This window comes from Parvibaculum sedimenti (genome assembly GCF_009184905.1).
Lineage (GTDB): Bacteria > Pseudomonadota > Alphaproteobacteria > Parvibaculales > Parvibaculaceae > Parvibaculum > Parvibaculum sedimenti.
The window spans coordinates 1-115343 of sequence record NZ_WESC01000002.1; the positions used below are offsets into that span (position 1 = coordinate 1).

The window sequence follows — 115343 nt, forward strand, 5'->3', positions numbered from 1 at the left end:
GATCTGCTCTTCCGTAAAACGCTGCCTCTTCATCGTCCGTCTCCCTTCCATAGGGCCGGACTCTAAATCCTTCTGGACGAAAATCTCAGTGGCACGTCAATGCCTCTAATCTCTGCTGCTGCAACGGCTCAACAGAACCCGCAAAATTGGCCACCTCGTCATTCTTGATCAAAATTGGAAGCGCATCCGCAAGTATCGGCAGCGCAAGAGCTCCACAATCTTGTAGAAACCTCTCCATATCAGTTTTGAGTTGCGGCGAGTTCCATGGCGACCGCCCTTCATCCCACAAGAAAACCTGACTGCGCCATTTTATCCAGAGCGATGGCTCCAGCCTATGCGGTTCCGCACCTGCTCGGAGACGCCACAGCGGCTTATAGTCACGCGAGAAGAGAACCTTAGCGCCGTCTTCCTCGACCCAATATCCGTACGGCAGGTAGAGACGCATCGGGAGAAACATCGGCGGAGGATTCTGCGGCGAAATATATTCAAAGTCGGCAACGGTCCCGACGTTTTTCTCAGTAATAACCGTCGTGACGCGATCAAAGCACCGCAAAATAACGGCCTCTCCGTTTCGCCCCGGCGACCTCAATGTACCAACCGCGCCGCGCATTCGTCGACCGGCGGGCGGTAGCACCGTTCGGCGCCAGCACTCCAAACGAACCTCGATCTGATCAATAAGGCTGCATGGCAGATCACCCGAGAGCCTTGACTCTGCCAAGGCATATTGGGCATCGCCGTCAGGAACCCCGACTGCATTCGCCAACATGATCGTCAACGAAGCTTGGCGCTCAATGAAGTCTGCCTTTGTCAATTCCTGATCCAGCAAGCTTTCGGCGCCCTGAGTATGATTTTGTTCAAAATCATACCAGTCACGATATCCACATGCTTGTGCAATGCCCTTCTGCGCTACAGACAGAGAGACACTTAGGCGTTTGGAGATATGCTTCGCTGCCTTCTTGGGCCGCGTAAGATTCGGAAAAAATAGCCTCATGGTCATCCTCTCAAGGCGCGTAACCACGGGTATGTCCACTAAACCCTGACGCGCACTCGAAAGAGAGCCACGATCAGCCAAACATCCTTGCCCCTAAGGCTTCGCCAATGTGGACGGCGCGGGAGATGTCTCCGCTTCACACACGCTACATGACGAATGCTCAGCGTCAATACCAGTTAGAGATTTTCGGATTAGAATTTAATTTTGGTGCGGTCCGCACTACTTTGAAAAAGTGCGTAACTAAGGAAAGCCGATCCTCATGGCCAAGCTTCAGATTTATCAATTCCCCGCGCTGAAGGACAATTACGGCTATCTGGTCCATGACTCCGCGACGGGCGCCACGGCGGCGATCGACACGCCCGAGGTGGCGGCGATCCTGAACGCGCTCGACACGACCGGCTGGCGGCTGACGCATATCCTCAACACGCATCATCATTTCGACCATGCGGGCGGGAATGCCGAACTGAAGGCAAAGACCGGCTGCACGATCATCGGTCCGAAGGGCGAGAAGGATCTCATCCCCGGCATCGACCGCGCGGTCGGCGAAGGCGATATCGTAGAAGTCGGATCGGCACGCGCCCGTGTCATCGAGGTGCCGGGACATACGCGGGGTCATGTCGCCTATCACTTCGCAGATGACCATGTCGTCTTCGTCGGCGACACGCTTTTCGCCCTTGGCTGCGGGCGTCTTTTCGAGGGTACGGCCGCGCAGATGTGGACCTCGCTCGGCAAGCTCATGGCGCTACCGGACGACACGACCGTCTATTGCGCCCATGAATATACGCAGTCCAACGCCCGCTTCGCGCTGACCGTCGAGCCGCATAATGCGGCGCTTGTCGCCCGCGCGAGCGAGATCGACGAAAAGCGGGCGCGCGGCGAATGGACCGTGCCGACCACCATTGCGCTCGAAAAGGCGACGAACCCGTTTCTCCGCGCCGCGAGCGCCGATCTTCGCGCGACCATCGGCCTGACAAACGCCGCCGACGTGGATGTCTTTGCCGAGACGCGGGCGCGCAAGGACAAGTTCTGACGATGGAAATCGCCACGCTCGACGCCGACGAGATCATCCGCCTGCTCGATCTCGCGCCCCACCCGGAAGGCGGCTGGTTCCGCGAAACCTTTCGCGACCATGCGGGCGAGCGCGCCCATTCGACGGCGATCTATTATCTGCTGAAGGCGGGCGAGCGCTCGCATTGGCATCGGGTCGATGCGGCGGAGGTCTGGCACTGGTATGCGGGCGGGCCGCTCGCCCTTTCCGTCTCGCCAGACAGCCAGTTCGCCGCTCGCCTTGTGCTCGGCCCGGACCTTGCCCAGGGCCACAGGCCGCAGCTCGTGGTGCCAGCCCGGCACTGGCAGGCGGCGGAACCGCTCGGCGCCTTCGCGCTGGTCGGCTGCACCGTTGCTCCCGGTTTCGACTTCGCGGGCTTCGAAATGGCCCAAAAAGGCTGGCGGCCCGGCGAATAGGGCAGCGAAGTTTCACTTTTCCCGTTTTGGGACAATGCTAAGCTCACCGGACCAGACCCGGGGGCGCAAACCTTGAAACCTCTTTTGCTGATGGCGGCTTTCCTGCTGGCCGGGCTTTCGCTCGGCCTGAGCGGGCCCGTGCGCGCGGAGGGCATCGCCTGTCCGACCGATCCACGCGCTCCGGCCCACACGCCAACCGTCGCATTGCCGACGCGGGGCGGCGCTGCCTATGGCACGATGCAATATGCTAAGGGCCAGATGCTTGGTCCGAAGGAAATCGCCCTCACCTTCGACGACGGCCCGGACCCTAAAACGACCGAGCGTGTGCTCGACATTCTGGACCGTCATTGCATCAAGGCGACCTTCTTCATGGTCGGATGGTACGCGCATGCGCGGCCGGACCTTGTGCGCGAGGTCGCGGCGCGGGGCCACACCATTGGCACCCATACCTGGTTCCACCCTAACAACCTGCGCCACCTGCCGAAGCCCGAGGCAAAGCGCGAAATCTCGAAAGGCTTCGCCGCCGTCGAGGCGGCGCTGGCCAGCGCCCCGCCCGCCTCGCAGGCACGGCTCGCGCCTTTCTTCCGCTTTCCGGGGCTCAACGACGAGAAGACGCTGCGCAGCTGGCTCGGCGCGCGCAACATCGCGACCGTCTCCTGTGATTTCGGCGCCGACGACTGGCTTAAGATTTCGAGCGCTCAGGTCTATAAGCGCGCGCTTGCCAATATCGATCAGGTCGGCCGCGGAATCCTCATCCTGCATGACACGAAGCCGCATACTGCGGACATGCTCTCCGACCTCATCGTAACGCTGGAAAAGCGCGGTTATCGCTTCGTGCAGCTCGTGCCCGAAAAGAACGGTCGAACGCTTGCGGCGAACGCACCCGACGCGCTGATCGGCCATCCGCATTCGCTGCAATGAGGAGCGCTGCATGGAAAAGCAATCCGGCCTCACGAGACGCGCGGCGCTTGCGCTGACAGTCAGCGCGGCCGGTATTATTGCCGCGCCCGCCATCGTCAAAGCCAATGCGCCCTACAAGCGCACGCTCAACATGCAGAGCCTCAATTCCGGCGAGAAGCTGAAGATCACCTATTGGGCGGATGGTGCCTACATTGACGAGGCGCGCGCGCGCATCAACTGGTTCATGCGCGATCTACGCACCGGCGAGACGACGCCCATCCACACCGCCCTTCTCGATCTTCTATGGGAGATTGACAGCCTGACGCCGTCGAACGAGCCGCTCTACGCCATGTCCGGCTTTCGCTCGGCGAGCACCAATGCCTGGCTTGCGGCGCATTCCGATGGTGTCGATCCTTCAAGCTTCCACATGCGCGGCATGGCTCTCGACCTGACGCAGGATTTCTCCGATCCGGAAATGATCTATCGCGTGGCGAAGAAGCTGAACAAGGGCGGCGTTGGCTTCTACCCCGTGAAGCACCCATTCGTGCATGTCGATGTCGGCCCGCCGGACACCTGGGTTTATCCGGCCCATGGCCGCCTCGATCGCGCGGAACAATATGACCGCGAGCAGGTGGAGAAGCAGAAGGGATAGGATTCGACGTCATGCCCCGCATGAAGCGGGGCATGACGCGATAAGTCTTATCCGGCGATGTACTGAGCGCCGTTCGCCGTGAAGGTCGCGCCCGTGATGAAGGCGGCTTTCTCATCGGCAAGGAAAACGACGCAATGCGCGATCTCTTCCGCCTTGCCCAGGCGCCCGACCGGGATCGTCGCAATGATGCTCTCGAGCACCTTGGGTGGCACGGCGGCGACCATCTCGGTGTCGATATAGCCCGGCGCGATCACATTGACTGTGATCCCCTTTTTCGCGACTTCCTGCGCCAGCGCCTTGGTAAAGCCGATGACGCCCGCCTTGGCTGCCGAATAATTCGTCTGGCCCATCTGCCCCTTCTGGCCGTTGATGGACGAGATGTTGATGATGCGCCCATAGCCGCGCTCGCGCATGCCTTCGATGAGCGGCTGGCACATGTTGAACATCGAATCGAGATCGACGCGCATGACATCGCGCCACTGCTGCGGCGTCATCTTGTGCAGCGTCGCGTCGCGCGTGATGCCCGCATTGTTGACGACCACGTCGACCGGTCCGAGATCGGCCTCGACCTTGGCGATGCCCGCCACGCAGGCGTCGTAATCGCCGACATCCCACTTGTAGGTCCTGATGCCCGTCTCTTTCGAGAAGGCCTCCGCCGCGGCGTCGTTACCGGCGTAAATGGCGGCGACCGTATAACCCGCCGCCTTCAGTTCGACCGAAATCGCGTGGCCAATGCCACGCGTACCGCCGGTCACAATTGCAACTTTAGCCATCTCTCGAGAACCTCTTCCTCGCTATTCGTGACGCTTGCGACCCCCGTCGCCGCCCACGACCCTCTTCACCCCGCGATAACCATCCGTAAACGGACATTGCCGCAAATTTCGCCTCAGCTCCGCTCGACGCAGAGGGCAATACCCATGCCGCCGCCGATGCAGAGCGTCGCAAGGCCCTTCTTCGCGTCGCGCTTTTCCATCTCATGGAGCAGCGTGACGAGAACGCGCGCGCCGGACGCACCGATCGGATGGCCGAGAGCAATCGCGCCGCCATTGACGTTGACCTTCGACACGTCCCAGCCGAGATCCTTGTTGACGGCAAGCGCCTGCGCCGCAAAGGCCTCGTTCGCTTCGACGAGATCGAGATCGGAAACCGACCAGCCCGCCTTCTTCAGCGCCGCGCGTGCCGCGGGGATCGGGCCTGAACCCATCAACGCGGGCTCGACACCGGCCTGCGCCCAGGACACGATTTTCGCCAGAACCTTGCGGCCTTCCTTCTTCGCGCGTTCCTCACTCATCAGAACGAGAGCCGCCGCGCCGTCATTGATGCCGCTGGCATTGGCCGCCGTCACCGTGCCACCCTCTTTCTGGAAGGCAGGTTTCAGCCCCTTGATGCTTTCGAGCGTCGTGCCCGGCTTGATATATTCGTCATCGGCGACGACTGTCTCACCCTTGCGTGTCTTGATCGTGACGGGAACGATTTCGTCCTTGAAGCGGCCCGATTTCTGCGCGGCTTCGGCCTTGTTCTGCGAGGCGACGGCAAAAGCGTCCTGCTCCTCACGCGTGATCTGCCAGCGCGCGGCGACGTTTTCCGCCGTCTGGCCCATGTGATAGCCGTGGAACGCATCCCACAAGCCGTCCTTGATCATCGTGTCGACGAACTGGATATCGCCCATCTTCTGTCCCGAACGCAGATAGGCCGCGTGCTGCGCCTGGCTCATGCTTTCCTGACCGCCGGCGACCACGACCTCGCTGTCGCCATTGACGATCGCCTGATAGCCGAGCGCAACCGCGCGGAGACCGGAACCGCAAAGCTGGTTGACGGCCCAGGCCGGCACTTCGACCGGAAGGCCCGCATTGATCGAGGCCTGACGCGCCGGGTTCTGCCCCTGCCCCGCCTGCAGGACCTGCCCCATGATGACTTCGGAAACTTGCGACTTGTCGACGCCCGCGCGCTCCAGCGCTGCACCGATGGCGATGCGGCCGAGTTCATGCGCAGGCATGCTCGAGAGAGCGCCGTTGAACGAACCGACGGGCGTGCGCGCCGCGCCGACGATGACTACACCGGTGTCGGAATTGCTCATGACTTTCCTCAGAAGTTTCTGGCCCCGGCTATGCCACATGGAGCCTTGCGGGAGATCGCTGAAGAATGCCCGAGCAAGCTCCCCCGGTAAACGGATTTCTGTGCAATGCAACGTGGGGACTTGCGCGTTGCAACAATACCGCGTCAGAATGAGCGGCAATAAGAGGGGGACCGGGAGCATGACCGCCGAAAACGGCGCCAATACGATGTTTCCGATCGCGCGGCTCACGCTCGGCGCGAGCTGCTATCAGTGGAGAGATTCAAACCGTGGCAAAAAAAACCGCCTCCACGGAAGGTGACGTCATTGTCATCAAGAAATATGCGAACCGGCGTCTCTATAACACCGCGACGTCGAGCTATGTGACCCTCGATCATCTCTGCGAGATGGTGAAAAAGGGGCAGGATTTCGTCGTACATGACGCCAAGACGAACGAAGACATTACGCGTTCCGTTCTCGCCCAGATCATTTTCGAAGAAGAAGGCAAGAGCGGCCAGAACCTCCTGCCCATAAAGTTCCTTCGCCAGATCATCCGCTTTTACGGCGACAGCCTCCAGGGCTTCATTCCCTCCTATCTCGAACTCAGCATGGACGCATTCTCGCGCGAGCAGGAGAAAATGCGTTCGAAGATCGCCAGCGCCTTTACCGGCGGTCCGCGCCTCGGCCAGTTCGAAGATCAGATCCGCCAGAACTTCGCCATGTTCGACAGCGCCATGCGCATGTTCTCGCCCTTTGCGCCGCGCACCAAGTCGCAGCGCCCTGACGAGGAGCAGACCCCGGAAGCTGCCGGAAGCGAAGCGGAGCCGACCGCAAGTGCGAGAGAGCGTGAGATCGAAGAGCTGAAGCGGCAGATGTCCGCCATGCAGGAGCAGCTCGAATCTCTCGTCAAAAAATAGACGTCAGCGCCGGGCCTGAACCGATCAGGCCCGCGCGGTTGATTGTGCCGTTTGTTCCGGCAAGGTGAGCTGCGGCTCGCCGAGATAGAACCCTTGCAGATATTCGACGCCGAGGTCGCGCAGCATCGCGACTTCATCGGCATTGCTGACCCATTCGGCGACGGTGGGCAGATTGAAATTATGCGCAAGCTCCACCAGCGTCTTGACGAAGAACTGGTTGTCCCGGTTCTCGAGAAGGTTCTGCACGAAGGAACCATCGATCTTCACCAGATCGACATCGAGCGCGCGGAGATTGCGGAACGATGTATAGCCGGCGCCGAAATCGTCGATGGCAATCAGGCAGCCCAGATCGCGAAGCTGCGAAACGAAGTCCGCCGTTTCAGCAATGTCCTGAATGGCGACCGTCTCGGTGATCTCAACTGTGAGGCGGGCTGCAAGGCTCAGGTCGGCGCGCAACTGCGCCACAAGCCCGTCGAGCCACATGCGGTCGCTTGTCGTCCGTCCCGACACGTTGAGCGCGAGCTTCACGTCGGGCCGTGCGCGCAGCGTTTCGATCGCAAGCTCCATGACGCGATAGTCGAGAAGCCCGATGAGGCCGAGCTTTTCCGCTATCGGCACGAAATTGCCCGCCGCGATGATGCTGCCGTCCTCGCGCATGAGACGGATCAGGCATTCATAGATTTCCACTTCGCCCGACTGCGATGAGAAAATCGGCTGATAGGCGAGGCAGATGCGCCGGTCATTCAGCGCGGAGATCAGCTCGTCCGCAATGTCTATATTGCGCTGACGCGTCTTCTCGCGTTCACGCGACGGTGTGTAGACGACATAGCTGTCGCGATGCGTCTGCTTGGCGGACATCAGTGCTTCTTCCGCATGGGCGAGCGCGGCTTCAACCGTCTGGGCATGGAAAGGCAGCGAAACGCAGCCGCCGGACATGGTTATCGCCACAGGCCCGCGCGATGTCTGAATCACCTGGTCGCGCACGGAAGCGAGCATCCGCTCCGCAATGATGGAAAGCCGCTCCGGGCTGCAATTCCTGAGCGCGACACCGAACTTGTTGCCGGAATAACGGCCCAGCGCGTCGGCCCTGCGTGAAAGGCCGCGCAACCGTTCCGCAACGCCGACAATGACCTCATCGCCGACATCGAAACCGTAGGAATCGTTGATCCGGGCGAGATTGTCGATCGCGAGAAGCAGAAATGCGGAAGGTGCCCGCGCCTGCACAACGACGTCGGCGAGTTCGCCCTTCAAGCGCACGCGATTGAGGAGGCCCGTGAGCTCGTCATAAGTCGACAGCCGGACGAGTTGGTCGTCGCGTACGCGGCGCTGGTCGATGGCGCGCAGCACGCCGACCGCGACTTCGGGCTTGCCTTCCGCGTCGGCGAACCAGCGGCCGCGGTCCTCGACCCAGCGCAATCCGCCGTAATCGTCCAGAAGCTGATATTCGATTTCGTAGCGCACACCCGAGCCGTTATCGCTCTCGCGCGAATACATTACCGCCTCATAGCGGCTCGCCCCTTTTTGGGACATGGAGCGGGCGCCGAAAGCGCGGCCCGTCCTGAAGCATTCCGGATTGGCGACGCCGAGCAGCGACTCGACGCCCTCGCCCCATTCGATCAGGTCATCCTTGATGGACCAGCGGTAGGCGACGTCGCCGACGGCGCTGACGACATCGGTCGAACGCCGCGCCGGCACGTTTTCCGGCTTATGACCGGGCCTGAAAGTATCACTGTCCACGTCTTGGCCTCACCTGCTCGATTGATCCGGCGATCCGGTGCCATCGCGCCCTTCTGGGCGATCCGTTGAGCAGGTTGCAGTTTCGGCGCGAGGTCTTAAGATTCCGCCAAGCGACGTGGCGACTAAAGTTTTAACAAACGTGGTTAATGGAACCGCGGCACGTCGTGGCAGGTTTCTTGCTCCCTGTTGCGGCAGGAGACATGCGAGCGGGACAGACGAAGATATGGAAATCAGGCGTATCGGCACATCGGCGCAATCGCCTTCAACGGGAAGGAAGGATACGTCGCGCGCGCAGAGGCAGCAGGCCGCGGAGGCGCAGCCTGCGTCCTTGCGTGCCGGCCTTTTCGCGTCTGGCATGTCCGGCACGCGCGCGCCGCAGAGCTTTCGCCCCGTCGCTGCCTTCCTCGCTCAATATGTCGATCAGAGTTTCCCCTGGACCCGCTCGCCCCAGCGCAAGGACCGCAAGCGGCAGCGCGCAACCAGCGCCTATATCACGGCGGATATGCTGCCGGACCTTCTGGCCGAAACGCTCCGCCTGCGCATAGTCGACCGAAAATTCTGAAGACCTGAAGTCAGCCCAGCGGACGCGTCGCGATGATGAGCGATTGCAGATCCGCAATCGCTCGCTCCATGCGGATGAGGCGTTGTTCCATCTCATCGAGCTTTGCCAGAACCGCCGCGCTGTCGCCCGGCGACTTTGGCGCGGGCGTCGGCGTGGCAATGCCGGCGCGGGAGACGACTTCGGTAATGGGTTCTTCCAGAAGCCGCGCCAGCATCGTTACATGATTGGACGAAAGTTCGCGCTGATCCTTGAAGACCTCGTCCACTTGCTCGCGGGAAAGGCGGAGCGCGGCGGCAACATCATCCCGCGTCCGGCCTTTCGTCTTGAGCTTCGCGTCGAACCATTCCTGATCGAAGAAAAGAGCCATGGGTCCTCAACGTCCCTTAAACACCGGCGCCCGCTTTTCGATGAAGCTTGCGACGCCTTCGCGATGATCCTCCGTCTGGAAGAGGCGGCCCAGCGTACCGCTGACCCAGCTTCCGATCTCACGCAGATCGCCATTGGCGGTACGGCGCAAGCCTTCCTTCATATAGCGCAGCGCGAGCGGCGGATTGACCGCGATGCGGCCCGCCATTGCCATGGCACGCTCCATCAAGTCGCCATGTGCCGTGACCTCGGTAACAAGGCCGATCCGAAAGGCTTCCTGCGCATCGATGATGTCGCCTGTAAAAAGAAGTTCCGCCGCCTTCGCGGGGCCAACGATCGCGGGCAGGCGCCAGAGCCCGCCCACATCGGAGATGAGTCCGCGTTTGATGAAGAGTTCACCGAACTTCGCCTGCTCGGACGCGATGCGTATATCGGCAAAGAGCGACAGTTCCATGCCCCAGCCGACCGCCGACCCGTTGACGGCGGCGATGACAGGCCTGTCGCATTCGAGCGCGGCGACGGCGGCGGGCGTCGGCTCCGGCCTGATGCGGGTGAGGCTCGCCACGCTCGCATCATGCTGCTGGCCCGTCATCATTTCCTTCACATCCTCGCCAGAGCAGAAGGCGGGATCGGCGCCGGTGATGACGACGCAGCGAACATCTGCGTCTGCGGCCGCGGCGCGGAAGGCGCATTCGACTTCGTCATATGCCCGACGGTTGAGCGCATTGCGCCGCTCAGGCCGGTTGATCGTAATCACCGCGACATGATCGCGAACCTCATAACGCAGACATTCAAATTCGGATGTCGGTATCGGCGCCCTCGCATACATGTTTTCCTCCCCATTATTTTTATGAGAGCAAGCCTAGCCTCATAAAATCGCGGGGCAAGAGCCATGGGCGCCAACGCCAATCAGCTGAACGCCGCGAGAGCGTTGGCGCTGGCGTCACCGAGCTTCGTTCCGCCATCCACGTCGATGATCGAGCCGGTGATGTATTTGGCGTTGTCGGTCGACAGGAACATGGCCATGTCGGCGATGTCGGTCTTGGTGCCATAGTCGCGCAGAGGCAGACGCGCCTTCACATGTGCTTCGGCTTCCGGCGTCGGCGCAAGGCGAGCCATGCCTTCCGTGTCGGCGATCGGTCCAGGCGAGATCGCGTTGACGCGCACGCCGGCCGGGCCCCATTCCATGGCGAGGCACTTTGTCAGCATGTTGATGCCGGCCTTGGCCGCGCAGACATGCGCCTGGAACATCGACGGGTTGATCGCCTGCGGCGCGGTGATCGAGATCAGCGATGCGCCCGGACGGTTCAGATACTGGAACGAGGCGCGCAGCACATGGAACGTGCCGATGAGGTCGATGTCGACGACCGTCTTGAAGCCGTTGGACGACATGCCCAGCGCGGGAGCGACGAAATTGCCGGCGGCGCCCGAGATCACGATGTCGATCTTGCCGAACCTGTCATGCGTGGCCTTCAGCGCCTTGTCGACCGAGTCGAAGTCGCGCACATCTGCGACCATGCCGATCGCCTCGAAACCTTCGTCGGTGATGGTCTTGGCCGCTGCCGTGATCTTGTCATGGCTGCGGCTTATGATGGCGACCTTGGCGCCCGCCCGAGCGAAATGCTGCGCAATGCCGAGATTGATGCCGCTCGAAGCGCCCGCCACGAAGGCGACCTTACCCGCGAGCACCTTGTCCTTGAATGCGTTAGTCATAGTGTCCTTCCTGCTTTCGATTCGGGCGCCGGTTCCAATCGCCAGCGCATTCCTTATTTGCTGGCGAGCATCAAGCCTGCACTCGCCGACCCCTGCAAGACCCGAAGACGAACAAGACCTGTCCGCATTTGTGGCAACCGGCGGGACTCTCTAGAATGCCCAGCCTGCCGCTGCGTCGCGGCGGAGGCGGAGACAAGAAAGAATGGCGATCCTCAAAGGCGTGGCTGCGATCGTGGCCGCGATCCTCCTGATCCTGCTGGTGTTCTATTGGGCGGCGGGCCGGGCCAAGCCAGCGCTCGACGCCAATTTGCGCGAGGCGCTCCAGAAGCAGGGGTTCGCCCATGCCTTCATCGAACTCCCGGACGGCACAGTGCATTACCGGCTCGAAGGCCCGGCGAACGGGCCGCTCGTAGTGCTCATTCACGGCTTTTCGCTGCCATCCTTCGTTTTCAACGATTATGTGAAGCCGCTGACGGATGCGGGCTACCGCGTCCTCACCTTCGACAATTACGGCCGCGGCCTCTCCGACCGGCCTGCCGTGGACTATGACGCCAACCTTACGGACAGGCTGATCCTGAACCTCACGGACAAGCTCGGCCTTGCGGCGCCCGCGCATTTCGTCGGCTATTCGATGGGTGGCACAGCCGCCGTCATCTTCGCCGCCCGGCACCCGGAGCGTGTCCGCTCGCTCACACTCATCGCGCCCGCGGGACTTGGAGTTACACCGAAGCTCAAGGACGGTATTCTCGCCCGTCCGATCATCGGAGAGTGGGTCTCGCGCATGTTCGGCCTGCGGATTTTTCACGACATTGCCGCCGATGAGGCCAAATCCGCGCCCGATCCCGTCCGCTTCCTTGCCGATTTCGACCGCCAGATGGACTATCGCGGCTATGGCGATGCGCTGGTTTCAACCATCCGTCACTATCCGCTCGATAGCGCGCAGGTCGACTATGCCGAAGCCGGGCGATCGGAACGGCCGGTTCTGGTCGTCTGGGGCGAAGCGGACGAGACCGTGCCCTTCAGCACCTCGAAAAAGCTGATGGCGCTGATGCCCCGCGCCCAACTCCATTCCTACCCCGGGCTCGGGCACAATATCGCATTCTCTCGTGCGTCTCTCGTGAGCGGCCTTATCCTCGACTTCCTTGGCGGGCAACAGGGTGGCGCAGCAGGCACAAAATCGTCGATGCGGATCGAGGCGAGACCATCAGGCGGGGCTGCGGCGCCAGCACAGAGATAATGCCGCAAGGCGCATGGGGAGACGGGAGACCGGGATGCTGCGAAAAGTCTTCTTCAGCCTTCTCGTCCTGATCGGGCTTCCGGCCGCGGCCGCCTACCAGCTCTGGCCTTCAGCCTGGACCATCAACGCGCCGATGCCCAATGATGTTCTCAACTGGGGCACGGACGCGGCGCCCGAACGGACGTTGCGCGAGAAACTGCATCTGCCCGACGGGTTTCAGGTCAACCGCTATGCGGTCGGACTCGGACAGGCGCGCATCATGCGTTGGACGAGCGGCGGCGACCTTCTGATCTCGATCCCGCGCAAGGGCGAGATCGCGCTGATCGGCCGCGACACCAAGAAGACGGGACGTGGTGGCGCAATCCGCGCGCTGCTCACCGGCCTCGACCGCCCGCACGGCATCGAAATCCACGGAGGCTATCTCTATGTCGCCGAGACCGACGCAATCCTGCGCGTTCCCTTCGACGAGGCCACGGGCAAGCTCACGGGCGTCGTCGAGCGCATCATCACCGGCCTTCCCGCCGACGGAAACCACTGGTCGCGCACGCTGCGCATGGGGCCTGATGGCTGGATGTATGTGAGTGTCGGGTCGTCCTGCAATGTTTGCATCGAAAAAGACAATCGCCGCGCCGCGATCCTGCGCTTCCGCCCGGACGACAAGGTCGCCGAAATCTACGCCGAGGGCTTGCGCAACACAGTGGGCTTCGACTGGGACGCGCGAGGCCGGATGTGGGGCGTGGACAACGGGCGCGACCTGCTGGGCGACGATCTGCCGCCCGAAGAACTGAACCTTATCGAGCAGGGCAAATTCTATGGATGGCCGTTCCGCTATGGGAACAACGTGCCCGACCCCGATTTCGGCCAGACCCCCGATCCGCGTGTTGCCAGCGCCGTACCGCCTGCCTATGGCTTCCCCGCACATATGGCGCCGCTATCGGTCAAGTTCATTCACGGCCCTGTGCCGGGCCTTCGGAACGACGCACTGGTGACGCTGCACGGCTCCTGGAACCGCTCACAGAAGCAAGGCTACCAGATCATGTCCGTGCATTGGGCGGCGGACGGCACCATCACCGCCGCCCCTTTCATAACGGGCTTCCTGCAGGATCAGAACGTGCTCGGCCGCCCCGTCGACACAACCGAAGGACCGGACGGCGCAATCTATGTCTCTGATGATTATGCGGGCGTCATTTATCGTGTGAGCTACGGCGCGGCGACACCCTCACCCACTGAACCCGCAATGCCCGCCCCGGCGCGGGCGACGCCGCCCGTCGTGCCCGTGCCCATTGCGCCACAGCCAAAAGCCGAGCAAGAGCCGGAGAATTCCGGCGAAACGCTGCCGGCCCGCGAGGTGCTGCACGGAGAGGCCCTGTTCGACACGGAGGGCTGCAGGAGCTGCCACGGCGGCGACAGGCCGCTCGCGCCGCTGAAAGACATCGTCGCCCGCTACAACCGCGAGGACATTGCCCGGCTGCTAGTGACACCGCCGGCCGCCATGCCCCGCTTTTCGCAGCTGAAAGAGGATGAACGCATGGCCATCGCGGCCTATGTTCTCGCCACATACGAATGAGGGAGCTAGAGTGAAGGTTCGGTTGGTCTTGCTTCCAGCGAGGTCCGTCGCATTTGTCCGACATGCATATCGAAGAATTTCCATGGGCCGCGCCGCATGAGCTGTTTCATGCGTTCGCAGACGAGGCTTTCGCGCTCTTTCTCGACAGTGCGACGGCGGCGCCTGGCCGCGACCCGGCGCTGCATGGGCACTGGAGTTTCATCGCGCTCGATCCTTTCGAAACCATGGTCTGGCGCGAAAGCGACGGAGGCTCGCCCTTCGCGCTGCTGAGGGAACGGATGACCACGCGCAAAGCGCCAGCCCATCCGAACCTTCCGCCTTTCACCGGGGGCGCCGCCGGCTTCTTCGGCTACGATCTCGGCCGGACATTGGAGCACCCGCGCGTGACGCCGCGCGCGGTGGACGACCAGCATCTTCCCGTTATGGCACTCGGCTTCTACGACACTGTTCTCGCCTTCGATCATGCCGAGCATCGCGCATGGCTCGTCGCACCCAGTTCCGAACGCGCCAACGCCTTGCGGAAGCGCCTCACGCCGGCGACGGCGCCAGTGCCGCATCGCGTTCGCGCGGCGGCAATGCTGCGCGCGAACTTCACGCGCGACGCATATGAACGCGCGGTGGCGAAGGTGGTCGACTACATTTACGCGGGCGATATTTTCCAGGCGAACATCTCGCAGCGTTTCGAAACGCGGCTCGCCGATGGCGACACGCCTTATGATCTCTATCTGCGCCTGCGCGAAGCGAGCCCCGCACCCTTCGCTTCCTTTTTCAATTTTGGCGAAGGCGCGATCGTTTCCTCCTCGCCCGAACGCTTTCTTTTGACACGCAACGGCGAGGTCGAGACAAAGCCGATCAAGGGAACGCGTCCGCGAGGGACGACGCTCGAAGAAGACGCGAAGCTCGCCGCCGATCTTCTCTCGTCTGAAAAGGATCGCGCGGAAAACGTGATGATCGTCGACCTGTTGCGCAACGATATCAGCCGCGTCTGTGAGGATGGCAGCGTGACGGTCGAGAAGCTTTGCGCGCTGGAAAGCTTCGCGCAGGTGCATCATCTTGTTTCAACAGTGCGCGGCAGACTTCGGCAAGGAGAAACCCATGTCGATCTTCTCGCCGCCTGTTTCCCCGGCGGCTCGATCACCGGAGCGCCGAAGCTCCGCGCCATGGAGATCATCGCAGAGCTCGAACCGACGACGCGCGGCCCCTATTGCGGCGCCATCGGCTATCTCGGTTTCAACGGCGCGATGGACACATCGATCGCCATTCGCACTATGGTGACGAAAGGCGATCGCATTACCTTCCAGGCGGGCGGCGGCATCACGGCGGATAGCGACCCCGCCACCGAATATGAGGAAACGCTGACCAAGGCGCGCGGCATGGCACGCGCGCTCGGCCTCGAAATCGCGGGCGCACCGGAGGAGGTCGGCGCATGATCCTCCTGATCGACAATTACGACAGCTTCGTCCACAACCTCGCCCGCTATGTCGGCGAGTTGGGCTATGAGCGTGAAGTCGTCCGCAACGATGCGATCACGGTCGGGGAAGCACTTGCCCGCGAACCGGAAGCGATCATTCTTTCGCCCGGCCCCTGCGGCCCGGACGAGGCAGGCATCTCCGTCGCGCTCGCCCGCGCGGCAGCCGAAGCGCATGTGCCGCTTCTCGGCGTCTGCCTCGGTCATCAATGCATCGCCGCTGCCTTTGGCGGCACGGTGCGGCGCACGGCGCCCATGCATGGCAAACCCGCCAGGATCCGGCATGACGGGACGGGGATATTCCGCAAGGTGCCAAGCCCCTTCACCGCCGCGCGCTATCACTCGCTGGTGGCCAATCTCGCCGAAGAAGGCCCGCTTCGCGCGACGGCGCATAGTGAAGACGGAACGCTGATGGCGCTCGCCCACACCCAGGCGCCGATCCACGGCGTGCAGTTCCACCCTGAATCCGTGCTCACCGAACACGGCCATTTGTTGCTCGCGAATTTCCTGAATGCGGATGCCGGAATGGCGGCAAGGAGGCGCGCATGATCGTCTGGCTCAATGGAGAACTTCTCGACGAGGGTGACGCGCGGATCGACGTTCGCGACCGCGGCTTCCTTCTGGGCGACGCTCTCTTCGAAACGCTGTTGGCACGGCGCGGCCGCATCGCCTTTCTCGACGCCCATGTCGTGCGGCTGGCGGCGGGCGCAAACATTCTCGGCATACCCGTGCCCGTTTCGACGGGGTTGCTCGCGATTGCCTGCGAAATGCTGCTCGAGGCGAATGGCTTGAGCGACGAGCCGCGCGTGGCGCTCCGCATCACGCTGTCGCGCGGGCCGGGACCGCGCGGTCTGGTGCCGCCGGAAAATCCGATCCCGACGCTTCTGATCACCGCCGTCGAAAGCCCTCCACCGCCCGCGTCTCTTACGGCAATCGTGGCGACGCCGCGCCGCAATGCGCTTTCACCCGTCTCGCGCCTCAAGGCCGTGCCCTATCTCGACAATGTGCTGGCGCGCGAGGAAGCCCGGGCCCGCGGCGCCGACGAGGCGCTGATGCTCGACACCTCGGGCTATCTCTCCTGCGCGAGCGTCGCCAATGTCTTTCTCTGGGAGGGCGAGAAACTCGTCACGCCTGCGGAAGAATGCGGCATCCTGCCAGGTGTAACCCGAGCCGCCGTCATCGACCTTGCTGTCCGGCTCGGGATCGAACTCGTCGAGGACATGATCATGCCGCAGCGCCTCGCCCGCGCCTCAGGCATCTTCCTCACCAACAGCCTCATGGGGCTGGTGCCGCTTTCGCGCATCGAAACGAACGAGCTTGCGCCCCATCGAATGACCGGGCGCCTGCAGGCAGCTTACGAACTTCTCCTCGAAGTCGAGGAAGAAGAGGCCGACGAGTTTTGACTGAAGTGCGATCCGCAAACATGTTTGCGGTTCTGAGATCAAGTCGCGCTCAATCAAATCCTATTCGTTGACCGAGAAGTCGCGCCGTGCCGAGGTGATGGTGACGGTGAAGCCCGCAATCACATCGAGCAGCGTGAGCATCACGATCAGGAAGAAGTCCGACGTGCCGAACTGCGGCAGCACGATGAACTCGACCACGGCAACCAGCAGCACCAGCATCGACAATCCGTGATTGACGATGGTGAGCGTGCCGGTGCGCGTCGCGTTGATGATCTCGAGGAAAAGCAGCACCAGGCCGAAGATGAGAATGATGTCGCCGACATTGACGGTCCAGACCGCGCCCGAAATCAGCGCGATGGAAAACACGCCCGTTTCCAGCGTGGCGCCGCTGATGAATACGACGACGTTGTAGGCAATGACGACGAGCGCCATGAGCGGCAGCGATCCGAGCATTGACTAAATCCCCCCCGTTGGTCGCCGAACGCCCCCCGCTCGGCCAAGATGCGTGCCAATATAGCACAGACAGGGGAAATTGCCCCTGCCTTCCGGGCTTGGCGGGCGGGAGACCCCATGTTTGGATGGCGCAGATTTTGGTTGGCACAGATAAAGCAGACAAAAATGCAGAAACGCGACGGAGGGGACGGCAAATGAGGGCAACGAACGGGGCTTTTGCCCAGAGCTACGCCGAGGCGCGGGCGCGCTTCCTTGCTGCCGCCGAGGCGGCCGGGGCGAGGCTGACAAGCGAGGCCCATCCCTTGCGAGGCCCGGATGGCGGGGCGCTCGCCATCGATACCGCGTTCATCGGCCCTGCCGACGCGCCGAAGCTCCTCGCCATGACCTCCGGTACGCATGGCATCGAGGGCTATACGGGCTCCGCCATCCAGTCGAAGCTGCTCGAGGAAGGGTTGGGCGAGCGGCTCCCCGCCGACACGGCGCTTCTTTTCATCCACGCGGTCAATCCCTGGGGCTTCGCGCATGGACGGCGGGTCAACGAGGACAATATCGACCTCAACCGCAATTTCGCAGCCCCACCCTTTCCCGAAAACGCGGGCTACGCCCTTCTCCACAACGCGCTGGTGCCCCGCGAATGGACCGAGGAGACGCGCGCGAAGTCACGCGCGGCGCAGAGCGAATTCATCCGTACACATGGGCTCGGAGCCTTTGTCGCCGCGCTCAGCACAGGCCAATACACGCATCCCGATGGGCTCTTCTACGGGGGCCGGGACCCAAGCTGGTCGAACCGCGTCATGCGTGGCATTTTCGAGCGCGAATTCCTGACGCGACAGACGCTTGCCTTCATCGACATTCATACCGGCCTCGGCGAGCGCGGCGCGGGCGAACTTCTCTGTACCGAAGCGCCGGGTCATCCAGTCTTTGAACTTGGTGTCAAATGGATGGGGCCCGATGTGCGCTCGACCAGTGCCGGCACATCGGTTTCGGCGGATGTGCGCGGCACGATGAAGGGCGCATTGATCGACCTTCTCGCCTCGGACGGCAAGCAGCGTCAGACCATGGCGATCTCTATCGAATATGGCACCGTGCCGCAGGATCGCGTGGGCGCGGCGCTTCAGGCCGATAACTGGCTCTACCGGCATGGCGACCCGGAAAGCCCGCAGGGCCGCGAAATCGCGCGGGAGATGCGCGCGGTCTTCCTCGTCGAGGAAGCGGACTGGGCCGAGACGATCCACGAACAGGCGGCCCGCCATGTCGACAATGCCCTAAAAGGGCTTGCGAGCAGCTAGAACGACAAAGGCGCCGGCGGTTTCCCGCTGGCGCCCTGAACGTCGATCCGCCCCCGGAGGGACGAACGAAATCAGATGTCGGACTTGATCAGATGTCGGACTTGGGCTTCAGAATCTGCTTGCCGCGATACATGCCGCTCTTCAGATCGACATGGTGCGGACGATGAAGCTCACCCGAATCCGGGTTCTCGACATAGGTCGGCTGCTTCAGCGCATCGGCCGAACGGCGCATGCCGCGCTTCGACGGGGAAGTCTTCCTTTTGGGGACGGCCATTTCTCGGGTCTCCGGTCTGGCAATGCCTGAACCCCGGGGCTCGCGACCCGCTTGGGACCGGCTCTTGGGCAAGGCTTGTGAAATCGCATTGGCCCGCTCGCCCGGGAGGGCAACGGCCATTGGCGGGCCTTATACAGGCAAAGCGGGCCGAAAGTCTACGGGCTTCGGCAGAGGATTTTGGCCCCCTCGCGCCGGCCACCGCCTAGCGCGTAGCGACCACCGGGCATTGGGCCGCCGAAAAGCCGGCCCGGCCGCAGGCCGCGCGAGCTTCGCGCTCGCTGACGAAATTCCCCATTCTGACCCTGTGGAATGTGCCATCGCCCTTCAGCTTGACCGTATTGATCTTGAGCTTGTTGTCCCGTTCGAGGGCCGGGTAACGCTGGGCCACGTCGAGGTAGCGCCGCGTCGCCTGGTCGATGGAGCCATAAGAGCCCAGCGGCACATAATAGCGCCCGACCGGCTGCGTTTTCCGCGCGGGCTTCTCCGCGATGGAGCCGGTAACGATATCTGCGTTCGGGTCTTGAGCGACCGCGGCCACGCGATCATGGCGCACCCGGCCATGCTGCTCGCGCTGGTAGACGAAAAGCGCGATGCAAGCCGCGATCAGAAGAAGCCAGAACAGCTCATTTCTGCGTGTACGCCCCATGGCTCATTCTCCCTGCTGTCGAAATCCGCAGGAAGAATGGAACCATAGGGTTAATTTGTGTTTAATTATGGCACATCGCGAACCGGCTCAACGGGCGAGAACCTGCGCCGCCGGCACATAGGGAACACCTATCGCGTCCGAAACGGCCTGATAGGTGATCTGGCCCTTGTAGACATTAAGGCCGGCCAGCAGGTGCGGATTGTCGGAAAGCGCCTTCGCATAGCCCTTGTCGGCGAGCGCCAGCGTGAAGGGCAAGGTCGCGTTGTTGAGCGCGAAGGTCGAGGTCCGCGCCACGGCACCGGGCATGTTCGCCACACAGTAATGGACGACGTCATGCAGGACGTAGGTCGGCTCGGCATGGGTCGTCGGATGCGAGGTTGCGAAGCAGCCGCCCTGGTCGATGGCGATGTCGACGAGGACGGAGCCCTTCTTCATATTTTTCACCATCTCTTCCGAGACGAGCTTCGGCGCCGCGGCACCCGGCACCAGCACCGCGCCGATGACGAGATCGGCGCCCAGCACATGCTCCTCGATGGCATCGACCGTCGAGTAGATGGTGTTGAGGCTCGGGCCGAACCGCGTGTCGAGTTCGTAAAGGCGATGCAGATTGAGATCGATGACGGTGACATGCGCCTCGAGGCCCATGGCCATGCGCGCCGCATTGGTGCCGGAAACGCCACCGCCAAGAATAACGACCTTCGCAGCGGGAACGCCCGGCACACCGCCGAGAAGCTGCCCGCGGCCGCCCTGCGCAATCTCGAGACAATGCGCGCCAGCCTGGATCGACATGCGGCCCGCGACTTCGGACATCGGCGCGAGCAGCGGGAGACCGCCCCGCGCGTCGGTCACCGTTTCATAGGCAATTGCAACAACGCCAGATTTCATCAGTCCGCGCGCCTGTTCCGGATCTGGCGCGAGATGGAGATAAGTGAAGAGCACCTGGCCTTCGCGGAGCTGCTTCCACTCCGATTCCTGCGGCTCCTTCACTTTCACGATCATGTCGGCGCTGGCGAAAATCTCTTCCGCCGTGTCGATGAGCTTCGCACCAGCCGCCACATATTGTTCATCGAGAAGGCCGATGGCGAAGCCTGCGCCCTTCTGCACCAGAACCTCGTGTCCGTGGAAGACTGCCTCGCGCACGGCAGATGGCGTCATGCCGACGCGGTATTCGTGGACCTTGATTTCCTTGGGAACACCGATGCGCATGGAGGCCTCTCACTGGTTCGGGACGGCGAGACGCCGTCGTTTCAGATTGAATCTACCGCCGCACCAACGGCCTTCCAATATCCTCAAACGGTTAAATCTCGCGTGTGTGTTTAATATAATAACCAGTGCCTCGCCATATGACGGCGCAGACGCACATTTTCGTGACAGAGATTGCCCATATATTAAACAGCGTGAAGCCTCTCGACCACGTGCTAGAAAAAGACATGACACATATTTTCGATGAAGCTCTGCGCGAAAAAATCGCATCCCGACTGTCAGACTTCGAGCGCAAGGCACATGAAGGGAGCGGCCTCAAACGCGCCGCTGTAGCCATCGCCATCGCGCCGCATGACGAGGGCGCGAGTTTCCTGCTGACACGCCGCGCGCCGCGCCTCAACGCGCATGCGGGGCAATGGGCCCTGCCGGGCGGACGGCTCGACGCGGGCGAGACGGCAACCGAAGCAGCGATTCGCGAACTCAAAGAGGAAATTTCGCTCAGTGTTGGGAAAGAAGCCGTACTCGGTGCGCTCGACGATTATCCGACGCGATCCGGCTATGTCATCACGCCCGTTGTCGTCTGGGCAAAAAACACCGGGGCGATGAAACCCAATCCGGGCGAGGTCGAGTCGATCCACCGCTTTCATCTCTCTGAACTCGAAAGACCGGATTCGCCGGTCTTCCTCACGATTCCCGAAAGCGAACGTCCGGTGATCCGGCTCCTTCTCGGAGAAAGCCATGTACATGCGCCGACGGCAGCCATGCTCTACCAGTTCCGGGAAGTGGCACTAGGCGGACGGGCCACACGCGTCGCACATCTCGAGCAGCCTGTCTGGGCCTGGAAGTAAATCCCCTCAGGCCGCGCGCATGGCGCCATTGTGGCCGTCGTGCCAGCTCTCATACGCAAAGTGGATGAGAGCGTTCACCGCAGGCTCGACCAGCGCGACGCTCGCCGCGAGGGCGGCCTGACCCGTCAGCGCATAGGCGACGGCCAGTCCAACGAAGAAATGGACAACCGAGAAGGCAACGGCTTTTCTGGCGGCACGCATGATGAACGCTCCTCTGTTCGGCTTTTGTTGCGAACTATTATCATTTAAATCTAGGGGCGCCCCTTGTCAAGGGCGGGCCGCAAAGGCAGGGTTTCGGCGGAAATGACCATTTCGGAACTGCCAGCGCGAGGCGCAAGATGATCAAAATACCTCTCCGCCTTCCGTCCATCGCCGCAGCGCTGCTGCTCGCGTCGGGTAGCGCCGAGGCCCATACCGGCATGGGCAGCGCCAGCGGCTTCGTCCACGGCTTCGCGCATCCGATCAGCGGCATCGACCATGTTCTGGCGATGGTGGCGGTCGGGCTCTTCGCCGCCCATCTCGGCGGGCGGGCGCTCTGGCTCGTGCCGCTTTCCTTCGCATCGATGATGATTGTGGGCGGCGCACTGGGAATGACGGGATTTCATATCCCCTTCGTCGAATTCGGAATCGGACTTTCCATCGTCGTGCTTGGGGCCGCCATTGCATTCAGCCTCGACACCCCGACCTCGGCAGCGATGGCGGTGGTCGGCTTCTTCGCGGTTTTCCACGGCCATGCGCATGGCGCGGAGATGCCGGAAACCGCCTCGGGCTTCGAATATGGATTGGGCTTCGTCCTCGCGACGGTGGCCCTCCACGGCCTCGGCATCGGACTTGGTCTCGCGCTCGGTGGAATGAACCATGTCCACAGCCCCCGCATCCTTCGCCTCGGAGGAGGCGCCATGGCGCTTTGCGGCATCGCCATTCTCGCGGGCCACATCTAGGTCGGACGAGAAATCACGCGGTCAGGCGGCTCCGCCAGAATGGCTTGAGAAGCTCCAGAACGACCAGTGTGCCGATACCCCCGAGAGCCGCCACCGCCAGATCGTCGGCATGAAGCGGACCGAAGCGGAAGAGGTCGCGCGCCGGCGGCCAGAAGAGAGTGACCGCGAGGACGGCACCCACTGCCGCCATTTCGAGCCAGAGCGCCCTGTTATGCGCCCTGAGCGCGCCCAGAAGCGAGGTGCTGAAGGAACGGTTGGCGAAAATGAGCGAGATATTGGTCAACACCAGCGTGACGAAAGTGACGGCCCGCACTTCCGGCTCGCTCATGCCCCGACTCAGGGCAAGCGCATAGCTGGCCATGATGACGCCAAGCGCGAGAAACCCCTGAACAAGGCTCCAGACGACAAGGCTGCTGGAAAATAGCGGGCTGTTCCGATCACGCGGCTTGCGGCTCATCACATTGGGCTCCTCCTCTTCGGCCTCAAAAACTACGGAGCAGACCGGATCGATGACCATTTCGAGAAAGGCGATATGGATCGGCGTAAGAATGAGCGGTCCACCGAAGATGAGCGGCACGATCGCGACGCCGGCAATGGGCACATGGACGGCGAGGATATAGCCCATGGCCTTGCGGATATTGTCGTAGATGCGGCGGCCAAGCCGCACCGTCTTCACCATCGAGGCAAAATCGTCGTCCAGCAAAACGATCGCCGCCGCCTCGCGCGCGACGTCGGTGCCGCGTCCGCCCATGGCGATGCCGATATGCGCGGCCTTGAGCGCCGGCGCGTCGTTCACGCCATCGCCCGTCATGGCGACAATCTCGTTATTGGCCTTGAGCGCCTGAACGATGCGGAGCTTCTGCTCGGGCAGGATGCGGGCGAAAACAGTCGCATGGCGCACATGCTCACGCAGCGCCTTGTCGTCGAGTTGGTCGATCTCGGCGCCTGTCAGCACATCGCCGACATCGAGCCCAGCCTCCTCGGCGATGCTGCGGGCCGTCGCCGGATAGTCGCCCGTAATCATGGCGACGCGGATGCCTGCCGCGCGGCATTCGCGCACGGCCTGCTTCGCTTCGGGACGCAAGGGATCGGCAAGACCGACAAGACCGGCAAAGCGCACGGAGAGGTCGAAGGGCGACGATGGCATAGGCCCGTCATGTTCACCTTCCGCAAGTCCCAGAACGCGCATGCCCTTTGCCGCCATGTCGTCAACGGAGCGGTGGATCGCGGCGACCTCCTCCTCCGGCAATTTGCAGAGCTTCGCGATCGCTTCCGGCGCACCCTTGGCGGCAATGATGTAACCGGGTCTGTCCGGCGCCTTCCAGATTTGAGTGACCGCCAGAAGTTCCGAGGAAAGACCGAAGCCCTGTTCGAGCGTCCAGTCGCCATCCGGCGTCGCGAGCGCATGGAACGCCTTTTCCATCGGATCGAAAGGTTCCTGCGCGCTGGCGAGCACACCGAGATCGAGCAACCGCTTCAGCGGCGCGGGCACTTCTTCTCCGTCCATGTGATAGACGAAATCGCCGACGCGCAGTTCCGCCACCGTCATGCGGTTCTGCGTCAGTGTGCCCGTCTTGTCGGTGCAGAGAACCGTGGTCGCGCCCAGTGTTTCGATGGCCGAGGCGCGGCGCGTCAGCACACGGGCGCGCGAAATGCGCCACGAGCCCATCACCATGAAGACAGTGAGGACGAGCGGAATTTCCTCCGGCAGCATCGACATGCTGATGGCGATGCCAGCGAGAAGACCGCCGAGCCAATCATGCCGCGTCAGCGCATAAAGAACGACGACGGCGGAGGCAAGAAGACCGCCGATGATCGCAAAGCCACGCACCAGCGATCCCGTCTGTGCGCGAAGTGGCGGCTCTTCAGTCTCAATACCGCCGAGCGCTGTACCGATCTTGCCGATCTCGCTCAAGGGACCGGTCGCGACGACTTCGCCAGTCCCCTGCCCATGCACAAGGAGCGTGCCGGAAAAGACGAAGGGCAGATCCTCGCCGCCTGGACGAACTACCTCGACCTCGCGACTCGACGCGATCTTGCGCACGGGCGCCGATTCGCCGGTGAGCAGCGACTCATCAACCAGCAGCTCGCTTGCCGAAATCATCCGCATATCCGCGGGCACGCGGTCACCTTCCGCCAGCATGACGATATCGCCGCGCACCACGTCGCGCCCGGCTATGCGTTTTGCGTGGCCGTCGCGGATGACCAGCGCGCGCGGACTGGTGAGATCGCGCAAGGCTTCGATCACACGCTCGCTGCGCGTTTCCTGAATGACGGCGATGGAAATGGAAAGGGAGGCGAAGCAGAGGAGGATGAGCGCCTCTTCATGATCGCCAAGTATGAGGTAAATGACGCCCGCGCCGAGAAGCAGGCCGAACATCGGCTCGCGCACCACATCGAAGGCAATGCGGAATACGGTCCGCTTGTCGGGCTGCGGCAGGAGATTGGGCCCTTCCGCCTTGAGCCTTGCGGCGGCCTCAGTCTCCGAAAGCCCCTGAGGCCCCTTCCCTTCCTGCATAGGTGCCGCCCTCATCTTTCCGAATATGGACCGGAAGTCTGCACATCCGGTCCATGCTCGGCAATCCTTGCGACGGGTGCTTCAGCGCTGCACCATCTTCAGGGCTTCCTCGGCGAACTTCTTCGCGCCCTGGCCATCGCCTTCCTGCAGCGTCTTGAGATCGACGGGGATCGCAATGCCCTTCTGCGCGGCCGGGCGCGCGGCGATCGCCTCTACCCAGCGGCTCAGATGCGGCAGGTCGTCGATTTCAACTCCGGACCATTTATGCGTTCGCACCCAGGACCAGTTGGCAATATCGGCGATCGAATAATCGCCCGCGAGATATTCATGCTCCTTCAGACGCCCGTCGAGCACGGTGAAGAGGCGCTTTGTCTCGTTCTGATAGCGGTCGATAGCGGCTTGAATCTTTTCAGGGAAATATCGGAAGAAGACATTGGCCTGCCCCATCATCGGCCCGATGCCGCCCATCTGGAACATCAACCACTGAATGACCAGCGACCGGCCCTTCGCATCGGTCGGCATCAACCTGCCGGTTTTTTCGGCAAGATAGATCAGAATCGCGCCCGATTCGAATACCGCGAAGTTATCCGCGTCGCGATCCACGATCGCCGGGATACGCCCGTTCGGGCAGATCTTCAGGAACCACTCTTCCTTCTGCTCATTCTTGGACAGGCTGATCGGATGAACCTCGTAAGGCAGGGCCAGTTCCTCAAGCGCAATCGAGGCTTTCCAGCCATTTGGCGTCGAGGCGGTATAGAGATCGATCATTTGTTTCCTCCCGGTCATTTCGATCAGGCAGCATATCTCGTGATGCGCCGACGATGCGACAAGAGCTTTTGTGCGGCCCAGCCTTGCCTTGATCCAAAAACCATTGAAGACTGATCGGGCTCCCGGCACGCGCCTTGCTGGGCTCGGCTCGACACCATCATCTCGCGGGACGACAAAGCATCATGGCCTTAATGGAACAAACCAAGTCCGCACCAGTCTCTGACGCCGGAATTGGAAAGCCGATCATCGAGATCAAGAATGTCTCGAAAATCTTCCCTGGAGGCATGAAGGCAGTCGATGACGTGAACCTGACGGTCGGACGCGGCGAGTTCTTCGCGCTGCTCGGGCCCTCCGGCTGCGGGAAGACCACGCTTCTGCGCATGCTCGCAGGTTTCGAAACACCGACCAGCGGACAGGTTCTGATCGACGGCCACGACATGGCGACCGTCGCCCCGAACAAGCGGCCTGTGAACATGGTCTTCCAGTCCTATGCCGTGTTCCCCCACATGTCGGTCGAAAAGAATGTCGGCTATGGCCTGCGGATGGACGGACGGCCGAACTCGGAAATCAAGCAGCGCGTCGAGGAAGCACTCGAACTCGTCAAGCTGGGCGGCTTCGGCAAGCGCATGCCGAACGAAATGTCTGGCGGCCAGCGGCAGCGCGTCGCGCTCGCCCGCGCCCTCGTCAAGCGCCCCTCGGTGCTCCTGCTCGACGAGCCGCTCTCCGCGCTCGACGCGAAACTCCGCGAGGCGATGCAGCTCGAACTGGTGCATCTGCAGGCGACCGTCGGCATCACCTTCGTCATCGTCACACATGACCAGTCGGAAGCGCTGTCGATGGCCAACCGCATAGCGGTCATGAATGCCGGCAAGGTACGCCAGGTGGCAAGCCCGGCGCAGCTTTACGAATATCCCAATAGCCGCTTCGTTGCGGATTTCATCGGCAAGATCAATCTCATCAACGCCAAGGCCACGCGCAACGGAGAAAACCGCGTGAAGGTCGAGGCGCCGAATATCGGCGAGCTTGACCTTGCCGGCAATGTCGAGGGCGACGTGGGGCTGGCCATCAGGCCGGAAAAGATTTTCGTTTCTGAGACGAAGCCGGAAAATCCGGACCTCGTCATCGTGCGCGGCGAAGTGGGCGAGGTCGCCTATTACGGCAGCTTCAGCAATGTCTTCTTCCATATTGGTGGGGGCACAACGCTGCTCGCCGATATCGGTAACATCTCGCGCGACATCGAGGAATTCACGTTCAAGAGGGACGAGAAATACTGGCTCTACTGGAAGAAAGGCGACACGCTGGTGCTGGGCGCCTGAGCGCCCGGCCGCACTTCAACCCTCGCTACTGTCCTCATCGAGCATTCCGCTCTCGCTCACTCGCGTCATTTCCCGAATGAGCTTCTCCGTGCGCAGAATCGGCAGGATCTCGTTGACGAGACGAATGCCACGCGCCGCGAGTTCCGCTGCCTCCTGCGAGCCGATGCGGCTGGCAAGATTGCGATAGAACAGCGAGACTTCGTATTTGGCGACAGCATCCATCATCTGCACATAGATACGGAAATGCTCGTTCCGGTACGAGGCCTCCTCATCGGTAAACCCCGCAGCGCGGCATTCGCCGATAAGTTCGACGAGGCGTACATTGCGCCGATTCAGCCATTCGCCATCTTCCCGGGCATCGATCGTTACATAACCGAAGCTCGCGAGATCACGAATATCGTCAATGCCGATATTCGTCTGTGCACAGACATCATCGAGCTTTTGCGGAGCATGACTGATAGATTCACTGAGAAGCGGGCCCACATTCTTTTCGAGCCCGACAAATGCCTCGAGCTCGCGCGACCGGCCTTCCGCATGGGCCTCGACGAGGGTCTTGATGATGCTGAGAGGCAGAAAGCGCTCTTGCTGTAGCTTGCGGATAAGTTTCAGCCGCGCGACATGCTCGCGCCCATAGGTCGCAACATTGCGCTTCGGCCGCTCCGGCTCGGGCAGCAGCCCCTCCCGGATATAAAAGCGAATGGTCTCACGCCCTACCCCGGTCTCCCGCTCCAGCTCCTTCATCTTCATTCGCAAATCGGCACCCCTCCGTAGACCATTTGCGTACAGTCTACCAAATATCGTCCGAGGTGGGACTGCATAATAAGCAAGAAAGAAAAGCGAACGGTGCCAAGCCAACAAAAAAGGGCGGAGCATTAAGCTCCGCCCTTCCGCATGCATACAAATGATGCTTTTAGAGGCGCTCGACGATCGTCACATTGGCGAGGCCGCCACCTTCGCACATGGTCTGGAGACCATAGCGCTTGCCACGAGCATGGAGCGCATGGATGAGCGTCGCCATGAGCTTCGCACCTGAACCGCCGAGCGGGTGGCCGAGCGCGATGGCGCCGCCATTCACGTTGAGCTTCTCCGGATCGGCGCCCGTCTGCTGCAGCCAGGCAACCGGGACCGACGCGAAGGCTTCGTTGACCTCATAAAGATCGATATCCTCGATCTTCATGCCGGCCTTCTTCAGCGCCTGCAGCGTGCCCGGGATCGGCGCTTCGAGCATGATGACCGGATCGCCGCCAACCACCGTCATGTGGTGGATGCGCGCGAGCGGCTTCACGCCGAGCTGCTTCAGGCCCTTCTCGTTGACGACGAGGACGCCCGAGGCGCCGTCGCAGATCTGGCTCGAGCTGGCAGCCGTCAGCGCGCCGCCTTCGACGAGAAGCTTCACGCCCTTGATCGCCTCAAGGCTCGCGTCATAGCGGATGCCTTCGTCGGCCTTGTGGATTTCCTTGTTGCCTTCCGCGGTCGTGACTTCGAGCGGCACGATCTCGTTGTTGAAAGCGCCGGCCTGTGTCGCGGCAATCGCCTTCTGGTGGCTCTTGAAGGCGAACTCGTCGAGCACGTCCTTCGTCAGGCCGTACTTCTTCGCCATCATTTCGGCGCCGGTGAACTGGTTGAACTGGATGCCAGGGTACTTGTGCTGAAGTTCCGGGCTCATATAAATGCCGAAGCCGTTCTTCGCCGGAAGCGAGATCGGAAGACCCATCGGAACGCGCGTCATGCTTTCGACGCCGCCCGCGACGACGATGTCCATCGCGCCCGACATCACGGCCTGCGCGGCAAAGTGGATCGCCTGCTGCGAGGAGCCGCACTGACGGTCGACCGACGTGCCCGGAACGCTTTCGGGAAGCTTCGATGCCATGACGACGTTACGCGCGACATTCATGCCCTGCTCGCCGGCCTGACCGACGCAACCCCAGATCGCGTCTTCGACGAGGGCCGGATCGATGCCCGTGCGATCGACGAGCGCGTTGACGACCTGCGCGCCGAGATCGACGGGGTGCCAATCCTTCAGTTTGCCGCCCTTGCGGCCACCGGCGGTGCGTGCCGCCGCTACGATATAAGCTTCAGCCATGGTGAACTCCCTGTGAGAACCGATCGTTCGCCGTCAAAGGCTTTCGACCGGGTGTTACGAAATATGGTTTCGCCTGGCCGCCAGACCGGACATGCGGGAACGCTTGTTCACCGCGCAGGGTCTGCGCCGCCACTCCTCATTCCCATATCGTGCCGAAAAGCCAATATCCAAGCCAATTTTATGGGCAAGCCATCTTGACGTAGGGGAACGGCGGCTGCGTCACCCCGCTCCCTGCTGCTCAAATTTGCGCAGACCCGAACGAAGCGCCAGACCGCCGCCATGGAACAAATGAGAACACGCAAATGAGAACGGGGGCCGTCGGCCCCCGTCATATTTTCACATTGTCGCTGACGCGAATTTCAGTCGCGCTTGAAGATGCGCGCGGCGATCGCCCGCACACGCACCTGCCGCCCCTCACGCACCTCACCCACCTCGAAAAGCTCGCGCGGCACTTCCGCTTCGATGGGCTCCGCACGGCCCTCGACATCGAGTTCGATCGTCACCGAAGCGCCGAAGGGCCGGACCGCGCGAACCGTCGCGGGCGCGCCACCCGGCTGATCGCGCGAGACGATCTCGAGTTCGTGGCCACGCACATATGCCACCGCCGGGCCGTCGCGATAGGTCTCACCATCCGGCACCGGCAGCACGCTGCCCAGCACTTCCGCTTCGCCATCCTTGAGCACGGTGTCGACGCGCGTGACATTGCCCAGAAACTCGCAGACGAAAGGCGTCGCCGGATCATCATAAATTTCGCTCGGCGTTCCGATCTGATCGATCTGGCCTCGACTCATGATGACGACGCGGTCGGCGAGCTCCAGCGCCTCTTCCTGATCATGTGTGACAAAAATCGTGGTGAGGCCCGTCTCATGGTGAATCTGGCGGAGCCAGCGGCGCAGATCCTTGCGGACCTTAGCGTCGAGCGCGCCGAAAGGCTCGTCAAGCAGCAGAACGGTCGGCTCGATGGCGAGAGCGCGGGCGAGCGCTACGCGCTGCCGCTGGCCGCCCGAGAGCTGGCTCGGGAAGCGCTTGTCGAGCCCCTGAAGCTGCACCAGCTCAAGCAAACGACGTACACGCCGCGCGATCTCGCGCTCGCGTGGACGCTCGGCCCGGGGCCGTACCCGCAGGCCGAAGGCGATGTTGTCGAACACCGTCATGTGCCGGAAGAGTGCGTATTGCTGGAAGACGAATCCGACGCGCCGCTCGCGCAGGCTGAGATTTGTCGCATCGACGCCGTGAAAGTGGATGCGTCCTTCATCCGGCGACGAAAGACCGGCAATGGCGCGCAGAAGCGTCGTCTTGCCCGAGCCCGACGGCCCGAGCAACGCCAGAAGCTCGCCCGGCCGAACGGTAAGCGAAACGCCATTGAGAGCCGCGAAGCTGCCGAAGCTCTTGCGCAGATCCTCGACGTCGATGCGCACGGGCGACTGGTTCGGTCGCGCGTCGTCGCGCGTATCACGTTGTTCCGTCGTCACGCGATCAGTGCCCCCCCGCCGCGGCAAGCTCACGACCGTAGCGCCATTCGAGGACGGTCTTGAGAACGAGGGTGACGAGCGCGAGGAGAGCCAGAAGCGAGGCAACCGCAAAGGCTGCAACGAAATTGTACTCATTGTAGAGAATCTCCACATGAAGCGGCATGGTGTTGGTGAGGCCGCGAATATGTCCGGACACGACCGAGACGGCACCGAATTCGCCCATGGCGCGCGCATTGCAGAGCAGCACGCCATAAAGCAGCGCCCATTTCACATTCGGAAGCGTAACGCTCCAGAAGGTGCGGAAACCGCCGGCGCCGAGCGACAGCGCGGCTTCCTCATCGTCATTGCCTTGCGCCTGCATGATTGGAATGAGCTGACGCGCGACGAAGGGAAAGGTAACGAAGATCGTTGCAAGCACGATGCCCGGCACGGCAAAGATGATCTGGATGTGATGCGCAACGAGCCACGGCCCCAAAAAGCCCTGCGCGCCGAAAAGCAGCACATAGACAAGACCCGAGATAACGGGCGAGACCGAGAAGGGAAGATCGATCAGGGTGATCAGAAAGCTCTTCGCCGGAAACTCGAACTTCGCAATGGCCCATGAGGCAGCAAGCCCGAAGACAACATTGGCTGGAACCGCGATCGCGGAAACGATGAGCGTGAGCCGGATGGCCGACAACGCATCGGGTTCGATCAGCGCGGCAAAATAGGCCTGAAGCCCATGGCGCAGCGCCTCAACGAAGACGACAACGAGCGGCAGGACGAGAAAGGCAGCAAGATAGACTATCGCCAATCCGATGAGCGTCCACTTGGCGAGCGGGCTCTCGCTGATCGGCGATCCGGCTTCTCTCTTTGTGTTATCGGCCATGATCTTTCCTCAGCTCGCAAAGCCGGTGCGCCGCCTGCTCCAGGCCTGCAGCAGATTGACGATCAGAAGAACAATGAAGGAAAGCAACAGCATGACCGTCGCGACCGCTGTCGCCCCGCCATAGTTGAATTCTTCGAGTCTGATGATGATGAGCAGCGGCGCGATCTCGGACTTGTAGGGAAGATTGCCCGCAATGAAGATGATCGAACCATATTCACCGACCGCGCGTGCGAAGGCGAGCGCGAAGCCGGTGAGCAGCGGCGGCAGCAGCGCCGGAAAGATCACACGCAAGACAGTCTGGAAGCGCGTCGCTCCGAGCGTGGCGGCCGCTTCCTCGAGTTCGGGTTCAAGATCGTTGAGGACCGGCTGCAGCGTGCGCACGACGAAAGGAAGGCCGATGAAGACACAGGCGACGACAACGCCGAGCGGCGTGAAGGCGACCCTGATTCCGACATCGGCAAGAAGCGAGCCGATCCATCCATTCGGCGCATATAGCGCGGCGAGCGCAAGGCCCGAAACAGCGGTCGGCAAAGCGAAAGGAAGATCGATCGCGGCGTCGACGAGTCGCCGTCCGGGAAAGCTGTAACGCACCAGTACCCAGGCGACGAGAAGTCCGGCAATCGCATTGACCGCGGCGCCGGCCAGCGCCGCCCCGAAGCTGAGCTTCAGGGCGGCCACTGTTCTCTCATCGGAAGCGAGTTCCCAGAAACCCGACCAGCCAAGACCCGCCGACCGGATGAAGACGCCTGCGAGCGGAATGAGCACGATGAGCCCGAGATAGGCCATCGAGAAGCCGAGGGTCAGGCCGAAGCCGGGCATCACCGAAGGTGCCCGTCGCGGCAATCGCTCTGTCAAAATGGCAAGGCTCATGGCAGAACACTCACACGGTCATTCAATGGGTCGACAGATTTACCAGATAACGCCGAGGCGCGTAACGATTGGGTCGCCCTCGCTCTTCACGCTGGATTTTTTGGCGTCGAAGCACACGCCATCCACAAGAAAGCATAGGTAATTGTTTGGGCACGAGTTGAGCCCGACGCTGTAATTGTCTTCCGCGCCTCCATTCGAAAGCGGGAAGGATTCCTTCGGCTCGAGCCGTGTTCGAAAATCGATCGAGCGGAAAGGTGAAGTGAGCAGCGCGGCTCGTCAGGGCCTGTAGATCTGGTCGAAGATGCCGCCGTCGCCGAAATAGAGTTTCTGTGCCTTGCGCCAGCCGCCGAACTTCCCGTCGATGGTCACGAGTTCAATGGCAGGAAAGCGCGCGAGATCTTTTGGGTCGGCAGCCGCGGTATCGCGCGGGCGATAGAAATTCGCAGCGGCGAGCTTCTGCGCCTGGGGCGTGTAGAGAAACCTCAGATAGGCCTCCGCCACCTTGCGCGTGCCGTTGCTGTCGGCGTTGTCATCGATCAGGGCGACGGGCGGTTCGGTGAGAATGGAGATCGACGGATAGACGACCTCGAACTGGTCCGGGAACTGCTTCAGGATCAGATAGGATTCATTTTCCCAGTTGATCAGCACGTCGCCAAGGCCACGCTGCGCGAAAGTCGTCGTCGAACCGCGGGCGCCGGTATCGAGCACGGGCACGTTCTTGTAGAGAGCGGTGATGAATTCCCGGATCTTCGCCTGGTCGCCGCCGAATGCCTTGTCGGCATAGGCCCAGGCAGCGAGGAAGTTCCAGCGCGCTCCGCCCGAGGTCTTCGGATTCGGCGTGATGACGGCGACGCCCGGCTTCACCAGATCGTTCCAATCCTTGATGCCCTTGGGGTTACCCTTGCGCACGACGAAATTGATCGTCGAGGTATAGGGCGAGCTGTTGTTCGGAAGACGCGATTGCCAGCTGATTGGCAACTTGCCGCTCAGCGCCGCGATCTGGTCGATATCCGCCGCAAGTGCCAGCGTGACCACATCCGCGGACAGACCGTCGATCACGGCGCGGGCCTGCTTGCCGGACCCGCCATGCGACTGACGAATGTTGACGGTCTCGCCGGTCTTCGCCTTCCAGTCGGCGGCGAACTCCTTGTTCACAGCCTCATAGAGCTCACGTGTCGGATCGTAGGAAACATTGAGCAGAGTTGTATCGGCGCGCACTTCGAACGCCGATGCGATGAGGAGGAGCAAAGCGCCGAGAAGCAGCGCCGCTTTTTTCGACAAGGTATCGAGGGTCATGATCGGTCCTCTCTGTCGGCATGAGAATACTTGGCCATTCGGGGTTTGCGTAACCGTTGGAACTCGCCGCCATTCATGACGGCGAGATTCCGGCCCCGGCATGTGAAGGGGAAACTCTTCAAAATCCACTTTCATTTCGATCAAATCACTAGAGTTAAATGTCAAAATTTTTTACTCAGGTTGTGAGCGACTCGGCATGTGCTGCCCCGCGGCGAGCCTGCTCCAGCGTCAGACCGTCGAGAATCTCGGCGGCGGAATCGCGCACCTGGCGCATCGCACGGCGGATGGCGCAGGCCTTTTCGTCCGCGCAATCGACACAGCGGCGGTAGCGCGTGAGGCTCGCGCAGGGAATGGGCGCGAGCGGGCCATCCATGATCCGCACGATCTGCCCGAAGGTGATCGTGTCAGCCGGTTTTGCCAGCGTATAGCCGCCATGCTTGCCACGATGGCTATGCACGAGCCCCTGCTTGCGCAGTTCCAGCAGGATCAGCTCGAGAAACTTGCGAGGTACGTTCTGCTGCTCGGCGATATCGCCGGCCTGCAGCAGTTCCCCGTTTTCCTGGTTGGCGAGAGCGAGCATGGCTTTGAGTGCGTATTTGGCTTTTTGCGAAAGCATTTTGTCTATCTGTCTAATAGGTAGTTAAACGCGATCCACGATGTCAACCAGATATTTACACTAATTGGCAGGAATCACTGTTTAATTACAGTTTATATTTGTTGTTTTACAGAAGCTCTTGTGTCTCTATCGACCCAGTCGATTATGACAAAAGCGACGGCATTCCGAAACCAGCGATAAATCACCGGATTTCAGAATGCCGAAAGGACGTCGATATAGCAGTGGAGCCTCAGGCGGGCGAAGTACCGGACGCGAGATAAGCGTTCCAGGCCGCGAGGAGATTCCTCGCCTCTCCCCTGCCAAACACATAGCGGTCCGGGCGAACGAGTACGGCCTCGGAATCCGCGAGCGTGGATTTAACCCGATCGCCTTCATCCAGAAGAGAAGGATCGGAGAGCGCCATGGCAAAGCCCCCTCCGGCGCGGAAAGAAGACGCAGCCGCCTCGCCGCCGTCGCGGAAGAGAAGGATAGGCGCGAGGCCTGCGACATCGTCAAGCCTCTTTCGACCTTCGCCAGTTTCGAGCCAAGGCTCAGGGAAGATGGTGCCAGCCAGCACATCGCCGCGCTGGACGCCGCTCGCGAGCCCGATCGTATCGGGCATCACCACAAACCGCTCGCCTTCCGGCTTCGATAGCATGTCGCGGTCGCGGGCGGCCGCCTCCTTTTCATTCTGCGTACAGACGACTTTGCCCATGAAAACCGCCATCTCCGTGATGGCCCGCACATGCGGCTCGCGCTCCGCCTGATAGGTATCCAGCAACGCCTCGTCTGCACGCCCCTGAAGAACAGCAGCGAGTTTCCATGCGAGGTTGGCGGCATCGCGCGTGCCGGAGCAAAGCCCCTGCCCGAGAAAGGGCGGCATCTGGTGCGCCGCATCACCCGCAAGCATCACGCGCCCCTTACGCCATTCCTTCGCGATGACGGCATGGAAGCGATAGACGGCGCGGCGGTCGATCTCGACGGAGGCCGGATCGACGAATGGCCCGAGCAGATCGTCGATGAATTCGTCGCCGACGACCTCTTCCGGCGTTTCGCCCGGACGCAGCATGAATTCCCAGCGATGTCGGCCCGGTGACATCGGCACGGAGGTGACGGGACGCCGGGGATCGCAATGCTGCAATCCGATGGTGGTGAGGCGTTCACGCCCATCTTTCAGACGGGCATCGATCACGAGCCACGGCTCGTCGAAACCCATGTCGTCAAGCTCGATGCGCGCGATGCGCCGCACAATGCTCTGCCCGCCATCGCAACCGATGAGATATTTAGCCTCGACGTCATAGGCGCCGTGTGGCCCCGCAATCCCGGCAATGACGCCATCGTCGCTCGCGCTATAGGACGTGAGCGCATGACCGAGCCTCGCCGAAACGCCTGAAATCTCACCAAGCCGCGCGCGCAGCGCATGTTCGAGAGTCGGTTGATGAAACATGGAGCTTTGTGGAAAGCCCGTCGCGGTCGTGACCTCGCCCGGCTTGAAACCCATCAGTAACGAGCCATCGCGCGAGCGGAACTCATAGGCCGAAAGTGGCTGGCTCGCCTGTGACACCGCCTCGGCGCCGCCGGCCAGATGGAGAAGACGCATGGTTTCGTGGTCGAGATGCGCCGCGCGCGGCATCGGATAGACGCTCGTGTCGCGATCGATCGCCATCACCGAGATGCCGAGACGACCGAGATAAACCGCGAGAGCCGCCCCCACCGGACCGAGCCCAGAAATCAGCACATCGGTCTTTTCCATTTTCTTCCCTCCCCGATAGTCCCGCCTCAGGCGATAACCGTTTCGCCCTTTTCCGCCACGACGCTGTTTTCGATGTAGCCGAGCTTTTCGATCTCGACTTTCACCACGTCGCCAGCCTTCAGGAAGACAGGCGGCTTCATCGCGATGCCGACGCCGCCCGACGTGCCACTGAAGATCACGTCGCCCGGTTCGAGCGTGAAGGCCTGCGTGAGATGCGCCACCTGATCGAAGCAATTGAAGATCAGGTGCTTCGTGTTGGAGTTCTGGCGCAATTCGCCGTTGACCCAGCACTTGATGTCGAGCGCGTGTGGATTGCCGACCTCGTCGGGCGTGACGATCCAGGGCCCCATGGGTCCATGGGTGTCGAAGCTCTTGCCGATCTGCCATGTGTTGGTGCGGAGCTGCCAGTCGCGCACGCTGACATCGTTGCCGACGAAATAGCCGGCGATCACCTCATGCGCGCGCTCGACCGGTACATGACGGCAGCGCTTGCCGATGACGAAGCACATCTCGGCTTCGTAATCGAGCATGGTCGAGACGACCGGCAGATCGATCGCGCCATACGGATCCTGCGCGCAATTATGCTGCTTGTTGAACCAGACCTGGTTTTCAGGCAGCGGCATGCCGCTTTCCTCGACGTGGTCGCGATAGTTGAGGCCGATGGCGAGAATCTTGCCGGGCTTCAGCACCGGCGCGCGCAGCGTGACTTCGGAAAGCGGAATCGCCGACGCCGAGGCCGTCACGTCGCGCGCCGCCTTCATCGCAGCGTTGCCCGCCTCGAGAAACGCCGTCATTTCCTGCGGAAGAGCAGGCGCGGTGACGGAGAGATCGACGATGCCCTGATCGCGAACGAGGCCGATGCGTGTGCGGCCCTGATGCGTGAAGGTTGCGAGTTTCATATGCCTAGTCCTCTTGCGAAAGTGAATGTAGAGATCAGCTGCCCATGGTGGGTGGCGCATCGGGCCCCCATTGCGCGGCCATCAGTTCGGCGAGCCCCGCCTTGTTCGGCGGCGTCTCATTGTTGAAGAGATCGCCATCGGTCCAGTGCTCGACCGTGTGTCCCCAGGGGTCGCGCCAGTAATCGAAAATCTGGCTTCCGAGCAGGTGACGCCCGACGCCCCATTCATGGCGACGGCCTGCCTTCGCGAGATGATCGTGTCCGGCCATCAGGTCGTCGAAATTGGCGACCTCGAAAGCCGCATGGTTGAATCCCGGCTGGCCCGTGCCGACGAGAAACAGCGTGTGATGATCGACATGCATCTTGCCGCGATCGCAGCGCAGGAATGCGCCCAACGCCATGTCCGGCGCGAGTTCGATTTCATCCGATGTCACAAGGCCGAAACGGCTTTTGTACCAATCCTCGCTCTTGCGAAAATCGGTAACGTTGATCACGCAATGGCCTAGCCGCTTCACCTGCGAAGGCCCGCCAGAGATGCGCAGCGGTTCGCCCATGCGGCGCCGCGCTTCGCCTTCATTGAGCACTGGATGGCGCAAGACGGGAAGCTGTGCGGCGCGATTTTCACCCGCAACGACTTCGACGAGAAAGCCATCCGGATCACGCAGGCGCACGATTTTGCCGGCGCCCGGCGCTTCGTGATCTTCGACCGCCACGCCCTCCGCATCGGCGAGACGTTGAAGGTCATCGAGGCTTTCTGCTTGAAAGGCGAGGCCGTCGAAGCCCGCTTCGCCCTTCACCGTCACATGGACGAAGGGCCGCGTGTCACTTCCACGCATGTGAAGCATTTGTTCATTGCGGTCGGCGCAGACCATGCCGAACTCGCCGAGGAATGTTTCCATCTGATCGAGGTCTGGCGCACGAAAACGAACATAGGCAATGTCTGCAACGCGGATCATAGCCGTTCTCCCCTGTTTGAAAGCGTGAGATGCGAGGCATCGAAGGGACGCGCGAGAATGCGGACGATATCGGCCCGGCGGAGGCCGAGACCCTGCAGAAGCACTGTCGCGACTTCATGGGCGTAACCTTCGCCGCGCAAAATTTCGGGACCTGCTCCCTTGTCGAGCAGGTGGCGCATACCGGCCGTGCCGAGCGCGACGACGAGATGAAGCGCGACCTCGAGACTCGGCACTTGAATACGGCCAAGCTCCACGCCTTCGCGCAGATCGCCGAGCAAATGCTGGTTGCCCGATTTGGCGATATCGACACCGCCTTCATAGATCCGCGACAACAGTCGGGCTCGTACGGGATCCCGGACGACGAGATAGAGAAACAGCCTGACACCGCGCGATACGCGTTCCGCCGGATCAGCAATGCCTTCATTGAGCTCCGCGACACCTTCATTGAACTCACGGCGGATCGCGGAGGCGACAGCAACGGCAATATCCGCACGGTCGGTGAAGTAATTGTAGAAGGTGCCCTTGGCGACGCCCGCGAGATCGACAATTTCATCGATGGTCGTGGCATCCACGCCCTGTGCCGCAAAGAGCCGGGTCGCCGCTTCGACAAGCACGGCCCGCATGCGCTCGCGACGGCGCGAGCCATGTTCCACGGGCTTTTCCTCCGGCGTTCGTCTGGCAGCCATATCGCTCACTCCCTCGACTTGACTATTTAGTCAATAAATGACTGTTTAGTCAACCTTAACCCTCCGCCAACATTTCCTCCCGGGCGGCAACAGTCCGTTGCCCACGGGCAGGCTGGCGCGATATGCGTGAAAGACCCATATTCCAGGCAGCGGCCGACCATTCCATCGGCCCGACCACGGATTGAAGCCATGTCACGCACACCAGCGCTTTTCCTCTCTCACGGCTCGCCCATGATCGCCTTCGAGGACGTGCCGGCCCGGCAATTTTTCCTCGATCTTGCGCCGAAGCTGCGCGAGCCGAAGGCCTTTCTGGTTATTTCGGCTCATTACGAAGAGGATCGCCCAACTCTGACCACGGGCGCCGCGCCCGGTACAATCCATGATTTCTACGGCTTCCCGCAGGCGCTCTACCGGCTGACCTATCCTGCTCCCGGTGCGCCCGCGCTGGCCGCCCGCGTGGCCGACCTTCTCGCCGCGCAGGGCTTTGCGCCCGCCGGCGACCCGGAGCGCGGCTTCGACCATGGCGCATGGATGCCGCTGATCCTGATGAATCCGCATGCGGACATTCCGTTGGTGCAGCTCTCGCTCTCGCCGCATCAAAGCCCGGAATGGCACTACAAGCTTGGACAAGCGCTGCGCCCGTTGCGCGACGAGGGCGTGATGATCATCGGCTCGGGCTCGATCACGCATAATCTGCGCGATATTGCGCGCCCCGAACCCGATGCAGCGCCCGTCGAATGGGCCTCCGCCTTCACCGAATGGATCTACGAAAAGGTGGAAACCCACGCCATCGACGAGCTTCTGCACTATCGCGAGCTTGCGCCCAATGCCGTGCGTGCTCACCCGACAGATGAGCATTTCCTGCCCTTTTTCGTCGCGCTTGGCGCGAGCCTGCCGGATGAAGCCGCAACCCGGCTCCACCACAGCTTCACCTATGGGTCACTCGGGATGGACGCTTACGCCTTCGGCGATCTCGCCTGAGGTGCTTTGCGCCGGGCAAGGCTGTCGTCGGGCAGAATGCCGTTGAAGATCATTTCGATCTGGGCATCGATGAGCTTTTCTGGCGCCCAGAGAAAGCCGACATGGGTGATGAGCAGGGAAACGACCCCGTGCCCCGCGGCCCATATGGCTTCCGCCGTGATTTCGGCATCGCCCGGCCTGATAAGTCTGGCCTTCAGAAGCACCCTCACCTGCTCCTCGAGAAAACCGAAAGCAAGCTGGCCCGTGGTCGGCTCGGTGTTGTCGCCAGGCCCCACGCGCAGGCCGCCCTCGCGCCTGAAGCCCGGAATATCGGTCATGAAAACCAGCCGGTATTCCTCCGGTCGGGCAAGTCCGGCCTCGATATAGCCGCGCATCATGGTCCGGAGCCGGTCGAGCGGCTCCATATCCTCCGTGAGCCGCTCCTGCATCCGCTCGATCAACTGGGCAAAAAAGCCGTCCGCAATCGCGAAAAGGACCGCCTCCTTGTCCTCGAAGTGCTGATAGATCGCCGCCTGCGTAATACCGACATGGCGAGCAATATTCCGCATCGTGACCTGCGCAAGCCCGCCCTCGGCGAACAGCGCCCTCGCCGCATCGATGATCTGGAGGCGCCTTTCGGCAGGCGACAGGCGGCGTATGCGCCGCGGCAACACACTTTTCGCCGCTTTGCGGGCTGACGCTGCGTTTTTGGCGGGTTTCGCTGGCATGGGCCTAACTAACACCGTTCGGGAGGGCTTGACCAGCCGCCGCAGCAGACTAAATAAACACTGTTCAGTAGAAAAGAGGGGTTGGCTATGTCGTTTTCGCGAATAGCGCTCGGTGCGGTGACCGCGCTGAGCCTGGCTGCGGCGCTCGGCGCCTGCGGCAAGAAGGAAGACAAGACAACCACCCAGGTCGAAAGCGGCGTCCCGGTACTTCTCGCCACTGCGCGCACCGCCCCGGAAAGCCAGGACGTCGTCGCTTATGGCCAGCTGCGCTCCGACAAGGAAGCGGCGCTCTCCTTCAAGATCGGCGGCCTCATCAAGACGCTGAAGGCCGATACCGGCGACCGCGTAACCAAGGGGCAGCTCCTCGCGGAGCTCGACCAGCGCGAAATCAACGCCGAGGCCTCCCGCGCCGCCTATGCGGTCGAAAAGGCCAGACGCGATCTCGCCCGCATCGAGCCCCTGCTTGCCAAGGGCTTCGTCAGCCAGCAAAAGGTTCAGGACGCGAAGAGCGCCTATGACATGGCGGTAGCCGATCGCCAGCGCGTGGAGTTCGACCGCAGCCTCGCCAGCATCGTCGCTCCGGCAGACGGCATCGTGCTGACACGCCACGCGGACATCAACGAGATCATCGCCCCCGGCGCGCCCGTTCTCACCGTGAGCCAGGGTAGCGAGGGCTACATCCTCAAGGCGGGCCTCAGCGACCGCGACGTCGCCCGCCTCGCCATTGGCGACCATGCAGAGGTGACGCTCGACGCATTCCCGCAAAAGCCGGTCTCCGGCACGATCCGGCGGCTCTCGGCAATGAGCGACGCTCACACCGGCACATTCGAAGTCGAGATCGCGCTAGAAGGCGTGCCCTCGGGTGCCGAAAGTGGCTTCATGGGCGAAGCCCGGATCGCGCCTGCGCCCAAGGCCGGAAGCGACAAGACCGAGCAGCATCTGGCCATCCCCGCCTCCGCCATCCTCGAAGGCCACGGCTCGACGGCGACCATTTATGTCTTTGACCCCGCCAAATCGACGGTGCGGCTCGCCCGCGTTTCCGTGGGCACCATCTCCGGCGAGGAAGTCGTCATCACTGACGGACTCTCCGCGGGCGCTCAGGTCGTCAGCGCCGGCGCGCCCTATCTGCGCGATGGCGTGAAGGTGAAGGTCGTGACCGATCTCGCCGCCGAACAACCGGTGGCGAGGCCCCGCACATGATCCTCGGCAAGATCAGCGGCTTCTTCGTCCGCAACTGGCAATTTACGCTCGTCCTGTTCGGTCTTCTGGCCATGATGGGCGTCAACACCTTCAACAGCATTCCCCGTGCGGAAGACCCGGACTTCCCGATCCCCTATGCGGTCGTGACCGTGGTGATGCCGGGCGCCGACCCGGCCGATATGGAAAAGCTGATCGTGCGGCCCATCGAGGATGCGGTGAACGGGCTCGACGATCTCGAAAACATCGTCAGCCGCGCCGAGGACGGCGTGGCCAGCATCAGCGTACAGTTCAACTGGTCGACGCCCGATCCCGACAAGCGTTATGACGATGTCGTGCGCGAGATCAACGCGCTGCGCAGCAGCCTGCCTTCGGGCATTCAGGTGCTTCAGGTCGACAAGTTCCGGTCATCGCTGACCAACATGGTGCAGGTGGCCCTGGTCAGCGAGACGGCGCCTGCGCGCGAACTCGAAGACGTGGCCAAGGATCTGCGCGACGAGATCGACCGCGCGCCCGGCGTGCGCGAAACGAAAATCTGGGGCTTACCCGCTTCGGAAGTCCGCGTCGCGGTGAATTTCGGCAGGCTCGCCAGCCTGAAGATTCCCGTAACGGCGATCGCGAACGCCATCGGCGCGGAAAGCAGCGACATTCCGGGTGGCCCGGTCAATGCAGGCGCGCGGCGCTTCAATATCAAGACGACGGGCGGCTACAAGAGCCTCGACCAGATCCGCGATACCGTGATCGGCGCCTATGATGGGCGCATCGTGAAGATCGGCGACGTGGCCGATGTCTCATGGGCGCAGGAAGAGGCTGGCCACCTTGCCTGGTACAATGGCAGGCGGGCTGTCTTCATCACCGCGAACCAGAAGGAAAACCAGAACGTCTTCGAGGTGCGCAACGGCATTTACAAAGTGCTCGATCGCTTCGAGCCGCGCCTGCCCAAGGACATCGAACTCAAACGCGCCTTCGACCAGTCCGTCTCGGTGCATGATCGCCTGAGCCATCTCTATCGCGACTTCGCCATCGCGGTCGGCCTCGTCCTCATCACGCTGTTGCCGCTAGGCCTCCGCGCCGCCGTGGTCGTCATGGTGTCGATCCCGCTCTCGCTGGCGATCGGCCTCTCAATGATGGAGTTTGGCGGCTACTCGCTCAACCAGCTCTCGATCGCAGGCTTCGTTCTCGCGCTCGGCCTCCTCGTCGACGACTCCATCGTGGTGGTGGAAAACATCGAGCGCCATTTGCGGCAGGGCAAGAAGCGCCTCGAAGCCGCCGTCGCGGCGACATCGCAAATCTCGGTCGCCGTGGTTGGTTGCACGGCTGCGCTGCTCTTCGCCTTCCTGCCGCTTCTTTCGTTGCCGGAAGGCGCGGGCAAATTCACGCGCTCGCTGCCCGTCGCCGTCACCGTGACAATCATCGCCTCGCTCTTCGTCTCGCTGACGATCATTCCGTTTCTGTCGAGCCGCCTTCTGAGCGACAAGGCGCATCCGGAAGGAAACATCTTCTTGCGCGCGGTGATGGGTGGCATCCACCGCTTCTATCGTCCACTGCTCCATCGGGCGCTCGCTAATCCGAAAACGTCCGTGATCGGTGCGCTGGCCATCTGTTTCGCGAGTCTTTCGCTCGTTCCGGTTATCGGCTTCAGCCTCTTCCCCGCCGCCGACAGCCGCCAGTTCCTCGTTCAGATCGAGACGCCGCAGGGAACCGGGCAGGAGGAAACGAAGCGCGCGCTTCTCTATGTCGAAAGCGTGTTGAAAGGGCGTCCCGAGATTCTTTGGACCATGTCCAACCTCGGCCACGCCAATCCGCAGATCTACTACAATGTGCGATCGATGGAGACGCGCGCCGACATGGCGGAAGTCTTTGCGGAAATTCGCGAGTTCAACGAGGTGAAAACGCCGCGCATGTTCGATGATCTGCGTGCCGAATTCGCCCGCTATCCCGGCGCCCAGATCATCCTGCGCGTCTTCCAGAACGGGCCGCCCATTGAAGCGCCGGTTGCGGTGCGCATCGTCGGCCCGAACCTCAAGGTGCTCAAGGAGATCGCCGCCGGGGTTTCGCGGATCATTGAGGAGACACCCGGTACGCGCGACGTATTCAATCCGATGCAGCTCGACCGGACCGACCTCAATCTCGGCATCAATAGCGAGAAGGCGGCAATGATGAATGTGCCGACCGGACAGATCGACCGCACGGTGCGGCTCGCCATCGTCGGCGAGACTGCGGGCTGGTATCGCGAGACGAACGGTGAGCAGTACAAGATCACGGTGCGCCTACCGCTCGACAAACATCATGCGCTGGACGCCCTGAGCAAGGTCTATGTGCCGACCGCCGACGGCAATTCCCTGCCGCTTGGCCTGCTCACCTCGCCGCATCTCGATTCCGGTCCTAGCCGCATCGACCGCTACAATCGCGAGCGTCTGGTAACCATTACCGCCTATACGCAGACTGGATACAATACCGCCAAGGTCACGGCCGATATTTTCGAACGGCTGAAATCGGTGCCGATTCCGCCCGGCTACGACTTCCGCAAAGGCGGCGAGGCGGAGGCGGCGACCAAGAGCTTCAGCGGACTCCTCACCGCTATCCTGATCGCGATCTGTGGCATTCTCGCCGTGCTCATCCTCGAGTTCCACTCCTTCCGCGCGACACTGGTCGTGGCAGGTGTCATCCCGCTTGGTATTTTCGGCGGCATCATGTCCCTGCTCGCCTCCGGCTATTCGCTCTCTTTCACCGCAGTGATCGGCTTCATCGCCCTCATCGGTATTGAGATCAAGAACTCGATCCTGCTGGTCGACTTCACCAACCAGCTGCGGAAGGCGGGAACGCCGCTCGCCGAGGCAATCGAGCAGGCGGGCGAAATCCGCTTCCTGCCGGTGCTGCTGACCTCCGCGACGGCGGTCGGCGGGCTTCTGCCGCTCGCGCTTCAGGGCTCCGGCCTTTATTCGCCGCTTGCCTGGGTCATCATCGGTGGCCTGCTCTCCTCGACTTTCCTCTCCCGTCTGGTGACGCCCGCCATGTATCTGCTGCTGGCGCCCACCAATCTCGGCGACGAAAGCGAAGTGGCGATGGACGGTGTGACTGAACAGGCGTGAAATTTCCGCCGATGGGACTGATGAAAGAAAGGGCTGCCTTGAAGGCGGCCCTTTTGCTTCTGTGCGCCCCTGCCCCTCGGAGGCTCCTGACATCATGCTGTCAGGACGAGCGCGCTAGGCTCGGGGGAACTTCCGGTACGACCGAAGAGGAGAGAACCCCATGGACATGAATGTGAATATTCAGGAGAGCACGAAGACCATCGCCGAAGATTTCGTCACCCTTTACAAGGCAGGCAAGGCGGATGAAGCGGGCGAACGATACTGGGCCGATGACGTACTGAGCATCGAGCCTTCCGGCAGCATGCCTCCTGCGCGGGGCAAGGAAGCGCTGCACAAGAAGGGCGAGTGGTGGGAGGGCGCGCATGACGTCCACCGGATGGACATCGATGGCCCCTATGTGAACGGCAATCAGTTCATCGTCCGCTTCACGGTCGACCTGACGGTGAAGGAAACGGGCGCTCGCATGAAGATGGACGAGACCGGCCTTTACACGCTGAAGGACGGAAAGATCGCCGAGGAGCGGTTCTTCTATTCTCACAACTGATCCCGCAAAAAGCTTCCGGCAAAGAAAAAGGGCGGCTCCCTCGCGGAAGCCGCCCTTCTCTTTTGCTTGGCTGGAGATCAGTGCGCGTGACGAATCGCGCGCGCTTCCTCTTCCGTGAGCGGCTTGCGCTTCAGCGGCCAGATATATTCGAGCGCCGCGACCAGCGCCGGCAGGAGCGTCACCGCACCGATCATGTTGACGATGAACATGAAGGTGAGGAGCAGGCCCATGTCGGCCTGGAACTTCAGAGCGGAGAAGCTCCAGGTCGAGACGCCGATGGCGAGCGTGCCGCCGGTGAACATCGTCGCCGAACCCACGTCATTCAGCGCCTGGAGATAGGCGTGGTATGGCGAGACGCCCATACGCATGTAACGCTGGATACGGTTGTACTCGTAGATGCCGTAATCGACGCCGATACCGACGGCGATCGCGAGCACCGGAAGGGTCGAGATCTTGAGACCGATGCCGGCCGCCATCAGGAACCAGTTACCGATGATCGTCGACAGGATCAGCGGCAGCACGCAGCAGAGCGCACCGCGCCATTCGCGGTAGACGAAGATCACGAGGATCATGACCACCGCATAGACGTAGAGGAGCATCGGAAGTTCGGCATGCTCGACCACGGTGTTCGTCGCCGAAGTGATGGTGACGTTGCCGGTGCCGATGCGGAGCTTCAGATCGTCGCGCTGGTGCTTGGGATCATTGATCCAGGCCTCAGCGGCACCGACAACACGCTTCACCGTTTCGGCCTTGGTATCGGCGATGTAGATCTGGACGCCCAGTGTCTTGCATTCCGTGTCGACGAGCATGGTCGAGCTCGAAACGCTCGACGTCGCCTGGGCGAGAGCCGTCGGATCGCGCGGGAGCGCAGCCCATTTCGGGTTACCCTCCTGCCACATGCTGTTGATGTTCTTGGCGACAATCGGAAGGCTCACCACCGTCTGCACGCCGTCGACATTACGCATGTCCCAGCTGAAGGTGTCGAGGAAGTGCATCTTGCTGTAGTCGACGCAAGCCACATCCTTCGACTCGACGATCACGTTCATCACGTTGACGCCGAGCTTGAAGTGCTCCGCGATGTACTCGCTATCGAGGTTGTAGCGCGCGTTCGGCCAAAGCTCGCCGGCGCCCGCATGGACGTCGCCGATCTGACGATCACGGCCTTCGTAGAAGCCGACAGCGCCGAGAATCACGCAGAAGCCAATGAAGACGAAGGCCTGGGTCGGCTTCGCGATGGACGCGAGGAACGGCCAGAACCTGGCACGGCTTGCCATCGCGCTGCGCACCTTTTCGCCGTACTCCTGGCCGGGTGCGACATAGGAGACGATGAGCGGCAGCATGATGAGGTTCGAGACGATCTTGAACATCACACCAATGGAGGCCGTGACCGCGAGTTCGCGGATCATGCCGATTGGAATGATGTAGAGCGTCGCAAAGCCCGCGAGACAGGTCGCGAGAGCGACCGAGCCCGGACGCAGCAGGAAGGTGAACGTCGCGCGCGCGGCCGCGTTCTTGTCGAGGCCGGCGGCGATTTCAGCACCCACCATGTTGATCTGCTGCACGCCGTGGCTGACGCCGATGGCGAAGACGAGGAACGGCACGAGCACGGCCAGCGGGTCGAGGCCGTAGCCCATGAGGTGCAGCGTACCGAATTGCCAGATGAGCGAGCAGAGCGAGCAACTCACCGTCACGATCGTCAGGATCCACGACCGGCAATAGAGCCACAGCATGAGGCAGGTAAGAATGAAGGCGACTGCGAAGAAAATGACAACCGACGAGGCTCCGGCGGCGATGTCACCGATGAGCTTGGCGAAGCCGACGATCTTCACGTCGGTATCGGCATTCACATATTTATCGCGGATATTCTTTTCGAGAAGGTTCGCTACCTTGAAGTAGTCGAGCTTCTTCTGCGTCTCGGGATCGACCTCGAGCAGTTCGGCCGCGATCATGGCCGAGCGGAAATCGGTGGAGACGAGACGGCCGACAAGATTGGCGCGCAGCGTGTTCTGCATCACCGTCTTGATGCCTTCCGGCGTCGGCTGGAAGTTCGCCGGAATAACGTCGCCAGCTTCAAGGCCCTGCTCGGTCACGGCGACGTAGCGCGTGTTCGGCGTCCAGAGCGAGGTCACGCGGTGACGCGCGATACCGGGGATATAGAAGACGTCCTGCGTCGCATCGTTCAGCGTCTTCAGAAACTCGGGCTGGAAGATGTCGCCCTTCTTGTTCTCAAGCACAACGATGATGCGATTGCCGCCGCCAAACCCGTCCGCATACTGGAAGTAGGTCTGAATGAAGGAATTCCCGACCGGGAGCATCTTCAGGAAGCCGGCATCCATACGAAGCTGCACGGCGAAGAAAAGCATAGTTATCGTGATGGCGGCCAGGATCGCGAGGATCACGGCACGCAAGCCGAACACGATATTTTCGATACGCTGCAAGGTAACCTCCCCTAGGGACGTGCAGCCTCCACGCGACGGACTGCATCGGGATTCTCTGAATTTTGGAGCTTTTGCTCTTCTTAAACTTATTGATCTTTTACCGAAGGCCTTTTCGGCCGCCCCCTCTATACCCGTCCAGAGCGGGAGGCCACAAGGTTATCCTTCGAATTGAGATAGATGGTTATAAAATGCCATTAGTTGGCGGCGCACGGGCGGACAGCCCAGCCTGGCCTACCGAAACGGCACCCTTCCTCACCCGGGGCTGGACCGCGCTCAAAACGGTTCCCCCCTGGTCAGGGGACATCGACGCCAGAGCCGAGGGTGCCTCGAACTTCGGTGCCAGAATCCGCTGACGGGGCCCGCGATTGGTCACTTTGGCATAGGCAGCCAGCCGGGCGGGTGTTTCAAACGCCAAACGGCTGTTCAGGAAGCGTTGGCCTTTGACGGCCTCGGCTGCCACGGGCGCGGCATGACCGAACGAGGCGAGACAAAGCGCGAAAACCAGCAAAATGAGCGTTGCAAGCCAGCTGGAACGCGCAGACGCGCCGGGCGCCTGCGCGATTGCGGCGCTGCTATTGACGCTTGTTTGCGAGAACCCCACTCGACGCCCCTCACGAATACTCGCCGCGACCGGATTGATACGGCAGGCGATTATGACCAAGCCGCGTGACTTTGCCACAATTCATTGTGCTTAACGGGGACTCGAATGTCCCCGCGCGGCATGTGGCAATGCGGCAACAGCTCGCCACACTCACCAGGTATCAATGAAAGAGCGGCGCTTGCCTTCGGTGGGCGCGAGCTTCGGCAGCGAAGCGAGGCCCCGGGCGATCCAGCGCCGGGTCTCGAAGGGATCGATCACCTCGTCGATCTCGAGGAAGGAAGCCATGTTGACCGCCTTTCCGTGCTCGTAGGAGCGAGCGACCATCTTGTCGAAGAACTCCTTCTGCTCGACCGGATCCTTGATCGCCTCCATTTCCTTGCGATAGCCGAGCCTGACCGCGCCTTCGAGACCCATGCCGCCAAATTCGCCGGTCGGCCAGGAGACGATAAAGAAGGGCGCGTGGAAGCTGCCGCCGGCCATGGCCTGCGCACCGAGCCCGTAGCCCTTGCGCAGCACGATGGTAAAGATGGGGACGTTGAGGCTGCCCGCCGTCACGAACATGCGGCTGACGCGGCGGACCAGCGCCGTCTTTTCGGCCTCCGGCCCGACCATGAAGCCCGGCGTATCGCAGAGTGAGAGGATCGGCAGGCCGAAGGCATCGCAAAGCTGCATGAAGCGCGCGGCCTTATCGGCGCCATCGGCATCTATGGCGCCTGCAAGATGCGTCGGGTTGTTGGCGATGAGGCCCATGGGACGGCCCTCGATGCGGACCAGCGCCGTCACCATGCCATGAGCAAAATCGCGGCGAAGTTCCAGCACCGAGCCTGTGTCGCAAAGTGCATCGATCACGGCCCGGATGTCGTAGATGCGCAGGCGGTTCTCAGGGATCAGGTGCCGCAGCTTGCGCTGGTCGGCGCAATCCCATTGCGCGACCGGCCCCTGGAAATAGGAGAGATATTTCTTCGCGGCAGCCACCGCCTCGGCCTCATCCTCGACCAGAACGTCGATGACGCCGTTCGGCGCCTGCACCTCGACCGGCCCCACCTCATCAGGCAGGAAGACGCCGAGCCCGCCACCCTCGATCATCGCCGGTCCACCCATGCCGATGGCGGAGTTCTTCGTTGCGATGATGACATCGGAGGTACCGAGGATCGCCGCATTGCCCGCAAAACAGCGGCCCGAATTGATGCCGACGCGCGGAACGAGGCCGGAGAGCTGCGCATAGGCGAGGAAGCTCGGCGTATCAAGGCCCGCGACGCCCATAGAATCCGTGTCGCCGGGCCGACCGCCACCGCCTTCGGTGAAGAAGACGATGGGAAGCCGCCACTGCTCGGCGATCTTGAACATGCGGTCCTTCTTCTTGTGGTTCATCGCGCCCTGCGTGCCCGCGAAGACCGTGTAGTCATATGAGAGGACCATGGTGCGCGCCTTGTCCTCGTCGAACATTGCGCCGTTGACCGCGCCGATGCCCGCGATCATGCCGTCCGCCGGGCTCATCTTGATGAGTTCGTCCATAGGACGACGACGGCGCTGCGCCGCAAGCGCCAGCGAGCCATATTCGATGAAGCTTCCCTCGTCGCAGAGATCGGCAATGTTCTCGCGCGCCGTGCGCTGGTTCGTCTTGCGGCGCCGCGCCACCGCATCGGGGCGTCCTTCGTCGAGGCCGATGAAATGCCGCTCGCGGACAGACGTAAGATCGGGGCGGATGTAGTCGAGATCGACTTCCTTCTCCTCGCTCACCGTCGCTGCGCCGACATCGCCCGGCTCGATGAAGACGATGGGCTGACCGTCGAAAAGCACTTCGCCCGCCGCCGCCGCGACGAGGCGCACGATGCCGCTTCCCGCCGCATGGACGAGATGCTCCATCTTCATTGCCTCGAGCACAGCGATCTGCTGCCCCGCATGGACCTTGTCGCCTTCCTTTACGTCGATGCTGACGACCTTGCCCTGCATCGGCGCGCCGACGGGTTCGCTGCCCTCGGGCCCCTTGATCGCCGTCGCCGCGGCAACGCCCTGCGTTGCGCCTCCCGCAAAATAGCGCTCTCGCGCCACAACCGACTTCACTAGCTCCGCCACATGCTCCTCGACGAAGCGCGTGGTCACGTCATTGGTGGCAAAGGCCGGATGCGCGACGAGCGCGCGAAGGAAGGAAATATTGGTCGAGACGCCTTCGAGGCGAAACTCACTGAGGGCGCGGGCCGCACGGCGCACCGCATCGCGATAATCGACCGAGGGCACATGAACGATGAGTTTTGCCAGCAGCGAGTCAAAATTGGGGCTGGTGCGATAACCCGCATAGCCAAACGTATCGACGCGGATGCCGGGGCCGGATGGCGGCTCGAACACGGAGATGATGCCGCCCGCAGGCTTGGCGTTGCCACTCTCGTCCATCGTTTCCATGTTGATGCGAAGCTGGATCGCGTGGCCGCGCGGATAAGGCACCTCTCCTTGCGTGAGGCCAAGTTCCCTCAGCGTCTTGCCCGAGGCGATCTTCAGCTGCGTCTGCACGAGGTCGACGCCCGTCACTTCTTCGGTCACTGTGTGCTCGACCTGCAGCCTCGGATTGGCTTCGATGAAGGCGAACGTCTTCATGTCAGCGGCATCGACAAGGAATTCGAAGGTGCCGAGATTGTCATATGCCGCCGCCCGCGCGAGCATCACAGCCGCCGCGCAAAGCTCGTCGCGCAACTCCTCGCTCAAGGAAGGGCTCGGCGCGATCTCGACAATCTTCTGGTTGCGGCGTTGGATCGAGCATTCGCGCTCGAAGAGATGGGCGACGCCGCCCGCGCTATCGGCCACGATCTGCACTTCGACATGCCGCGCCTTCTCGATCAGCTTCTCGACATAGACATCGCCATTGCCGAAGGCAGCCTTCGCTTCCGACTGGCAGCGCTTATAGGCCTCGTCGATCTCCGCTTCGCCCCTCACGGGCCGCATGCCGCGCCCGCCACCGCCAGCGATAGCCTTGATCATCATTGGCCCATGCGCCTTGAAGAAGGCGCGCGCGTCATCGAGGCTCGTCGCCCCCTGCGTTCCTGCGAGCAACGGCACGCCCGAGGCAAGCGCCAGAGCCTTCGCCTTGATCTTGTCGCCGAAGAGTTCGAGCGCTTCCGGGTTCGGCCCTACGAAAATAATGCCCGCCTCGGCGCAGGCCCGCGCGAAATCGGCATTCTCGGAGAGGAACCCATAGCCCGGATGGATGGCGTCGCATTTCGCAGCCTTGGCCGCCGCGACGATACCCGCAATGTCGAGATAGGCGGCAGCGCCCTCCCCTTTCAGCGCAACGGCCTCGTCCGCCGCCTTCACATGCAGCGATAGCGCATCGTCGGCAGAATGGACCGCTGTGGTCCTGAGCCCAAGCTCGGCGGCAGCGCGCGCGATACGGATGGCGATTTCGCCTCTATTGGCGATCAGGAGATGGGTGATAGTCATAGGGCTCCCTGGGGATTTCTTGTATGGCGAGTTTCTGTTGGGCACAGGTTACCGCAGCAAAGCCCGCGCACCAGCCCCCGAAGGGCGGATAGGACGAAGATTGACGAAGAACACACCTAAAGTTGCAATCATCGGCGGCGGCCCTGCGGGCCTGATGGCCGCTGAAGCGCTGCTGCCCGCGAGCATTGAGGTTCACCTCTTCGACGCCATGCCCTCGCTCGGGCGCAAATTCCTGATGGCCGGGAAAAGCGGCCTCAACCTCACCCATTCCGAAGCGCTCGAACCCTTCCTCACCCGTTTCGGCCCCGCCTCGCCGCTGCTAGCCCCCGCGATCCGCGCCCTCGATCCGCAGGCGTTGCGCGATTGGGCATCGTCGCTCGGCGTCGAAACCTTCATCGGCTCGTCGGGCCGCGTCTTTCCGAAAGACTTCAAGGCGGCGCCGTTGCTGCGCGCCTGGCTGAAGCGCCTGCGGGGCGAGGGCCTCGTCACCCATGTGCGCCATCGCTGGCTGGGCTGGACAAAAGGCGGCGCCCTGCTCTTCGACACGCCATCGGGACATATCGAAGTCGAGGCGGATGCGACGGTGCTTGCTCTTGGCGGCGCGAGCTGGCCCGATCTCGGGTCCGATGCGCGCTGGACCTCGTGGCTTGAGGCGCGGGGCATCGGCGTCGCGCCGTTCCGGCCGGCGAATTGCGGTTTCGACGTCGCGTGGAGCGAACACATGCGAACGCGCTTTGCGGGCGCGCCGGTGAAATCCGTCGTCCTGTCTTTCGAGGGCGAGAGCCATCGCGGCGAATTCGTAATCGCCAAGAGCGGAATTGAAGGAAGCGGCATCTACGCGTTGTCCTCCGCTCTCCGGGACGCGCTGGCAATGAAAGGGGGCGCATCATTGACGCTCGACCTCGCGCCCGACCGCAGCCTCGAACGCCTGACCGCCGACCTCTTGCGCCCACGCAAAGGCCAGAGCATGGCGAACTTCCTTCGCAAGACCGTCGCCATTGAAGGCGTGAAAGCGGCCCTGCTGCGCGAATGCCTTCCCGCTGACGCCTTCTCCGATCCCGCGATACTCGCGCAAGGCATCAAGGCGCTACCTCTGAAGCTCGAAGCCGCACGACCCATCGCCGAGGCGATCTCAAGCGCGGGCGGCATCCTCCTCTCCGAGCTTGACGAGCATTTCATGCTGAGGAAATTTCCCGGCATTTTCTGCGCTGGCGAAATGCTCGACTGGGAAGCACCGACCGGCGGCTATCTTCTCACCGCCTGCTTCGCCACGGGCCGTGCCGCAGGGCTCGGGGCGCGGGCCTGGTTTGAGCAGCAGGACTGATCCGCTATCATCCCCCCGCATAAATGGGGGGGGAACCAATGCTCAACGCGGCTCTGACACTCGGCGACGGGCTCGATACGCTCAGATGGGCGCTTGCAGGTATCTCGCTGCTCACGTCGCTTGCCTATCTCGCGGTGGAGAGCCAGCCCGCCTCAACGCTGCGCACGACATTCAAGACCGCCGCCATTGGCGCCTTCGTACCGCTGCCGCTGCTCGATCTTGGCGGCAACATGGCGAATCTCACTCTCGTCGCGCTCGCTGCCGCCTTCCTGCTGTCGAGTTTCGGCGACTATTTCCTTGCCCTTGAAGACGACGACAAGAATTTTCCGCGCGGGCTCGGCTCCTTCCTCCTCGCCCATATCTTCTATCTGATCGTGCTTGTGCCACACGCAATCACGCCGCGAGGCCCCTATCTCGCAGGCATCACGCTGCTAGCTCTGCTTTCCGTTGGAACCCTCGCATGGCTCTGGCCGGTGCTCGGCAAGTTGCGCGTACCAGTCTTGCTCTACATGGCGGTGATTTCCGCCATGGCGATTGCGGCCTTTTCGGTGCCGCTGCCCTGGCTCGGTATCGGGGCGTTACTCTTCGTATTTTCCGATGCGGTGATCGCGATCAGCAAGTTCCGCTATCCCGTCCCCTTCCGGGGCCCGATCGTCTGGATCACCTACTACGCGGGACAGGCGCTCATCGCGCTCAGCCTGCTTGCAGCCCTGCGCTGAATGAAACCGGCGGGTGACATCTCGTCACCCGCCGTCGGATCAGAGCCTGTTACTCGGCATAGGCATATTTGCCGTTCTTCCAGACATAGAAGACATAGCCCGGCGCATCCATGTCGCCCTTGGCGTCGAAGCCGATCTTGCCGAGTACCGTGTCAAACTTGTTCGACTTGAGCGCTGCTTCGACCTTTGCCGCATCGGTCGAGCCCACCTTCTCCGCAGCCTGCGCCCAGGCCTGAACCGCGGCATAGGTGTAGAGCGTATAGGCTTCGGGTTCGTACTTGTCGGCCCGGAAGGCCGCGACGAGTTCGGCATTCTTCGGATCGAGGCGCGGATCTGGACCGAAGGTCATCAGCGTGCCTTCGCCCGCCGCGCCCGTGATCGACCAATACTCATCCGTTACCAGCGCATCACCACTGACGAGAATGGTCTTCAGCCCCTGCTCGCGCATCTGGCGCGTAATGAGGCCGCCCTCGGTCTTGTAGCCACCGAAATAAAGCACGTCGGCCTGCGCCTGCTTCAGCTTGGAGACGAGCGGACTGTAATCCTTCTCGCCGGCCGAGATCGACTCGCGCAAAACCTCTGTAACACCCTTGGCGTTCAGCGATTTCTTGAACTGGTCGGCAAGACCCTTGCCATAGGTCGACTTGTCGTCGACGACGGCGATCTTCTTGCCCGCAAAATGCGCCGCCACATAAGCCGCCGCCGTCGGTCCCTGCGCATCGTCGCGCCCGCAAACCCGGAACACATTGGGAAGGCCGCGCTCGGTGAACTCGGGATTGGTAGAGGCGGGAGAAATCTGGACGATGCCAGATTCATTGTAGACGTCGGATGCCGGGATCGACGAGCCAGAGCAATAATGCCCTGCGACGAAAACCACACCCTTGGACGCCATGTCGTTGGCGACGCTGACCGCCTGCTTCGGATCGCAGGCATCGTCGCCGATCACCAGATTGAGCTTCTTGCCGAGCACACCGCCCCTGGCGTTGATGTCTGCAACGGCACGCTGCGCGCCGTGGACGAACTGTTCGCCGAAAACGGCCTCGCTGCCGCTGACCGGACCGGCGACGCCGATCGTGATGCCGGACTCTTTCTTGGAGCAGGCAAAGAGCCCTAGCGACAGAATGGCTGCAAGCGCCACAATGTATCGTGTCATGTCAAATCCCCCGTTGCTGACCGCAAGGATACCGGCCCGCGACCGAAATAACAGTGTCTATTGCGCAAGTTCTATTTCCCGGAAGACCGATCCCGCCAGCCGAGAAGCCCCGCGCGCTCATAGGCCCAGGGATATTGCCGGACCATCTGGCGCGCCCTCACGACCTGAAACGCGAATCCCGCGACGCAGAGCAGCACAGCGAAGTCGGCCATATAACCCGTCAGCGAAAGCAGCTCGCCCTGAAAGAGCGCGAAGACGAGAAAGCGGTCCGCGATGGCGAGCAGCAGCGAATAGGGCAGCATCTGCCAGCCGGGCCGCCAGTTGAGCGCCAGCGCCCTGCCCATCATCAGGGCGCAGCCGCCGATCAGCACGAGTGTGATTCCCAGCGACACCAAAGGCGTCGTGCCGAAAACGAGGACGAAGTTTTCGATCGTCATGGCGCGACCTCGGTCTTGGGCCGCGCGCCTTCGAGATAGGCGGCGCGGACGGCCGGATTGTCGAGAAGCTCCGCGCCGGTGCCGCTCAATTCGATGCGGCCATTGACCATGATATGAGCCCGATGCGCGAGCTTCAGCGCCTGAAAGGCGTTCTGCTCGACCAGCAGAATGGTCATGCCCTGCTCGCGATTGATCGCACGGATATTTTCAAACAGCTGCTTCGTGACAAGCGGCGCAAGGCCGAGCGATGGCTCGTCGAGAAGGAGAAGCTTCGGCCTGCTCATCAGAGCCCGCGCGATGGCGAGCATCTGTTGCTCGCCGCCCGACAACGTGCCGCCGCGCTGCGGCATGCGCTCCTTCAACCGCGGGAAGAGCGTCAGCACATGTTCCAGGTCGCCGCTGAAATATTTTGGGTCCGCGATCATCGCGCCCATCTGCAGATTTTCCAGCACGCTCATGCGCGGAAAAATGCGCCGCCCCTCCGGCGAATGCGCGATGCCGAGCGCCGCGATCTCATGCGTCTTGAGGCCGGCGATGTCGTGCCCTTCGAAAAGAATCTGGCCAGAGCTCGCCTGCGGACGCCCGCAGATCGTCATCAGCAAGGTCGTCTTGCCCGCACCGTTCGCGCCAATGAGCGACACGATCTCGCCCTTCGGCACGGACAGGTCGATGCCGTGCAACGCCTCGATGCGCCCATAGCCGGAATGAAGTCCTCCGATCTCAAGCATCAGCTACGTACCCCCTGGAGGACGGCGACCGCAGCTTCGTCGTCCTCCACGCCGAGATAGGCGCGGATAACTTCGGGATCGCTGCGAACCTCGTCGGGTGTGCCTTGCGAGATCTTGCGGCCCTGTTCGAGCACAATGATACGATCGGAAATTTGCATCACGACACTCATGTCGTGCTCGATCAGAAGAATGCTGATGCCGTGTTCCTGCCGGATCGAAAGCAGAAGCTCATTGAGGGCGAGACTTTCGCGCGGATTAAGGCCTGCCGCCGGCTCGTCGAGGCAGAGAAGTGACGGACCGGCGCACATAGCTCGGGCGATTTCGAGGCGCCGTTGCGCACCGTAAGGAAGGCTGCCGGCGGGTAGATCGGCCTGCGCCAGAAGATCGGTCTTGTCGAGCCAGTAACGCGCGCGCTCAATCGCCTGCTTCTCCGCGTCGAGATAGCGACGCAGATGCAGGAATCCCGCCACGGAGTAGAGCGAGGCGCGCATCAGCGGCACATGCTGCGCAACCATCAGGTTTTCGATGGCGCTCATGCCGGGGAAGAGGCGGATGTTCTGGAATGTGCGTACGACACCTGCCTGCGCGATACGGAATCCGTCCATGCGTTCGAGCAGGAAGGCTTCACCCGTATCGCGCCGGAAGGTCATGCGCCCGACATTCGGTTTGTAGAAACCCGTAATGCAATTGAAGACGGTCGTCTTGCCCGCACCGTTCGGCCCGATCAGCGCCGTGATGTCGCCGGGCGCGGCCTCGAAGGACAGATCGTCGACGGCGACGAGGCCGCCGAAGCGGATGGTCAGATGTTCAACGGCAAGGACCGGAGCGGCCATCATGCACCTGCCTCCTTCACAGGACGCGGCCTCACCTCGCCAAGCCGCAGCGTCGGCTCGCGATGCGAGAGAAGTCCCTGCGGACGCCACAGCATGATGAGCACCATGGCAGCGCCAAAGGCGAGCATACGGAACTGTTCGAGATCACGGAACCATTCCGGCAGGCCGACGAGGAGGAACGCCGCAAGCACGATGCCGATCTGGCTTCCCATCCCGCCCAGAACGACGATGGCGAGAATGATCGCCGACTCGATGAAGGTGAAGCTTTCGGGGCTGATGAAACCCTGCCGCGTGGCAAAGAAAGAACCCGCAAATCCGGCAAAGGTCGCGCCGATGGCGAAGGCAGAGAGCTTCACCATAGTCGGATTGAGGCCGAGACTGCGGCAGGCGATCTCATCTTCGCGCAAGGCCTCCCAGGCGCGTCCGATGGGGAGCCGCCTGATGCGCAGCGTGAAGAGATTGGTCGCGAGCGCCAGGGCTAGGATCAGATAGTAGAGAAAGATGATGCGATGGTTAGGCGAGAATGCGAGGCCGAAGAACTGCGCGAAGGTCGTGGCGCCATCGGGCGATGACGGAACCATCGGCAATCCAAAGAATGACGGGCGCTCGATGCCGGAAATGCCATTGGGTCCGCCCGTCACTGCGCCCCAGTTGATGAGCACCTCGCGCACGATTTCGCCAAAGCCGAGTGTCACGATAGCGAGATAGTCGCCGCGAAGCCTGAGAACCGGAAAGCCGAGCGCGACGCCGAAGGAAGCGGCGAAGAGCCCCGCAAGCGGAAGGCAGATCCAGAAGGACAGTCCGAAATGCTGCGATAGCAGCGCATAGGAATAGGCACCAACTGCATAGAAGGCGACATAGCCGAGATCGAGAAGGCCTGCGAGGCCAACCACGATGTTGAGGCCCCATCCAAGCATTACATAGATGAGAATAAGCGTCGCCTTGTCGATGATGTTGCGATCGGCAAAGGGAAGCCAAGGCAGCAGAAGCGCGCCCGCGATGAGCGCGATGCCCGCGAGATAACGCGAACGACCCGGTACGACGACCTTGGGTTTTGCAACCCTCCGCGGACGCGCCGCATAAGAGAGCCTTGCAAGGGAGAAGAGAAACCGCCCGGCAAAAACGATGCCCGCCGCATAGACGACCCAGATGAGCCGTGTATCGAGAGAGAGGCCTTGAGCGGAATCGACGAGACGGAAACCAAGCAGCGGAAAGGCAAGAAGCGCGGCGACGATGGCGGCTGCACCCGCATCGCGCAGCAGCGCGACAATGGAAGTTTTCGATACGGCGCCTTCCATTGCGTCAGACCTTCTCGATCTCGGGGCGGCCGAGCAATCCCGTAGGCCGGAAGATCAGCACCAGTATGAGAATGGCGAAGGCGGCGACGTTCTTGTACTCGATGCTGAAATAGCCCGACCAGAAGGCTTCGATGAGGCCGATGAGCATGCCGCCGAGCATGGCGCCGGGAAGCGAGCCGATGCCGCCCAGCACCGCCGCTGTAAAGGCCTTAATGCCGACGATGAAGCCGATATAGAAGTCGATGACGCCGTAATAGAGCGTGACCATCAGCCCCGCCACGGCAGCGAGCGCCGCGCCGATGATGAAGGTGATCGAGATCGTACGATCCACATCGACGCCGATCAGCGCGGCCATCGTCTTGTCCTGTTCGGCAGCGCGCTGCGCCCGGCCGAGCCCGGTGAACCTGATCATGTAGGAGAAGCCAGCCATCAGCGCCACGGTGAGAAGAATGATGCCGATCTGCAGATAGCTGATCGTGACATGGAAATTTCCAGTCGAGGAAAGCTCCAAGGAACCATTGATCATGGGCGGTAGGGGCTTCACCCGCGCGCCCTGCGCAAGCTGCACGAAATTCTGCAAGACAATCGAAACGCCGATAGCCGAGATCAGCGGCGCGAGACGCTGCGAGCCGCGAAGCGGGCGATAGGCGACACGCTCCACCGTCCAGCCATAAACGGCAGTGAAGCCGACTGCGAAAAGGAGGACAAGAAGGCAGGCCAGCGGCACCCAGGTGATGCCCAGCGCCCCAAGCAGCAGGAAGCCAACGAGAGAGACGAAGGCGCCGATCATGTAGATGTCGCCATGAGCGAAATTGATCATGCCGACGATGCCGTAGACCATCGTATAGCCGATAGCGATCAGCCCATAGGTCGCGCCAAGCGTGATCCCGTTGATCAGCTGTTGTAGAAAATAGGCCATCGACCCCCACTGTTCGCGGCTCGCGCCCCCCGGCGCAAACGCTGGAACACTGCCATCCAATGGCGTCTCGAACAAGCGTGGCGAGGCATGGAAATGCCTCAATTATGGGCTGACGCGCCCTCTGCCCAATATGAATGCATCAAGGCCGCAATCCAGCAGCGGCGAAAGCTGGCGCAGGGGTCGCACGCGCCGCAGCGGCAGACGGGGGGATACTGGCCTGCGTATTGATAGCGAAGAGGCCACGCTCACCCGGCAGAATACGGAAAGCATCCGAAATGCCGATCACGGTTTCGGCCCCTCCAAGACAGAGATAGCCGTTCGCCTTCATCGCCCTGGCCATGCCAGCAAAGACCGTCTTGCGCGTCGCCTCGTCGAAATAGATGAGCACATTGCGGCAGAAGATGAGGTCGAGGCCGTGAAGGCCGATGCTGGCGGGGTCTTGCAGGAGGTTGAAGTTACGGAACTTCACCATATTCCTGATCTTCTCGCTGATGACCCAGCCGTCGCCGTCCTTCGTGAAATATTTCTTTTGCAGGTCGGCAGGCAGGCCCCGCTGAACCTCGAATGTCGAGTACCAGCCCTTGTGGCAACGGGCGAGCATCTCTTCCGAGATGTCGGTCGCGATGATCTCGACCGTCCAGCCGGCGAGCTTGGCCGAGGCTTCTGTAAGCAGCATGGCCAGCGAATAGGGCTCCTGTCCACTCGAACAGGCTGCGCACCAGATGCGGATGCGCCGTGTCGCGCGGTTCTGCTCCATCAGCGTCGGCAGGATCATCGAGGTGAAGCGCTCGAAGGGCCAGCGATCGCGGAAAAAGAGCGTCTCATTGGTCGTCATCGCCTCGACGATCTGGATCGTCAGCGCCTCGTCGGCACGCTGGCGCAGCTGCGCGACCAACTCGGAAAGCGAAACCAGCCGCGCCTTGCGGGCGACAGGCGCAAGGCGGCTTTCCAGCAGATAGGATTTGTCCGGCGTCAGTGCGAGACCGGAGCGCTGATAGAGAAAGTCGCGCAAGAACTCGAAATCCGTGCTGTTCACAAGCCCTCCCCGCGGGCGATGCGCCCGATCGTCTTGCCGATTTCGCCGAGCGGCAGAACCGCATTGCAGATGCCGGCCTGCGCCACAGCGCCCGGCATTCCCCAGACGACGCTCGATGCCTGATCCTGCGCGATGACGCCACCGCCAGACGCGGCGACGACCTGACAGCCCTTCAACCCGTCATAACCCATACCCGTCAGGATGACCGCGAGAAGCTTGCGTCCGTATATCGCGGAAAGGCTGCGAAGCATCGGATCGACGGCAGGGCGGCACGAGTTTTCTGGCGGCGCGCCGCTGAGGCGCAGCACCGTGCCTGCCGCCGTCGCCTCCGCGAGCATGTGCAACCCACCCGGCGCGACATAGATGCGGCCCGGCTGCAGCGCTTCACCGTCCTGCGCTTCGGCGGCGAGACGTCCCGCATAGCGCGTCATGTGCTCGGCGAGAATGGCCGTGAAGGTCGGCGGCATGTGCTGCGTGATGACGATAGGCTGCGTCACACCGGAGCCGATCGACTTCAGCACTTCGGAGAGTGCCTGCGGACCGCCAGTGGAACTTCCAATTGCAATAACCGTGGGTTTTTCGACGACAGCCTTGCGAAGCGTGATCGGCCCAGCGGTCGGCACTCCTGCAACGCGCGGCGCAGGCGACACAGGGGGGCGCGTGCAGGCGACGCCACGCCGGGCCCGCGCGGCATGGGCCTTCACCTTCGCCAGCAGCTCGGCGCGGAAATCATCGGCAGTGCTGAGGCCGCTGGTAGGCTTGGGTATATAGTCGGCGGCGCCGAGCGCCATCGCGCGCAGGCTGATCTCGGCGCTACGCCGCGTCAGCGACGACACCATGATGATCCTGACGCCGGGACGCAACGCGAGAAGCCTGGGCAGCGCTTCGATGCCGTCCATTTCCGGCATTTCGATATCGAGAAGAATGACATCGACCTGAAGGGTCGGCAGAACCTTCAGTGCCAGGGCACCGTTCGCCACCGACGAGATAACCTTGATGGAGGCGTCCTGCTCGAGCGACCGCGCGATCACGGCGCGAACGACGGACGAGTCGTCGACGATCATGACGCGCCACGGATCGCCCGCCACCGTGGCGGTGCCTCGCCGCTCGGCAAGAGCAGCGCGCGCGCGCAGAAGTTTGTCCGCCATGTCACCCCCACATCGCACCACCCCGGGAATCCGGCGCGGTTCATTCATCTTCAGGCGAACAACCTGTCGATGTCGTCCTGCTGAATGCCCTCGCCGTCGAGAGCGGGCCCGTTGAGCAGCGCCGCATCTGGATCGACCGGCACCTCTTCCGACGCCCGGATCGAAGATGACGCTCCGGACCAGGCACCTTCGAGTTCCTCGATCTTCTTCTCGACGAGCTGGAGCGTCTTCAGCACACTGGAGATACGCTGGCCCGTAATGTCCTGAAAGGAACAGGCCTCGAAGATCTTCATGCACTGATCGTTGACGATCTCGGCGGCCAGTTCCGGATTTTTGAAGTCGATGGACATCATGTCTTCGGCGGCGAGCATGATGTCGTTCGTCGCCGATTCAGTCAGCGCAAGGATGGCGCCGATCTCCTCGCTCGCGCGGGGAAGATGAACCTCCCTGAGCGAGGGGTCATGCAGCTTGCCCATCTCGCGGCGGGCAACAAGGATCGTCCGCACGATGTCGACGCATTCCTGCGTCAACTTTCTGACCCGCGCGGAGGCCTCGTCCGGGGCCATTAAAACTCACCCAGAACGGTCTTGAGCTTGGCCTTGAGCACTGCCGCGCTGAAGGGTTTGATGATGTAGTTGTTGACGCCCGCCTGACGCGCCGCGACCACATTCTCGACCTTCGACTCCGCCGTCACCATGATGAAAGGCGTCGCCTTGAGATGCTGGTCGGCGCGAACGCTCTTCAGGAGCTCGAAGCCGGTCATGGGCTGCATGTTCCAGTCGGAAATGACGAGGCCATAGTCGCGGCCCTTCATCATGGCGAGCGCCTGGCTACCATCCGAGGCCTCATCGATGTCGGTGAAGCCGAGCTTGGCGAGAAGATTGTGGACGATACGGAGCATCGTGCGGTAGTCGTCCACGATCAGAATGGGCATCTTCATGTCGACCATGGGTCTGTCTCCTTGGTGTTGGTCTGCGAGGGCGCTCATGCGGCAGCCCTGATGGCGCCCAGTACGGCGCCGATGTTGAGGACAATGAGAAGGTTGCCTTCGAGGCGGTAAAGCCCGTCGGCAATCTGGCGCCACTGCGGATCGAGCGTCGCGGGATTGTGGTCCTTCTGACGTTCCGAGAGACGAAGCACTTCACCCACCTCGTCCACCAGAAGACTGAAATGCTCGTCCTCATGCTCCACGACGACCGCCATCGCCCGCTCCGGACGTTCCGCCGGAGCGAGCCCGAGGCGCTGGCGCATATTGACAGCGGTGACGATGCGCCCGCGCAGATTCAATGAGCCCGCGATCTCCGGCGGCGCCAGCGGCACACGCGTGATCCGCTGCGGCCCAAGCACATCGCGCACGTCGAGGACCGGAACGCCAAAGATCTGACCGCCGATCGACATGGTCACGAAATCTTCCGTGCGATTCTGGTCGAGCGTCGCGTCTTCCTGTTGCATGCTCATGCCGCCGTCTCCTCGCGATGCTCATCCGTGGAAAGCACGCGCGACAGCGAAGTCAGAAGCGCCCTCGGATCGAGCTTGGTCACATAGTCGTTGAAGCCGGAACGCCGCCCGCGTTCGAAATCCTGCGGCGAGGCATGCGAGGAAAGCGCGACCATCGGCACGTCCTTCCAGCGTTCTTCCGCCCGCAGCGTCCGGGCAAGGTCGAAGCCCGAGAGGCCCGGCATCTCGATATCGGAAACGATGATGTCGAACTCGTCGCCATCGCGGCAGATTTCAAGCGCTGCCTCGGCATGTTCTGCAATGGTGACGCGATAACCCGCCATCTTGAGCATGGGCATCAGCAGATTTCGGAAGAAACTTGAATCCTCGACGAGCAACACGCGGCGTTCGCTTTCCGCGCCATAGGCCTCGCGCGTTTCCAGGTCGAACCAGGCGGCGTCGCTCTGACGCAGATAGTGAACCGTGTCAATGACATCTGTAGAACGGCCCGCGATGATCGAGCTGCCGAGAATGCCGGATTGCGCGCCACCCACGAGCTGCAGATCGAGCGAGCCCTCGACGATGTCGACGACTTCATCGACCACGAGACCACACATCCGCTCGCCTTCCGTGAAGACGAGGATCGGATGCTTGCCATCCCGCCGCGCAGGCGCGCCATCGATGCCAACCAGCGGCATGAGGCTGCCGCGATATTGCATCACGGTGCGTTCGCCCGCTCGCTCCGCATTAGAAAGATCGGCTTCCTCCAGCCGCGCGATGAGCGAAAGCGGCACGGCCTTGGTGTTGTCGTCACCCGCGCGGAAGACAAGCATCGAAACCGTTTCTCGCTGCTGGCGGCTGGCGGCCAGTGCTTCGTCGCGCGCCCGCGCCTCGGACTGAGCCGAGCCGCTCGTTGCGGCGGCGATGCCGTTTGGATCGAGAATCATGATGACGCGGCCGTCGCCGAGGATCGTCGTGCCCGAGAAGAGCGAAATCTGCCGCAGCGTCCGCGACGTCGGCTTGACGACGATTTCTTCGGTATCGAAAACGCGATCGACAATGATGCCGAAGGCGAAGCTGCCGACCTGCGTCACGACGACATAGATTTCCTGCGGCGGTTCGTCTCCGGCCTCTTCGATCTTCAGAAGGTCGCTCAAGGCGACGAGCGGCAGGAGCCTGTCGCGCAGGCGATAAACCGGATGGCCATTGATGAGTTCAACGCCCTGCTGCGACTTCGAGCTGATACGCACGAGTTCGACGACGCTGCTCTGCGGCATGGCGAAACGCTCGCCGCGACATTCCACGATGAGCGCAGAGACGATGGCAAGCGTCAGCGGGATCTTGATGACGAAGCGCGAACCCTGCCCTTCAGTCGAGGAGAATTCGATGGCGCCACCAATTTTCTCGATATTGGTACGTACCACATCCATGCCGACGCCGCGTCCGGACACGCTTGTCACCTGGGCGGCGGTGGAAAAGCCGGGGCGGAAGATGAACTGCTGAATCTGTTGCTCGCTCATGCCGTCGATCTGGGCTTCCGTCGCGAGGCCGTTCTGGATCGCCTTGGCGCGAATGCGGCTCGTCGAAAGGCCACGCCCGTCATCCGAGACCTCGACGATGATGTGGCCGCCTTCATGGCGCGCGCTCAGACGGATCGTGCCATGCTCCGGCTTGCCCGCTTCGCGACGATCCTCGGGCGCCTCAATGCCGTGGTCGCCGGAATTGCGCACCATATGGGTGAGCGGATCGCGGATCGATTCCAGGATCTGCCGGTCGAGTTCCGTATCCGCGCCCGACATGACGAGATCGATTTTCTTGCCGAGTTCCTGCCCCAGATCGCGAACGAGGCGCGGCAGCTTCGACCATGCATTGCCGATAGGCTGCATGCGCGTCTGCATGACGCTTTCCTGCAGCTCGCTCGTCACCTGGTTGAGGCGCTGCAGCGGAGCCGCGAACGGGCTGTCTCCGACGCCGCGCAGGATCTGCAGGAGCTGGTTGCGGGTGAGCACCAGCTCGCTGACCATGTTCATCAGGTTTTCGAGCACGGTGATATTGACGCGCAGAGTCTGCGACTGCGCCGCAGCGGAGGCGGCTTGTGCGTTCTCGGCGGCGGGCTCCTCTGCCTTCACGCGCTTTGCTGGCGCGGGCTTCGCAGCAGCCGGCTCGGCAACGATGGGCTCGTCGGCCATGACGGGCTCCTGCGCCGCTGGAGCTGCGATGGCGGCGGGCTTTGCCGCTGCGACATTGAAGCGCGAGAGAACGGCCGCGACGTCGGCATCCGCGACCTCGAGCGTCGCCAGCGCTTTACCGAATTCATCGCGGAGCATGTGCAACTCCTGCGGCGACCAGCCCTTGGCAACGAGGCCCGCGATGACGCCGTCAATGTCTGCGGTGGCGTCGGACGAACCCGTGAGCGCCGACGCAAAGGCGCCAGCCAGCGCGAACTGAAGATGGAGAAGCTCGGTTTCCGCCTCCGGGTGATCGGAAACCGCAGAGAGCATTTCGGCGCAGGCTTGTTCGCAGGCGGTGTCGAACAGGGACGCGCCGCCGATACGCTGATAAAGCCCATCGACCGATGGGAGGTCCGCAGGCTCTTCAACGGCCTCCGCAACCAGCTCCGCCGCCGCCCATTTTCCGGCAGCCATATCGCGCAGCGACATAATGACGTCGTCGTCGCTGCCTTCCGGCTCCTGACCCGCGACCGCGAGTTCCGCGATCAGTTCCTTGATCCGGTCGAGAGCGGCAAGGACCAGCGATACAGCATCAGCCGAAACCGTGAGCTCGCCGTCGCGAACCTTGCCCAGCACGTCCTCGGCTGCATGCGCGACCGCTTCGAGGCGCGGCAGGCCGAGAAAGCCGCATGTGCCTTTGATCGTGTGCATGATCCGGAAAATGCTGCCCAGCAGCGCCGGATCGGCGGGTCGCTGTTCGAGCTCGACAAGTTCGCTATCGAGCAGTTCGAGCGCTTCCACCGTTTCAGCGAGGAATTCGTTGAGGAGGTCGTCCATGAATCTTCCGTTGCCTGCAGCCTTGCGGAGGCCGTTTCGTTGCCCGGAAGTATTCGGTCCAATGTTTAATAAAGACGGAAACGAGCAGCCGGTTGCAGGTCGAAGAGGTCGGTTTGACCGGCTCGGAACCCATTGTCACAACATAGGTTTTAGAAAATCGACGTCGCAACGCGCGGTGCGCGTCTCTATGTCGCGGGCGTACCGGCGCGGGACGGAGGCAAGCGGACTGCGCAGCCCAGCGGAACCATTCCTCAAACTCGGGGTTCATTTCGGGAGAGAACCGAGAGGGAGAGCAAGATGACAAACACTCAGCATCGAGGCGGTTCCGGAAATTTCGCGGCCAACAGAGAGCGCGCCGCGGCGGCCGGTCGCAAGGGCGGCCAGAAGAGTGGCGGAAACTTCAAGAACGATCCGGCGCGCGCGGCGCTTGCCGGTCAGAAGGGCGGGCAGGTCAGCGGCGGAAACTTCAAGAACGATCCCGCGCGCGCATCAAGGGCTGGCCGCGAAGGCGGACAGGTCAGCGGCGGAAACTTCAAGCATGACCCTGCCCGCGCCGCCGGCGCCGGCCGCAAGAAAGCGCTGGAAAGTCGTGGCCCCGACCATGTGGAAGAAAAAGGCCACGACCACGAAAAGCAATAGGCGCGAACCGGGCTGACAAGGCAACCTTTGCGCTATGCCGATTTCATCTTGAGCGATCCTGCCTTGTAGTGGCCCGCCGCCATCTGAAAGGCGATGTTGACCCGGTTCCAACCATTGATCGCGTTGACCGCCAATGTGAGATCGACGAGTTCCTCGCCGAGGGTCCTTTTTACATATTCGCTGACCTGCAACATGGCTTTGTAGGCGCCTGGCGCTGCCGCCATGATCGTCTGGGGGAAAGACGAATGAGAGCCCGCCGATGTGACTGTCGGCGCAAAGAAAAGCCCGCGCCGGTGAGGGCGCGGGCTTCAGGCAATCGCAGCGGAATGCCGGAAGATCAGAAAGTGAGGCTTGTGCGAACGCCGACCACCAGCGCGTTGTCGATCTTTGCGCCCATCGCATCTTCCGGATTCTCGACGTTGCCGCCCGGATGCACGATGTACTGGACGTCGGGCTGCACGCTCCACCAGGGCGTGACAGCGGCGGTGTAGCTCAACTCGAAGACCGTCTCCTGGTCGCGCAGGGGATAGGCCGGATCGGAGGCGAGAAGCTGGAGATCGCGATCGGCGTCGCGAGCATCGCCGCTGATCTTCGCATAGGCGGCGCCGAAGGCCAGAACGTCCTCGTCGCGGCCCGGAATGAGACCCTTATATGCAAGCCCTCCATCCGCATAGAAGGAAACGAGATTGCGGTCCGAAGGCGCGCCGCCGACGCGAGCGAAGAGGCTCAGCGCATCACTTTCACCTTTACGCCAGATCGTCTGGTCCGCGATCGCATAGACGCCGTGATCGTTGGAACGTTCAAAGCCGTATCGCTGATCGGCGAACTTGCCGGTCTGATACCAGGCGCCAAGCTTATAGACGCCGGGAAGCCCTCCGCCCTCACCCTGATTACTTGCGTACTGGACTTCGCCCATCCAGAGTGTGCCGCCGCTCATGCTGAAGGTCGTGCCGTGCCGGTTGCAGACCTGCGCATCGTCGAAGCAATCCTCGCCCGCCGGATCGCCACTGAAGACGGCGCCGAGAACGGTGACACTCTTCGTCGGCGCGACAGCAACGCGAACGCCCGGCGTCGCCAGCGGATAGGCAGGACCACCATTCGTCTGATTGGCCGCTGCAATTCCCGCCCAGCCGAAAGTGCCATTGATAAGATTGCCCGCCGTGTCGCTGGTCATGAATTCGTCGTCGGCGGCAAGCTGGCCCGCGCGGATCGAAACCGCGTCATCGAGGAAATTCTGCTGCACCCAGAGCGTGAAGAGGCGCGTCGCCTGACGCGCTTCGATATTGCTCGGCGCGCCGATGCTGCCCGTGTAATCGGCCGTGGGCAGGCCATTGGTGTGATGGATCTGGTAGGCGCTCGCATGGGCCGTTCCACCCTGCCAGCCGAAAAGCTTGTCGAGGTCGAGGTCGAGCGAGAGTTCCGCGCGGCCCTCATAGCTCCAGCCGCGCTTCATACCGCCCGAGACGTCGCCCAGCGCCTCGCCGATATAGGCCAACCCGATTTCGATGCCCTGATCCGCCAACTCGCTGCGTGTGCCGCCCCAGTCGCCGGTCAGCGTGTCCTGTTCCCAGAGGTTCTTTTCGTCGGCCATGGCAGGCAGAGCAGCCATGGAAACCCCAAGCAGCGACGCCGTGGCAAGGGCGCGGCAAAGCATCTTCATCTCTCATCTCCGGTTCGGAAGCGGGGCAAGCCCCATAGGCGGGATCGGCAAGCTATGACAATTGCGATTAAGTCGCAAGAGCATTACATGCGGCGAAACGCCCTCGCCCGCGACGAACCCCTTGGGGATTCGTCGCGCCGACGGCGGAAAGCCAGCGAGATGAGGGGGAGGCGACTAGACCCGCGCGGCGGCAAGTGCCCTTTCGAGCTTTTCCATGCCCTCGTCCACAATCGCATCCGGAGCCGTGAGCGGCACCAGAATGCGGATCGCATTGCTGAAAACGCCGCAGGAGAGAAGGATGAGCCCCTCGTCGAGCGCGGCGGCTGTGACGCGCTTCGTCGCCTCGGCGTCGGGTTCATAGGCGCCCCGGACCTTCACAATGTCGAAGCCGATCATCGCGCCATAGCCGCGAATGTCGGTGATGGGGACGACATCGTTGCGCGACGCGATCGAGTTGAGTTTCGCCTTGATGCGCACGCCCATGTCATTGGCGCGGTCGAGGAGCTTTTCTTCCGCAATCACATCGAGGACGGCAAGCGCGGCGGCACAGGCAATGGGGCTGCCCGCATAGGTGCCGCCGAGGCCGCCGGGCTCCGGCGCATCCATGATCTCGGCGCGGCCGATGACGCCCGAAATCGGGAAGCCGCCTCCGAGCGACTTCGCAATGGTGATCATGTCCGGCTCGACGCCCGAATGCTCAATCGCGAAAAGCTTGCCCGTGCGCGCAAAGCCGGTCTGCACCTCGTCGACGACGAGGAGGATGCCGTGCTCGTCGCAGATCTTGCGCAAGGCGACGAGAAGCTCAACCGGCGCATCGTAGAAACCGCCTTCGCCCTGCACCGCCTCGATCATGATGGCGGCGACGCGCGAGGGCTCCACATCGGCGCGGAAGAGCGTGTCGAGCGCCTTCAGCGTGTCGGCAACCGTCGTGCCGTGAGCGGCCACGGGGAACGGAACGTGATAGACCTCCGCCGGCATGGGGCCGAACTTCTTCTTGTAGGGCAGCGTCTTGCCCGTGAGCGCCATGGTCATCATGGTGCGGCCATGGAAGCCACCCGCAAAGGCGATGACTGCCGAACGCCCCGTCGCGGCGCGCGCGATCTTCACGGCGTTTTCGGTTGCCTCGGCGCCAGTCGTGAAAAAGATCGTCTTGGCAGGCCCCTTGAAGGGCGCGAGGGTATTGAGCCTCTCCGCGAGTTCGATATAGGGCTCGTAGGGAACGATCTGGAAGGCCGTGTGCGTGTAATGCGCGAGCTGCTTTTCAACCGCCGCGATCACCTTCGGGTGACGATGGCCGGTGTTGAGCACCGCGATGCCGCCTGCGAAATCGACAAAACGCCGCCCTTCCTCATCCCACAATTCGGCATTTTCCGCGCGCGCCGCGTGAATGGGATAGGCGACGGAAACGCCGCGCGGAACCGCGCGCTCCCGGCGCGCGGCAAGCTCTTGGTTCTTGCTCATCAAAGCACATCCTTTCGTCCGCACCGGCGGGCACGCCGGGCGGACGCCATGCTAGCGCATTTCCGCTGGCCGCTCACGATGGGAAGAATGGCTTTACGCCGCATGAAAACAGCCCCGGAACCCTGTTCCGAGGCTGTTTCACGATTAAACGCCCGCCCGGCCTAACGACCGCTAGTTGGGATCTGATTGAACGGCACGGCCTTGTCGACCCGGATATCGGCCGGAAGCCCCAGCACACGTTCGGCGATGATGTTACGCAGAATCTCGTCCGTGCCGCCTTCCACGCGGGTCGCCGGCGAACGAAGCAGCATGGCCTGGAAGCGTGCGCTTGCCGCCGCCTGTCCGGGCGAGAGAAGCGCCCCGGCTTCGGCCTGCAGGTCGAGCGCCATCATGGCAATTTCCTGCATGGCTGAACCGGCGACGAGCTTGCCGATCGAATTTTCCGGTCCGGGGACTTCACCTTTGGATAGTGCCGAGATCGAACGGAAGGCCGTGTATTTGAGGCCACTTGTCCGCACCGCAAAGGTCGCGAGCTTCGAGCGCACCGCCGGATTGTCGATGGCCGCGCCGTTGTCGGTCTCAAGCGAGCAACAGAAGTCGAGAAGCTCGGGGAAGCCCGTGGGCATGCCCGAGCCGATCGACAGCCGCTCATTCATCAGCGTCGTCAGCGAGACGTTCCAGCCATCGCCCACCTTGCCGAGGCGCTGGCTGTCGGGAATGCGGACATCGGTGAAATAGACTTCATTGAAGCCCGACTGACCGTTCACCTGCTTGATCGGACGGATCTCGATGCCGGGCGATTTCATGTCCAGAAAGAACATGGTGAGGCCCTTGTGCTTCGGCACGGTCGGGTCGGTGCGGGTAATCAGAATTCCGTAGTCGGAATGCTGTGCGCCGGAGGTCCAGATCTTCTGACCGTTGACGACCCAGCCGTCGCCATCGCGCTCAGCCTTCGTCCGCAGACCGGCAAGGTCGGAACCGCCCGCCGGCTCGGAGAAAAGCTGACACCAGATGTGTTCGCCGGCAGCAAGTGGCGGCAGATAGTTGCGCTTATGCTCTTCGCTCGCATAGGCCATCATCGTCGGTCCGCACATGCCGTGACCGATTATGAAGAGCGAGGAGAGCGCGGCATAGACACCCTCTTCCTGCTGCCAGATCACGCGCTCGATGGGCGATGCGCCACGGCCGCCATATTCCTTCGGCCAGTGAAGGCAGGCCCAGCCCGCGTCGAACTTTTTCTGCTGCCACTCCTTGGAAACCTTGATGATGTCCACGCCTTCGAGCGCCGTGTGGCCGAAGCCGGAGGTCTTCAGGCCGGCCTCATACTGCTTCGGGGCATTGGCGGCGATCCAGCTGCGCACTTCCTGACGAAAAGCTGCTTCCTGCGGTGTATCGTCGAAATTCATTTTTCTAATCCTTCAAAACCGATGGCGCGATCAGGCGGCGTTCTTGGCACGCAAACGTTCGATGAGCTTGTCTTCCCATGTCGAGAGAGAGCCCAGCGAGAGCGCGAGGAGGTTCGAGCGCCGGTAATAGAGGTGGCAATCGAACTGCCAGGTGAAGCCCATGCCGCCATGGACCTGGATGTTGTTCTTGGCGCAGTGCTGATAAGCCTGCGTAGCACTTACGCGCGCGGTGGCCGCCGCCTCCGGCAATTCCGACGAACCCGTCGAAAGCGCCCATGCGCCGTAATAGCAATTGGAACGCGCAAGCGTGGCCGAGACATACATGTCAGCAAGCATGTGCTTCACCGCCTGGAAGGAGCCGATGGGCCGGCCGAAGGCCATGCGGTCAAGCGCATAGTCGCGCGCCATTTCAAGCGCGCGGTCCGCGCCGCCCAATTGTTCGAAAGCGGTGAGAACGGCCGCACGGTCCAGCACACGCTCAATGATGGACCAACCCTCACCCTCTACACCGAGCAGCTCGGCATCGGCGCCCGAGAAAGAGATCTTCGCCTGGCTGCGCGTCGGGTCGATCGTCTCGACCGTTTCGCGCAACACGCCCGCACCTTTCAGATCGACGATGAAAAGCGAGATCGATCGCGCGTCGTTGCCCGCGCCGGTCTTCGCCGCGACGATGGCGAAATCCGCAACATCGCCATCGAGAACCGGAAGCTTCGTACCTGAGAGCTTGCCGCCCGCGACCTTTGCCTGAATGTGCTTCGGCGTCGCCGCGCCGACACCTTCGGCCAGCGCGAAGCAGCCGACGGTCTCGCCGCTTGCGAGCTTCGGCAGATAGGCCTGCTTCTGCGCTTCGCTCCCGGCGGCAAGCAGGAATTCTGCGGCGAGGAAGATCGACGACGCGAAAGGAACCGGCGCGACGGCGCGTCCAAGCTCCTCCGCGATCACGCAGAGTTCGAGATAGCTCGCGCCGAGCCCGCCATATTCCTCCGGGATCGCCGTACCCATGAAGCCCATCTCGGCAAGCCCCTGCCACAGCGCCCCGTCATAGAGCTCCGGCCCTTCGAGGATCGCGCGCACGGCCTTGGGCGAACTCTTCGCTTCAAGGAAGCGTCGCGCCTGATCCTTCAACTGCTTCTGGTCGGCGGAAAAATCGAATTCCATGTCTCTCCCCATCCGCGCCCTGCCCACGCAAAGGCAGGAGGCTGCTCTGATTTTGATGGGTTGAGCCTAGCGCGATGACGCCCAAGCTGGCGAGAGAGCGGCAAGGCGCAGTGACGTAGCGTCGCCCGGCGACAGCGCGCCACGCTCGCGAAAAATTCAACGAAAAGACGCCCACGATTGGGCGCGAGCGTCTTTTCGGCTGGGATCAATGTGCGACGAGCGAAACGAGGCCGATGGCGCCGAGCGTGAAAAACACGCCATAACCAAATGTGGCCGAGCGGCGCAGAAGGGAGCGGCTGACATTCGCGCGGAACGGCAGGCTCGCAAGCGTGCGAAGCTCGCTGCTCGCGCCTGCCGTCTCGTCTTCATCCTCGATCACCGTCACCTCGGCCTTGATCGTCGCGCCGCGATGACTGATGAGTTTGCCGCACTGGATCTCGCCCGTGACATGGCTCGAAGAGCGCAGGATGACCTCGCCGCTGACGACGAGCTGACCTTCGAATCGGCCAGCAATTTCCGCCCGGTCGGCATGGGCGCTGCCTTCGACGGAACCCGCAACACCAATGGACAGCAGGCATGTCCTGAGATCGGCGCGGCTCATCATGCCGTCAACAAACATCGACCCTTGGGTTTCAAATGAACCTTCAAGTGAACTGTTTTCGCCGACGACGATGTCCTCGCTGCCCGCGCGCAACACGCGAACGGTCTGGCCGACCGGCTTGCGCCCGCTTTCTTTCGACGATGTCGTGGAGGGGACGCTGGAGAAGGGCTCGACGGGATCCGTATTCATGGGGTGTTCCTCCTAACGCGATGGGCAGTCCCATGTCGCAAAGCAGGACCGGCCCGAAAGGCAATTCGTGAAAAGACAGGCTGAACGGCCCCGCTCCAGCTCACAAGCCGATCCCCCTCCAAATCGGAGTGAGGCGGAAAACCCCGCGCAAAACGGAGCTCCCTCACGTCAAATCGGAGCTTTCCGCCGCTTCGCGCACAGCAGCGACCGTCCAATTGACCTTGTACATGGCCGGGAAGACTCCGCTAACATGAGGTAACGCGACGATCTGTCGGGAGACGAAGGAGGATTGACGTGCGTCGATTGCTTTCCAGTATCTGGTGGCCACTGCTTTTCTGCGGCTCTGTCGGCCTCATCTATGCCGGCATGCGCGCGGGTCACGATGTCGCGGCGTTCAATCTCACCTATCTCACTCTGGCGCTCTGCATCGCGCTGCTCGAACGCCTGGTGCCGCATGAAGAAGCGTGGCTCGAGAACGACGGGCAGATGGGCCCGGACCTTGCGCATACGATCCTGAACAAGGGCATCGCGCAGGTCATCATCACCTTCGTCGCCTTCATGGGAATTGCGGACGCGCTCGCGCCGACTGGCGCGGGGCTCTGGCCCGCTGGCTGGCCGCTCGCCGTGCAGACAGCACTCGGCCTCGTCATCGTCGAATTCGGCCTCTACTGGAAGCATCGCCTCGCGCATGAATGGCCGTGGCTCTGGCGCTTCCACGCCGTGCATCACAGCGTAACGCGGCTATGGTTCTTCAATACAGGTCGCTTCCACCTTGTCGACACGATGACGGGCCTTATGGTCGGCATGCCGGTGCTGCTGCTGCTCGGCGCGCCCCGCGATGTGCTGCTCATGGTGAGCGCCATCACGGCGATCGTCGGCATGCTGACGCATTGCAATATCGAGATGCGCTGCGGGCCTCTCAACTACATCTTCAACACGCCGACGCTGCACCGCTGGCACCACTCGAAGGTGCTCGCGGAGGGGAACAGGAACTATGGCGAAAATCTCGTTCTGTTCGACCTTCTCTTCGGCAGCTATTTTAACGCACCGGACCGCCGCCCGCCGCGCGACATCGGCATCATGCACGACATGCCGCCGACCTTTCTCGGCCAGCTGAAGGCACCCTTCACCAGCCAGCCACTCTAAGCCGGGCAAAGTGACCGGCTTCAGCCGGCCACCGCCTTGTCGCGCTCGAGATAGCGCCGCCAGCCGCCGAAGGACGTGATGTCCTCAGCACCTGCGAGGCCACTCGCCTCGCAGAGGAATCCCTTCACCTTGCGGCCACTGGCGAGATCTACCGTCCCGATGACGAGCGGCTGCGGCACCCCGGCCAGGAAGCTCCCGACCTGCGCCCGCGGAAGACGCCAGACTTCGAGTTCGATCGCCGCGCCCGTCTCGCCCTTCACCAGACCCGGACGGAAAGGCGGCCCGCCCGCCAGCGCATAAAGCGTGTAACAGGCCGCTGTCTTGGTGCGCTCGATGAACATGCCGCCGCGCGAGGTGAGTTCGTGATTGAGCGGCAATCCGCTCATATGCGCGCCGACGACGGCAAGCTCGAGAAAACCTTCATCCGCCTCCGCCCCGCCGAGGAACGGCGCGCCCGGCGCAAGGCCGAGCGCCGCGCCGAAGCGCGCACCGATCTCGATGAGCCGCGCTTCGGAGAAGGCGGGCGCCGCCAGCGTGATACCGAAGGGAAGCCCCGTCGTTCCGATACCGGCGGGCACCGCAAGACCCGCCATATCGAGCAGGTTCATGAAGTTCGTATAGGTGCCGAGACGCGAATTGAGCTTGATCGGCTCGGCCTCGAGTTCGCTCACCTTGTAGGTCGTCGGTGCCGTCGGCACGACGACGATGTCGAGACCCGCAAAGAGTGTCCGCACCTTGCGTTGCAGGGCTTGCAGCTTGTGCATCGCCTCGAATGTCTCGACGGCGCTCCGTGTGCGACCACCCAGAACGATCTTCGCGACCGTCGGGTCGCACTCGGCCTCATGCGCCTCGATGAACGAGCCCACCGCCACAGTGCGCTCCGCGACCCAGGGTCCCTCATAGAGCAGCAGAGCCGCCTCAAGGAAGGGCGCGAAATCGATCCGCCGCGCGCGGCCGCCAATGCTTTCGAGACGCTGCACGGCTTCATTGAACAGGCGCTCTGCTTCTCCGTCACCGAAGAAGACGAGATCCTCCGGCCGCGGCACTGCGAAGGTGAAGCTGCCGCCCGGAACGAAAGGCGCATCGGCAAGCCGCGTCCGCGAATATGGATCTTCGTCGTCATAGACCGCGGCCTGCTTGAATACTTCCGCCGTATCTTCCGGCGTCAGCGCAAAGATCGAAATGCAATCAAGCGAACGGCAGGCGGGAAGTACCCCCCGCGTCGAGAGAAGTCCGCGCGAAGGCTTGAGCCCGGCGATGTTGTTGAAGGCGGCAGGCACACGGCCCGATCCCGCCGTGTCGGTGCCGAGCGAGAAGGATACGAGTCCCGCCGCGACGGCCACCGCAGAGCCAGAGCTTGAACCGCCCGAGATGTAATCGGAATTGAACACCGAACGCGGCGCGCCATGCGGCGAGCGCGTGCCGACGAGACCCGTCGCGAACTGATCGAGATTGGTCTTGCCAATGAGAACCGCGCCCGCATCGAGAAGACGCTGCACGGCATAAGCGCTTTCCTTCGGCTCGAACGCATAGGCCGGACAGGCGGCCGTCGTCGGAAGTCCCGCGCAGTCGATATTGTCCTTCACCGCGAAGGGCACACCGAAAAGCAGTAGCTTCGCCCGCGCCGCGGCGGGCAGCGCGTCGAGCGCGCGCGCACGAGCCAGCACCTCATCGGCAGGCGCGCGGGCGATCCACACCGCCGGATCGGCATAGGCATCGGCGCGCTTCAGCGCCTCTGCCGCCACATCCTCGGCACGAAGACCGCGCGCATAGGAAGCCCGAAGTGAGGGCAGAGAAAAACAAAGACCCTTCATGCTGTCGCCTCCAGCGGCAGCAGCGTCACCAACGCCTGCCCCGCCTGTACCATTGTTCCCGGTGCGCAATGCACCTCATGCACCCGGCCGCGCATGGGCGACCGCATTTCAATTTCCATCTTCATGGATTCGAGCGTGACCAGAGACTGATCCTGCGCGACCTCCTCGCCCAGCTCGACGCTGATCGCCCAGACATTCCCGGGAACGCTCGCCTCGACGAGACGCGCCCCCGGGGGCAGCTCGCCGATGGATTGCGGCGGCGGTGCCTCGGGCTCCGACGCCTGCATCGAAAGTCCACGCTCTTCCCAGCGCTGCCGTTCCTCTTCGAAGGCGCCACGTTGCACCGATCGGAAGCTTTCGATCTCGCCCTCATTGTCCTTGAGAAAGGCAAGATAGTCGCTGAGCCGAAAACTCGACTCCTCCACCTCGACCTCATAACGCCCGTGTGGAAAGGCATCGCGGATGTCGAGCAGTTCCTCCGACGAAACGGGAAAGAAGCGGATGCGATCGAAGAAGCGCAAAAGCCACGGCGAGCCCGCCTCGAAATTCTTCGTCTCGCGCCACGTGTTCCACATCTGGAGAGTGCGGCCGAAGAGCTGGTATCCACCGGGCCCTTCCATGCCGTAGACGCACATATAGGCTCCGCCAATGCCGACCGCGTTTTCCGGCGTCCAGGTGCGCGCCGGATTGTACTTGGTTGTCACAAGACGATGACGCGGATCGAGCGGGGTTGCCACCGGCGCGCCGAGATAGACGTCGCCGAGACCGAGCACCATGTAGTCCGCATCGAAGATGATGCGCTGGACATCCTCAATGCTTTCGAGTCCGTTGATACGGCGGATGAACTCGATATTCGACGGGCACCAGGGCGCATCTGGATTGACCAACGTCTGGTACTTGCGCACAGCCTCCTGCGCCGCCGCGTCATTCCAGGAAAGCGGCAGTCGCACGATACGGCTCGGAACCTCGATATCCCTCGTCGCAGGCAGCTGCCGCTCGACCTCTTCCACCGTGGAAAGGAGCCGCTTCAACGACAGCCGGTCTGGATCGAAATGGATCTGCAGCGAGCGGATACCCGGCGTCATCTCGATGATGCCGCGGACGCGCTTTGCCGCAAGCGCCGTCATCATCGCATGGGCGCGGAAGCGCAGCGCGAAGTCGAGCACCATCGGCCCATATTCGATGAGCAGATAGTCGTCACCCGCGCGGCGATAGGTGACCGCGACATCGAGATCGTCGATGCGGCCGAGCACGGCATCGCTCTGGACGGCAGGCGCCTGAATGCGTGAACCGTGATGCGGGCGCTTCAACGTCGAGAGCCAGCTCGCCTCCATCTTGCGCAGCGCCTCGGCTTCTTCATCGCTCACGCGGCGGAAGCGAACCTTGTCACCCGGCTTCAGCTGGCCGATCTTCCAGAGATCGGCCTTGGCAATCGTCGCCGGGCAGACGAAGCCGCCAAGGCTCGGCCCGTCGAGCCCCAGAATGATTGGCATGTCGCCCGTGAAGTCGATTGTGCCGACAGCATAGGCGTTGTCATGGATGTTGGAGGGATGAAGCCCCGCCTCGCCGCCATCCTTGCGTGCCCATTTCGGCTTCGGCCCGATGAGACGGATGCCCGTGCGCGCCGAATTATAATGAACCTCGTAAGTGAAGCCGAAAAGCGTCTCGATGTCCTCGTCGGCGAAATAATCGGGTGCGCCATGCGGACCGTAAAGTGCGGCGAATTCCCATTCATTGACGAGCGGCGGCCTGTCGAGTTCTGGCAAGGCCTCCTGGTGAGCGGGCGCCTTCGCACCGGAGCGGTTGACGCGCAACACGTCGCCCGTCCTGAGCGCGCCCGTCGCATGGCCACCGAAACGGCCAAGCGTGAAGGTCGAACGCGAGCCGAGATATTCTGGCGCATCGAAGCCATTGCGAATGGCGAGATAGGCCCGCTGCCCCGCCCCCTCAATGGCGCCGATTTCAAGCGTCTGGCCGCGCTTCACCTCGAAGGCCTGCCAATGAGGCATGGGCTCGCCGCTGATCTTCGCCTGCATATGCGCGCCGGCAAGAACAACGGTCGCATCGGTGCGGAAATGCAGCGTCGGCCCTGTCAGCGTCATTTCAAGCGCGGGCGTGCCCGGCTCGTTGCCGACGAGACGGTTCGCCAGCTGAAAGGAAAGCGAGTCCATCGGCCCCGAGGGTGGCACGCCGACATTCCAATAGCCGACGCGTCCCGGATAATCCTGAATCGTCGATTGCGCGCCCGGTGCCACCACGTCGATCGTTGCCGGCCGGAAGTCGAAATGGGCGAGCGACGACGTGCGCATCGCACCATCAAGGAAGGTCCAGGCGCCCGCGAGTTGGCGCAGGTAATCGAGATTGGTCTCGATGCCATAGACGGCGCTCTGATTGAGCGCCGAGGAGAGCTTCGCCACGGCTTCCGCGCGGGTTGCGCCCTTGACGATGATCTTGGCGAGCATCGGATCGTAGAAGGGCGTGACCTCGGTTCCCGTCGCGATCCAGCCATCGACACGCACGGCTTCGGGAAAACTCACCTGCGTGAGCAGGCCCGACGAAGGCTGGAAGTTCCGTGCCGGATCTTCAGCATAGAGCCGCACTTCGATGGCGTGGCCCTGCGGCGGGCGCTCATATTGTGCGAGATCACCGAGATCGCCGGAGGCTTGCCGCACCATCATCTCGACGAGATCGAGGCCGGTCACCTCCTCCGTCACCGGATGCTCGACCTGAAGCCGCGTGTTCACTTCGAGGAAGTAGAATTTCTCTTCCGCCGCATCATAGATGAACTCGACGGTCCCCGCAGATTCGTAAGCAACGGTTTCGCCAAGACGCACGGCCGCCTCCTGGAGTGCGCTGCGCACATCATCCGCCAGATTGGGCGCTGGTGTTTCTTCGATCACTTTCTGGTTACGGCGCTGCGCCGAGCAGTCGCGTTCACCAAGCGCGATGACCCTGCCCTTGCCATCGCCAAATATCTGCACCTCGATGTGGCGCGCTTCCGCGACGAACTTCTCAAGGAACATGCCGCCGTCCTTGAAGTTCGCAAGGCTGAGGCGCTGCACCGTTTCGAAGAGACGCGGAAGTTCCGCCGCCGTCTTGCAGAGCTGCAAGCCGATGCCGCCGCCGCCCGCCGTGCTCTTGATCATGACGGGATAGCCGATGGCACCCGCACGGGCGAGCGCATCGTCGAGGTCGGTAACGAGCGGCGAGCCCGGCAGCAGCGGCACGCCACTCTTCTCGGCAAGCTCGCGCGCCGTATGCTTCAACGCGAAGGCCAGCATGTGTTCGGGACGCGGGCCGATAAAGGCAATACCCCTGTCGGCCAGCGCCTGCGCGAAGCCGGGGTTCTCGCTCAAAAATCCATAGCCCGGATGCACGGCTTCCGCGCCGGTCGCAATCGCAGCCGCGATGATCGCATCGACATCGAGATAGCTCTGCGCGACCACGGCGGGGCCAACGCAGACCGCCTCGTCCGCCAGGTCGACATGCGGCGCGAAGCGATCGGCTTCGGAATAGACAGCGACAGAGCTGATGCCCATGCGGCGGAGTGTGCGAATGACGCGGCAGGCGATTTCGCCGCGGTTCGCAACAAGTACCTTCTTGAACATGTCTTCCTCCCGGAACGTCAGCCGTTCCAGATAAGCGTGCGAATGGGCGTGGGGTTGAAGTCGTTGCAGGGATTGTTGACCTGCGGGCAGTTCGAGATGACGCACAGCACGTCCATCTCCGCCCGAAGCTCCACATAGTCTCCCGGCTTCGACACGCCATCGACAATGGCGAGCGTCCCGTCCGGCTCGATCGGCACATTCATGAAGAAGTTGATGTTGCTCACGAGGTCGCGCTTGGTGAGCCCGTGCTTCGACAGTTCGAGAACGAAATTGTCGCGGCAGCTATGCATGTATTTCGTGTGATGTCCGAACCGCACGGTGTTCGCCTCGGCGCTGCATGCACCCGCGGAGGTATCATGTGCGCCGCATGTGTCGCCGATCACAGTCAGCATCACATTGCCCTCGTTCGAGAGAAGCTTCGTGCCTTCGGTGATGTAAGGCGCGCCTTGGGCGCGGATCGTGTCCTGCGCGCTGTAGCGCTCGACGGGATCGGCCATGCTGTAGAAAAGCGTATCGACGGCCTGGCAACCTTCGAGGTCGACAATGCGCAGCACCTGCCCCTTCAGGATCAGATGAGACCAGGGCTTGTTGGCCGGGACAATTTCATCATGAATGACGGTGTTGGGTTCGCGGTTGTTGGACATTTTCTCGGCCCTCACTCGAAAATCGCATCTGTATTGTCGAAACCGCGTGTCGCCTCTTCCGAGGAGGTACGGCAGAAATCGTCGGCGGCAGGCGACGGCGATTTCCAGAGAGTGAGATCGACAGGCTCCGGTGCATAGGCACCGGTGCCGAGGGGATGCGGGCAGTTCGAGAGGAAAACGAGAATGTCCATCTCGGCGCGGAGATCGACATAATCGCCGGCGGCGGGCTTCTCGTCCTGCCAGACGAGCTGACCGGCGGCGTCCACGCCAACCGGCGCAAAGAGCGTCAGGCAAGGCGGAATGTCCGCCTTGGAAAGCCCATGCTTCGCCGCAAGCAGGATGAAATTATCGCGCGTATTGCGGAGCGTGGTGTCAGAATATTTCTGAACATTCGTCGCCGCCGTGGACCCCCCCACGATAGCGTCATGACGGCCGAACGTGTCGTCAGTGATCGACGCGAGGACACGCCCCATGTCGGAATAGAGAAGCTTTCCGCGATAGAGGCTGGCGCTCCACTGGATCTTCACCGTGTCGCCCGCGTTGAAGCGCTCGGTCGGGTCTGCGGCGCGATAGAGCAGAACCGAAACGCCCTGCGTCGCGGCGGGCGCGACGATACGCAGCGTTTGCCCGTGCTTCACGATGCCCGACCAGCCCCAGCCGCCCGGCAGCGTCTCGCGCTTCAGAACCAGATCGGTCGGAATTTCTTTCGCGTTGCCCGTCGCCTCGCTGAAGTCGCGGCGCCTCGCCTTGCCGCGCGCATAGAGCTCTTCATAGCGCGCGCGTTGCGCCGCATAGCGATCGTGGTTTCCATCCGAGGTCTGAGATGTATCGGCCATCTCTTTCTCCTGCTTCAGACGGCACCTCGAGGAGGTGCCGAAAACCTGGCCGTCCAGGCAAAAACTCAATCCACCGGGTCGTCCCGGCGGAGACGAAGATCAACCGGCGACGGCGACCTTCGGCATTGCTTCTGCTGTCTCCGCCGGAGACGTCACTGCACCGGAAGGCGGCACGATCTTGCGCATGACGGGAAGATCGAAGGTGATCGTCGCGCCATAGGCTTCGAGTTCCTCCGGCCGCGTCTTTCGGCGATCGAAGGCGATAACGCGCGTTCCGAGCTTGAAGGCTTCGGAGAGATCATGCGTCACCATGAAAATAGTCATGCCCGTCTCGCGCCACAGCGCGAGCAGAATCTCATGGACCTCCGCGCGAATGCCTGGATCGAGCGCACCGAAAGGCTCGTCGAGGAGGAGAAGCTTCGGACGCTTCACCAATGCCTGCGCGATGGCGAGACGTTGCTGCATGCCGCCGGATAGCTCGGCGGGATATTTGCTTTCCGCCGCTTCGAGACCGACCGACTTCAGCATCTCGCGCGACATGTCGCGCGCCGTGCGGCGCTTCTTGCCGAAGAGACGGCCGAGAACGGGGCTCTGCCCAAGCTCAAGACCGAGCATGACGTTCTGAAGCGCGGTCAGATGCGGAAAGACGGAATATTTCTGGAAGACGACGCCACGATCCGGCGAAGGCTCTGCCTGCAGCGGCACGCCATCGACAAGGATGCGGCCCTGACTGGGCTTTTCATCGCCGAGCAACATGCGCAGGAATGTGGACTTGCCGCAGCCCGACGGACCGACGAGCGAGATGAATGATTGCGGCGCCGTCTCGAAATTGATGCGTTCGAGTACGGTCTGCTTACCGTAGGTCTTCCAGACATTCTCAACGGTAACGCGGGTCATGGCTCACTCCTCACATATGGCCGCGATACATCCAGCCGAACGACACTCGCCTGAGGCCGCGCAGCAGGAAGTCGAGAAAGAAGGCAAGGAAGGTGATCCAGGCGACGTAAGGCAGGATCACATCCATCGAGAGATAGCGCCGCATCAGGAAGATGCGGTAGCCAAGACCGGATTCGGCGGCGATCGCTTCGGCTGCGATCAGATAGAGCCAGGCGGGCCCAAGCGACAGACGGACGGAGTCGATCAGGCGGGGCAGCATCTGCGGTACGACGATGCGGATGATGATCTGCCATGTTGACGCGCCGAGTGTCTGCGCCTTGATGATCTGCTCATGTGGGATTTCTTCAACGCGCTGCGCGAGGTCGCGAATAATGAAGGGCACAATACCGACGAAGATCAGCACGATCTTCGCCGTCTCACCGAGGCCGAAGGTGATGAAGAGGATCGGCAGGATCGCAAGCGCCGGGATCATCGACACGACATTGGTGAAATTTGCCAGCGTCGCGCGGACATAGGGAATGAGGCCCTGCAACACACCGATGACGAAGCCCGCAAGCATCGCGAGGCCGACGCCGATAGCGAGACGCTGGAGGCTCACCATCGTGTCGAGAAGCAGCAGATAGTCGCCCGACCGAAGATCCGGCACGAATGTCATTCGGTTGATCGCGTCGAGGATCGTCGACCATGCCGGCAGCAGCTTGTCGGTTGGATTGATGGCGAGCCGCGCCTGCGAGGCAAGCGCATAGGCGAGGAAGGCCAGAAAGAAGGGCGACGCAGCAAGAAGAAGCCGCGAGAGAATTTCAGGCCTCTGGTTGATAAGACGGCGCATGCTCACCTCGCCGCCAACTGGCGGGAGAGCAGCGGAGCGGAGAGCGAGACGATATTCATAGCCAGTCCTCCAGACCAACGGGGTCGTTACAACTCGGAGGATTGGCGTGCACGGCGGCGTGTAATGCCAATCCTCGCATTACGTCCGTCTCCCGGGCTTTTGTCCCGCCGTGTACCCGGCCGCTGTTCACCGACCGGGTTGCGGCTCTCGGACCAGCGCTTCCAACCGTAACGGTGGAAACCGGAACCCTAGCCGCTGCCGAATCCAGAGGGTGCAAGCGCCGGGCCAGTCGGCGAGGGGCGGATTCGCTGGCGGCGGGACGGCACTTGGGCGCACTCACGAGAGTTGCCGCCTTAAATTTGAGCAAATGCTCAATTCGCGAACACCAAAAAACAATGCAGGCAATAAAATACCCCGCCTCCCGGATACGCAGGGAGACGGGGCGACACAGTCACTACAATCAAAGCTTTCCGTCGGCCGCGAGCTGCATATAGGTCGGGTCAATCCTGAGCTTCACATTCGCCTTGTCGCCGACGACCTTGCCGCCGGGCAGTTCGATGCCGACAAAGCCCTTGTCCTTGGCCTTCTGACCAAGAAGCCCGTGACCGAAGCTGAACTCCTGCACGTCACTGGCGATCTCGCCCATGGTCGGGCTTTTCAGCAGTTCAACGGCCTTGGCGGGGTCATAGTAGAAGCCGGTGGTCTTCACCTGACCGTCGAAGTCGGCAAGATTGGTGCCCGATGCCGCCGCCATGAAGGTGCGCGCATCGATGCCTTCCTTGTCGTTCTTCTGCATGACGCCGAGCGCTTCATACCAGGCGCCAGTGAGCGCCTTGCCGAACTCAGGATGCGCCTTCAGCGTGGCCGTATTGGCGACGACGATGTCCTGAATCTGACCGGGGAGTTTCGAGCTATCGAAGACTTCGGAGACGTCAGGCATGTTCCTGATCTGGCTGGTCGCCGGGTTCCAGGCAACCAGCGCCTTTACTTCCGGTGTGCCGAAGGCCGCGACGAAATCGGCGTCGGCGATATTGGCCGTCGTAATGTCGCTTTCCTTGAGACCAGCCTGCTTCATCGCGAGCCAGAGCATGTAGTGCGACACGGAATACTGCACCAGATAGACCTTCTCGCCCTTGATGTCGGCGAGCGTCTTGCCCTTACCCTTGAGGAAGATCGCGTCGTTGCCATTCGTATAGTCGCCGAGAATGATCAGCGACGAGTCGACACCACCGGCAGACGGAATGGTGAGCGTGTCGATGGTCGTGTCGGCCACGGCGTCGAACTGGCCGGCCGTGTACTGGTTGATCGACTCGACATAGTCGTTGATCTGAACGAGCTCGATCTTGATCCCGTATTTGTCAGCCCACTTCTTCAGAATGCCGGACTTCTCGGCATAGGCCCAGGGCATGTAGCCCGTGTAGATCGACCAGGCGAGTTTGAACGTCTTATCCGCGGCGGCGGCGGGCTGAACGGCGGTAACGGCCATCAGCGCGGCAGCCAGAAGCGCGAATACGGTCTTTCTTAATCGCGGCAGCCTATTCATGATCTGTCCTTTCAATGGGCGGAGCGTGTCCGCGATCCCGTAGGGTTGAGGCGTTTCCGCTTCTGTCGTTTCTCTATAATTCGTTCAGGCGCGTTCCTTGCGCCCGAAGAAGGTTTCGCCGGTCGTCTCGGATGCCGGAATGGCGACGAGCCCTTCCTTTTCAAGCTTCCTGAGATAGGCGAAAGTCCGCATCGTCTGTGCAAGAAGGTGGTCGCCCGCGACATAGGCCGGATAGGTGCGCGTCGCGTCCTGCTCGATGAATTGGGGCAAGGGCTCGACCACCGTGTCGTAATCGACCGAGCAGAAAAGCGGGAAGGAGTAACGCTCGTAAGCGACCCGTCGCACACGATGCGCGGTGGCGATGAAGCGGCCATTAGTCATGGCTTCCAGCATGTCGCCGATATTGATGACGAAGGCGCCCGGCACGGGCGGCGCATCGACCCAATTGCCCTCGGCATTGACGACCTCAAGGCCCGGCGCCGTGACATGCAGGATGGTGAAACACTCATAGTCGGTGTGCGGGCTGATGCCGAAATTGCTGGAGCTGCCGCCGATCGCGGACGCGTCGAAACCTTCCGCTTCGGGGTAATGAACGAGGCGGAGCTGCGACGGCGGTTTGGTCAGATAGCGATCGAAATAATTCTCGTCGAGACCGAGCGCCAGCGCAAAGCCGCGGAACAGCGTACGGCCCAGCGAGGTCGCCGCCTCGTAATAGGCGTAGATATCTTCCTTGAAGCCCTCTACCTCGTTCGGCCACTGGTTCGGCCCGAGAAGGCGATAGCCCTTGATGTGATCGGGATCGTCCTCGGCAAGATCGATGGAAAGATCGAAGGCTTCCTTCTTGTCGACGCTCGGCACGTCGCCCGAATAGAAATTCTCCTCGCCCATTGGCACATAGCCGCGATGCGCGCGCGAATTTCCGATGTAATATTTTCTCTTCACGTCGTCCGGCAGCGCAAAGAAGGCCGCCGCCTTGGCCTGAAGATTTTCGATCAGTTCCGGCGCGATGGCGTGTCCCGTGACATAGAGAAAGCCGACTTCGCTCGCGGCCTTTTCCATTTCGCGCGCGACGGCTTTCCTCGCCTCAACATCATCGCCCAGAAGCGGCGCGATATCGACCAGCGGGATATGATCGAAGGCTCTGCCTTTTGCCATTTTCGTCTCCATCAGAAGGCGCTCCTGACTTTTCCAGCGGCGGGGAATGCATCGAGCGCGCCTTGTGCGTCGAGGATTTTCCATGATTGCGCAACATGATTCCCGTCGGCATCGACGTCCGAAAGCACGATCGTGCCGGAGGCCTTCGCCGCCCAGACAGGATCGATGCGCGCTTTCTCGCGGAAGGGAAGACTCGAGCGCTGAATGATCCAGCCCGCGCCAGTCACGATGCCTTGCGAGATTTCACAATCCACGAGGTCCTGCGCGTCCGTTAGGCTCGCGGCTCCTTTCACGCATTCCTGCAGATGCAGTCCCGCCGGAACCGCTGCCCCACGCGCGCGGGCATACATGAAGAGAGAGCCAAGCCGCATCAGATAGGCGCGGGTGCCATCGGCCGGATCGTCGAGCCGCAGCGCGCAAACAGGATCGAGATTGACCGGCTCGCGGTGCCAGTGCTCGATATAGGGAATGTCCTTCCCCTCCTCGACCATCATGTCCGGTTCCATCCAGAGACGGCCCTGATCGGAATAGATCGCCTGGGGCTGAAAATCGATCTCGCGCCGCCACTCGAAGAAGCCGTCGGCATAGTGAAGCTCGCCCGCGAAACCTTCCTGTGTCGCCAGCCAGTCAAGTTGCTCAGGCTGGAGCGCGCGCAAATTCTCGACGCCGCGAAAATCCGGACGGTCGGCAGGCTGACGCAGATCGAGATAGTAGCTCGGGCCCTGCATCCAGTTGACGAAGGTCGTCCGGTCGCTGCGGCCATCGGGCCAATCGATGAGAGAGCGGCTCCAGAGGCCCGCAAGGGCCTCAATGGTCGGCTCGCGCTTCGGTTCGATCCGTAGTCCGATATTCGCCATTCGTCTCTTCCGATACTGCACTGCACAAAGCATGCGTCGACGAAGAGCCATAGGTGAAGACAGGAAATTCCGATGCCGTCCATAAATTCGATCTATGGGTGCTCGCCGAGGCGGCCCAAAATCTCATTGAGGAACAGTTCGGTCGGTGTGTCGCGCGCGTCCTGCTCGCGCGTAATGAGATAGACGTGATAGCTGGGCAACAAATCGTCGGGGAGCAGAGGATGGAGATTATGCCCCCGGTCGATTTCTTCCGCGACGCAAGTGGGCAAGAAGCCGATGCCGACGCCAAGCTCGATGAGGCGTTTCACCTCGTGCAGGTTCTCCGCAAATCCGCCCGCATGACGGCCGAGCCCGTAGCGGCGACGGAAGCGCTCAAGTTCCTCGGGCTCGTCCTCGCCCGTCATCACGAAGGGCTCGTCGCAAAGGCTTGCAGGCTGGCCAACGGTCTGACCGAACAGCGGATGATTGCTGCTGCAATAAAGCTGCTGGAATTCTTTCATGAGCGGCGCATAGCGAAGCCCCTCGCCCGGCGCGCTGTCGCAGGCGATGCCCACCTCCGCCTCGCCAAGCTTCAGCGCCTTGACCACGCCACGCCAGGCCACCACGTCGAGGCGGATCTCGACGCCGGGATGAAGCCCGTGGAAAGCGGCAATGGCGGCATCGAATTCCGGCGAAACGATGCTCGACATGATCTTGATGTTGATGACGCCCTCGACGAGGTTTGCGGCACGAGCCACCTCATGCGGCGCGGCGCGCAGCGCACCCACCATCGCCTCGCAGAGCGGCAACAGCGCGCGGCCTGCCGGCGTCAGTTCAATGCCCTGACTGGTGCGGTGGCAAAGCTCGACGCCGAGATGTTCCTCGAGCCGCTTCAGGCCGGCGCTGATCGTCGGTTGCTGCTTGTTGAGATGGCGCGCCGCGGCGCTGATCCCGCCAGAATTGACGATTTCGAGAAAGAGCCCGAAGAGGTTCCAGTCGACATTGCGAACGAAATTTCGCTCGTCCGGCGGGATGAGGTTCAGCTTCGGCATGGCTTTTCGCGCCTCTTTTTCCGGGCCCCCGGCGTTAGAGGGAGCAAGTTCCGGACCAGATGGGGCGCCGCCCTCAGAACTCCCATTCCGGACCGGGGATCGCCTGATAGGCGCGGGTCAGCGCGTCCGACCAGGATTGGCGCAAGCCCTTGAAATAAGCATCGTCGTCCTTGATACGCCGGCTGAGAGCAACCTTCAGCGCGTCGCGGCGATAGACCATGAGGTCAATGGGCAGACCCACCGACAGGTTCGAGCGGATGGTCGAATCCATGGAAATGAGCGCGAGCTTCAGCGCGTCCCCCACATCGGTCTCAAAGGTCGCGGCGCGGTCGATGATGGGCTTGCCGTATTTGTGCTCGCCGATCTGGAAATAGGGCGTGTCTTCCGTCGCTTCGATGTAATTGCCCGCTGCGTAGACCTGGAAAAGTCGAAGCTGGCCATTGCCGATCTGCCCACCAAGCAGGATCGAAACATTGAAGGTTTCAGACTGCGCTTCGAGCGAGGGCCCGTCGACCTTGTAGATCTCCCGAACCGCCTGCCCCATCAACTGAGCGGCGCGAACCATGCTCGGCGCGGTATAGAGCGTTTCGAGCGGCTCGCCTTCATGCAGCGACAATCCCTGCTCCGTCACGAGATTGACGATTGCCTGGCTCAGGGCAAGATTCCCCGCCGTCATGATGCCGATGACGCGGTCGCCCGGGCGTTCAATGGTGGTGAGCTTGCGGAAGGTCGAGATGTTGTCGACACCCGCATTGGTGCGCGTATCCGCCAACATGACGAGGCCGCCTCGAAGGCGAAGCGCAACGCAATAAGTCATGAAATCAATTCCGCCCGGATCGTTATTGTTGTGCGGCGCTCTCGCCGACCTTCAGCCGCACCTCGAGCGTCTCCTGCCCGCCGCCGCGCCGTAGGCCGCGCACAGGCGCAGCTTCGAGATAATCGAGCCCTGTGGCGACGCGCACATAGGCCGCCGTCGGGCAAATTCTGTTGGCGACATCGAAGCCGACCCAACCGAGTCCGTCAATATATGCCTCTGCCCAGGCGTGGCTCGCCTCATGCTCCATGTTGACGTCGATCCAGAGATAGCCGCTGATATAGCGCGCGGGGATGCCGAGCATGCGCGCCGCCGAGATGAAGACATGCGCGTGGTCCTGACAAACACCCGAACCCTTGGCCAGCGCTTCCGCCGCCGTCGTCTGTGCATCCGTATTGCCGATGTGATAGTCGAGCGCGTCGCGCACCGTCTCCATCAGCCGGTGAGCAAGATCGAGCGGTGTACGGTCGGACCCCGCACGCGCCTTTTCGGCAAGCGCGATAATTGCCTCGTCAGCATCGGTGAGTTCAGTGCGGCGCAGATAGAAGCGTGGAGAAAAGGGCTCATGCGCATTGACGACGCCGCTGCGATCCAGCGTCTCGACCTCTGCCGTCAGCCGGATCGCAATCTCCTGATGCGGGCGCTCGACATAAAGCATCTGCAGGACATTGCCATAGACGTCGCGCGTTTCGGTCAGGCTTGCCTGCGACGGCACCTGAAGGCGCCAGCCCAGAACTGTCTGCGTCGCATTGTCGAGCGGCTTGAGACGCAGTGCCTGGATCGCGTAGGAGGCTGGCTCCGCGTATCGATAGACCGTCTCGTGATGGATATGGATGCGCATTCGAAACTTCACATCAGATAGCTTCGGCTGATCTCGGATCCGAGGCGGTTATTCTGCTCAACATACTGAGTCAGAAACTCATGGAGCCCCTGGCGGAAGACGTCGCTTACCTGCCCGAAGCGGAGTTGCGAGTAGACCTGTCCTGCCATGCGATGGCAATCATGTCTTTGGCCATATTCCTCGCCCAGCGCATCGAGGCAGTCCTTGATCTTCGCCGTGCAGCTGACCAGGGATCGCGGCATCTGATCGCGCATAATGAGAAATTCGGCGATATGCCAGGGCCGGATGCCCTCCTTGTAGAGGACATGATAACTGCGATAGCCGGAAACGGCGCGCAGGATCGATGCCCATTGATAATAGTCGATGCCGCCACCCACCTCGGCATGTTCCGGCAGAAGCAGGTGATACTTCACGTCGAGAATGCGTGCCGTGTTGTCGCCGCGCTCGACGAAAGTGCCTAGTTGCATGAAGTGATAGCTGTCGCAGCGAAGCATCGTCGCCACCGTGCCGCCGTGAAAGAGGAGCGAGCGATCCTTCACCCAGTCGAGAAAACGATGAAGCCCGCTGCCGCGCACACGTGTCTCGCTCCATTTTGGCAGTTCGAGCCAGGTCGCGTTGAGCGTTTCCCACTGCTCCGATGTCAGGGCGGTACGAACCGCGCGGGCATTGCGCCGCGCCGTCTCGATGCAGTTGCGAATGCTCGAAGGGTTGTCCTCATCGAAGGCGAGATAGGAGATCACATGCTCGGGCGTCGCGTCGCCGTACTTGCTATAAAAGCCTTCCTCGCAATCAGACACGATGATGGTCGAATGCCATTCGCTGCCGGTGGTTTCCGCGCTTGACGGCATGAGCGACAGCCTGTCCGTGACCTGAAGAATGCGTGCGAGATTTTCCGCCCGCTCCATGTAGCGGGCGATCCAGTAGAGACTGTCGGCAGTACGGCTCAGCATCGCGTTACACCCGATCGGAACATGGTCTAGTCTTTCAGCACCCAGGTATCCTTGGTGCCTCCGCCCTGACTTGAATTGACGACGAGAGATCCCTCGCGCAGCGCAACGCGGGTGAGCCCGCCCGGCACGACGCGGATTTCCTCGCCTGCGAGCACGAAGGGCCGAAGGTCGACATGCCGCGGCGCGATCCCCTGATCGACGAAGGTCGGGCAGGTCGAAAGCGCGAGCGTCGGCTGGGCGATATATTTCTCCGGCGCCGCCTTCACCCGCGCGGCGAAAGCCTCGCGCTCGGCGCGCGTCGCCTTGGGGCCGACGAGCATGCCGTAGCCGCCCGAGCCGTGAACTTCCTTCACCACCAGCTGGTCGATCCGCTCCAGCACATAGAGAAGATCGTCGCGATCGCCGCAGCGATAAGTCGGCACATTCTTGAGGATTGGCGTTTCACCGAGATAGAATTCGATCATCTGCGGCACATAGGTGTAGGTCGACTTGTCGTCGGCGATACCGGCGCCGACGGCGTTGGCCAGGTTGACGTTCCCTGCCCGGTAGGCGTTCATCAGACCCGCGACGCCCAGCACCGTGTCGGGACGGAAGGCAAGCGGATCGAGGTACTCGTCGTCGACGCGGCGATAGATGACGTCGACGCGCTTCGGCCCCTGCGTCGTGCGCATATAGACGATGTCATCCTTCACATAGAGATCCGGCCCCTCGACGAGCTCGATACCCATCTGGTCGGCGAGGAAGGAATGTTCGTAATAAGCGCTGTTATAGATGCCCGGCGTCAGAAGCGCGACTGTCGGCTCATTCTCGCAATTGCGCGGCGCGACCGAGGAAAGCGTTTTCAGAAGATCGTCGCAATAGTGATCGACCGGCGCCACGTTGTAGCGCGACAGGAGATCGGGAAAGAGCCGCATGGTGATTTCGCGGTTCTCGAGCATGTAGGAAACGCCCGACGGCGTTCGCACATTGTCTTCGAGAACGTAGAATTCCTCCGGTCCCACCCGCACCATGTCGATGCCGGAAATATGCGTGTAGACACCCGCGGGAACCTGCACACCCTGCATGACGTGCCGATAGGTCTCGTTCAGCAGCACGTGGTCGGAGGGCATGATGCCCGCCCGCATGATTTCCTGCGGCCCGTAAATGTCGGCGATGAAGGCATTGAGCGCCTTTACCCGTTGCACGAGGCCCGCCGAAATCTGACGCCATTCGGCAGCTTCGAGAATGCGGGGGATGATGTCGAAGGGAATGATGCGCTCGGGGTCGCCACCCTCGCCATAGACCGCGAAGGTGATGCCGATACGGCGGAAAAAGGTCTCCGCCTCCTCGCGACGCAGGGAAAGAACCTCCGGCGGGGTCTCACTCAGCCAGTCGCGCAGAGTCGCATAGGCATTGCGAACCTCGTGGTCGCTGAGGCCCATTTCGTCGAAGACGGCCCCTGGCATCGCAACTCCCCGTTTACATGACGCCTCGCGCGCCAATCGCTTGGAAAGATAGAGAGCAAGAGCGGTGCCAGTGTCGAAGCCACGAAAAAAGAGGCTACGCAGATAACGAGACTTAAAGAGACGATTATTTATTGTGCGTAGTGCCTACATAACGAACAATTGTGTGCTTCATGCCTAAATTTTAGAGCCGATCCTCGGCTATCACCCGCTGGGCCGGAAGCGAAACGGTGACTCTGGTGCCGCGGCCCGGCTCGCTCTCGAGTGTCAGCGACCCGTCATGCAGTTCCGTGAGGAGCTTGGTGAGAGTAAGGCCGAGGCCGGTGCCCTCGTAGCGGCGGGCCAGCGAATTGTCGATCTGCTGGAAGGGCTGGAGCGCCTGGACCATCTCCTCCGCCGTCATTCCGATGCCCGTGTCCTCGACCGTCATCAGGAAGTCACCCGATGGAGCACGGCCCATGAAGAGCTGGACGCTGCGTCCCTCGGGCGTGAACTTGATCGCGTTCGACAGCAGATTGAGGATGATCTGTGTGAGCCTTGTCGGATCGACCGACAGCGTCATCGGTACATCCGGACTCACCACCTTGAGCTCGACGCCCGCCGCCCTCGCGCTTTCCGCGACGAGCCTCTCGCAGGCGGCGAAGACATTGCCGACATCGACATCCTGCTCGTCGAGTTTCAGATGGCCGCCTTCGATCTTCGTCAGATCGAGAATATCGTTGATGACATCGAGGAGATGCTTGCCGCTGCGATAGATGTCGCCCGCATATTCCTGATATTTCGGTTCGCCCAATGGCCCGAGAATGCCGTCGCGCAGGATCTGCGCAAAGCCGAGGATCGCGTTGAGCGGCGTCCGGAGCTCATGGCTCATATTGGCGAGAAATGCCGATTTGGCGCGATTTGCGGCTTCCGCCTGCTCCTTCGCCCTCTGCAAATCGCGCTCGGCGTTTTTGCGGATGGTGATGTCCTCAACCGTGCCTTCGTAATAGAGAAGCGCTCCTGCGGCCGAGCGCACCTCGCGGCAGCATTCCGAAATCCAGATCACCTCGCCGTCGCGGCGATAGACCTGCGACTCGAAGCCGGAGACGACGCCCGTTTCGCGCATGAGGCGTACGAACTCGTCGCGGCGATGCGGATCGACATAAAGCTGACGACCGATATCGGTCAACGCATGGAGCATGCAGGCGGGCGACTCGTAGCCATAGATGCGCGCCAGCGCAGGATTGGCGGCGAGATAATATCCATCCGGCGTGGTCTGGAAGATGCCCCAGATCGCATGCTCGAACATGCCGCGATAGACCTCGGGCGAGGACATGTCGGCCGGCACATGCGCCCCGATGCCTTCAAACTGCGAAAGCTGGGCGAGCCTTTGCTGTCTCGTCATTGCGCTCATTCTCACTCAAAAAAGCACTAATCCCCGGCGGCATAACCCCGGGCAAAATGCGGCTTGGCTCGATATTTACCGCAATTCCCTTTCCAACCCATGAAGCAAGTCATTGTTTTTATTGCGCAATTCAAAAGCAAACTGTCGTGAAAATAGGCATTTTCCTCAAAATGGAAGCCTGTGCCGCGCCTCGCTTGACCTTCCAGTGACAGGAAGGCCTAGGGTGACTTTCCTGACAAGAAGACTCGAAAAGAGGACAACGATGGCTTCGCACACCGAAGGCAAGGCCTGCTGCGGCGGACATGAACACCAGCATCACGCCGCTCATGGCGTGGCGGCAGGCATGGCCAGGGACCCCGTCTGCGGCATGAACGTCGATCCGCAGACGGCGAAATATCGCGCCGAGCACGAGGGTCAGACCTGGTACTTCTGTTCGGCTGGCTGCGAGGCCAAGTTCAGGGCCGATCCCGACAAGTATCGGCACCCGGTGGACCAGAAGCCGGAGCCGGAAGGCACGGTCTATACCTGCCCGATGCATCCGGAGGTGCGTCAGGTCGGCCCCGGCCCCTGCCCGATCTGCGGCATGGCGCTGGAACCCCTGGTCGCGAGCGCCGATGGCGGACCGAACCACGAACTCATCGACATGACGCGGCGGTTCTGGATTGGCCTTGCTCTGACGATCCCGGTCTTCCTGCTCGAAATGGGCGGACATCTGACCGGGCTCATCATGGCGCTCGGCACGACGCTCACGAACTGGATTCAACTCGCGCTGGCGACACCCGTCGTGCTCTGGGCGGGTTGGCCCTTCTTCGTGCGCGGCTGGCAGTCGCTCCTTACCCGCAACCTCAACATGTTCACGCTGATCGCCATGGGCACGGGCGTTGCCTGGACCTACAGCATCGTCGCGACTGTCGCACCCGGCATTTTCCCGCCGGCATTCCGCGATATGAACGGCGCGGTCGCCGTCTATTTCGAGGCATCAGCCGTCATCACCGTTCTGGTGTTGCTCGGCCAGGTGCTGGAACTCAGGGCTCGCGAACAGACGAGCGGCGCGATCCGCGCCCTGCTTGACCTTGCGCCGAAGACCGCACGCCGCATTCGCGCCGATGGCGAGGACGAAGAAGTGCAGCTCGACGACGTGCATGTCGGTGACCGGCTGCGTGTGCGACCCGGCGAAAAAGTGCCTGTCGACGGAAGCGTCCTGGAAGGCCGCGTCGCCATTGATGAATCCATGGTGACGGGCGAGGCCATGCCGGTGACGAAGGACCCTGGCGCCAAGGTGATCGCGGGCACGCTGAACAAATCCGGCGGCTTCGTCATGACAGCGGAAAAAATCGGACGCGAGACCATGCTAGCCCGTATCGTGCAGATGGTCGCCGACGCACAGCGCTCGCGCGCACCAATCCAGCGACTTGCCGATCGGGTAGCCGGATGGTTCGTGCCGCTGGTGATCCTCGCCGCCATCATCGCCTTCGCGGCATGGGCAACCTTCGGGCCAGAGCCACGCTTCACCTTCGGTCTGGTCGCGGCGGTCGCCGTGCTCATCATTGCCTGCCCATGCGCGCTGGGCCTTGCGACGCCCATGTCGATCATGGTCGGCGTCGGGCGCGGCGCGAGCTTCGGCGTCCTCATCAAGAACGCCGAAGCGCTGGAACGCATGGAAAAGATCGACACGCTGGTCGTCGACAAGACGGGTACGCTGACCGAAGGCAAGCCCTCGGTGACGTCCATCGTGACCGCCGGAGGTTTTGCCGAGGCCGATCTTCTGCGGCTTGCGGCAAGCGTCGAACGCGCGAGCCAGCATCCGCTGGCCGACGCGATCGTTGCGGCAGCGAAGGCGCGCGGGCTTGCGCTTCACGAAGCGAGCGATTTCGACGCGCCTTCCGGCAGAGGCGCCATCGGAACCGTTGACGGCAAGCGCATCGTCATCGGCAATGCGAATTATCTTGAAGAGCTGGGCATCACGACGGCACCGCTCGCGAAAGCCGCAGAAGATTTGCGGCAGGACGGCGCGACGGCGATCTTTGCAGGGATCGATGGAATGCTTGCAGGCGTCATCGCCATTGCCGATCCAGTGAAGGAAACGACGCCCGCAGCGCTCGCGGCGCTACAGGCCGAAGGCATACGCATCGTCATGCTGACGGGCGACAATCCGACAACGGCGCAGGCCATCGCGCGGCGGCTCGGTATCGACGAGGTAAAAGCACAGGTGTTGCCCGATGAAAAGGCCAGGGTGGTGAACGAACTCACCCAGGCGGGCCGCGTCGTCGCCATGGCGGGCGACGGCGTCAACGATGCGCCCGCGCTCGCCGCCGCCGAAATCGGGATTGCCATGGGAACCGGTACCGATGTCGCGATGGAAAGCGCCGGCGTCACACTGCTGAAGGGCGATCTCATGGGCATCGTCCGCGCGCGTCGTCTCAGCCAGGCGACCATGCGCAACATTCGGCAGAACCTCTTCTTCGCCTTCATCTACAACGCGGCTGGAATTCCCATTGCGGCAGGTGTTCTCTATCCAGTTTTCGGCATTCTGCTCTCGCCGATCATCGCCGCAGCAGCAATGGCGCTGTCTTCCGTCAGCGTCATCGGAAATGCGCTTCGGCTCCGGACGGTGAAGCTGTGATGCGCGTTTCGTTATTGGTCTTCACATTCATCGGCCTGGCATTCGCGAGCTTCGCCGCCAAGGCGGGCGAATATAGCCTCGTCATCGATCGGCACGACGTCGATATAGGCGGACGGCATGGCGACATGATCATCGTCAACGGGCAATTTCCCGGGCCGCTGCTGCGCTTCAGGGAAGGCGAGGACGTCGCCATCCATGTGACGAACAGATTGAAGGATGACAGCTCGGTCCACTGGCATGGCCTCCTGCTCCCCGGTGAGATGGACGGCGTGCCGGGCATGAACGGCTTTGGCGGCATCGCGCCGGGCGCGACTTTCACCTATCACTTCAAGGTCCGGCAGAGCGGCACCTACTGGTATCACTCCCATTCTGGCTTGCAGGAGCAGGAAGGCCTTGCTGGCCCCATCGTCATCGATCCGGCGAAGCCGAGTGGCATCCAGGCAGCCCACGATTATGTGGTGATGCTGTCCGATTTTACCGACGAACGCGCCGACGACATATTCCGCAACCTTAAAGCGGATTCCGGTTACTACAATCACTCTAAGCGGACGGCGGGCGACTTCTTCCGTGGCATGGGCAAGGACGGAATCGGCGCGACGCTGCGCGACCGGCTGGACTGGGGCGAGATGCGGATGGACCCGACCGATCTCGCCGATGTGACGGGCTACACCTTCCTCGTCAACGGCAAGTCGGCCAGCGCGAACTGGACCGGCCTCTTCAAGCCGGGCGAGCGCATACGCCTTCGCTTCATCAATGCTTCCGCCATGACCTATTTCGATCTGCGCATTCCGGGTTTGAAGATGATCGTGGTAGCGGCAGACGGCCAGAACGTGATGCCCGTACCCGTGGACGAAATCAGGCTCGCCATCGCCGAGACCTATGACGTCATCGTCACGCCGAAAGACGGCAAGGCTTACACGATTTTCGCCCAATCCCTCGACCGTTCCGGCTATGCGAGGGCAACACTCGCGCCGCGCGAAGGGATGGAGGCTCCGGTGCCGCCACTCCGCCGACGCGCGCAACTCACCATGGCCGATATGGGTATGGGTTCCATGGAAGGAATGGATCATGGCTCGATGTCCAACATGGATATGGGCGGCATGGACATGAGCCAAATGGGCCACGCAGCCACAAACACGAAACCGAAAGAGTCAAAGAGCCCGGCGGAGGAAGAACAGGCCCCGAAAGGCTGGGGCGCGGGATTTCCTGCCGGAGAAAAGGTGCTGAGCTATGGCGATCTTAAATCTCTAACGCCGCAGAAGGATCTGCGCGAACCGTCGCGCGAGATCATTGTGCATCTCACCGGAAACATGGAGCGCTATATCTGGACGCTCAATGGCAAGAAGTTCGGCGACGCACAGCCCATCGAACTTAAATATGGCGAACGGGTGAAGCTCACCTTCGTCAACGACACGATGATGGCGCACCCGATGCATCTGCACGGCATGTTCGTGCAACTCGTCAACGGCCAGCCCGCCGCCCGGTTGCCGAACAAGCACATTGTCAGCGTTCCGCCAGGGCAGAGCTACTCGGTGCTCCTCACCGCCGATGCCCCCGGTGAGTGGGCATTCCATTGCCACCTGCTTTATCACATGGCGTCGGGGATGATGAACAAGGTGGTGGTCGCCCGCATGAGCGCGGAGGCAGCGCGATGAACCGCTTCTCGCGATGCGCCGCCCTGCTACTGCCCTTCTCGCTCATGTTTTCATCCACGCTCTCGGCCGGAGAAATGATGGATGGGCATGACGGTCCACTCTTTCATGTACTGCGCTTGCAGATCGATGGCGCGCAGAATGACGAAGGCGGACTCGTCACCTGGACAGGTTCAGGCTCCCTCGGCGGCGATCTGGAGAAGCTCGTCGTCAAATCCGAAGGCGAGATACAGAACGGCCATGTGGAGCGCTCGGAGGTCTGGGGCCTCTATAGCAGGAACATTTCCGACTTCTGGGATGTGCAAGCGGGCGCAAGGCAGGACTTCGATCCACACGCCCAGACCTATCTCGTCTTCGGCGTCGAAGGGCTCGCGCCCTACTTCATCGAGACAGGCGCGCATGCCTTTCTCGCCAGAAATGGCGATGTGAGTGCAAGGCTTGAACAGTCGATCGACCTGCTCATCACGCAAAGCCTCGCCTTGACGCCGCATCTGAAGTTCGACGTCTCGGCAAATGACGCGCCCGAGCAAAAAATCGGCGCGGGGCTCTCCCGGATCGAACTGGGTACGCGGCTTCGCTACGAACTCACGCGGAAATTCGCTCCCTATATCGACCTCGTTTATGAGCGCGCGCTCGGCAATACGGCGCGGATGATCCGCGAAGGTGGCAGCGATCCCGGCGACCTCACGCTGCGCGCGGGCATAAGCTTCTGGTTCTGAACAATCACCCGACAAGGAAACCGATAATGAAAATGCGCTTCGCCGCTCTGCTCACTGCAAGCCTCGCCCTCGCTACCTCTTCTGCCTTTGCCTCCGACATGGATGACGGCCACAATCATGCCGCCGCCTATGGCGAACCTGGCGACGCAAAGAAGGCCGACCGCACCGTCACCATTGAGGCGACGGAAATCGCCTTCAACGTGAAAGAACTGACGTTCAGGAAAGGCGAGACCGTGCGCTTCGTCTTCGTCAACAAGGGCGAGCAGCCGCATGAATTCATGATCGCGGATGCTGCCGAGCTGGCCGACCATCGCCAGATGATGCAGCAGATGGCCGGCATGAGCATGGAGAGCATGGGACATAAATCGCCCAACGCCATCTCCACCGAACCGGGCGAAACGAAGGAACTCGTCTGGACCTTCACGAACGCCGGAGAATTCCAGTTCGCCTGCAACTATCCGGGCCATGCCGAGGTCGGCATGGAGGGCAAGATTGTCGTGAAGTGAAGATCAGGGATCGATGCGCGTTCCCGCCTTCCCTTCAACCACGGCGCGCGCCTCGGCGAGACTGCCGATGAAGGCGGGGCGCCCTGTGGCGCGAGCGAAGCGGCAGGCGGCATCGATCTTCGGGCCCATGGAGCCCTTGGCAAAGGAGCCGGGATCGATATCGGTCGCCGAGATTTCGCGCAGGAGGCGTTGTTCCGGCTTACCCCAATTCTCATAGACGCCATCGACATCGGTGAGAATGACGAGACGGCCCGCATCGAGATCATGAGCAAGGAGGGCTGCGCCGAGATCCTTGTCGATCACGGCCTCGACGCCCTCAAGGGAGTTGTCGTCATTTTCTATGACGGGAATGCCGCCGCCGCCCGTGCAGACGACAAGCGCGCCCGCTTCGACCAGCACTGCGATTGCGTCCGCCTCGACGATGCGCTGCGGCTGGGGAGAGGCGACGACGCGGCGAAAGGAAGCGCCATCCTTCGCCATGGTCCAGCCGCGCGGGCCGGCAAGGCCGCCAGCGCCTATCTCCGAATAGACTGGCCCGATGGGCTTCGTCGGATGCTGGAAGGCGGGATCTTTTGCATCCACGACGGTCTGCGTGAGAAGCGCCACGACGTTCCGGGAAGGAAGCGCGCGGCGCATTTCCTGCGCGATCAGATAACCGATCATGCCTTGCGATTCCGCGCCCAGCGCATCGAGCGGATAAGGCGGCACGGCCTTGTAGGCATCGGCTTCAAGCGCGAGGAGGCCGACCTGCGGTCCGTTGCCATGAACCAGCACAAGCGTATTCGACCTTGCGACCTCGGCAAGCGCCGCCGCCGCGTCCCGCATATTGATGCGCTGGTTCTCCCAGCTCAGCGTCTCACCGCGCTTCAGAAGCGCATTGCCGCCAATCGCAACCACAATACGCATGTCTTACCGGCCCAAGGGCTGCTGCTGGGTGATGCAGTGGATATTGCCACCGCCGAGTAGAATCTCCCGCGCCGCCACGCCCTTCACCTTCCGGTCCGGGAACGCCTTGGCGAGGATTTCGGCAGCATTGGCGTCATATTTCTGATCGAGCAACGGATAGATGATCGCGCCATTGGCGATATAGAAATTGACGTAGGACGCCGCGAGCCGAAGCCCCGCTTCGCGTGGCTGCGAGCCCTCGACGTGGTCGACGCCTTGCGCCTCCTCTGCCGTCTGGAAGAGCGGCCCGGGTTGGTGAAGCTTCACCACTTCGAGCGAGCGTCCCTTCGCGTCCTTCGCCTTCGACAGGCGGTCGAACGCATCCTTGCTGATCTCATATTGCGGATCGCTGGTGTCGTCAGTCCAGGTGAGGAGAACAACGCCGGGTTTGGCAAAGCAGGCGATATTGTCGATATGGCCGGACGTCTCGTCATTATAGACGCCGCGATCGAGCCAGATCGTGTGGCGGATGCCGAGATAGTCGCCAAGAAGATGCTCGATCTCCTCTTTCTTCAGCGAAGGATTGCGGTTCGGATTGAGCAGGCATTCCTCGGTCGTCAGCAGCGTACCTTCTCCGTCGACATGGATCGAACCGCCTTCGAGAACGAGCGGCGCCTTGTAACGCCCGACCCGCTCCATCTCGATGACCTTTTGCGCGACGAGTTCATCCTGATCCCAGGGGAAGTAGAGGCCACCCTCGATGCCACCCCAGGCATTGAATGTCCAGTCGACACCACGAACGGCGCCCTTGCCGTCCGTCACGAAGGTCGGGCCGCAATCTCGGATCCAGCTGTCGTTGTTCGATATCTCGACAAGGCGGATATTCGGCGGCAGGACGCGCCGTGCATTCTGGAACTGTGCAGGCGACACGCAGACCGTCATCGCCTCGGTCTCGGCAATGGCCGACGCAACCGCCGCGAAAACCGCCTGCGCCGGCTTGCCGCCGAGCCGCCAATTGTCCGGACGCTCCGGCCAGATCATCCACGTACCAGCATGTGGCGTCCATTCTGCAGGCATGCAGAAACCATCCGCCACAGGCGTCGAGGTAAAAGTCGCACTCATTTTCCGAACCTCTCGCAATCAGGCGGACTTGCGCCCCTGAATGGCAAGGATCACCTCGCCGATGAGAGCAGTAAGCACCACACCGCCGATGATCGGCCCCGCCGTCTTCCAGTCGATGCCTTCACCCGGCACCCAGACGAAGAAGATAATCGCCTGAGCCACGAAGAGGAAACAGAGCGACGCAAGAATAACAAGTACGGCCCGGTTGCCCGGCACCCGATAGGGCCGGGGCACATCCACATCGACCCTGCGCAGCTTCAGGAAGGCCACGAAGACAAGCAGATAGGGCAGCAGGAAGACGATGGAGCTGAAGGCGAAGAGCGACCAGAAGAGGTCTTCCGCGGTTCCCGCCATGAGGCCGTAGAGCACGATGACGATCGTCGAAACGAGCCCAGTGAGCAGGAAGGCGCCGATAGGGGTCTTGTATGTCGGATGCAAGGTCGCAAAGACAGCGGGAAGCTCGCCATCGGCGGCGGCGGCCTGCGCCGTGCGGTTCGCGCCCAGCGTCCAGGTCACCATGTTGGCGAAGAACGTATAGAGCGCGCCGAGCCCGACAATCATGGTCACAGCCTTGGCGAGACTGGAGTCGCCGAGAAGTTTTCCAACCGTGTCGAGAACGCCTTCAATAAGGCCGATCTGATCGACCGGCAGCGCGGCGAGGATGCCGAAAGTGGCGAGAAGATAGAAGGCGACGATGGCGAGACCAGCAATGACGATCGCGACAGGTACGTCACGCGCGGGATTCTGCATCTCTTCGCCGGCGCCCGACATCAGTTCGAAGCCGAGGAAGTTGTAGACGACCACCGGCAGGAAGGCGAGGCCGACATTCCAGCTCGGCATGAGGGAGGAGAATGTGATGTCATTCGCCATGCCGCGCGTGAAGGCAACCCAGATGCCCGCGACGCCCATAAGCAGCATGATGGCGGCTTTCACCACCGCGCCGACATTCGGTACCCATTTGCTGTTGGCGAGGCTCGCAATGCCGACGCCGACCGTGATCCATGTCATGACCACGCCGATGAATATCTTCGTCCAGAGGGTCATGTCGGGCGCGAAGAGCTGCGCGGCCATGCCGGCAAAGAGGATGTAGACGGACGGCATCCAGAGCGCGACATTGACCCAGTAGTACCAGCCCGCGCGGCCGGCCCATCTGTCGCCATATGCGCGACGGATCCATTGCTGAATGCCGCCTTCGCCGGGATAGGCCGCACCCAGTTCCGCGACGATGAGGCCATAGGGCACAAAAAAGAAAAAGAAAGTGATGACCCACCATGTGAGCGAGGAGATGCCGACCTTGGCGGACGCCGCCAGCGTGTCGATGACGAGGATCGCGCAGACGGTAAAGAGCGTCATGTCGAGAGCGCTCAGCACGCGCTTGAAGCCGCCGCGTCCTGCCGTTGCCGGTGTGCTGATAACAGTCATCCAAATATCTCCTTGTCCCTATGGGCGAAATTTCAGTTTGCGTCGTACGGGGGCAAAAGTTTTGTACCGAGAAACGCCTGGATGCGGCCGGCATGCCAGTCGCGAAGCGCCTGTTGCGGACGGCGAATATGCGGGTACACGAACTCGATGAGGATCGCCTTTTCGGTGTGGAGGCGGTTCTCGGACTGGTCGTAGATAATGGAGCGGGGGTGATCGAGAACCTCGTCGGTGGCCTCGACGCCGCGGCTCGCCGGCAGGCAATGCATCATTTTCGCATGAGCCGGCGCCTTGCTGAAGAGCGCGAGATTGACCTGAAACTTGGGCATGAAGGCAGCCTTGCGGTCGGGGATTTCCGCTTCCTGGCCGACCCACCACCAGAGATCCGTATAGATGAAATCGGCATCGCTGACCGCAGCAACAGGATCGTCGGTGATGGTGAGCGTACCGCCGGAAGCTGCGCAATTCTTGCGCGCCATCGCCTGAAGCTCGACGGAAGCCTGATATTGCTTCGGCGCGGCCTGCGTGAAATGCATGCCGAGCTGGGTGCAGATCAGCATCAGCGAGGAGCAGACATTTGTCGTATCGCCGACGAAGGTCACCTTGATATCTTCGAGCGGCTTGCCGGGCAGCTTGTGCTCCGTCATGGTGAAGACGTCGCAGACGACCTGCGTCGGATGATTATAGTCAGTGAGACCGTTGATGACGGGGACGGTCGCATATTTTGCGAGCTCCAGAACCATCGAATGCTTGAGCATCCGCGCCTCGATGGCATTGGTCATCCGGCTTATGACCTTGGCCGTGTCCTTGATCGACTCGCGCACGCCGAGATGAATTTCGCCGGGTCTGAGATAGAGCGCATGGCCGCCGAGCCGTGTCATCGCGACCTCAAATGAAATGCGTGTGCGCGTCGACGGCTCCTCGAAAATCATGCCGAGCGAGGCGCCTTCGAGAAGTCGTGGCAGCGCGCCCTGCTTGTCCGCCGCCTTGGTGAGCCGGACGAGTTCGATGAGATCGAGCAGTTCCGCCTTGGTGAAGTCCTGCGTGTCGATGAAGTGGCGCATTCTGAAATCCTGTTACAAAACGGCGATATGCGAGCCGGTTGCGAAGAGAGGGAACGACGATCTAGAGTCGCCGGACATTGCTTCGAACGAAGCGGACCAACGCTCTTTCCGATAGGTAGAGACATGACGAGCCTGACCGTCGCCGCCACGCAGATGGCATGCGGAAACGACCGCGACGAAAACATCGCGAATGCGGAACGCCTGGTGACGGCCGCCGCAGAAAAAGGCGCGCAGCTGATCCTGCTGCAGGAACTCTTCGAGACGCCCTATTTCTGCAAGGACACGCATCCCGACCTGCTGCACCTGGCGCTGCCCGTCGGCGAGAATCCCGCCGTTCAGCACATGCGCGTACTTGCGGCCCGGCATGGCGTTGTCCTGCCCGTCTCGATCTACGAGCGAGCCAACAACGCGCTCTACAACACGCTGGTCATGATCGACGCGGATGGCGAAATTCTCGGCATCTATCGCAAGTCGCATATTCCGGACGGCCCGGGCTACAAGGAGAAGTATTACTTCTCGCCGGGCGACACGGGCTTTCACGTCTGGCCGACCCGCTTCGGCCGCGTGGGCGCCGCCGTCTGCTGGGACCAGTGGTTCCCCGAAACGGCGCGCATACTGGCACTGAAAGGCGCGGACGTGATCTGCTACCCGACCGCCATTGGCTCCGAGCCTCACGACCCCACGATCCATTCGCGCGACCACTGGCAGCGCACCATGCAGGGCCACGCGGCTGCGAACATGGTGCCGGTCATCGCCTCGAACCGAACGGGGCTTGAAGAGGGGCGTACCTGCGCGATCACCTTCTACGGCTCGTCCTTCATCACCGACAATACGGGCAAGAAAGTCGCCGAAGCTGGCGAGACGGGGGAAGCCTTGCTGACCGCAAGTTTCGACATCGAGGCGAACCGGCGAACCCGCCTCGAATGGGGCGTCTTCCGCGACCGCCGCGTCGATCTTTATGGCGAACTGCTCACCATGGACGGCGTGCTGCGCCATGCCACACATCAGTGACGTCCAGCTTCTGTGAAGCTGTCGCATCGTCGTTGACGGCATAATCCGGCTCAAGGGCGACATGGCCTGTCCGCGATTGCTTTCGGTTCATCATCCTTTCAACGAGCCGCGCCGGTGACATTGATCGACGTCAACGGCAGCAGACGAAGCGAAACGGCTCAAGCGGGGCATTGACCCGCGAGGCGTTCGACATCATGTTCCGCCGCATGGACGCTGCCAAAAACATCTTTTCCTATCGCAAACATTGGGCCCACCGCTTCGGCGTGGCGCCTTTCCTGCCGATGTCGCGCGCGGAAATGGACAAGTTGGGCTGGGATCAATGCGACGTGATCCTCGTCACCGGCGACGCCTATGTTGATCACCCCAGTTTCGGTATGGCTATTATCGGACGGTTGCTCGAGTCTCAGGGCTTCCTCGTCGGGATCATTTCGCAGCCGGACTGGCAGAGCGCCGAGCCCTTCAAGGCGCTGGGAAAGCCCGCGCTCTATTTCGGCGTGACCGGCGGCAACATGGATTCCATGGTCAACCGCTACACGTCCGACCGGCGGCTCCGTCATAACGACAGCTACACGCCGGGCGGCGAAGGCGGCAAGCGGCCGGACCGTTCCACCATCGTCTATGCGCAGCGCTGCCGCGAAGCCTACAAGGATGTGCCGATCATGCTCGGCGGCATCGAAAGCTCGCTTCGCCGCATCGCGCATTATGACTACTGGTCGGACAAGGTGCGCCGCTCGATCCTGGTCGACGCCAAGGCCGACATCCTGCTTTACGGCAATGCCGAGCGCGCGATCGTCGAAGCGACGCACCGGATCGCCAAAGGCGCAAAGCCTTCCGAGATCGACGATGTGCGCGGCGTCGCCGTGACGAAGCCCGCCGTGCCGGAAGGCTGGACCGAAGTCCATGCCGACGACATTGAGGCTGCCGATGAAGGCGCCCGCGCCAGCGCGCCGAACACAGTGGTCCGCCTGCCCTCCTACGAACAGGTATCGTCCGATCCGGAAACCTATGCCCGTGCCTCGCGCGTTCTCCACCGCGAGAGCAATCCCGGCAATGCGCGGCCTCTCGTGCAGCACCATGGCAATCAGGAAGTATGGCTGACGCCGCCGCCCATTCCGCTGACGACCGAGGAAATGGACGGGGTCTACGACCTGCCCTATGCCCGCGCGCCGCACCCGGCTTACGAGGGCCAGAAGATTCCCGCCTGGGACATGATCAAGACCTCTGTCACGATCATGCGCGGTTGCTTCGGCGGCTGCTCCTTCTGCTCGATCACCGAGCATGAAGGCCGCATCATCCAGAGCCGCTCGGAAGGCTCGATCCTGAAAGAGATCGAGACCGTGCGCGACAAGGTGGAAGGCTTTACCGGCATCATCTCGGACATCGGCGGGCCGACCGCCAACATGTATCGCATGGCCTGCAAGGACGAGCGCACGGAAGCGCTTTGCCGCAAGCCGTCCTGCGTCTATCCTGGCATCTGCCCCAATCTCAACACGAGCCACGAGTCGCTGATCCAGCTCTATCGCAAGGCGCGCGAGCTGCCGGGCATCAAGAAGATCATGGTCGCCTCGGGCGTGCGCTATGACCTCGCCGTCGAAAGCCCGACCTACATCAAGGAACTCGTCACGCATCATGTCGGCGGGTATCTCAAGATCGCGCCCGAGCATACGGAGAAGGGCCCGCTCTCCAAGATGATGAAGCCGGGTATCGGCGCTTACGACCGCTTCAAGAAGATGTTCGACGAGGCGGCGAAGAAAGCGGGCAAGGAATATTTCCTCATCCCCTATTTCATTGCCGCGCATCCGGGCACGACGGACGAGGACATGATGAACCTCGCCCTTTGGCTCAAGCGCAACAAGTACCGCGCCGATCAGGTACAGACCTTCCTGCCCTCGCCCATGGCGCTTTCAACCGCCATGTATTACTCCGGCAAGAATCCGCTGAAGGCCGTCCGCCGCGGCGCTTCGGAAGAGGTGGAGACGATCAAGGGGCTGAAGCAGCGCCGGTTGCACAAGGCCTTCCTGCGCTACCACGACGCCGAGAACTGGCCGCTCTTGCGCGACGCGCTCAAGCGCATGGGCCGGGCCGACCTCATCGGCCCCGGCAAGCACCAGTTGATCCCCGCATGGCAACCCGCCGGCACGGGCCTAAGCGGTGGCGAAGGAAACCGCCTCGGCAAGAAGCACAAGGTGCAGAAGTTCACGACCAAGGGCGTGCTGCCGAAATCGAGATAAGACGTCTTCGCCGTCGAGCGGCCGGCGAGCACCGCAAGGGTGCTCGCCTCGTTCGGTTCTATTGTGCGGCCACCGTCTCGCGCTGGCCGAGCGTGTAATCCTCAAGTGCGATATTGGCCGTTGCTCTGGCGTAGTCGCGCGTATGCGAGCCCCAGTTCTGGGTGATGCGGCCGTCGGCCGTCTTGTACCAGGAGTGGCAGCCCGGATCGGCCCAGGTGGTCTTGGCGAGGTTCGCCTGAAGCTCGCGGTTGAAGCGATCCTGCGCCGTCTGGGTCACATCCATCGACGCCGCGCCACGCGCCTCCAGCGCCTGCAAAGCCTTGACCGCATATTCGACCTGACGCTCGATCATGAAGGTGATCGTGTTGTGGCCGAGATTGGTGTTGGGCCCATAAAGCATGAACATGTTCGGGAAGCCGGCGGTCGTGATGCCGAGATAGGCTTCCGGCGCTTCATGCCAGACATCGTTGAGGCGCTTGCCGCCGCGGCCGATCACATCCATCGACCAGTGCCAGCCAGTTGTCTCGAAGCCGGTCGCATAGACGATGACATCAAGATCGTGCATCGCGCCGTCGCCGGTCTTCACACCTTCGGGCGTGATGCCCTCGATATGCTCGGTGACGAGCGAGACATTGGGTCGCATCAGCGCCGGATAGAAATCGTCGGTGATGAGGATGCGCTTGCAGCCGATCGGATAATCCGGCGTCAGCTTCTTGCGGAGTTCCGCATCCGGCACCTGCTCTTCAAGCTGGTTGAGCGCGATGCGCGTATAGGCGTCGCGGCCTTCCTTCGTCCAGCTGAAGGCCTGCCAGAAGAGATGGTCCGCATTGGCGTAAATCACGTCGCGGCCCATCTGCGCGATTTCGGACGCCGTCATCATCAGCGCCTTTTCCTCCTCGGTGATCGGCCGGTCGAGACGCGGGATCACCCAGTTCGGCGTGCGCTGGAAAACGGTGAGGTGCTTCGCCACCTTCGCAACTTCCGGAATGAGCTGCACGGCACTCGCCGCGGAGCCGATGACGCCGACGCGCTTGCCGGCAAGATCGACCGAATGGTCCCAACGTGCCGAATGGAAGGCCGGACCCTTGAAACTGTCGCGGCCCTTGATTTCCGGAATGGTCGGCCGGTTGAGCTGGCCGAGCGCGGGCACGATGGCGTCTGCCTCGATCGTCTCGCCGGATTTGGTCGTCAGGCGCCAGACCGATTTCGCCTCATCCCAGACGGCGGAGGTCGTCTCGGCGCCGAGCTTCAGATTGGGGCGCAGATTGAAGGTGTCCGCCAAAAATTCCGAATAGGCCTGCACTTCGCCCGCGCGCGGAAAGAGATGGCTCCAGCCAAGGCTCGGCGCGAAGGAAAACTGATACATCGCCACCGGCGTGTCGCAGGCGCAGCCAGGGTAGGAATTATCCCGCCATGTGCCGCCAACCTTCGCGGCCTTTTCAAGAATCGTGACGTTATTGAAGCCCGCTTCCTTGAGCTTGATGGCAGCGCAAAGCCCGCCAAGGCCAGCACCGATGACCGCTACCGATGTCTTTCCCATGATCTCCTCCCAGAGACATTGCGAAGATTATTGATCCTTATCTTATCCGCTTCGCGAGCATTTCATTGAAGCCCAGGGCATCCCGTCCTCCCGTTCCACCGGCGGGGTGCCCCTCGTTTTACTTCAGTCGGCGTAGTTCGCGGCCCGCTTTTCGAGGTTCGACATGACGGACTCGATCTGGTTCCTGCTGCCGATGAGCTTGTCCTGCTCCACCGACTCCATCAACAACCCGGCGGCGGGTTCCGCCACCACGGCTGCATTGAGGAGGCGCTTCGAGGCGCGGATGGCGTCCGGGCTCTTGCCTGCGATTTCGCGGGCGGTCGCAAGCGCGTCCTCACGCGGGGTCGCCGTCACGCGGGTCGCGAAGCCGATGCGGCCCGCTTCCTCGCCGGTGAAGACACGGCCCGTATAGGTCAGCTCACGGACAATATCTTCACGCACCAGATGGCGCATGATCTGGGTGCCTGCCATGTCAGGAACGAGGCCCCACTTGATCTCCATGATCGAGAGCTTGGTGTCCGGCGCAATGTAGCGCATGTCCGCGCCGAGCATGACCTGAAAGCCCCCGCCATAGGCGACGCCGTGAACGGCGGCGATGACGGGCACCGGAAGCTGACGCCACACCCAGACCGCATGCTGGGGCCGATTGACGATACCGTGGGTACGCCGTTCGAGACGGCCAAGCATGCCGCCCTCTTCCTTCTTCGCGCCATCCTTCGGCGCGGCCATCTTGCCGAAATTTCCCATGTCGAGACCGGCGCAGAAGGCGCGGCCTTCGCCCGAGAGCACCACGGCGCGGATGCCCTTCTCGGTGGCGAGCCGTTCGCCAGTTTCGATCAGCGCCTCGAACATCGCATCGTCGAGCGCATTCATCTTGTCCATGCGCACGAGGCGCACATCCGCCACGCCGTTCTCAATCGAGAGGGAAATCCGCTCGCTCATATCGCTCCTCCGCAAGACACAAGGTTCTTTGCGCGAAGCCTAGCGCATTCCCGCGGCCTCATCGAAGCAGATTCACGACCGCGCCGTTTGACAGGCGGTGCCCTTACGTCAACTCTGTGCCGAAACACATATGAGGCAAGAATGATGGGCAGGAACGACACGATCGAGGCAGGACACGGGCCATCCTGCGGCTGCGAAGACAAGGCGCATTCCCATGAGACGGAGAGTTTCGGCTGCCCCTGCTGCGCGCCGATCCTGCAGGATATGGGACTCCTCTCCTTTCCTGCGTTCGACAGGGCCTCGAAACCGGCGGATTGGGAGCGGCTCGGTCCGCCACCTGAAGCCCATGTCGGCACGACCATCATGGCGAATGCCAATGTCGTGACGGCAGACGGGAATTTCACCATTGCCGAGGCGCTTGCGTTCCGAAACGGAAAGATCGTCGCGGTGGGGACGCTCGACGAGGTGAAGGCGAGTGCGGGCGACGAGGCCGAGATCGTCGATTGCGGCGGGCGGACGATCCTTCCCGGCTTTATCGAGCCGCATATGCACTTTTTCCCCATCGCCATTCTGGGACGCTTCGCCGATGTTGGCGCGATGACCTGCGAAAACGCGGACGCCGTGATCGATCAGATGGGCGCATTGGCGCGGGAGGCGAAGCCCGGCGAATGGATCGTCGCGCGGCAGTTCGACCCTTCGCTTCAACAGGGCGCTGACCGCATCAACGCGCGGGCGCTCGACAAGGTGGCTCCCAACAATCCCGTTTTCATTTTCAACGCGTCGCTGCACATCGGCTATTGCAACTCGGCGGCGCTGAAGATCGGGAGCATCACCGCCGCAACGCCCAACCCGCCCGGCGCCGCCTTTGGCCGCGAGGCGGACGGCGCACCGAACGGTGTGCTGCAAGGACAGGCGGCGATGTTCACCGTGCTCGGGCACAATCTCGCCGCCATGGCGGTCGACGACGTACCCGCAGCCTGCAAGCGCGTCTGCGAAAAGGCAAACCGCCTCGGCATCACCACGTTTTGCGATCAGGCGAGCGGCGGCTTTCAGGGACCGGGCGAGATTGAGGCCTTCCGAAAGTTCGCGGCCTCCGGACACATGACGACGCGGCTTCGCTATTCGCTGATCCAGGCAGGGGCGCACCGCTGGGACGAGCTGGGCTTCGCTTTTGGCGACGGCAACGAGATGGCGCGTGCAACCGGCTGGAAGATCGTTTCCGATGGCTCCAATCAGGGACGCACGGGGTTGCAGCGCGAGCCTTATCTTGGCCGTGACGACTATGGCATCGCCTATGTCGAGAAAGAAGCGCTGAAGGAAATGGTCGTAAAGCGCGCGCTTCAGGGCTGGCCGGTCGTCGTCCACGCCAATGGCGACAAGGCCATCGACAATGCGCTTGATGCCTTCGAGGCGGCCTATGCGGCGGGTGTACCGCAGGAACGCCGCTTCCGCATCGAGCATTGCTCGATCCTGCATGACGAGCAGATCGACCGCATCGCGGAGCTCAATGTGAGCCCGAGCTTCCTGATCGGCCATGTCCACTATTGGGGCAAGGCATTCCGCGACGAGATATTCGGTCCGGAAAAGACCAACCTTCTCGGCCGCGCCGCCTCATGCGGCAAGAAGGGCATCCGCTGGACGATGCATTCGGATGAGCCGGTGAGCGAGATGGACCCGTTGCGGCTGATCGACAATGCAGTCAACCGCAGTCTCTGGAAGGAACCGGGCGGGGTGCTCAATCCGGCGGAGCGCGTAAGCGTGGACGAAGCGATCATCGCGCTGACGCGCGACGCTGCATGGCAATGCCACTCGGAACATGAGGTCGGCACTCTGGAGCCGGGCAAGTTCGCGGATTTCGTCGTGCTGGACAAGGACCCGCGCGCCGTGGCGCCGCAAGCGATCCGCGATATCCGCGTTCTCGAAACGTGGGTGGGCGGAAAGCGCGTCTACTCTTCTTGAAGTCTAAAGGGGCGGCTGAAAATGAATGGGGACGCCGAAGCGTCCCCATGATTTTCAGAAGATCAGATCCGCCAGCTTGCGGCGGTGATAGGCCGCATCGCCATGCTGCACCTCGCACCAGACGCCGCGGCGGCGGAAGAGCTGCGCGTCGCAGTCATAGGTGAAGCCGAAGCCGCCATGGAACTGGATGGCGCGATCCGATGCAAAGGCAAGCGCATCACTCGACAGAGCCTTGGCCATGCGCACGGCAATCTCGCCCTCCTCGCCCTGACCGAAAACGCCTGCTGCAAAATAGAGATGCGAACGGGCTGCTTCGAGCGCGAGAAGCGCATCGACGGTCGGATGCTTCAGCGCCTGATAGGAGCCGATATAGCGGTCGAACTGCTTGCGGGTCTTCAGATACTCGACAACGACGTCGATGACGCCACTCGTTCCGCCGCAGGCTTCAGCCGCGAGAAGCAGACAAGCCGCCTCGTCGATATGCTTGAGCGCCGCCGCGGTCTGCGCCTGATCGAGCAGATTCGCCCTGGGCACCGTCACGCCGTCGAGCTTCAGACGGTAGGAGCGACGCGTCTCATCGATGACGATCTCCTTTTCGAGCGACGCCTTGCCGAGGGCCGCCTTGTCGAGAAGGACCAGCGCCGGGCCGCCGCCAAGCGAAACGGAAATGATGACGAGGCCGGCGGAGGCCGCATCGGTCACGAAGGTCTTGGTGCCGGAAAGCGCGAGCGTATCGCCCGCTTCCGTCGCCTTCACGTCGAGATGCGCGAGGTTCCAGTCGCCATGCGGCTCGACGATGGCGAGAGCGCCGATGGTGCCTTCGCAAATCTTCGGCAGCCATTCCTGCTTCTGCGCGGCGGTGCCTGCCTTCAGCAACGCCTGTGCGACAAGCGTCGTCGAGACAAAAGGTGTGCCCGCGAGATTGCGGCCGAGCGGCTCTGCAATGGTCACGACTTCTGCGAGGCCGAGGCCGCTGCCGCCGAACTCTTCCGGCACGGCAATACCGAGCCAGCCGAGGGAGGCCATTTCGTCCCAAACGGCACGGTCGAAATCCTCAGCGGCCGCAATGCGGGCGCGCGCCTTGTCCATCGGGAACTTGTCGCGAGCGAAGCTCGTCGCGATATCGAGAAGCTGCTCCTGCTCCTCGCCGAAGGTGATCGTCAGCTTTTTGTTTGTGTCCAGCATGATCTGTCGCTCCTCAGCTCTTCGGCAGGCCGAGAACGCGCTCGCCAATGATGTTGTGCTGAATTTCGCTCGTTCCGCCGCCGATGGTGGCGGAGAAGGCGTTGAAATAGGAGCGTTGCCACTGGCCGCGCTCATAGGCGAGATCGTCGCCGACATAATAGGCCGCATTTGCGCCTTGCAGCGAGAGCGCGAACTGGTTCATGCGGCGCTGATACTCGCTGCCGACGAGCTTCGACGACATGGGAATCGAGAACGGCCGGTCCACATTGAGCGCCTTGATCCTGGAGCGCGCCGAATTGAGCATCATGGAACGCTCTTCCATGACGAACTGCACGAGCCGGTCGCGGATCGTCGGGTCTTCGATCGCGGGCCTGCCGCCACGCTGCGCAGTCCGCGCAAGCGCGACAACTTCAGCCACCTCCCGACTCATCATGGCGTGGCCGCCAGCCTGACCGCCCACCGCGCCGCGCTCGAAGGCCAGCGTCGCCATGGCGACCTGCCAGCCTTCGCCTTCCTTGCCGATGAGGCAGGATTCGGAAATCCGCGCATCGGTGAAGAAGGTCTGGTTGAAGCCATATTCGCCGGTGAGCTTGCGGATCGGCACCACTTCGATGCCGGGAATACGCATGGGGATGAGGAAGAAGCTCAGGCCCTCATATTTGTTATTCGTGTTCTGCTTCGTGCGGGCGAGCAGGATCATGTATTTCGCGTGCCTGCCGAGGCTCGTCCAGATCTTGCTGCCATTGAGCACGAACTCGTTGCCGTCGCGCGTCGCCTTGAGCTGGGCATTGCCGAGATCGGAGCCGTGATCGGGCTCGGAGAAGCCCTGGCACCAGATGTCCTCGGCGCTGAGAATGCCCGGAATATAGGCCTTCTTCTGCTCTTCAGAGCCCATGTTGAGGATCAGCGGACCGGCCCAGTTGAGGCCGATCGTGTTCGTCATGAAGGGCACCTTCTGGCGGATCATCTCGCGCGTCACGATGTCCTGAAGAGCTTGCGGCTTTCCGTGGCCGCCATATTCCTTCGGCCAGGCCATTCCGAGATAGCCGGCCTCATAAACCTTCCGCTGCCAGTCGCGCAGAAAATAGAACTGCTCATCCGTGCCCACTTCCATGAAGGAGAGCGGCAGCAGGAAGCCCGGATCGGCGGGCTTGTTCTCTTCGAACCACGCCCGGACTTCCTCGCGGAATTCGTCGAGTTCCTGTTTGGTCAGGCTCATTGTTCCACCCTTTTCCAACGATCTTCTTGAATCAAATTCCCAGCTGCCGCGCGGCGAGATCGCGCATGATCTCCTCCGAGCCGCCACCGATGGCATTCACGCGCACTTCGCGATAGATGCGCTCCACACGGCAGCCGCGCATATAGCCCGCGCCGCCCATGATCTGCATCGCCTCGCGGGCGCAGAACTCCATCGTCAAAGTCGCCTGCACCTTGAGAAGCGAAAGGTCGGCAACCGGCGTTTCGCCCTCCTTCACGCGCACGACGCACTGCTCCAGATAGGCCTGCGTCGCCGCGATCTGCCGCGCCATTTCGGCAAACTTGTGCCTGATGACCTGATGATCGGCGAGGCGCTTGCCGAAAGTCTCGCGATCGCGCGCCCAAGCGAGCGCATCCTCGAAGCAGACGCGGGCGAAGGCGACCGCGCTCGCCGCAAGGCCAATGCGCTCCTTGTTGAAGTTGAGCATGATGCCGATGAAGCCGTTATTCTCTTCGCCGATGAGGTTTTCCTTCGGCACACGCACATCGTCGAAATAAAGCGCGGCGGTGTCGGACGACCACCAGCCCTGCTTCTTCAGGGGTGTGCGCGTGAAGCCCGGCATGTCGCGCTCAAGCAGAAGCAGCGAAATGCCCTTGGGGCCGGGGCCGCCGGTGCGCACGGCAACGGTATAATAATCCGCGCGCATGCCGCCCGTGATGAAAATCTTCGAGCCGTTGACGATGTAGCCGTCGCCGTCTCGCGTCGCACGGGTCTTGAGATTTGCGACGTCCGAACCGCCAGAAGGCTCGGTGATGCCCAGTGCATGAATCTTTTCACCGGCAAGCACCTGCGGTGCCACGCGGGCCTTCAATGCCGCGGAACCGATGGCGAGGACCGGCGGCAGGCCGATGCCGTGCACCATCAGGCTTGCATTGACGCCGCCCGCGCCGAGCCGCGCGAGTTCTTCCGCCGTAACGATCGAGTACATCGGATCGTCAACCGGCGTGCCGCCATATTCCTCCGGGTAGCCGAGGCCGAGAAGGCCGATTTCCGCCGCCTTCTTGTACAGTTCGCGCGGAAACTCGCCCGCTTCTTCCCATTCGTCGACATGAGGCATCATCTCCGCTTCGACGAATTTGCGAAGCGTCGCGCGCCAGGCGCGGTGATCGTCGTTATAGAGCGGGCCCATGTAGCGATGGTCGAAATCGACGGGGCTCTGGCCGTTGGAGAATTTGGCGGACATGCGATCGTCCCGTCTCAAAGGCTGATGGCGCGCTGGAAAGCCGGACGCTCGCTCAGGCGCTTGTAATAGGCTTCCGTGTTCGGCTTGAAGCCGCCGCGGAAGCCCAGCGTGTCGGCGAGATAGAGCGCATAGCCGACGGCGATGTCGGCAATGGTGAAGCGGCCCGCGCAGAGATATTCGCGCTCGCCAGTCGCCTGCTCGACGCTCTTGAGGCGCGAGAAGAACCACTGCGTATAATCGTCGACGGCCTGCTTGAGGCGACGCTCCTCCGGCTCCAGAACCGTGTAGCGCAGAACGATCGTCTGCGGGAAGGTCAGCGTCGCGTCGCTGCGGTGGAGCCAGTTGAGGTAGAGGCCGTAATCCTTGTCCTTCGGCGTCAGGCCGATATCCGAAGGGCCGTGACAATCGACCAGATACTGACAGATGCCTGCCGATTCCGTCATCGTCAGGTCGCCATCGACCATGGTCGGCACGGTGCCGAGCGGATTGATGTCGAGATAGCCCTCTCGATAGAAGCGCGGCGGAAACTTCATCGACTCGAGCTCATAGGGAATGCCCATTTCCTCGAGCGTCCAGAGCGGGCGCACCGAGCGCGCACCTTTGCAGTGATAAAGCTTGATCGTCATGGTCCTGTCGCCTCGAACGTCCCTGTTCCTGCCGCATCTTTCGCGCAGCTTACAGGGTTGTCGAAGAGGAAGGCGCATCCGTCAATGCCGAGATGCGGTTTTCCTCATACGCCGACTGGGTGACGTAGCGTCAACTGTGGATTGCGGGGCAGGCCGACATCAGGCATTCCGAAGATACCAGGCAAAATCGAGGTCGGTGACGGAGGCGAAGAAGCGGTCGCACTCAGCCTCCTTGATGGTGAGGAAGATATTGGTGAATTGTTCGCCAAGCCTGTCGCGGAGAAAATCCGACTTCCGCGCAACTTCGAGCGCCCGCCACCAGTTCATCGGCAGGGTCGCTTCCTTCTGGCCATAGCCATCACCAACCACAGGCTCGCTCGGCTCGATCCTCTTCTCAAGGCCTTCCGCGATGCCGGCAAGGACGGTCGCCAGAGCTACATAGGGATTGGCGTCCGCTCCGCAAACGCGATGTTCGAGGTGGCGCGACCTTGCCGGGCCCGATGTCACGCGGAGCGGCACCGAGCGATTGTCGATGGCCCATGCGGGCGCGAGCGGCGCATAGGAATTCTTTCTGAAGCGGCGGAAAGAATTCGCATTCGGAGCAAAGATCGCCATGCTCTCGGCCATGGTCGCCTCGAGCCCGCCGATCGCATGACGCAGATGCGGCGTCAGTTCATCCCCCTCGCCCGCGAAGAGATTGTCGCTCGTCTCATCGGCC

The 115343-nt window shown here is 62.1% G+C and carries 102 protein-coding genes and 1 riboswitch (1 of these 103 running past the window's edge); of the genes, 30 read left to right on the plus strand and 72 right to left on the minus strand.

All coding sequences use genetic code 11. The annotated features are described in order from the left end of the window. Positions 1–85 precede the first annotated feature (85 nt). Positions 86–991 (minus strand): hypothetical protein, encoded by a 906-nt coding sequence (locus F2P47_RS01895; protein ID WP_152214475.1) that lies wholly within the window; start codon positions 989–991, stop codon positions 86–88. Between the two features lie 259 nt (positions 992–1250). Here F2P47_RS01895 and gloB point away from each other — a divergent pair, with 259 nt between their 5' ends. From gloB to F2P47_RS01915, 4 genes are all read left to right on the plus strand, one after another. Continuing rightward, the gene (gene gloB / locus F2P47_RS01900; protein WP_152214476.1) at positions 1251–2021 is read left to right on the plus strand and encodes a hydroxyacylglutathione hydrolase; all 771 of its coding nucleotides are present in this window, start codon (positions 1251–1253) and stop codon (positions 2019–2021) included. A 2-nt stretch (positions 2022–2023) separates the two neighbouring features. Continuing rightward, positions 2024–2455, plus strand: coding sequence for a cupin domain-containing protein (locus F2P47_RS01905; protein WP_152214477.1), 432 nt, complete (start codon positions 2024–2026; stop codon positions 2453–2455). A gap of 72 nt (positions 2456–2527) precedes the next feature. After that, positions 2528–3376: a polysaccharide deacetylase family protein gene (locus F2P47_RS01910; protein ID WP_152214478.1), complete on the plus strand. Its 849-nt coding sequence runs from the start codon at positions 2528–2530 to the stop codon at positions 3374–3376. Between the two features lie 10 nt (positions 3377–3386). Then, positions 3387–4007 carry a YcbK family protein gene (locus F2P47_RS01915; protein ID WP_152214479.1) on the plus strand — a complete coding sequence of 207 codons (621 nt, stop codon included), beginning with the start codon at positions 3387–3389 and terminating at the stop codon, positions 4005–4007. Between the two features lie 47 nt (positions 4008–4054). On the opposite strand, the gene phbB is transcribed toward F2P47_RS01915, so the two are convergent. Together phbB and F2P47_RS01925 are read right to left on the minus strand one after the other, a co-directional pair. After that, positions 4055–4780: an acetoacetyl-CoA reductase gene (gene phbB / locus F2P47_RS01920; protein WP_185680893.1), complete on the minus strand. Its 726-nt coding sequence runs from the start codon at positions 4778–4780 to the stop codon at positions 4055–4057. 113 nt (positions 4781–4893) lie between these two features. After that, the gene (locus F2P47_RS01925) at positions 4894–6084 is read right to left on the minus strand and encodes an acetyl-CoA C-acetyltransferase (RefSeq protein ID WP_152214480.1); all 1191 of its coding nucleotides are present in this window, start codon (positions 6082–6084) and stop codon (positions 4894–4896) included. Between the two features lie 266 nt (positions 6085–6350). On the opposite strand from F2P47_RS01925, the gene phaR reads away from it, so the two are divergent. Beyond that, entirely contained in the window at positions 6351–6977 is a 627-nt protein-coding gene (phaR, locus tag F2P47_RS01930; RefSeq protein WP_152214481.1) for a polyhydroxyalkanoate synthesis repressor PhaR, read from the plus strand. 24 nt (positions 6978–7001) lie between these two features. Here the strand turns inward: phaR and F2P47_RS01935 are convergent, their stop codons facing one another. After that, positions 7002–8714 (minus strand): putative bifunctional diguanylate cyclase/phosphodiesterase, encoded by a 1713-nt coding sequence (locus tag F2P47_RS01935; RefSeq protein ID WP_152214482.1) that lies wholly within the window; start codon positions 8712–8714, stop codon positions 7002–7004. A 223-nt stretch (positions 8715–8937) separates the two neighbouring features. Here F2P47_RS01935 and F2P47_RS01940 point away from each other — a divergent pair, with 223 nt between their 5' ends. Next, a complete protein-coding gene (locus tag F2P47_RS01940) occupies positions 8938–9276 on the plus strand; it encodes a hypothetical protein (RefSeq protein ID WP_152214483.1) in 339 nt (112 codons plus the stop codon). 10 nt (positions 9277–9286) lie between these two features. Here the strand turns inward: F2P47_RS01940 and F2P47_RS01945 are convergent, their stop codons facing one another. The 3 genes from F2P47_RS01945 to F2P47_RS01955 form a co-directional block, all read right to left on the minus strand. Continuing rightward, positions 9287–9643, minus strand: a complete 357-nt coding sequence (locus F2P47_RS01945) for a DNA-binding protein (protein ID WP_152214484.1) — start codon at positions 9641–9643, stop codon at positions 9287–9289. A gap of 6 nt (positions 9644–9649) precedes the next feature. Then, positions 9650–10471, minus strand: coding sequence for an enoyl-CoA hydratase/isomerase family protein (locus F2P47_RS01950; protein WP_152214485.1), 822 nt, complete (start codon positions 10469–10471; stop codon positions 9650–9652). Positions 10472–10551: 80 nt separating this feature from the next. Beyond that, positions 10552–11355, minus strand: a complete 804-nt coding sequence (locus tag F2P47_RS01955; protein ID WP_152214486.1) for an SDR family oxidoreductase — start codon at positions 11353–11355, stop codon at positions 10552–10554. A gap of 202 nt (positions 11356–11557) precedes the next feature. Between F2P47_RS01955 and F2P47_RS01960 the strand changes: the two genes are divergently transcribed. The 5 genes from F2P47_RS01960 to F2P47_RS01980 all read left to right on the plus strand — a co-directional run bounded on the left by F2P47_RS01960 (position 11558) and on the right by F2P47_RS01980 (position 17030). Next, on the plus strand, positions 11558–12592 hold the full coding sequence (locus F2P47_RS01960) for an alpha/beta fold hydrolase (RefSeq protein WP_152214487.1): 1035 nt from the start codon (positions 11558–11560) through the stop codon (positions 12590–12592). A gap of 34 nt (positions 12593–12626) precedes the next feature. Beyond that, positions 12627–14159 (plus strand): DUF7133 domain-containing protein, encoded by a 1533-nt coding sequence (locus tag F2P47_RS01965; protein WP_185680894.1) that lies wholly within the window; start codon positions 12627–12629, stop codon positions 14157–14159. 62 nt (positions 14160–14221) lie between these two features. Next, positions 14222–15589: an aminodeoxychorismate synthase component I gene (gene pabB / locus F2P47_RS01970; protein ID WP_152214774.1), complete on the plus strand. Its 1368-nt coding sequence runs from the start codon at positions 14222–14224 to the stop codon at positions 15587–15589. Beyond that, entirely contained in the window at positions 15586–16176 is a 591-nt protein-coding gene (locus tag F2P47_RS01975) for an anthranilate synthase component II (protein WP_152214489.1), read from the plus strand. Before pabB ends, F2P47_RS01975 begins: the two co-directional genes overlap by 4 nt. Then, on the plus strand, positions 16173–17030 hold the full coding sequence (locus F2P47_RS01980) for an aminotransferase class IV (RefSeq protein WP_152214490.1): 858 nt from the start codon (positions 16173–16175) through the stop codon (positions 17028–17030). Before F2P47_RS01975 ends, F2P47_RS01980 begins: the two co-directional genes overlap by 4 nt. Before the next feature lie 60 nt (positions 17031–17090). On the opposite strand, the gene F2P47_RS01985 is transcribed toward F2P47_RS01980, so the two are convergent. Further along, positions 17091–17483 carry a hypothetical protein gene (locus F2P47_RS01985; RefSeq protein ID WP_152214491.1) on the minus strand — a complete coding sequence of 131 codons (393 nt, stop codon included), beginning with the start codon at positions 17481–17483 and terminating at the stop codon, positions 17091–17093. Between the two features lie 194 nt (positions 17484–17677). On the opposite strand from F2P47_RS01985, the gene F2P47_RS01990 reads away from it, so the two are divergent. Further along, a complete protein-coding gene (locus tag F2P47_RS01990) occupies positions 17678–18772 on the plus strand; it encodes a M14 family metallopeptidase (RefSeq protein ID WP_185680895.1) in 1095 nt (364 codons plus the stop codon). A gap of 88 nt (positions 18773–18860) precedes the next feature. Here F2P47_RS01990 and rpmF read toward each other — a convergent pair whose 3' ends face one another. From rpmF to ald, 3 genes are all read right to left on the minus strand, one after another. Beyond that, the gene (gene rpmF / locus F2P47_RS01995; RefSeq protein ID WP_152214493.1) at positions 18861–19046 is read right to left on the minus strand and encodes a 50S ribosomal protein L32; all 186 of its coding nucleotides are present in this window, start codon (positions 19044–19046) and stop codon (positions 18861–18863) included. Between the two features lie 202 nt (positions 19047–19248). Continuing rightward, complete coding sequence (locus F2P47_RS02000) at positions 19249–19692, minus strand: SPOR domain-containing protein (RefSeq protein WP_152214494.1); 444 nt, start codon at positions 19690–19692, stop codon at positions 19249–19251. An 87-nt stretch (positions 19693–19779) separates the two neighbouring features. Next, positions 19780–20898: an alanine dehydrogenase gene (gene ald / locus F2P47_RS02005; protein ID WP_152214495.1), complete on the minus strand. Its 1119-nt coding sequence runs from the start codon at positions 20896–20898 to the stop codon at positions 19780–19782. Positions 20899–21122: 224 nt separating this feature from the next. On the opposite strand from ald, the gene F2P47_RS02010 reads away from it, so the two are divergent. Beyond that, positions 21123–21743: an NUDIX hydrolase gene (locus tag F2P47_RS02010; protein WP_152214496.1), complete on the plus strand. Its 621-nt coding sequence runs from the start codon at positions 21123–21125 to the stop codon at positions 21741–21743. 6 nt (positions 21744–21749) lie between these two features. Here the strand turns inward: F2P47_RS02010 and F2P47_RS02015 are convergent, their stop codons facing one another. Beyond that, the gene (locus F2P47_RS02015; protein WP_152214497.1) at positions 21750–21944 is read right to left on the minus strand and encodes a DUF2061 domain-containing protein; all 195 of its coding nucleotides are present in this window, start codon (positions 21942–21944) and stop codon (positions 21750–21752) included. Positions 21945–22081: 137 nt separating this feature from the next. Here F2P47_RS02015 and F2P47_RS02020 point away from each other — a divergent pair, with 137 nt between their 5' ends. Continuing rightward, positions 22082–22684, plus strand: a complete 603-nt coding sequence (locus tag F2P47_RS02020) for a HupE/UreJ family protein (RefSeq protein ID WP_152214498.1) — start codon at positions 22082–22084, stop codon at positions 22682–22684. Between the two features lie 13 nt (positions 22685–22697). Here F2P47_RS02020 and F2P47_RS02025 read toward each other — a convergent pair whose 3' ends face one another. Continuing rightward, entirely contained in the window at positions 22698–25202 is a 2505-nt protein-coding gene (locus F2P47_RS02025; protein ID WP_152214499.1) for a cation-translocating P-type ATPase, read from the minus strand. A gap of 81 nt (positions 25203–25283) precedes the next feature. After that, positions 25284–25970, minus strand: coding sequence for a glutathione S-transferase family protein (locus F2P47_RS02030; protein WP_152214500.1), 687 nt, complete (start codon positions 25968–25970; stop codon positions 25284–25286). Positions 25971–26161: 191 nt separating this feature from the next. Between F2P47_RS02030 and F2P47_RS02035 the strand changes: the two genes are divergently transcribed. Next, positions 26162–27286: an ABC transporter ATP-binding protein gene (locus F2P47_RS02035; RefSeq protein WP_152214501.1), complete on the plus strand. Its 1125-nt coding sequence runs from the start codon at positions 26162–26164 to the stop codon at positions 27284–27286. A 15-nt stretch (positions 27287–27301) separates the two neighbouring features. On the opposite strand, the gene F2P47_RS02040 is transcribed toward F2P47_RS02035, so the two are convergent. The 11 genes from F2P47_RS02040 to F2P47_RS02090 all read right to left on the minus strand — a co-directional run bounded on the left by F2P47_RS02040 (position 27302) and on the right by F2P47_RS02090 (position 38763). Beyond that, a complete protein-coding gene (locus tag F2P47_RS02040) occupies positions 27302–28033 on the minus strand; it encodes a MerR family transcriptional regulator (RefSeq protein ID WP_185680896.1) in 732 nt (243 codons plus the stop codon). Between the two features lie 163 nt (positions 28034–28196). Further along, a complete protein-coding gene (locus F2P47_RS02045; RefSeq protein ID WP_152214503.1) occupies positions 28197–29369 on the minus strand; it encodes an acetyl-CoA C-acetyltransferase in 1173 nt (390 codons plus the stop codon). A gap of 359 nt (positions 29370–29728) precedes the next feature. Continuing rightward, positions 29729–30787 carry a sulfate/molybdate ABC transporter ATP-binding protein gene (locus tag F2P47_RS02050; protein ID WP_152214775.1) on the minus strand — a complete coding sequence of 353 codons (1059 nt, stop codon included), beginning with the start codon at positions 30785–30787 and terminating at the stop codon, positions 29729–29731. Between the two features lie 58 nt (positions 30788–30845). After that, positions 30846–31709 carry a sulfate ABC transporter permease subunit CysW gene (gene cysW / locus F2P47_RS02055; RefSeq protein ID WP_152214504.1) on the minus strand — a complete coding sequence of 288 codons (864 nt, stop codon included), beginning with the start codon at positions 31707–31709 and terminating at the stop codon, positions 30846–30848. A gap of 9 nt (positions 31710–31718) precedes the next feature. After that, on the minus strand, positions 31719–32579 hold the full coding sequence (gene cysT / locus F2P47_RS02060; RefSeq protein ID WP_152214505.1) for a sulfate ABC transporter permease subunit CysT: 861 nt from the start codon (positions 32577–32579) through the stop codon (positions 31719–31721). A 276-nt stretch (positions 32580–32855) separates the two neighbouring features. Next, positions 32856–33875, minus strand: coding sequence for a sulfate ABC transporter substrate-binding protein (locus tag F2P47_RS02065; RefSeq protein ID WP_152214506.1), 1020 nt, complete (start codon positions 33873–33875; stop codon positions 32856–32858). Between the two features lie 175 nt (positions 33876–34050). Beyond that, positions 34051–34491, minus strand: a complete 441-nt coding sequence (locus F2P47_RS02070) for an RrF2 family transcriptional regulator (protein WP_152214507.1) — start codon at positions 34489–34491, stop codon at positions 34051–34053. Positions 34492–34720: 229 nt separating this feature from the next. Next, the gene (locus F2P47_RS02075) at positions 34721–36223 is read right to left on the minus strand and encodes a bifunctional 3-(3-hydroxy-phenyl)propionate/3-hydroxycinnamic acid hydroxylase (protein WP_152214508.1); all 1503 of its coding nucleotides are present in this window, start codon (positions 36221–36223) and stop codon (positions 34721–34723) included. 26 nt (positions 36224–36249) lie between these two features. Next, on the minus strand, positions 36250–37122 hold the full coding sequence (locus F2P47_RS02080) for a fumarylacetoacetate hydrolase family protein (RefSeq protein WP_152214509.1): 873 nt from the start codon (positions 37120–37122) through the stop codon (positions 36250–36252). A 34-nt stretch (positions 37123–37156) separates the two neighbouring features. After that, positions 37157–38077 (minus strand): VOC family protein, encoded by a 921-nt coding sequence (locus tag F2P47_RS02085; protein ID WP_152214510.1) that lies wholly within the window; start codon positions 38075–38077, stop codon positions 37157–37159. Further along, positions 38074–38763, minus strand: coding sequence for a TetR/AcrR family transcriptional regulator (locus F2P47_RS02090; protein ID WP_152214511.1), 690 nt, complete (start codon positions 38761–38763; stop codon positions 38074–38076). The genes F2P47_RS02085 and F2P47_RS02090 overlap by 4 nt, the downstream gene beginning before the upstream one ends. A 189-nt stretch (positions 38764–38952) precedes the next feature. Here F2P47_RS02090 and F2P47_RS02095 point away from each other — a divergent pair, with 189 nt between their 5' ends. Beyond that, positions 38953–39744, plus strand: coding sequence for a DODA-type extradiol aromatic ring-opening family dioxygenase (locus F2P47_RS02095; RefSeq protein WP_152214512.1), 792 nt, complete (start codon positions 38953–38955; stop codon positions 39742–39744). On the opposite strand, the gene F2P47_RS02100 is transcribed toward F2P47_RS02095, so the two are convergent. After that, positions 39720–40394, minus strand: a complete 675-nt coding sequence (locus tag F2P47_RS02100; RefSeq protein WP_185680897.1) for a TetR/AcrR family transcriptional regulator — start codon at positions 40392–40394, stop codon at positions 39720–39722. The genes F2P47_RS02095 and F2P47_RS02100 overlap by 25 nt on opposite strands. Positions 40395–40538: 144 nt before the next feature. Between F2P47_RS02100 and F2P47_RS02105 the strand changes: the two genes are divergently transcribed. From F2P47_RS02105 to F2P47_RS02115, 3 genes are all read left to right on the plus strand, one after another. Then, a complete protein-coding gene (locus tag F2P47_RS02105; protein WP_152214514.1) occupies positions 40539–41651 on the plus strand; it encodes an efflux RND transporter periplasmic adaptor subunit in 1113 nt (370 codons plus the stop codon). Then, positions 41648–44740: an efflux RND transporter permease subunit gene (locus tag F2P47_RS02110; RefSeq protein ID WP_152214515.1), complete on the plus strand. Its 3093-nt coding sequence runs from the start codon at positions 41648–41650 to the stop codon at positions 44738–44740. Before F2P47_RS02105 ends, F2P47_RS02110 begins: the two co-directional genes overlap by 4 nt. 160 nt (positions 44741–44900) lie before the next feature. Beyond that, on the plus strand, positions 44901–45284 hold the full coding sequence (locus F2P47_RS02115; RefSeq protein WP_246176700.1) for a nuclear transport factor 2 family protein: 384 nt from the start codon (positions 44901–44903) through the stop codon (positions 45282–45284). Between the two features lie 77 nt (positions 45285–45361). On the opposite strand, the gene F2P47_RS02120 is transcribed toward F2P47_RS02115, so the two are convergent. Beyond that, positions 45362–47722, minus strand: a complete 2361-nt coding sequence (locus tag F2P47_RS02120; RefSeq protein WP_152214516.1) for an efflux RND transporter permease subunit — start codon at positions 47720–47722, stop codon at positions 45362–45364. A 751-nt stretch (positions 47723–48473) separates the two neighbouring features. Then, complete coding sequence (locus F2P47_RS02125; RefSeq protein ID WP_152214517.1) at positions 48474–51755, minus strand: carboxyl transferase domain-containing protein; 3282 nt, start codon at positions 51753–51755, stop codon at positions 48474–48476. 100 nt (positions 51756–51855) lie between these two features. On the opposite strand from F2P47_RS02125, the gene F2P47_RS02130 reads away from it, so the two are divergent. Then, positions 51856–53079: a TIGR03862 family flavoprotein gene (locus F2P47_RS02130; RefSeq protein WP_281349268.1), complete on the plus strand. Its 1224-nt coding sequence runs from the start codon at positions 51856–51858 to the stop codon at positions 53077–53079. A gap of 38 nt (positions 53080–53117) precedes the next feature. Beyond that, positions 53118–53798: a lysoplasmalogenase gene (locus tag F2P47_RS02135; RefSeq protein WP_185680898.1), complete on the plus strand. Its 681-nt coding sequence runs from the start codon at positions 53118–53120 to the stop codon at positions 53796–53798. 49 nt (positions 53799–53847) lie between these two features. Here the strand turns inward: F2P47_RS02135 and F2P47_RS02140 are convergent, their stop codons facing one another. From F2P47_RS02140 to F2P47_RS02195, 12 genes are all read right to left on the minus strand, one after another. After that, on the minus strand, positions 53848–54951 hold the full coding sequence (locus tag F2P47_RS02140; RefSeq protein ID WP_152214520.1) for a branched-chain amino acid ABC transporter substrate-binding protein: 1104 nt from the start codon (positions 54949–54951) through the stop codon (positions 53848–53850). Positions 54952–55022: 71 nt separating this feature from the next. Beyond that, positions 55023–55388, minus strand: a complete 366-nt coding sequence (locus tag F2P47_RS02145; RefSeq protein ID WP_152214521.1) for a DUF6867 family protein — start codon at positions 55386–55388, stop codon at positions 55023–55025. Next, the gene (locus tag F2P47_RS02150; RefSeq protein ID WP_152214522.1) at positions 55385–56116 is read right to left on the minus strand and encodes an ABC transporter ATP-binding protein; all 732 of its coding nucleotides are present in this window, start codon (positions 56114–56116) and stop codon (positions 55385–55387) included. The genes F2P47_RS02145 and F2P47_RS02150 overlap by 4 nt, the downstream gene beginning before the upstream one ends. Next, complete coding sequence (locus F2P47_RS02155; RefSeq protein WP_422561011.1) at positions 56116–56952, minus strand: ABC transporter ATP-binding protein; 837 nt, start codon at positions 56950–56952, stop codon at positions 56116–56118. Before F2P47_RS02155 ends, F2P47_RS02150 begins: the two co-directional genes overlap by 1 nt. Then, complete coding sequence (gene livM / locus F2P47_RS02160) at positions 56949–58247, minus strand: high-affinity branched-chain amino acid ABC transporter permease LivM (RefSeq protein WP_152214523.1); 1299 nt, start codon at positions 58245–58247, stop codon at positions 56949–56951. The genes F2P47_RS02155 and livM overlap by 4 nt, the downstream gene beginning before the upstream one ends. Before the next feature lie 4 nt (positions 58248–58251). Then, complete coding sequence (locus F2P47_RS02165; protein ID WP_152214524.1) at positions 58252–59166, minus strand: ABC transporter permease subunit; 915 nt, start codon at positions 59164–59166, stop codon at positions 58252–58254. 139 nt (positions 59167–59305) lie between these two features. Beyond that, positions 59306–60202, minus strand: coding sequence for a CheR family methyltransferase (locus F2P47_RS02170; protein ID WP_152214525.1), 897 nt, complete (start codon positions 60200–60202; stop codon positions 59306–59308). Further along, entirely contained in the window at positions 60199–61350 is a 1152-nt protein-coding gene (locus F2P47_RS02175; protein ID WP_246176702.1) for a protein-glutamate methylesterase/protein-glutamine glutaminase, read from the minus strand. The genes F2P47_RS02170 and F2P47_RS02175 overlap by 4 nt, the downstream gene beginning before the upstream one ends. Positions 61351–61400: 50 nt before the next feature. Further along, positions 61401–61916 carry a hypothetical protein gene (locus F2P47_RS02180; protein ID WP_152214526.1) on the minus strand — a complete coding sequence of 172 codons (516 nt, stop codon included), beginning with the start codon at positions 61914–61916 and terminating at the stop codon, positions 61401–61403. Further along, entirely contained in the window at positions 61916–62299 is a 384-nt protein-coding gene (locus F2P47_RS02185; RefSeq protein ID WP_152214527.1) for a response regulator, read from the minus strand. Before F2P47_RS02185 ends, F2P47_RS02180 begins: the two co-directional genes overlap by 1 nt. A gap of 35 nt (positions 62300–62334) precedes the next feature. Further along, entirely contained in the window at positions 62335–62808 is a 474-nt protein-coding gene (locus F2P47_RS02190) for a chemotaxis protein CheW (RefSeq protein WP_152214528.1), read from the minus strand. Beyond that, entirely contained in the window at positions 62805–65795 is a 2991-nt protein-coding gene (locus F2P47_RS02195; protein ID WP_204886473.1) for a hybrid sensor histidine kinase/response regulator, read from the minus strand. Before F2P47_RS02195 ends, F2P47_RS02190 begins: the two co-directional genes overlap by 4 nt. A 297-nt stretch (positions 65796–66092) precedes the next feature. Here F2P47_RS02195 and F2P47_RS18010 point away from each other — a divergent pair, with 297 nt between their 5' ends. Further along, positions 66093–66434, plus strand: a complete 342-nt coding sequence (locus F2P47_RS18010; protein WP_152214529.1) for a con-10 family general stress protein — start codon at positions 66093–66095, stop codon at positions 66432–66434. A gap of 32 nt (positions 66435–66466) precedes the next feature. Here F2P47_RS18010 and F2P47_RS02210 read toward each other — a convergent pair whose 3' ends face one another. The 6 genes from F2P47_RS02210 to F2P47_RS02235 form a co-directional block, all read right to left on the minus strand. Then, entirely contained in the window at positions 66467–66658 is a 192-nt protein-coding gene (locus F2P47_RS02210) for a hypothetical protein (RefSeq protein WP_152214530.1), read from the minus strand. A 113-nt stretch (positions 66659–66771) separates the two neighbouring features. Then, positions 66772–68094, minus strand: coding sequence for a carbohydrate porin (locus F2P47_RS02215; RefSeq protein ID WP_204886475.1), 1323 nt, complete (start codon positions 68092–68094; stop codon positions 66772–66774). Between the two features lie 174 nt (positions 68095–68268). Beyond that, positions 68269–69555 carry a 4-aminobutyrate--2-oxoglutarate transaminase gene (gabT, locus tag F2P47_RS02220; protein ID WP_152214531.1) on the minus strand — a complete coding sequence of 429 codons (1287 nt, stop codon included), beginning with the start codon at positions 69553–69555 and terminating at the stop codon, positions 68269–68271. 161 nt (positions 69556–69716) lie between these two features. Continuing rightward, positions 69717–70961 (minus strand): acyl-CoA dehydrogenase, encoded by a 1245-nt coding sequence (locus F2P47_RS02225; protein ID WP_152214532.1) that lies wholly within the window; start codon positions 70959–70961, stop codon positions 69717–69719. A gap of 30 nt (positions 70962–70991) precedes the next feature. Then, on the minus strand, positions 70992–72119 hold the full coding sequence (locus F2P47_RS02230; RefSeq protein WP_152214533.1) for an acyl-CoA dehydrogenase family protein: 1128 nt from the start codon (positions 72117–72119) through the stop codon (positions 70992–70994). A 205-nt stretch (positions 72120–72324) separates the two neighbouring features. After that, the gene (locus F2P47_RS02235) at positions 72325–72909 is read right to left on the minus strand and encodes a bactofilin family protein (protein ID WP_152214534.1); all 585 of its coding nucleotides are present in this window, start codon (positions 72907–72909) and stop codon (positions 72325–72327) included. Positions 72910–73203: 294 nt separating this feature from the next. Here F2P47_RS02235 and F2P47_RS02240 point away from each other — a divergent pair, with 294 nt between their 5' ends. Continuing rightward, complete coding sequence (locus tag F2P47_RS02240) at positions 73204–74055, plus strand: sterol desaturase family protein (protein WP_152214535.1); 852 nt, start codon at positions 73204–73206, stop codon at positions 74053–74055. Positions 74056–74075: 20 nt separating this feature from the next. On the opposite strand, the gene atzF is transcribed toward F2P47_RS02240, so the two are convergent. From atzF to F2P47_RS02315, 15 genes are all read right to left on the minus strand, one after another. After that, positions 74076–75869, minus strand: a complete 1794-nt coding sequence (gene atzF, locus F2P47_RS02245) for an allophanate hydrolase (protein ID WP_152214536.1) — start codon at positions 75867–75869, stop codon at positions 74076–74078. Continuing rightward, on the minus strand, positions 75866–79477 hold the full coding sequence (gene uca, locus F2P47_RS02250; RefSeq protein ID WP_152214537.1) for an urea carboxylase: 3612 nt from the start codon (positions 79475–79477) through the stop codon (positions 75866–75868). The genes atzF and uca overlap by 4 nt, the downstream gene beginning before the upstream one ends. Before the next feature lie 17 nt (positions 79478–79494). Then, positions 79495–80121 carry an urea amidolyase associated protein UAAP2 gene (locus F2P47_RS02255; RefSeq protein ID WP_152214538.1) on the minus strand — a complete coding sequence of 209 codons (627 nt, stop codon included), beginning with the start codon at positions 80119–80121 and terminating at the stop codon, positions 79495–79497. A gap of 11 nt (positions 80122–80132) precedes the next feature. Further along, complete coding sequence (locus F2P47_RS02260) at positions 80133–80957, minus strand: urea amidolyase associated protein UAAP1 (RefSeq protein WP_152214539.1); 825 nt, start codon at positions 80955–80957, stop codon at positions 80133–80135. 99 nt (positions 80958–81056) lie between these two features. Beyond that, positions 81057–81854, minus strand: coding sequence for an ABC transporter ATP-binding protein (locus F2P47_RS02265; protein WP_152214540.1), 798 nt, complete (start codon positions 81852–81854; stop codon positions 81057–81059). Between the two features lie 10 nt (positions 81855–81864). Then, positions 81865–82683, minus strand: coding sequence for an ABC transporter permease (locus F2P47_RS02270; protein WP_152214541.1), 819 nt, complete (start codon positions 82681–82683; stop codon positions 81865–81867). 146 nt (positions 82684–82829) lie between these two features. Further along, a riboswitch (guanidine-I (ykkC/yxkD leader) is annotated at positions 82830–82946 on the minus strand. A 197-nt stretch (positions 82947–83143) separates the two neighbouring features. Further along, positions 83144–84226, minus strand: a complete 1083-nt coding sequence (locus F2P47_RS02275; RefSeq protein WP_152214542.1) for a putative urea ABC transporter substrate-binding protein — start codon at positions 84224–84226, stop codon at positions 83144–83146. A gap of 84 nt (positions 84227–84310) precedes the next feature. After that, a complete protein-coding gene (locus F2P47_RS02280) occupies positions 84311–85381 on the minus strand; it encodes an isopenicillin N synthase family dioxygenase (protein WP_152214543.1) in 1071 nt (356 codons plus the stop codon). Between the two features lie 11 nt (positions 85382–85392). Further along, positions 85393–86238, minus strand: coding sequence for a hypothetical protein (locus F2P47_RS02285; protein WP_152214544.1), 846 nt, complete (start codon positions 86236–86238; stop codon positions 85393–85395). A 92-nt stretch (positions 86239–86330) separates the two neighbouring features. After that, positions 86331–87269, minus strand: coding sequence for a LysR family transcriptional regulator (locus tag F2P47_RS02290; RefSeq protein ID WP_152214545.1), 939 nt, complete (start codon positions 87267–87269; stop codon positions 86331–86333). A gap of 73 nt (positions 87270–87342) precedes the next feature. After that, positions 87343–88086, minus strand: coding sequence for a proteasome-type protease (locus F2P47_RS02295; protein ID WP_152214546.1), 744 nt, complete (start codon positions 88084–88086; stop codon positions 87343–87345). A 22-nt stretch (positions 88087–88108) separates the two neighbouring features. Then, positions 88109–88924: a transglutaminase family protein gene (locus F2P47_RS02300; RefSeq protein WP_152214547.1), complete on the minus strand. Its 816-nt coding sequence runs from the start codon at positions 88922–88924 to the stop codon at positions 88109–88111. Between the two features lie 8 nt (positions 88925–88932). Beyond that, a complete protein-coding gene (locus F2P47_RS02305) occupies positions 88933–89874 on the minus strand; it encodes an alpha-E domain-containing protein (protein ID WP_152214548.1) in 942 nt (313 codons plus the stop codon). 26 nt (positions 89875–89900) lie between these two features. Next, positions 89901–91319, minus strand: a complete 1419-nt coding sequence (locus tag F2P47_RS02310) for a circularly permuted type 2 ATP-grasp protein (protein ID WP_152214549.1) — start codon at positions 91317–91319, stop codon at positions 89901–89903. 181 nt (positions 91320–91500) lie between these two features. Then, complete coding sequence (locus F2P47_RS02315; protein ID WP_185680899.1) at positions 91501–92700, minus strand: PAS domain-containing sensor histidine kinase; 1200 nt, start codon at positions 92698–92700, stop codon at positions 91501–91503. Between the two features lie 262 nt (positions 92701–92962). Here F2P47_RS02315 and F2P47_RS02320 point away from each other — a divergent pair, with 262 nt between their 5' ends. From F2P47_RS02320 to F2P47_RS02335, 4 genes are read left to right on the plus strand one after another with little or no spacing between them, the layout of a single operon-like run. Further along, complete coding sequence (locus tag F2P47_RS02320) at positions 92963–95323, plus strand: heavy metal translocating P-type ATPase (RefSeq protein WP_152214551.1); 2361 nt, start codon at positions 92963–92965, stop codon at positions 95321–95323. Beyond that, on the plus strand, positions 95323–96978 hold the full coding sequence (locus F2P47_RS02325; RefSeq protein WP_152214552.1) for a copper resistance system multicopper oxidase: 1656 nt from the start codon (positions 95323–95325) through the stop codon (positions 96976–96978). Before F2P47_RS02320 ends, F2P47_RS02325 begins: the two co-directional genes overlap by 1 nt. Next, entirely contained in the window at positions 96975–97694 is a 720-nt protein-coding gene (locus F2P47_RS02330) for a copper resistance protein B (RefSeq protein WP_152214553.1), read from the plus strand. Before F2P47_RS02325 ends, F2P47_RS02330 begins: the two co-directional genes overlap by 4 nt. A gap of 26 nt (positions 97695–97720) precedes the next feature. Then, positions 97721–98200, plus strand: a complete 480-nt coding sequence (locus tag F2P47_RS02335; RefSeq protein ID WP_152214554.1) for a cupredoxin domain-containing protein — start codon at positions 97721–97723, stop codon at positions 98198–98200. 3 nt (positions 98201–98203) lie between these two features. Here F2P47_RS02335 and arcC read toward each other — a convergent pair whose 3' ends face one another. Genes arcC through ptcA form a run of 4 tightly spaced genes read right to left on the minus strand, consistent with a single transcriptional unit; the run spans position 98204 to position 102690 of the window. Next, complete coding sequence (gene arcC / locus F2P47_RS02340; RefSeq protein ID WP_152214555.1) at positions 98204–99106, minus strand: carbamate kinase; 903 nt, start codon at positions 99104–99106, stop codon at positions 98204–98206. A gap of 3 nt (positions 99107–99109) precedes the next feature. Further along, a complete protein-coding gene (gene aguA, locus F2P47_RS02345; protein ID WP_152214556.1) occupies positions 99110–100207 on the minus strand; it encodes an agmatine deiminase in 1098 nt (365 codons plus the stop codon). A gap of 18 nt (positions 100208–100225) precedes the next feature. Next, on the minus strand, positions 100226–101629 hold the full coding sequence (locus F2P47_RS02350; protein ID WP_152214557.1) for an APC family permease: 1404 nt from the start codon (positions 101627–101629) through the stop codon (positions 100226–100228). A 32-nt stretch (positions 101630–101661) separates the two neighbouring features. Further along, complete coding sequence (gene ptcA, locus F2P47_RS02355; RefSeq protein ID WP_152214558.1) at positions 101662–102690, minus strand: putrescine carbamoyltransferase; 1029 nt, start codon at positions 102688–102690, stop codon at positions 101662–101664. A gap of 123 nt (positions 102691–102813) precedes the next feature. Here ptcA and aguB point away from each other — a divergent pair, with 123 nt between their 5' ends. Together aguB and F2P47_RS02365 are read left to right on the plus strand one after the other, a co-directional pair. Next, entirely contained in the window at positions 102814–103701 is an 888-nt protein-coding gene (aguB, locus tag F2P47_RS02360; protein WP_152214559.1) for an N-carbamoylputrescine amidase, read from the plus strand. Positions 103702–103907: 206 nt separating this feature from the next. Then, positions 103908–105932, plus strand: a complete 2025-nt coding sequence (locus F2P47_RS02365; protein WP_152214781.1) for a YgiQ family radical SAM protein — start codon at positions 103908–103910, stop codon at positions 105930–105932. 58 nt (positions 105933–105990) lie between these two features. On the opposite strand, the gene F2P47_RS02370 is transcribed toward F2P47_RS02365, so the two are convergent. Then, entirely contained in the window at positions 105991–107472 is a 1482-nt protein-coding gene (locus F2P47_RS02370) for a flavin-containing monooxygenase (RefSeq protein WP_152214560.1), read from the minus strand. 123 nt (positions 107473–107595) lie between these two features. Continuing rightward, entirely contained in the window at positions 107596–108414 is an 819-nt protein-coding gene (locus F2P47_RS02375) for a crotonase/enoyl-CoA hydratase family protein (protein ID WP_152214561.1), read from the minus strand. 141 nt (positions 108415–108555) lie between these two features. Between F2P47_RS02375 and F2P47_RS02380 the strand changes: the two genes are divergently transcribed. Beyond that, entirely contained in the window at positions 108556–110373 is a 1818-nt protein-coding gene (locus F2P47_RS02380; protein ID WP_152214562.1) for an amidohydrolase, read from the plus strand. A gap of 54 nt (positions 110374–110427) precedes the next feature. Here the strand turns inward: F2P47_RS02380 and F2P47_RS02385 are convergent, their stop codons facing one another. From F2P47_RS02385 to F2P47_RS02405, 5 genes are all read right to left on the minus strand, one after another. Then, positions 110428–111558 (minus strand): acyl-CoA dehydrogenase family protein, encoded by a 1131-nt coding sequence (locus tag F2P47_RS02385; RefSeq protein ID WP_152214563.1) that lies wholly within the window; start codon positions 111556–111558, stop codon positions 110428–110430. 13 nt (positions 111559–111571) lie between these two features. Then, positions 111572–112777, minus strand: a complete 1206-nt coding sequence (locus tag F2P47_RS02390; protein WP_152214564.1) for an acyl-CoA dehydrogenase family protein — start codon at positions 112775–112777, stop codon at positions 111572–111574. A gap of 31 nt (positions 112778–112808) precedes the next feature. Then, positions 112809–113999, minus strand: a complete 1191-nt coding sequence (locus F2P47_RS02395) for an acyl-CoA dehydrogenase family protein (RefSeq protein WP_422561108.1) — start codon at positions 113997–113999, stop codon at positions 112809–112811. Positions 114000–114013: 14 nt separating this feature from the next. Further along, complete coding sequence (locus F2P47_RS02400) at positions 114014–114625, minus strand: glutathione S-transferase family protein (RefSeq protein ID WP_152214565.1); 612 nt, start codon at positions 114623–114625, stop codon at positions 114014–114016. A gap of 159 nt (positions 114626–114784) precedes the next feature. After that, positions 114785–115343, minus strand: the 3' end of a protein-coding gene (locus tag F2P47_RS02405) for a glutamine synthetase family protein (protein WP_152214566.1). It continues 806 nt past the right edge of the window; the window shows 559 of its 1365 coding nt (coding positions 807–1365); its start codon lies off the right edge, out of view; it ends in the stop codon at positions 114785–114787.

Excerpts from the sequence above, each read along its gene's own strand:
- F2P47_RS01895 (WP_152214475.1), bottom strand. The coding sequence starts at position 991 with ATGAGGCTATTTTTTCCGAATCTTACGCGGCCCAAGAAGGCAGCGAAG.
- gloB (WP_152214476.1), top strand. The coding sequence starts at position 1,251 with ATGGCCAAGCTTCAGATTTATCAATTCCCCGCGCTGAAGGACAATTAC.
- F2P47_RS01905 (WP_152214477.1), top strand. The coding sequence starts at position 2,024 with ATGGAAATCGCCACGCTCGACGCCGACGAGATCATCCGCCTGCTCGAT.
- F2P47_RS01915 (WP_152214479.1), top strand. The coding sequence starts at position 3,387 with ATGGAAAAGCAATCCGGCCTCACGAGACGCGCGGCGCTTGCGCTGACA.
- phbB (WP_185680893.1), bottom strand. The coding sequence starts at position 4,780 with ATGGCTAAAGTTGCAATTGTGACCGGCGGTACGCGTGGCATTGGCCAC.
- F2P47_RS01925 (WP_152214480.1), bottom strand. The coding sequence starts at position 6,084 with ATGAGCAATTCCGACACCGGTGTAGTCATCGTCGGCGCGGCGCGCACG.
- F2P47_RS01940 (WP_152214483.1), top strand. The coding sequence starts at position 8,938 with ATGGAAATCAGGCGTATCGGCACATCGGCGCAATCGCCTTCAACGGGA.
- F2P47_RS01945 (WP_152214484.1), bottom strand. The coding sequence starts at position 9,643 with ATGGCTCTTTTCTTCGATCAGGAATGGTTCGACGCGAAGCTCAAGACG.
- F2P47_RS01950 (WP_152214485.1), bottom strand. The coding sequence starts at position 10,471 with ATGTATGCGAGGGCGCCGATACCGACATCCGAATTTGAATGTCTGCGT.
- F2P47_RS01955 (WP_152214486.1), bottom strand. The coding sequence starts at position 11,355 with ATGACTAACGCATTCAAGGACAAGGTGCTCGCGGGTAAGGTCGCCTTC.
- F2P47_RS01960 (WP_152214487.1), top strand. The coding sequence starts at position 11,558 with ATGGCGATCCTCAAAGGCGTGGCTGCGATCGTGGCCGCGATCCTCCTG.
- F2P47_RS01965 (WP_185680894.1), top strand. The coding sequence starts at position 12,627 with ATGCTGCGAAAAGTCTTCTTCAGCCTTCTCGTCCTGATCGGGCTTCCG.
- pabB (WP_152214774.1), top strand. The coding sequence starts at position 14,222 with ATGCATATCGAAGAATTTCCATGGGCCGCGCCGCATGAGCTGTTTCAT.
- F2P47_RS01975 (WP_152214489.1), top strand. The coding sequence starts at position 15,586 with ATGATCCTCCTGATCGACAATTACGACAGCTTCGTCCACAACCTCGCC.
- F2P47_RS01980 (WP_152214490.1), top strand. The coding sequence starts at position 16,173 with ATGATCGTCTGGCTCAATGGAGAACTTCTCGACGAGGGTGACGCGCGG.
- F2P47_RS01985 (WP_152214491.1), bottom strand. The coding sequence starts at position 17,483 with ATGCTCGGATCGCTGCCGCTCATGGCGCTCGTCGTCATTGCCTACAAC.
- F2P47_RS01990 (WP_185680895.1), top strand. The coding sequence starts at position 17,678 with ATGAGGGCAACGAACGGGGCTTTTGCCCAGAGCTACGCCGAGGCGCGG.
- rpmF (WP_152214493.1), bottom strand. The coding sequence starts at position 19,046 with ATGGCCGTCCCCAAAAGGAAGACTTCCCCGTCGAAGCGCGGCATGCGC.
- F2P47_RS02000 (WP_152214494.1), bottom strand. The coding sequence starts at position 19,692 with ATGGGGCGTACACGCAGAAATGAGCTGTTCTGGCTTCTTCTGATCGCG.
- ald (WP_152214495.1), bottom strand. The coding sequence starts at position 20,898 with ATGCGCATCGGTGTTCCCAAGGAAATCAAGGTCCACGAATACCGCGTC.
- F2P47_RS02010 (WP_152214496.1), top strand. The coding sequence starts at position 21,123 with ATGACACATATTTTCGATGAAGCTCTGCGCGAAAAAATCGCATCCCGA.
- F2P47_RS02015 (WP_152214497.1), bottom strand. The coding sequence starts at position 21,944 with ATGCGTGCCGCCAGAAAAGCCGTTGCCTTCTCGGTTGTCCATTTCTTC.
- F2P47_RS02020 (WP_152214498.1), top strand. The coding sequence starts at position 22,082 with ATGATCAAAATACCTCTCCGCCTTCCGTCCATCGCCGCAGCGCTGCTG.
- F2P47_RS02025 (WP_152214499.1), bottom strand. The coding sequence starts at position 25,202 with ATGCAGGAAGGGAAGGGGCCTCAGGGGCTTTCGGAGACTGAGGCCGCC.
- F2P47_RS02030 (WP_152214500.1), bottom strand. The coding sequence starts at position 25,970 with ATGATCGATCTCTATACCGCCTCGACGCCAAATGGCTGGAAAGCCTCG.
- F2P47_RS02035 (WP_152214501.1), top strand. The coding sequence starts at position 26,162 with ATGGAACAAACCAAGTCCGCACCAGTCTCTGACGCCGGAATTGGAAAG.
- F2P47_RS02040 (WP_185680896.1), bottom strand. The coding sequence starts at position 28,033 with ATGAAGATGAAGGAGCTGGAGCGGGAGACCGGGGTAGGGCGTGAGACC.
- F2P47_RS02045 (WP_152214503.1), bottom strand. The coding sequence starts at position 29,369 with ATGGCTGAAGCTTATATCGTAGCGGCGGCACGCACCGCCGGTGGCCGC.
- cysW (WP_152214504.1), bottom strand. The coding sequence starts at position 31,709 with ATGGCCGATAACACAAAGAGAGAAGCCGGATCGCCGATCAGCGAGAGC.
- cysT (WP_152214505.1), bottom strand. The coding sequence starts at position 32,579 with ATGAGCCTTGCCATTTTGACAGAGCGATTGCCGCGACGGGCACCTTCG.
- F2P47_RS02065 (WP_152214506.1), bottom strand. The coding sequence starts at position 33,875 with ATGACCCTCGATACCTTGTCGAAAAAAGCGGCGCTGCTTCTCGGCGCT.
- F2P47_RS02070 (WP_152214507.1), bottom strand. The coding sequence starts at position 34,491 with ATGCTTTCGCAAAAAGCCAAATACGCACTCAAAGCCATGCTCGCTCTC.
- F2P47_RS02075 (WP_152214508.1), bottom strand. The coding sequence starts at position 36,223 with ATGGAAAAGACCGATGTGCTGATTTCTGGGCTCGGTCCGGTGGGGGCG.
- F2P47_RS02080 (WP_152214509.1), bottom strand. The coding sequence starts at position 37,122 with ATGAAACTCGCAACCTTCACGCATCAGGGCCGCACACGCATCGGCCTC.
- F2P47_RS02085 (WP_152214510.1), bottom strand. The coding sequence starts at position 38,077 with ATGATCCGCGTTGCAGACATTGCCTATGTTCGTTTTCGTGCGCCAGAC.
- F2P47_RS02090 (WP_152214511.1), bottom strand. The coding sequence starts at position 38,763 with ATGGCTGCCAGACGAACGCCGGAGGAAAAGCCCGTGGAACATGGCTCG.
- F2P47_RS02095 (WP_152214512.1), top strand. The coding sequence starts at position 38,953 with ATGTCACGCACACCAGCGCTTTTCCTCTCTCACGGCTCGCCCATGATC.
- F2P47_RS02105 (WP_152214514.1), top strand. The coding sequence starts at position 40,539 with ATGTCGTTTTCGCGAATAGCGCTCGGTGCGGTGACCGCGCTGAGCCTG.
- F2P47_RS02110 (WP_152214515.1), top strand. The coding sequence starts at position 41,648 with ATGATCCTCGGCAAGATCAGCGGCTTCTTCGTCCGCAACTGGCAATTT.
- F2P47_RS02115 (WP_246176700.1), top strand. The coding sequence starts at position 44,901 with ATGGACATGAATGTGAATATTCAGGAGAGCACGAAGACCATCGCCGAA.
- F2P47_RS02125 (WP_152214517.1), bottom strand. The coding sequence starts at position 51,755 with ATGACTATCACCCATCTCCTGATCGCCAATAGAGGCGAAATCGCCATC.
- F2P47_RS02135 (WP_185680898.1), top strand. The coding sequence starts at position 53,118 with ATGCTCAACGCGGCTCTGACACTCGGCGACGGGCTCGATACGCTCAGA.
- F2P47_RS02140 (WP_152214520.1), bottom strand. The coding sequence starts at position 54,951 with ATGACACGATACATTGTGGCGCTTGCAGCCATTCTGTCGCTAGGGCTC.
- F2P47_RS02145 (WP_152214521.1), bottom strand. The coding sequence starts at position 55,388 with ATGACGATCGAAAACTTCGTCCTCGTTTTCGGCACGACGCCTTTGGTG.
- F2P47_RS02150 (WP_152214522.1), bottom strand. The coding sequence starts at position 56,116 with ATGCTTGAGATCGGAGGACTTCATTCCGGCTATGGGCGCATCGAGGCG.
- F2P47_RS02155 (WP_422561011.1), bottom strand. The coding sequence starts at position 56,952 with ATGATGGCCGCTCCGGTCCTTGCCGTTGAACATCTGACCATCCGCTTC.
- livM (WP_152214523.1), bottom strand. The coding sequence starts at position 58,247 with ATGGAAGGCGCCGTATCGAAAACTTCCATTGTCGCGCTGCTGCGCGAT.
- F2P47_RS02165 (WP_152214524.1), bottom strand. The coding sequence starts at position 59,166 with ATGGCCTATTTTCTACAACAGCTGATCAACGGGATCACGCTTGGCGCG.
- F2P47_RS02175 (WP_246176702.1), bottom strand. The coding sequence starts at position 61,350 with ATGGCGGACAAACTTCTGCGCGCGCGCGCTGCTCTTGCCGAGCGGCGA.
- F2P47_RS02180 (WP_152214526.1), bottom strand. The coding sequence starts at position 61,916 with ATGGCCCCGGACGAGGCCTCCGCGCGGGTCAGAAAGTTGACGCAGGAA.
- F2P47_RS02185 (WP_152214527.1), bottom strand. The coding sequence starts at position 62,299 with ATGGTCGACATGAAGATGCCCATTCTGATCGTGGACGACTACCGCACG.
- F2P47_RS02190 (WP_152214528.1), bottom strand. The coding sequence starts at position 62,808 with ATGAGCATGCAACAGGAAGACGCGACGCTCGACCAGAATCGCACGGAA.
- F2P47_RS02195 (WP_204886473.1), bottom strand. The coding sequence starts at position 65,795 with ATGGACGACCTCCTCAACGAATTCCTCGCTGAAACGGTGGAAGCGCTC.
- F2P47_RS18010 (WP_152214529.1), top strand. The coding sequence starts at position 66,093 with ATGACAAACACTCAGCATCGAGGCGGTTCCGGAAATTTCGCGGCCAAC.
- F2P47_RS02210 (WP_152214530.1), bottom strand. The coding sequence starts at position 66,658 with ATGGCGGCAGCGCCAGGCGCCTACAAAGCCATGTTGCAGGTCAGCGAA.
- F2P47_RS02215 (WP_204886475.1), bottom strand. The coding sequence starts at position 68,094 with ATGAAGATGCTTTGCCGCGCCCTTGCCACGGCGTCGCTGCTTGGGGTT.
- gabT (WP_152214531.1), bottom strand. The coding sequence starts at position 69,555 with ATGAGCAAGAACCAAGAGCTTGCCGCGCGCCGGGAGCGCGCGGTTCCG.
- F2P47_RS02225 (WP_152214532.1), bottom strand. The coding sequence starts at position 70,961 with ATGAATTTCGACGATACACCGCAGGAAGCAGCTTTTCGTCAGGAAGTG.
- F2P47_RS02230 (WP_152214533.1), bottom strand. The coding sequence starts at position 72,119 with ATGGAATTCGATTTTTCCGCCGACCAGAAGCAGTTGAAGGATCAGGCG.
- F2P47_RS02235 (WP_152214534.1), bottom strand. The coding sequence starts at position 72,909 with ATGAATACGGATCCCGTCGAGCCCTTCTCCAGCGTCCCCTCCACGACA.
- atzF (WP_152214536.1), bottom strand. The coding sequence starts at position 75,869 with ATGAAGGGTCTTTGTTTTTCTCTGCCCTCACTTCGGGCTTCCTATGCG.
- uca (WP_152214537.1), bottom strand. The coding sequence starts at position 79,477 with ATGTTCAAGAAGGTACTTGTTGCGAACCGCGGCGAAATCGCCTGCCGC.
- F2P47_RS02255 (WP_152214538.1), bottom strand. The coding sequence starts at position 80,121 with ATGTCCAACAACCGCGAACCCAACACCGTCATTCATGATGAAATTGTC.
- F2P47_RS02260 (WP_152214539.1), bottom strand. The coding sequence starts at position 80,957 with ATGGCCGATACATCTCAGACCTCGGATGGAAACCACGATCGCTATGCG.
- F2P47_RS02265 (WP_152214540.1), bottom strand. The coding sequence starts at position 81,854 with ATGACCCGCGTTACCGTTGAGAATGTCTGGAAGACCTACGGTAAGCAG.
- F2P47_RS02270 (WP_152214541.1), bottom strand. The coding sequence starts at position 82,683 with ATGCGCCGTCTTATCAACCAGAGGCCTGAAATTCTCTCGCGGCTTCTT.
- F2P47_RS02275 (WP_152214542.1), bottom strand. The coding sequence starts at position 84,226 with ATGAATAGGCTGCCGCGATTAAGAAAGACCGTATTCGCGCTTCTGGCT.
- F2P47_RS02280 (WP_152214543.1), bottom strand. The coding sequence starts at position 85,381 with ATGGCAAAAGGCAGAGCCTTCGATCATATCCCGCTGGTCGATATCGCG.
- F2P47_RS02285 (WP_152214544.1), bottom strand. The coding sequence starts at position 86,238 with ATGGCGAATATCGGACTACGGATCGAACCGAAGCGCGAGCCGACCATT.
- F2P47_RS02290 (WP_152214545.1), bottom strand. The coding sequence starts at position 87,269 with ATGCCGAAGCTGAACCTCATCCCGCCGGACGAGCGAAATTTCGTTCGC.
- F2P47_RS02295 (WP_152214546.1), bottom strand. The coding sequence starts at position 88,086 with ATGACTTATTGCGTTGCGCTTCGCCTTCGAGGCGGCCTCGTCATGTTG.
- F2P47_RS02300 (WP_152214547.1), bottom strand. The coding sequence starts at position 88,924 with ATGCGCATCCATATCCATCACGAGACGGTCTATCGATACGCGGAGCCA.
- F2P47_RS02305 (WP_152214548.1), bottom strand. The coding sequence starts at position 89,874 with ATGCTGAGCCGTACTGCCGACAGTCTCTACTGGATCGCCCGCTACATG.
- F2P47_RS02310 (WP_152214549.1), bottom strand. The coding sequence starts at position 91,319 with ATGCCAGGGGCCGTCTTCGACGAAATGGGCCTCAGCGACCACGAGGTT.
- F2P47_RS02315 (WP_185680899.1), bottom strand. The coding sequence starts at position 92,700 with ATGACGAGACAGCAAAGGCTCGCCCAGCTTTCGCAGTTTGAAGGCATC.
- F2P47_RS02320 (WP_152214551.1), top strand. The coding sequence starts at position 92,963 with ATGGCTTCGCACACCGAAGGCAAGGCCTGCTGCGGCGGACATGAACAC.
- F2P47_RS02325 (WP_152214552.1), top strand. The coding sequence starts at position 95,323 with ATGCGCGTTTCGTTATTGGTCTTCACATTCATCGGCCTGGCATTCGCG.
- F2P47_RS02330 (WP_152214553.1), top strand. The coding sequence starts at position 96,975 with ATGAACCGCTTCTCGCGATGCGCCGCCCTGCTACTGCCCTTCTCGCTC.
- F2P47_RS02335 (WP_152214554.1), top strand. The coding sequence starts at position 97,721 with ATGAAAATGCGCTTCGCCGCTCTGCTCACTGCAAGCCTCGCCCTCGCT.
- arcC (WP_152214555.1), bottom strand. The coding sequence starts at position 99,106 with ATGCGTATTGTGGTTGCGATTGGCGGCAATGCGCTTCTGAAGCGCGGT.
- aguA (WP_152214556.1), bottom strand. The coding sequence starts at position 100,207 with ATGAGTGCGACTTTTACCTCGACGCCTGTGGCGGATGGTTTCTGCATG.
- F2P47_RS02350 (WP_152214557.1), bottom strand. The coding sequence starts at position 101,629 with ATGACTGTTATCAGCACACCGGCAACGGCAGGACGCGGCGGCTTCAAG.
- ptcA (WP_152214558.1), bottom strand. The coding sequence starts at position 102,690 with ATGCGCCACTTCATCGACACGCAGGACTTCACCAAGGCGGAACTGCTC.
- aguB (WP_152214559.1), top strand. The coding sequence starts at position 102,814 with ATGACGAGCCTGACCGTCGCCGCCACGCAGATGGCATGCGGAAACGAC.
- F2P47_RS02365 (WP_152214781.1), top strand. The coding sequence starts at position 103,908 with ATGGACGCTGCCAAAAACATCTTTTCCTATCGCAAACATTGGGCCCAC.
- F2P47_RS02370 (WP_152214560.1), bottom strand. The coding sequence starts at position 107,472 with ATGGGAAAGACATCGGTAGCGGTCATCGGTGCTGGCCTTGGCGGGCTT.
- F2P47_RS02375 (WP_152214561.1), bottom strand. The coding sequence starts at position 108,414 with ATGAGCGAGCGGATTTCCCTCTCGATTGAGAACGGCGTGGCGGATGTG.
- F2P47_RS02380 (WP_152214562.1), top strand. The coding sequence starts at position 108,556 with ATGATGGGCAGGAACGACACGATCGAGGCAGGACACGGGCCATCCTGC.
- F2P47_RS02385 (WP_152214563.1), bottom strand. The coding sequence starts at position 111,558 with ATGCTGGACACAAACAAAAAGCTGACGATCACCTTCGGCGAGGAGCAG.
- F2P47_RS02390 (WP_152214564.1), bottom strand. The coding sequence starts at position 112,777 with ATGAGCCTGACCAAACAGGAACTCGACGAATTCCGCGAGGAAGTCCGG.
- F2P47_RS02395 (WP_422561108.1), bottom strand. The coding sequence starts at position 113,999 with ATGTCCGCCAAATTCTCCAACGGCCAGAGCCCCGTCGATTTCGACCAT.
- F2P47_RS02400 (WP_152214565.1), bottom strand. The coding sequence starts at position 114,625 with ATGACGATCAAGCTTTATCACTGCAAAGGTGCGCGCTCGGTGCGCCCG.